87 protein-coding genes, 4 tRNA genes and 2 pseudogenes (2 of these 93 only partly in view) are annotated in these 115,343 nt (G+C 59.7%); 48 read left to right on the top strand and 45 right to left on the bottom strand.

Annotation, left to right across the window (positions count from 1 at the left end):
• The 4 genes from hisA to hisC form a co-directional block, all read right to left on the bottom strand.
• Positions 1-736, bottom strand: the 5' portion of a protein-coding gene (gene hisA / locus CENROD_RS03270; RefSeq protein WP_022771665.1) for a 1-(5-phosphoribosyl)-5-[(5-phosphoribosylamino)methylideneamino]imidazole-4-carboxamide isomerase. The gene continues 5 nt to the left of window position 1, outside the view; only the first 736 of its 741 coding nucleotides appear in the window; its start codon is at positions 734-736; its stop codon lies beyond the left edge, outside the window.
• A gap of 108 nt (positions 737-844) precedes the next feature.
• Positions 845-1,549 carry an imidazole glycerol phosphate synthase subunit HisH gene (hisH, locus tag CENROD_RS03265; protein ID WP_022771664.1) on the bottom strand — a complete coding sequence of 235 codons (705 nt, stop codon included), beginning with the start codon at positions 1,547-1,549 and terminating at the stop codon, positions 845-847.
• 53 nt (positions 1,550-1,602) lie between these two features.
• Entirely contained in the window at positions 1,603-2,241 is a 639-nt protein-coding gene (gene hisB, locus CENROD_RS03260) for an imidazoleglycerol-phosphate dehydratase HisB (protein ID WP_022771663.1), read from the bottom strand.
• The gene (gene hisC / locus CENROD_RS03255; RefSeq protein ID WP_022771662.1) at positions 2,238-3,332 is read right to left on the bottom strand and encodes a histidinol-phosphate transaminase; all 1,095 of its coding nucleotides are present in this window, start codon (positions 3,330-3,332) and stop codon (positions 2,238-2,240) included. Before hisC ends, hisB begins: the two co-directional genes overlap by 4 nt.
• A gap of 137 nt (positions 3,333-3,469) precedes the next feature.
• Here hisC and CENROD_RS03250 point away from each other — a divergent pair, with 137 nt between their 5' ends.
• On the top strand, positions 3,470-4,642 hold the full coding sequence (locus tag CENROD_RS03250) for a GGDEF domain-containing protein (RefSeq protein ID WP_022771660.1): 1,173 nt from the start codon (positions 3,470-3,472) through the stop codon (positions 4,640-4,642).
• Positions 4,639-5,745, top strand: a complete 1,107-nt coding sequence (locus tag CENROD_RS03245) for an OmpP1/FadL family transporter (protein WP_022771659.1) — start codon at positions 4,639-4,641, stop codon at positions 5,743-5,745. The genes CENROD_RS03250 and CENROD_RS03245 overlap by 4 nt, the downstream gene beginning before the upstream one ends.
• Before the next feature lie 19 nt (positions 5,746-5,764).
• Here CENROD_RS03245 and CENROD_RS03240 read toward each other — a convergent pair whose 3' ends face one another.
• Positions 5,765-7,288 (bottom strand): helicase HerA-like domain-containing protein, encoded by a 1,524-nt coding sequence (locus CENROD_RS03240; RefSeq protein ID WP_022771658.1) that lies wholly within the window; start codon positions 7,286-7,288, stop codon positions 5,765-5,767.
• A gap of 54 nt (positions 7,289-7,342) precedes the next feature.
• Here CENROD_RS03240 and CENROD_RS03235 point away from each other — a divergent pair, with 54 nt between their 5' ends.
• From CENROD_RS03235 to CENROD_RS03195, 9 genes and pseudogenes are all read left to right on the top strand, one after another.
• Entirely contained in the window at positions 7,343-8,071 is a 729-nt protein-coding gene (locus CENROD_RS03235) for a YebC/PmpR family DNA-binding transcriptional regulator (protein WP_022771657.1), read from the top strand.
• Positions 8,068-9,366 carry a phosphoribosylamine--glycine ligase gene (gene purD, locus CENROD_RS03230; RefSeq protein WP_022771656.1) on the top strand — a complete coding sequence of 433 codons (1,299 nt, stop codon included), beginning with the start codon at positions 8,068-8,070 and terminating at the stop codon, positions 9,364-9,366. Before CENROD_RS03235 ends, purD begins: the two co-directional genes overlap by 4 nt.
• A gap of 71 nt (positions 9,367-9,437) precedes the next feature.
• Positions 9,438-10,034 carry a nicotinate (nicotinamide) nucleotide adenylyltransferase gene (gene nadD / locus CENROD_RS03225; protein ID WP_022771655.1) on the top strand — a complete coding sequence of 199 codons (597 nt, stop codon included), beginning with the start codon at positions 9,438-9,440 and terminating at the stop codon, positions 10,032-10,034.
• A gap of 55 nt (positions 10,035-10,089) precedes the next feature.
• A pseudogene (rsfS, locus tag CENROD_RS03220) lies at positions 10,090-10,483 on the top strand (ribosome silencing factor); the annotation flags it as partial.
• A 46-nt stretch (positions 10,484-10,529) separates the two neighbouring features.
• Positions 10,530-11,006: a 23S rRNA (pseudouridine(1915)-N(3))-methyltransferase RlmH gene (gene rlmH / locus CENROD_RS03215; RefSeq protein ID WP_022771653.1), complete on the top strand. Its 477-nt coding sequence runs from the start codon at positions 10,530-10,532 to the stop codon at positions 11,004-11,006.
• Between the two features lie 147 nt (positions 11,007-11,153).
• On the top strand, positions 11,154-12,335 hold the full coding sequence (gene carA / locus CENROD_RS03210) for a glutamine-hydrolyzing carbamoyl-phosphate synthase small subunit (RefSeq protein ID WP_022771652.1): 1,182 nt from the start codon (positions 11,154-11,156) through the stop codon (positions 12,333-12,335).
• Positions 12,332-13,147 carry a pyrroline-5-carboxylate reductase gene (gene proC, locus CENROD_RS03205; protein ID WP_022771651.1) on the top strand — a complete coding sequence of 272 codons (816 nt, stop codon included), beginning with the start codon at positions 12,332-12,334 and terminating at the stop codon, positions 13,145-13,147. The genes carA and proC overlap by 4 nt, the downstream gene beginning before the upstream one ends.
• A 118-nt stretch (positions 13,148-13,265) precedes the next feature.
• Positions 13,266-13,745 carry a hypothetical protein gene (locus tag CENROD_RS03200; protein ID WP_022771650.1) on the top strand — a complete coding sequence of 160 codons (480 nt, stop codon included), beginning with the start codon at positions 13,266-13,268 and terminating at the stop codon, positions 13,743-13,745.
• A 255-nt stretch (positions 13,746-14,000) separates the two neighbouring features.
• On the top strand, positions 14,001-15,167 hold the full coding sequence (locus tag CENROD_RS03195) for an acyltransferase family protein (RefSeq protein WP_022771648.1): 1,167 nt from the start codon (positions 14,001-14,003) through the stop codon (positions 15,165-15,167).
• Between the two features lie 77 nt (positions 15,168-15,244).
• Here CENROD_RS03195 and CENROD_RS03190 read toward each other — a convergent pair whose 3' ends face one another.
• Entirely contained in the window at positions 15,245-16,837 is a 1,593-nt protein-coding gene (locus CENROD_RS03190; protein WP_022771647.1) for a DNA recombination protein RmuC, read from the bottom strand.
• A 346-nt stretch (positions 16,838-17,183) separates the two neighbouring features.
• Complete coding sequence (locus tag CENROD_RS03185; RefSeq protein WP_022771646.1) at positions 17,184-17,411, bottom strand: hypothetical protein; 228 nt, start codon at positions 17,409-17,411, stop codon at positions 17,184-17,186.
• Positions 17,412-17,564: 153 nt separating this feature from the next.
• Between CENROD_RS03185 and CENROD_RS12980 the strand changes: the two genes are divergently transcribed.
• Positions 17,565-18,398, top strand: coding sequence for an IS5 family transposase (locus CENROD_RS12980; RefSeq protein WP_081699913.1), 834 nt, complete (start codon positions 17,565-17,567; stop codon positions 18,396-18,398).
• A gap of 53 nt (positions 18,399-18,451) precedes the next feature.
• On the opposite strand, the pseudogene CENROD_RS14555 reads toward CENROD_RS12980, so the two are convergent.
• Positions 18,452-18,550, bottom strand: a pseudogene (locus tag CENROD_RS14555) (BrnT family toxin); the annotation flags it as partial.
• Positions 18,551-18,914: 364 nt separating this feature from the next.
• On the opposite strand from CENROD_RS14555, the gene CENROD_RS03175 reads away from it, so the two are divergent.
• Positions 18,915-20,420 (top strand): ISNCY-like element ISSymo1 family transposase, encoded by a 1,506-nt coding sequence (locus CENROD_RS03175; RefSeq protein ID WP_022771644.1) that lies wholly within the window; start codon positions 18,915-18,917, stop codon positions 20,418-20,420.
• A gap of 395 nt (positions 20,421-20,815) precedes the next feature.
• Here CENROD_RS03175 and CENROD_RS03170 read toward each other — a convergent pair whose 3' ends face one another.
• From CENROD_RS03170 to CENROD_RS03135, 8 genes are all read right to left on the bottom strand, one after another.
• The gene (locus tag CENROD_RS03170) at positions 20,816-22,429 is read right to left on the bottom strand and encodes a type I restriction-modification system subunit M (RefSeq protein WP_022771643.1); all 1,614 of its coding nucleotides are present in this window, start codon (positions 22,427-22,429) and stop codon (positions 20,816-20,818) included.
• Positions 22,426-23,601: an RNA-binding domain-containing protein gene (locus tag CENROD_RS03165; RefSeq protein WP_022771642.1), complete on the bottom strand. Its 1,176-nt coding sequence runs from the start codon at positions 23,599-23,601 to the stop codon at positions 22,426-22,428. The genes CENROD_RS03170 and CENROD_RS03165 overlap by 4 nt, the downstream gene beginning before the upstream one ends.
• Positions 23,583-26,231 (bottom strand): TrlF family AAA-like ATPase, encoded by a 2,649-nt coding sequence (locus tag CENROD_RS03160; RefSeq protein ID WP_022771641.1) that lies wholly within the window; start codon positions 26,229-26,231, stop codon positions 23,583-23,585. Before CENROD_RS03160 ends, CENROD_RS03165 begins: the two co-directional genes overlap by 19 nt.
• Before the next feature lie 31 nt (positions 26,232-26,262).
• Complete coding sequence (locus CENROD_RS03155) at positions 26,263-27,555, bottom strand: restriction endonuclease subunit S (RefSeq protein WP_022771640.1); 1,293 nt, start codon at positions 27,553-27,555, stop codon at positions 26,263-26,265.
• Complete coding sequence (locus tag CENROD_RS03150) at positions 27,555-28,277, bottom strand: KilA-N domain-containing protein (protein WP_022771639.1); 723 nt, start codon at positions 28,275-28,277, stop codon at positions 27,555-27,557. Before CENROD_RS03150 ends, CENROD_RS03155 begins: the two co-directional genes overlap by 1 nt.
• A gap of 135 nt (positions 28,278-28,412) precedes the next feature.
• Positions 28,413-31,418 (bottom strand): type I restriction endonuclease subunit R, encoded by a 3,006-nt coding sequence (locus CENROD_RS03145; protein WP_022771637.1) that lies wholly within the window; start codon positions 31,416-31,418, stop codon positions 28,413-28,415.
• 588 nt (positions 31,419-32,006) lie between these two features.
• The gene (locus CENROD_RS03140; RefSeq protein ID WP_022771636.1) at positions 32,007-32,297 is read right to left on the bottom strand and encodes a type II toxin-antitoxin system RelE/ParE family toxin; all 291 of its coding nucleotides are present in this window, start codon (positions 32,295-32,297) and stop codon (positions 32,007-32,009) included.
• Positions 32,298-32,564 (bottom strand): type II toxin-antitoxin system ParD family antitoxin, encoded by a 267-nt coding sequence (locus CENROD_RS03135; protein ID WP_022771635.1) that lies wholly within the window; start codon positions 32,562-32,564, stop codon positions 32,298-32,300.
• A 281-nt stretch (positions 32,565-32,845) separates the two neighbouring features.
• On the opposite strand from CENROD_RS03135, the gene CENROD_RS12360 reads away from it, so the two are divergent.
• The 5 genes from CENROD_RS12360 (at position 32,846) to CENROD_RS03110 (ending at position 40,176) form a co-directional block, all read left to right on the top strand.
• Complete coding sequence (locus CENROD_RS12360; RefSeq protein ID WP_081699804.1) at positions 32,846-33,559, top strand: TetR/AcrR family transcriptional regulator; 714 nt, start codon at positions 32,846-32,848, stop codon at positions 33,557-33,559.
• Positions 33,560-33,587: 28 nt separating this feature from the next.
• The gene (locus CENROD_RS03125) at positions 33,588-34,727 is read left to right on the top strand and encodes an efflux RND transporter periplasmic adaptor subunit (protein WP_022771633.1); all 1,140 of its coding nucleotides are present in this window, start codon (positions 33,588-33,590) and stop codon (positions 34,725-34,727) included.
• On the top strand, positions 34,724-37,792 hold the full coding sequence (locus tag CENROD_RS03120) for an efflux RND transporter permease subunit (protein WP_022771632.1): 3,069 nt from the start codon (positions 34,724-34,726) through the stop codon (positions 37,790-37,792). The genes CENROD_RS03125 and CENROD_RS03120 overlap by 4 nt, the downstream gene beginning before the upstream one ends.
• Positions 37,793-37,811: 19 nt before the next feature.
• Entirely contained in the window at positions 37,812-39,188 is a 1,377-nt protein-coding gene (locus tag CENROD_RS03115) for a DUF389 domain-containing protein (protein WP_022771631.1), read from the top strand.
• Positions 39,189-39,417: 229 nt separating this feature from the next.
• Complete coding sequence (locus CENROD_RS03110) at positions 39,418-40,176, top strand: class I SAM-dependent methyltransferase (protein WP_022771630.1); 759 nt, start codon at positions 39,418-39,420, stop codon at positions 40,174-40,176.
• Positions 40,177-40,220: 44 nt separating this feature from the next.
• Here CENROD_RS03110 and CENROD_RS03105 read toward each other — a convergent pair whose 3' ends face one another.
• From CENROD_RS03105 to CENROD_RS03090, 4 genes are all read right to left on the bottom strand, one after another.
• Positions 40,221-42,044 carry a methyl-accepting chemotaxis protein gene (locus tag CENROD_RS03105; protein WP_022771629.1) on the bottom strand — a complete coding sequence of 608 codons (1,824 nt, stop codon included), beginning with the start codon at positions 42,042-42,044 and terminating at the stop codon, positions 40,221-40,223.
• 35 nt (positions 42,045-42,079) lie between these two features.
• Entirely contained in the window at positions 42,080-43,813 is a 1,734-nt protein-coding gene (locus tag CENROD_RS14470) for a methyl-accepting chemotaxis protein (protein WP_022771628.1), read from the bottom strand.
• A 132-nt stretch (positions 43,814-43,945) separates the two neighbouring features.
• Positions 43,946-44,398: a cache domain-containing protein gene (locus tag CENROD_RS03095; protein ID WP_022771627.1), complete on the bottom strand. Its 453-nt coding sequence runs from the start codon at positions 44,396-44,398 to the stop codon at positions 43,946-43,948.
• A gap of 117 nt (positions 44,399-44,515) precedes the next feature.
• Positions 44,516-46,177, bottom strand: a complete 1,662-nt coding sequence (locus CENROD_RS03090; RefSeq protein WP_022771626.1) for a methyl-accepting chemotaxis protein — start codon at positions 46,175-46,177, stop codon at positions 44,516-44,518.
• Positions 46,178-46,524: 347 nt separating this feature from the next.
• Here CENROD_RS03090 and CENROD_RS03085 point away from each other — a divergent pair.
• Positions 46,525-46,609, top strand: a tRNA-Leu gene (locus tag CENROD_RS03085).
• A gap of 205 nt (positions 46,610-46,814) precedes the next feature.
• On the opposite strand, the gene CENROD_RS03080 is transcribed toward CENROD_RS03085, so the two are convergent.
• The 3 genes from CENROD_RS03080 to CENROD_RS03070 all read right to left on the bottom strand — a co-directional run bounded on the left by CENROD_RS03080 (position 46,815) and on the right by CENROD_RS03070 (position 51,735).
• Positions 46,815-47,246 carry a hypothetical protein gene (locus CENROD_RS03080; protein ID WP_022771625.1) on the bottom strand — a complete coding sequence of 144 codons (432 nt, stop codon included), beginning with the start codon at positions 47,244-47,246 and terminating at the stop codon, positions 46,815-46,817.
• Positions 47,247-47,309: 63 nt separating this feature from the next.
• Entirely contained in the window at positions 47,310-48,446 is a 1,137-nt protein-coding gene (locus CENROD_RS03075; RefSeq protein WP_081699803.1) for a response regulator, read from the bottom strand.
• A 13-nt stretch (positions 48,447-48,459) separates the two neighbouring features.
• Complete coding sequence (locus CENROD_RS03070; protein ID WP_051360291.1) at positions 48,460-51,735, bottom strand: hybrid sensor histidine kinase/response regulator; 3,276 nt, start codon at positions 51,733-51,735, stop codon at positions 48,460-48,462.
• 276 nt (positions 51,736-52,011) lie between these two features.
• Between CENROD_RS03070 and CENROD_RS03065 the strand changes: the two genes are divergently transcribed.
• The 4 genes from CENROD_RS03065 to CENROD_RS12350 all read left to right on the top strand — a co-directional run bounded on the left by CENROD_RS03065 (position 52,012) and on the right by CENROD_RS12350 (position 59,696).
• The gene (locus CENROD_RS03065) at positions 52,012-54,951 is read left to right on the top strand and encodes a GH36-type glycosyl hydrolase domain-containing protein (protein ID WP_187292327.1); all 2,940 of its coding nucleotides are present in this window, start codon (positions 52,012-52,014) and stop codon (positions 54,949-54,951) included.
• A 48-nt stretch (positions 54,952-54,999) separates the two neighbouring features.
• Positions 55,000-55,581, top strand: a complete 582-nt coding sequence (locus CENROD_RS03060) for a Maf family nucleotide pyrophosphatase (RefSeq protein WP_022771620.1) — start codon at positions 55,000-55,002, stop codon at positions 55,579-55,581.
• A 4-nt stretch (positions 55,582-55,585) separates the two neighbouring features.
• Positions 55,586-56,362, top strand: coding sequence for an SAM-dependent methyltransferase (locus tag CENROD_RS03055; protein ID WP_022771619.1), 777 nt, complete (start codon positions 55,586-55,588; stop codon positions 56,360-56,362).
• A 76-nt stretch (positions 56,363-56,438) separates the two neighbouring features.
• Entirely contained in the window at positions 56,439-59,696 is a 3,258-nt protein-coding gene (locus CENROD_RS12350) for a diguanylate cyclase (RefSeq protein ID WP_022771618.1), read from the top strand.
• 41 nt (positions 59,697-59,737) lie between these two features.
• Here the strand turns inward: CENROD_RS12350 and CENROD_RS03045 are convergent, their stop codons facing one another.
• The gene (locus CENROD_RS03045) at positions 59,738-60,130 is read right to left on the bottom strand and encodes an Mth938-like domain-containing protein (RefSeq protein WP_022771617.1); all 393 of its coding nucleotides are present in this window, start codon (positions 60,128-60,130) and stop codon (positions 59,738-59,740) included.
• A gap of 138 nt (positions 60,131-60,268) precedes the next feature.
• Between CENROD_RS03045 and CENROD_RS03040 the strand changes: the two genes are divergently transcribed.
• The 9 genes from CENROD_RS03040 to CENROD_RS03000 all read left to right on the top strand — a co-directional run bounded on the left by CENROD_RS03040 (position 60,269) and on the right by CENROD_RS03000 (position 78,839).
• The gene (locus CENROD_RS03040) at positions 60,269-61,495 is read left to right on the top strand and encodes a pyridoxal phosphate-dependent aminotransferase (RefSeq protein ID WP_041193922.1); all 1,227 of its coding nucleotides are present in this window, start codon (positions 60,269-60,271) and stop codon (positions 61,493-61,495) included.
• Between the two features lie 12 nt (positions 61,496-61,507).
• Positions 61,508-62,869, top strand: a complete 1,362-nt coding sequence (locus CENROD_RS03035; protein ID WP_022771615.1) for a homoserine dehydrogenase — start codon at positions 61,508-61,510, stop codon at positions 62,867-62,869.
• 87 nt (positions 62,870-62,956) lie between these two features.
• A complete protein-coding gene (gene thrC / locus CENROD_RS03030) occupies positions 62,957-64,429 on the top strand; it encodes a threonine synthase (RefSeq protein WP_041193921.1) in 1,473 nt (490 codons plus the stop codon).
• Positions 64,430-64,638: 209 nt separating this feature from the next.
• Positions 64,639-64,971, top strand: coding sequence for a hydrogenase maturation nickel metallochaperone HypA (gene hypA, locus CENROD_RS03025; RefSeq protein ID WP_238551816.1), 333 nt, complete (start codon positions 64,639-64,641; stop codon positions 64,969-64,971).
• Positions 64,972-65,173: 202 nt separating this feature from the next.
• Positions 65,174-72,937, top strand: coding sequence for a cadherin domain-containing protein (locus CENROD_RS03020; RefSeq protein ID WP_041193216.1), 7,764 nt, complete (start codon positions 65,174-65,176; stop codon positions 72,935-72,937).
• 81 nt (positions 72,938-73,018) lie between these two features.
• Positions 73,019-74,476: a TolC family protein gene (locus CENROD_RS03015; protein ID WP_187292326.1), complete on the top strand. Its 1,458-nt coding sequence runs from the start codon at positions 73,019-73,021 to the stop codon at positions 74,474-74,476.
• 102 nt (positions 74,477-74,578) lie between these two features.
• On the top strand, positions 74,579-76,270 hold the full coding sequence (locus tag CENROD_RS03010; RefSeq protein WP_022771609.1) for a type I secretion system permease/ATPase: 1,692 nt from the start codon (positions 74,579-74,581) through the stop codon (positions 76,268-76,270).
• Complete coding sequence (locus CENROD_RS03005) at positions 76,270-77,682, top strand: HlyD family type I secretion periplasmic adaptor subunit (RefSeq protein ID WP_022771608.1); 1,413 nt, start codon at positions 76,270-76,272, stop codon at positions 77,680-77,682. Before CENROD_RS03010 ends, CENROD_RS03005 begins: the two co-directional genes overlap by 1 nt.
• Entirely contained in the window at positions 77,682-78,839 is a 1,158-nt protein-coding gene (locus tag CENROD_RS03000; protein ID WP_022771607.1) for a BMP family ABC transporter substrate-binding protein, read from the top strand. The genes CENROD_RS03005 and CENROD_RS03000 overlap by 1 nt, the downstream gene beginning before the upstream one ends.
• 39 nt (positions 78,840-78,878) lie before the next feature.
• Here CENROD_RS03000 and CENROD_RS02995 read toward each other — a convergent pair whose 3' ends face one another.
• Positions 78,879-79,454: a VUT family protein gene (locus tag CENROD_RS02995; protein ID WP_022771606.1), complete on the bottom strand. Its 576-nt coding sequence runs from the start codon at positions 79,452-79,454 to the stop codon at positions 78,879-78,881.
• On the opposite strand from CENROD_RS02995, the gene CENROD_RS02990 reads away from it, so the two are divergent.
• The 10 genes from CENROD_RS02990 (at position 79,396) to phoR (ending at position 89,024) form a co-directional block, all read left to right on the top strand.
• Entirely contained in the window at positions 79,396-80,037 is a 642-nt protein-coding gene (locus CENROD_RS02990; RefSeq protein WP_022771605.1) for a C40 family peptidase, read from the top strand. The genes CENROD_RS02995 and CENROD_RS02990 overlap by 59 nt on opposite strands.
• Positions 80,038-80,053: 16 nt before the next feature.
• Positions 80,054-81,079 carry an LD-carboxypeptidase gene (locus CENROD_RS02985; protein WP_022771604.1) on the top strand — a complete coding sequence of 342 codons (1,026 nt, stop codon included), beginning with the start codon at positions 80,054-80,056 and terminating at the stop codon, positions 81,077-81,079.
• Positions 81,080-81,258: 179 nt separating this feature from the next.
• Positions 81,259-82,173: an FHA domain-containing protein gene (locus CENROD_RS02980; protein WP_022771603.1), complete on the top strand. Its 915-nt coding sequence runs from the start codon at positions 81,259-81,261 to the stop codon at positions 82,171-82,173.
• Positions 82,174-82,346: 173 nt separating this feature from the next.
• Positions 82,347-83,378: a phosphate ABC transporter substrate-binding protein PstS gene (gene pstS, locus CENROD_RS02975; protein WP_022771602.1), complete on the top strand. Its 1,032-nt coding sequence runs from the start codon at positions 82,347-82,349 to the stop codon at positions 83,376-83,378.
• 44 nt (positions 83,379-83,422) lie between these two features.
• Entirely contained in the window at positions 83,423-84,457 is a 1,035-nt protein-coding gene (pstC, locus tag CENROD_RS02970; protein ID WP_022771601.1) for a phosphate ABC transporter permease subunit PstC, read from the top strand.
• The gene (pstA, locus tag CENROD_RS02965; RefSeq protein ID WP_041193214.1) at positions 84,454-85,317 is read left to right on the top strand and encodes a phosphate ABC transporter permease PstA; all 864 of its coding nucleotides are present in this window, start codon (positions 84,454-84,456) and stop codon (positions 85,315-85,317) included. The genes pstC and pstA overlap by 4 nt, the downstream gene beginning before the upstream one ends.
• 102 nt (positions 85,318-85,419) lie before the next feature.
• The gene (gene pstB, locus CENROD_RS02960) at positions 85,420-86,205 is read left to right on the top strand and encodes a phosphate ABC transporter ATP-binding protein PstB (RefSeq protein WP_041193213.1); all 786 of its coding nucleotides are present in this window, start codon (positions 85,420-85,422) and stop codon (positions 86,203-86,205) included.
• Positions 86,206-86,226: 21 nt separating this feature from the next.
• The gene (gene phoU / locus CENROD_RS02955; protein ID WP_022771598.1) at positions 86,227-86,931 is read left to right on the top strand and encodes a phosphate signaling complex protein PhoU; all 705 of its coding nucleotides are present in this window, start codon (positions 86,227-86,229) and stop codon (positions 86,929-86,931) included.
• Positions 86,928-87,632 (top strand): response regulator, encoded by a 705-nt coding sequence (locus CENROD_RS02950; protein WP_022771597.1) that lies wholly within the window; start codon positions 86,928-86,930, stop codon positions 87,630-87,632. The genes phoU and CENROD_RS02950 overlap by 4 nt, the downstream gene beginning before the upstream one ends.
• A gap of 15 nt (positions 87,633-87,647) precedes the next feature.
• Positions 87,648-89,024 (top strand): phosphate regulon sensor histidine kinase PhoR, encoded by a 1,377-nt coding sequence (phoR, locus tag CENROD_RS02945; RefSeq protein WP_022771596.1) that lies wholly within the window; start codon positions 87,648-87,650, stop codon positions 89,022-89,024.
• Positions 89,025-89,125: 101 nt separating this feature from the next.
• Here phoR and CENROD_RS02940 read toward each other — a convergent pair whose 3' ends face one another.
• The 10 genes from CENROD_RS02940 to CENROD_RS02895 form a co-directional block, all read right to left on the bottom strand.
• Positions 89,126-89,824, bottom strand: coding sequence for an ankyrin repeat domain-containing protein (locus CENROD_RS02940; protein WP_238551814.1), 699 nt, complete (start codon positions 89,822-89,824; stop codon positions 89,126-89,128).
• Positions 89,825-89,831: 7 nt separating this feature from the next.
• Complete coding sequence (locus CENROD_RS02935) at positions 89,832-90,686, bottom strand: TatD family hydrolase (RefSeq protein WP_022771594.1); 855 nt, start codon at positions 90,684-90,686, stop codon at positions 89,832-89,834.
• Between the two features lie 45 nt (positions 90,687-90,731).
• Positions 90,732-91,106, bottom strand: coding sequence for a PilZ domain-containing protein (locus CENROD_RS02930; protein WP_022771593.1), 375 nt, complete (start codon positions 91,104-91,106; stop codon positions 90,732-90,734).
• A gap of 58 nt (positions 91,107-91,164) precedes the next feature.
• Positions 91,165-93,615, bottom strand: coding sequence for an endopeptidase La (lon, locus tag CENROD_RS02925; RefSeq protein WP_022771592.1), 2,451 nt, complete (start codon positions 93,613-93,615; stop codon positions 91,165-91,167).
• 121 nt (positions 93,616-93,736) lie between these two features.
• Entirely contained in the window at positions 93,737-94,993 is a 1,257-nt protein-coding gene (gene clpX, locus CENROD_RS02920; RefSeq protein ID WP_022771591.1) for an ATP-dependent Clp protease ATP-binding subunit ClpX, read from the bottom strand.
• Between the two features lie 5 nt (positions 94,994-94,998).
• Entirely contained in the window at positions 94,999-95,619 is a 621-nt protein-coding gene (clpP, locus tag CENROD_RS02915) for an ATP-dependent Clp endopeptidase proteolytic subunit ClpP (RefSeq protein ID WP_022771590.1), read from the bottom strand.
• 64 nt (positions 95,620-95,683) lie between these two features.
• Positions 95,684-97,006 carry a trigger factor gene (gene tig / locus CENROD_RS12970; protein ID WP_022771589.1) on the bottom strand — a complete coding sequence of 441 codons (1,323 nt, stop codon included), beginning with the start codon at positions 97,004-97,006 and terminating at the stop codon, positions 95,684-95,686.
• Positions 97,007-97,135: 129 nt separating this feature from the next.
• A tRNA-Leu gene (locus CENROD_RS02905) sits at positions 97,136-97,222 on the bottom strand.
• A 120-nt stretch (positions 97,223-97,342) separates the two neighbouring features.
• Entirely contained in the window at positions 97,343-98,323 is a 981-nt protein-coding gene (locus tag CENROD_RS02900) for an SLAC1 anion channel family protein (RefSeq protein ID WP_022771588.1), read from the bottom strand.
• A 173-nt stretch (positions 98,324-98,496) separates the two neighbouring features.
• Positions 98,497-98,573, bottom strand: a tRNA-Pro gene (locus CENROD_RS02895).
• Between the two features lie 199 nt (positions 98,574-98,772).
• Here CENROD_RS02895 and hypB point away from each other — a divergent pair.
• From hypB to rng, 6 genes are read left to right on the top strand one after another with little or no spacing between them, the layout of a single operon-like run.
• On the top strand, positions 98,773-99,603 hold the full coding sequence (gene hypB, locus CENROD_RS02890; protein ID WP_022771587.1) for a hydrogenase nickel incorporation protein HypB: 831 nt from the start codon (positions 98,773-98,775) through the stop codon (positions 99,601-99,603).
• Between the two features lie 46 nt (positions 99,604-99,649).
• The gene (gene hypF / locus CENROD_RS02885; RefSeq protein ID WP_022771586.1) at positions 99,650-102,103 is read left to right on the top strand and encodes a carbamoyltransferase HypF; all 2,454 of its coding nucleotides are present in this window, start codon (positions 99,650-99,652) and stop codon (positions 102,101-102,103) included.
• Between the two features lie 11 nt (positions 102,104-102,114).
• On the top strand, positions 102,115-102,345 hold the full coding sequence (locus tag CENROD_RS02880) for a HypC/HybG/HupF family hydrogenase formation chaperone (protein WP_022771585.1): 231 nt from the start codon (positions 102,115-102,117) through the stop codon (positions 102,343-102,345).
• Positions 102,342-103,448, top strand: a complete 1,107-nt coding sequence (gene hypD, locus CENROD_RS02875) for a hydrogenase formation protein HypD (RefSeq protein WP_022771584.1) — start codon at positions 102,342-102,344, stop codon at positions 103,446-103,448. The genes CENROD_RS02880 and hypD overlap by 4 nt, the downstream gene beginning before the upstream one ends.
• A gap of 33 nt (positions 103,449-103,481) precedes the next feature.
• Positions 103,482-104,534: a hydrogenase expression/formation protein HypE gene (hypE, locus tag CENROD_RS02870; RefSeq protein WP_022771583.1), complete on the top strand. Its 1,053-nt coding sequence runs from the start codon at positions 103,482-103,484 to the stop codon at positions 104,532-104,534.
• A gap of 44 nt (positions 104,535-104,578) precedes the next feature.
• On the top strand, positions 104,579-106,054 hold the full coding sequence (gene rng, locus CENROD_RS02865; RefSeq protein ID WP_022771582.1) for a ribonuclease G: 1,476 nt from the start codon (positions 104,579-104,581) through the stop codon (positions 106,052-106,054).
• Between the two features lie 58 nt (positions 106,055-106,112).
• Here rng and CENROD_RS02860 read toward each other — a convergent pair.
• The 10 genes from CENROD_RS02860 to glmU form a co-directional block, all read right to left on the bottom strand.
• Positions 106,113-106,189, bottom strand: a tRNA-Arg gene (locus CENROD_RS02860).
• Positions 106,190-106,253: 64 nt separating this feature from the next.
• Entirely contained in the window at positions 106,254-107,402 is a 1,149-nt protein-coding gene (locus CENROD_RS02855; RefSeq protein WP_022771581.1) for an iron-containing alcohol dehydrogenase, read from the bottom strand.
• 162 nt (positions 107,403-107,564) lie between these two features.
• Positions 107,565-109,436, bottom strand: coding sequence for a glutamine--fructose-6-phosphate transaminase (isomerizing) (gene glmS, locus CENROD_RS02850; protein ID WP_022771580.1), 1,872 nt, complete (start codon positions 109,434-109,436; stop codon positions 107,565-107,567).
• 335 nt (positions 109,437-109,771) lie between these two features.
• Complete coding sequence (locus tag CENROD_RS02845) at positions 109,772-110,473, bottom strand: hypothetical protein (protein WP_022771579.1); 702 nt, start codon at positions 110,471-110,473, stop codon at positions 109,772-109,774.
• Positions 110,466-111,641: an AAA family ATPase gene (locus CENROD_RS02840; protein ID WP_041193910.1), complete on the bottom strand. Its 1,176-nt coding sequence runs from the start codon at positions 111,639-111,641 to the stop codon at positions 110,466-110,468. The genes CENROD_RS02845 and CENROD_RS02840 overlap by 8 nt, the downstream gene beginning before the upstream one ends.
• Before the next feature lie 173 nt (positions 111,642-111,814).
• On the bottom strand, positions 111,815-112,363 hold the full coding sequence (locus tag CENROD_RS12345) for an HNH endonuclease (RefSeq protein WP_022771577.1): 549 nt from the start codon (positions 112,361-112,363) through the stop codon (positions 111,815-111,817).
• Positions 112,364-112,404: 41 nt separating this feature from the next.
• Positions 112,405-112,866 carry an HNH endonuclease gene (locus CENROD_RS13455; protein ID WP_022771576.1) on the bottom strand — a complete coding sequence of 154 codons (462 nt, stop codon included), beginning with the start codon at positions 112,864-112,866 and terminating at the stop codon, positions 112,405-112,407.
• A 94-nt stretch (positions 112,867-112,960) separates the two neighbouring features.
• Positions 112,961-114,064 (bottom strand): GGDEF domain-containing protein, encoded by a 1,104-nt coding sequence (locus tag CENROD_RS12340; protein WP_022771575.1) that lies wholly within the window; start codon positions 114,062-114,064, stop codon positions 112,961-112,963.
• 381 nt (positions 114,065-114,445) lie between these two features.
• Complete coding sequence (locus CENROD_RS02825; protein ID WP_022771574.1) at positions 114,446-115,201, bottom strand: sensor histidine kinase; 756 nt, start codon at positions 115,199-115,201, stop codon at positions 114,446-114,448.
• Positions 115,198-115,343 carry the 3' end of a bifunctional UDP-N-acetylglucosamine diphosphorylase/glucosamine-1-phosphate N-acetyltransferase GlmU gene (gene glmU / locus CENROD_RS02820; protein WP_041193902.1) on the bottom strand. Its footprint extends 1,267 nt past the window's final position, so the window shows 146 of its 1,413 coding nt (coding positions 1,268-1,413); its start codon lies beyond the right edge, outside the window; its stop codon occupies positions 115,198-115,200. The genes CENROD_RS02825 and glmU overlap by 4 nt, the downstream gene beginning before the upstream one ends.

Genomic DNA, 115,343 nt, shown 5'->3' with positions numbered 1-115,343 from the left:
CGTTCAGCTCTTTGGCGCGGGCCAAGGCTGTTGCGAAGTCGAGCGTGCCGTCGTAGATGGCACGCCCGCAAATCACCCCTTCGATGCCTTCGTCTTCGACTGCGCACAAGGCTTCGATGTCCGCCATCGAAGACAGTCCGCCCGAAGCGATGACGGGGATCGTCAATGCCTGTGCCAAGCGCACCGTTGCATCGACGTGAATGCCGCTAAGCATGCCGTCGCGGCTGATATCGGTATAGATGATGGCTTCGACGCCGAAGTCTTCGAACTTTTTGCCGAGGTCAACGACATCGTGTTTGGTGAGCTTGCTCCACCCGTCTGTCGCGATCTTGCCGTCGCGCGCATCAAGCCCCACGATGATGTGGCCGCCAAAAGCCGTGCAGGCATCCTGCAAAAAGCCTGGATTGCGCACGGCTGCCGTGCCGATGATCACGTAGCGCAGACCGGCATCCAGGTACTGCTCGATCGTGTCGAGGTCGCGAATCCCACCGCCAAGCTGCACATCGACTTCGCTGCCGATGGCTTTGAGGATCTTGCGGATCGCAGCTTCATTCTTGGGATGCCCGGCGAGGGCGCCGTCCAGGTCGACCAGATGGACCCTGCGTGCCCCCTTGGCTACCCAGGTTCGGGCCATCTGGGCGGGATCCTCGCTGAACGTGGTGGAAAGGGTCATGTCACCTTGCTGAAGCCGGACACAACGGCCAGCCTGGAGATCGATGGCAGGAATGAGGAGCATGATGCTGCGAACGAGAAGGCGGGGAAAGGGAAGAACGAAGAAACAACCAACCCAAAGGGCACTACCACGGTGGGTTACGCAAATACGCCAAATATGCCGCAGACCGCGTCAGGGGTTCCAGTGCAAAAAGTTTCGGTACAGGCTTAAACCTTGATCGGCGCTTTTTTCCGGGTGGAACTGGGTCGCAAAAATGTTATCACGCGCTATTGCAGCGCAGAACGGGCCGCCATGGTCGGCTTTGCCCATGCAATGGGCAGGATCGGTGGGGCGAACGTGGTAGCTGTGGACGAAGTAGAACCAGCTCCCATCTGGCACGGTTCCCCATACCGGATGCCCTCGGGTGTACCAGACCTGGTTCCATCCCATCTGGGGAATTTTGCAGCGTGGGGCCTGTGCGTTGTGTGGGGTGTCGTGCAGGGTGTTTTGCGCAGGGTTTTGCCCGGCGGTGGTGAAATCGAAGCGAACGACATCGCCTTGGATCAGCCCCAGGCAAGGGATATCCCCTTCCGCGCTGCGATCCAGCAGCATCTGCATCCCCACGCATATCCCGAGTAGCGGGCGGCTGGCGGCCACGTCCAGCACAGCTTCGAGCAGACCACAGTGGCGTAGCCCTTCCATGCAGTCGGGCATGGCGCCCTGGCCGGGCAAGATCACACGGTCGGCATTGCGAACCTGCGTGGGATCCTGGGTGACGGTGACGATGCAGGCGCTGTCAGCACTGGCGCGTTGCACTGCATGAGAGACCGAGCGCAAATTGCCCATCCCGTAATCGACGACCGCAACGACAGGGCTGCGGCACGAAACGCGGGTCATGGTAAGCGGGGAAGAAAGATCCAGCAGATAGCCCGGCCCATGCCCGGCTGGGATCAGAGCGTTCCCTTGGTCGAGGGAACGTGTTCCGGGCTGCGTGCGTCGATGGCGACGGCATCACGGAACGCTCGGCCAAAAGCCTTGAAGATTGTTTCGATCTGATGGTGGGCGTTGCGACCCTTGAGGTTATCGACGTGCAGCGTAACCAAGGCATGGTTGACGAAGCCCTGGAAGAATTCGTATACGAGCTGGGTATCGAAACCGCCGACGCTGGGGCAAGTGAATTCGGCATCCATCGCCAGCCCGGGCCGCCCGGAAAGGTCGATGACGACGCGGCTGAGCGCTTCGTCGAGCGGAACGTAGGCGTGGGCAAAGCGCCGCACCCCTTTTTTGTTCCCTAGCGCCTGATGCACGGCTTGGCCGAGGGTGATGCCCACGTCCTCGACCGTGTGGTGGGCATCGACGTGCAAATCCCCCTCTGCGTCGATATCGAGATCGACGAGAGCGTGGCGTGCAAACTGTTCGAGCATGTGGTCGAAAAAGCCAACGCCTGTATGCACGCGGGCTTGGCCGCTGCCTTGGAGCTGGATGCGCACCGATACCTCGGTTTCTTCGGTATTGCGGCGGATTTCGGCCGTGCGCCCCGTACCAGGGGCGTGGGCCTCGGGCAATTCGGTCAGGGGATAGTTCGTCATAAGGAGTGTTCGAGTGCCGACAGCATCAAGGCATTTTCTGCTGCGGTTCCTACCGTCAATCGCAGGCAATCGTGCAGCAGTGAATGCATTGTAGAAACGTTCTTGACGAGCACTTTGCGCTCCAACATGCCAGCAAAAACGCGCTGTGCATCGGGTACGCGCACCAGAATCATGTTGGCTTGCGAGGGAAAAACCTGCACCTTTTTCCAGCCGGCCAGCGTGGCGATCAATGCATCGCGTTGTGCCCGGATGTCGGCGGCCTGCGCTTCGAACACCTCGTGCCGTTCAAGCGCGAACAAGGCAGTTTCGGTATCGAGCACGCTGACGTTGTAGGGCGGGCGCACTTTGTCAAATTCGGCGATCAGCTCCTGCGGCCCGGCCAGGTAGCCGATGCGTACCCCCGCCAAGCCGAATTTGCTCAGTGTTCGCAGCAGCAGCACGTTGGGGTATCGGCCCAGGTACGCGACGCAATTGCGGTCTGCAAAGGGGAAATAGGCTTCGTCGATCACGACGAGGCTGTGTTGCGCGCAGTCGATGAGCGCTTCGATATCCGCAGTCGCCCACAGGTTGGCCGTCGGGTTGTTGGGGTACGCGAGGAAAAGAAGCGCGGGTCGATGTTCCACGATCGCTGCCTGCGTGGCGGGAATGTCCAAAGAAAAGTCCTCGCGCAAGGGAACGCCCACGTACCGCATCCCGTGCCATGCCGCGCAAACGCCATACATCACGAAACAAGGCTCCGGCGCAAGCATGCACGCGGTGTGCCCTTGTGGCGAACGGCGTGCGCAAGCCAGCGCGAGCAAGCTGATCAGCTCGTCGGATCCGTTGCCCAGCAGCAGTCCGCAGTTTTCGGGAACCGGGGTGTACGCACGCAGCGCCGCATGCAATGCTGCATTGCGCGCCCCAGGGTAGCGGTGCAACTCCACTTCGGCAAGTCTGCGCCCCAGCTCGGCCCTCCATTCCGAAGGAGGGCGGTGGGGGTTTTCCATCGCATCGAGTTTGACCAATCCTGTTGCGTCATGCACGGTATAGGCACGCAGGGCGCGGATATCGGGGCGGATGCAGGAATCGAGCAAAGTGGAAACGGTGGTCATGGCGTGCAATACGTGGCAAAGCTGGCTAGTCATGGTAGCCGGTGGGATCGGGTGCTGCGGCAGCCTATGATTCGCACCACCTTGGCTTTTTTTCCTTGGTCTTCCCCCTTCACACCCGGTAGCCCCATCCGCCCGTGATGTTGCTCGACGTCAATACTCTGCTGGTCGTCACGGTAGCCAACATCGTTACGTTGGCGTTGGTGTCTCCGGCGGTGATGGGGCTACGGCTGGGGGCTGCCGCACGGGCCGCACGCTGGAGCATCGTGGTGCATGCAGTCGGTTGGGCGTGCATGATCGCTTCCAACTTCTGGCCAGAGACCTGGATGGATCGGTGGCTTTCCACCATGGCAGTCGCTGGTTTTGCCGTGACGCACTGGCTGCTATACGTTGCGCTAGCACATTGGCTAGGTCCCCGGCGCTTCCGTCCTGCGGTGATCGCCTTGTCGATCCTGACACCCGTGGGCTATTTCGCTGTGTTTGGCAGCTATGCGCTGCGGGTCGGGTGGGCCAACTTGCTGCTTGCCGTGCAACTGCTGCTGGTGACGTGGGCGTGTTTTCGACCGACCACGACGCTGCACGGGCCTTGGCGGATGGTATTGGCGGGCGGGATGACTGGCATAGCCGTGCTGACTGCTGGGCGTGGCGTGCTGGGCGCGTTCACCGACGTCTATCCCACCTTCCTCACCCCTCATCCGTGGAATATCGCGGCGATGTTTTTGACCAGCCTGTTGCCCGTGTTGATGAACTTTGCCGTGCTCGGCGGTTGGCATGAGGAAGCAGAAACGGCGCTGCACAAGCTCGCGATCACCGATACCTTGACCGGTCTGCTTAACCGCAGGGGCTGGCATGAGGTCGCTTTGCCCTTGATCGCGCACGCCAGCCGTCTGGGACAGCCCGTCTCCCTGCTGATGATCGACATCGACTTCTTCAAAAGCATCAATGATCGATACGGCCACGATGCCGGGGATCGTGCTCTACAAGCGATGGGGGCGCTGCTGCGCGAAAACCGCCGCGCCCATGATGTGGCTGCGCGCATTGGTGGGGAAGAGTTCTGCCTGCTGCTGCCCAGTTGCACCGCAGAGGCGGCCAGCGACATCGATCAGCGATTGCGCCAGCGCTTGCCTGCTATCGGCGCCGACCTGGGGTTTCCTCTCGATTTCAGCGCTGGTCTGGCAGTGCGCCAGCCCCAAGAAACCCTGGAAAGGCTCATGACCCGCGCCGATACTGCGCTGTATGCAGCGAAGGACGGTGGACGTGGCTGCCTGGTGTCCGCCGAATCCCCATCCCCCCAACCGGAAAAACCACTATGACCCTACGCACTCTCCTGCTCTGCTCTGCTGCTTTGGTGACGGCCCCCCACGCCTTTGGCGGCGGAATCGATCGATCCGGCCAAGGGTTGGGCGCCTTGTTTCAACCGGGGCGCTATATGGAATTGTCTACAAGCAAGGTCAAACCCAATGTGCAGGGCCTGGACATTGTGGGTGGGGCGACGGGAGATGTAGTCGGCGACTACCCCCTGACGAGTTTCAGCGTCAAGATGGACTGGGACGAACAGCTCTCGTTCGCCATGGTGGCCGATCAACCCTATGGCGCCCATATCTGGTACGGCGATCAGTCGACCCTGTTGGGGGGCACGAGCGTCGATGTCTCGTCCCACGCCATCCTCGGACTGGCCCGGTACCGCTGGAACGATGCGCTGAGCGTACATGGCGGATTGCGCGTGCAACGGTCGCATTCCGTGGTGCGGTTGGAAGGGTTGGCGTATGGCCCGGTCAATGGATACGCCGCACGCTTTGACGAGGACACCCACACATCGCCAGTGCTGGGGGTTGCCTACGAGCGTTCCGACATTGCCTTGCGCATCGCAGCTACGTACCACGATGCCACCAAGCACCGCTTTTCGACCGAAGAATCCGCTCCGCTTGCTCCACTCAACGGCACGTCGACGACAACGGTTCGCACCCCCAGGGCAGTCAACCTCGACGTGCAGACGGGTATTGCCCCTGGCACCTTGCTCTTTGGGCAACTGCGCTGGGTGAACTGGTCCGAATTTCGCGTCGATCCCGAACGATTCTTCGGGGTAGTCGGTGAAGGGCTAATCGAATTGCAGGATACCCGTACCTACATGTTGGGCATTGCCAGGCAGTTCAGTGACAGATGGACGGGGGTCGTCTCGTTGCAGTACGAGGGCAAGGGCACGGTGCTGAGTTCCCCACTGTCTCCGATCAATGGCCGCAAGGGCCTCACGCTGGCTGCCGTGCATACCTGGGATGGGGTGCGGATCACCACAGGGCTGAGCTACCTGCGTCTTGGGGATGCCCTGCTTGAAACCGGCACCCCGGATGTCCAGCGCGCCACCATGCAAGACAACGAAGCCGTGGGGCTGGGGTTGAGCGTGGGGTGGGCGTGGTGAAAGGCGAGGGAGGGCAGGGCTACCTTCTCCCTCCGCCGAGCAGGCTACCCAGAACTCCGCGAATGAGCTGACGGCCCAGCTCGCGACCGACCGCACTGGCGGCGCTGCGAAAGAGCTGCTCCCCAGCGGAGGTTCTGCGCCCGCCGCCCCCGGTGACCAGCCCGCCCAGGGTGGCTCCGATGCCGTCGAGCAGCCCGCCGGTTTGCTGCGCGGTTGGCTCGCCCCGCGTAGAGGACGACGCCGGTGCGGTTGGCCTTGATGCGCGGGCAACCCGTCCCCGCAACGCTTCAAAGGCGGATTCGCGATCCAGCGTCTGTTCGTAGACCCCCGCGACGAGCGATTGGGCCAATAGTTCCTGTCGCTGCGCCGGGGTGATGGGGCCAATCTGGCTGGCTGGCGGAAGGATGGCCATACGCTGCGTAGGGCAGGGGCGGCCTTGGTCGTCGAGCAGACTCACCAATGCTTCCCCCACAGCCAGTTCGGTGATGGCTGCGGCCACGTCCAGCCCTGGGCTGGGGCGCATCGTCGATGCCGCAGCCGCGACGGCCTTTTGATCGCGCGGGGTGTAGGCGCGCAGCGCGTGCTGGATACGGTTGCCAAGCTGCCCGAGTACGCTGTCGGGGATATCCGCAGGGTTTTGGGTGACGAAATACACCCCCACGCCCTTGGAGCGGATCAACCGCACCACAAGCTCAATACGTTCGACGAGCACCTTGGGCGCATCGGCAAACAGCAGGTGCGCCTCGTCGAAGAAAAACACCAGCTTGGGACGGTCCAGGTCGCCGACTTCAGGCAGGGTCTCGAACAGCTCGCTGAGTAGCCAAAGCAAAAAAGCTGCGTAGAGGCGCGGGGACTGCATCAGCTTGTCTGCGGTGAGGATGTTGATCACCCCACGGCCCTGCGTGTCGGTTTGCACCAGATCCATGATGTTGAGCATAGGCTCGCCGAAAAAGCGATCCCCCCCTTGCTGCTCCAGTTGCGCCAGCCCGCGAACAATCGCGCCGATGCTCGCTGCGCTGATGTTGCCGTACTCGGTGGTGAATTGCGAGGCGTTGTCCCCGACGTGCTGGCACATCGCACGCAAATCCTTGAGGTCGAGCAAAAGCAGCCCGGCATCGTCGGCGATCTGGAACACTAGATGTAGCACCCCTGTCTGCGTCTCGTTGAGCTGGAGCATGCGGGAAAGGAGCAACGCGCCAAAGTCGCTGACCGTTGCCCGCACCGGGTGCCCCTGATCCCCGAAAACGTCCCAGAGCGTCGTGGCAAAGCCTTCAGGCTCCCGGGGCTGCATCCCGCGCTGCGCCAACAGGTCCAGCATCTTGGTAGAAGGGGAACCTGGTTGGCAGATCCCGGTCAAATCCCCTTTGATATCAGCTAGGAATACCGGGGTTCCCAGCTTGGCGAAGCCTTCGGCAAGGGCTTGGAGGGTGACAGTTTTGCCTGTCCCCGTCGCACCGGTAATCAGGCCGTGGCGGTTGGCTTTGTCGGCAAGCAAATGGGCTTGGGCAAGCGTATTTTGGGCAATGAATAGGGAAATGGCCATGACAAACTCGAAAAGTACAATGGTTCGCAATAAGATATTTGGGAAGGATTGTCCATGGCAGGGCACAGCAAATGGGCCAATATTCAGCACCGCAAAGGTCGTCAAGACGAAAAGCGCGGAAAGATTTGGACACGCATCATCCGGGAAATTACGGTGGCCGCCCGCTCGGGCGGTGGTGAGCTTTCCACCAATCCCCGCTTGCGTTTGGCGGTAGACAAAGCCAAAGCTGCCAACCTTCCCATAGACCGGGTTCGCTACAACATCGATAAAGCGACCGGCAATGCCGAAGGCGTTCACTATGACGAAATTCGCTATGAAGGCTACGGAGTGGGTGGTGCTGCTGTCATCGTCGATACGATGACCGACAACAAGGTGCGCACCGTCGCGGAAGTGCGGCACGCCTTTTCCAAGCACGGGGGCAACCTCGGCGGGGAAGGCTGCGTGGCCTTCCAGTTCACGTACTGCGGGCAGATCATCCTGGCCCCGGGCGCTGAGGAGGGCCGGGTGATGGATCTGGCCATCGAAGCGGGCGCGGACGATGTGATCGTCCACGACGATGGGTCGATCGAAGTGCTGACCCACGCCACGGGCATGGAGGCAGTCAAGGCCGCGCTGGTCGGCGCGGGAATCGAACCGGACGTTGCCGAAGTCACGATGCGGGCGCAAAACACGGTCGAATTGGCAGGGGAAGACGCGCTGCGGATGCAAAAACTCCTCGACGTACTGGAAGACCTCGACGACGTGCAAAACGTCTACCACAACGCGGATATGGACGGCGTATGAAAATTCTCGTCATCGGAGGCGGCGGTCGCGAACACGCGCTGGCATGGAAGCTGGCCCAGTCCGACAAGACCCACAAAATTTATCTTGCCCCTGGCAACGGGGGTACCGCGCAGGATCTCCGATTCGAAAACGTCCCCATCAAAGATATCCATGAGCTGTGCGCCTGGGCGGTGTCGCAGAAGATCGGCCTGACGGTCGTCGGCCCGGAGGCGCCGCTGGCAGCGGGCGTCGTCGACGAATTTCGCAAGAACAAGCTACGCATCTTTGGCCCCACACAGGCTGCTGCCCGGCTCGAAAGCTCCAAGGCTTTCGCCAAGACATTCATGCAGCGGCACGGCATTCCCACTGCGGCTTTCGAGGTCTTTCCCAATGCTGCATCGGCCCATGCGTACATCGACCAGAAGGGAGCGCCCATCGTCGTCAAGGCTGATGGTCTGGCTGCGGGAAAAGGAGTGGTCGTTGCCACCACGCTGGAACAGGCGCATGAGGCCGTCGACGCCATGTTTGCCCTCCAGTCCGGTGCGATGCAAGCAGGGGATGTGCCACATGTCGTTATCGAAGAGTTCCTTGCTGGGGAGGAAGCCAGCTTCATCGTGCTGGTCGATGGCAAAAACGTCCTCCCGCTTGCCACGAGCCAGGATCACAAGCGATTGCTGACCGGGGACGGCGGCCCCAACACCGGGGGCATGGGCGCGTATTCCCCCGCGCCGGTCGTCAGCCCTAACGTCCACGCTCGGGTCATGCATGACATCATCCTGCCCACGGTGCGTGGCATGGCCAAGGAAGGCGCCATCTACACGGGGTTTTTGTATGCAGGGCTGATGATTGATGCCGAAGGCAATCCCAAAACCCTCGAATTCAATTGCCGCATGGGCGACCCGGAAACCCAGCCCATCATGATGCGGCTCAAGACGGATCTTGTCGATGTCTTCCTGGCTGCGACCGAGCCTGGCCCGCACGGCAAGCTTGATGCCGTCGAGCTGCAATGGGATCGGCGCACTGCGCTGGGGGTCATCCTCGCAGCACAGGGCTACCCGCAGTCCCCCAGGACGGGCGACCCCATCGACGCTCTGCCACAGGAGGCCGACGACCTGTGTGTGTTCCATGCAGGCACCGCGCTCCGTGATGGCCAGCTTGTCACCAGCGGAGGACGGGTGCTTTGCGTCACGGCCTTGGCGGACAACGTTCGCCTGGCCCAGCAGCGTGCCTACGAGGCTGTGGCCACCATCCAGTTTGAAGGCATGCAATACCGCACCGATATTGGCCATCGGGCAGTCAAGGTCGTCACGGCGTAACGGTGGCTCGCGTCGTACCGGAAGATTTGGGTTCGGCCGGGTCTTGGCCAGCATACCCAGTGAACCATGCCATGGCTGCACCCCGCACAGGCGTCATGGGCGGAGCTTTCGACCCGCCGCATCGGGCACATGTGGCCTTGGCTGAAGCTGCGTTGGAGCAATTGGCGCTGCGCGAGTTACGGATCATTCCCACGGGTAGGGCTTGGCACAAGTCCCGCCCTCTCACCGCCGCCACGCACCGCCTTGCTATGGTGCGCATGGCATTTGCGCATTTGCCCCGTACTGTCGTCGACGACCGGGAAACCTTGCGCAGCGGCCCCAGCTATACGGTCGATACCCTCGACGAATTGCGCGCCGAATTGCCGGGCGAGGTGTTTTGCCTGATCCTGGGGCAAGACCAGGCGCAGTCGCTCCCAAGCTGGAAAGCGTGGGAAAGGCTTCCCACGCTGGCCACGATTTGCGTTGCGCGCCGCCCTTACTCGATGAGTGGATCTAGCGACTTGCAGCTCCACCACTTGCTGCAATGGACGCATCTGCGTATGCCCGCGATGGAGCTGAGCGCGACGGAAGTGCGGGCCAAGCTCGCTGCCCGTGGCGATATTTCCGCGCTGGTGCCCCCGGATGTCGCCCGCTACATTGCCGACCACCACCTGTACCGTGCGTTTTGATATTGCGTTGCAGCCGGTGGCTGCCTGCCTTGTTGATGCCGATTGGAGATACCCCATGCCTTCCCGTCCTGTCTCCGCCACTACCGACACTGCCTTGCAACGCCAGTTGCGCAAGCTCCAGCGTGCCATCGTCGATGGCCTGGAATCCGTCAAAGCCCAGCACATCGCCGTCTACGACACGACCAGACTGAGTCCGCTATTCGAGCGGGTGGTGCTGGCATCGGGAACGTCCCAACGCCAGACCCGCGCCTTGGCTGAAGCTGTACACGATGCCGTGCGCGATGCGGGCTTTCCTAAGCCGCAGTTCGAGGGGCAGGACAACGGCGAATGGATCATCGTGGACTGCGGCGCTGCCGTGGTCCACATCATGCAACCCAAGTTTCGCGAGTACTACCGCCTCGAAGAGCTATGGGGGGGCAGGCCCGTGCGCCTGCGGCTTGCGCAGCCGAACCCGCCCATGATTTCCTCTGCGTCCCAGCCAGCCCAGACAGTCGAATGAGCACGCGCTGGACGGTCGTTGCCGTCGGCCAGCGCTTACCCGCTTGGGCGCAGACGGCGTGGGACGACTACGCCAAGCGCTTTCCCCCTGCGGAAGTTCGCGTGGCGCTGCATGCAGTCAAGGCTGCCCCCCGCACTGGCGAATCCCGCGATGCCATCTTGGCGTGGGAACGCACCCGCATCGAAGCGGCCATACCCAAGGGCGACCATGTTGTTGCGCTCGACGAGCGCGGGGTGGCGGTGGACACCCAGGCCTTGGCCCAGCAACTGCAACGTTGGCGTGACCATGCGCCGGGAATCACCTTTTTGATTGGCGGGCCGGATGGGCTTGATCCTGCGCTGCGCCAGTCTGCCAACGGTTGCCTGCGTCTTTCTGACCTGACCTTGGCCCATGCCTTCGTGCGGGTGTTGTTGATTGAGCAGCTCTACCGCGCTTGGACGATCCAGACGGGGCACCCCTACCACCGGGAATAACCCCTCTCCACTACCCCCCACCACTACAATTTTTGGCTTGTTGGCCCTTTGCCATCCTGGATTTTTTGGGGGTGGTGGAGGGTTTTTTTATATTTTTACTTTGTAGATCAGCGCATTCTTTGCGCCGCTACGTTACGGAGAGAGATCGTGCTTGCTTCTCTGGGATTGGGAGCCACGGCAGCCTTGTTGGCGCTGGCGGATGGCACCGTGTTTGTGGGTGTGTCGATCGGCGCGGAGGGCGCCACTGTTGGGGAGGTCGTGTTCAACACGGCCATGACCGGCTACCAGGAAATCCTTAGCGATCCAAGCTACTGCCAGCAGATCGTGACGCTGACGTATCCGCACATCGGCAACGTAGGGGTCAATCCGCTCGACATGGAATCGGACCGCTACCACGCTGCTGGGCTTGTGATCCGTGACTTGCCGCTGTTGGCATCGAACTTTCGCGCTACCCAGTCGTTGGGGGATGCCTTGCGGGAACGCGGCATGGTTGCTATCGCCGGGGTCGATACGCGGGCGTTGACCCGCCGATTGCGCAGCGAAGGCGCGCAAAACGGCTGCATCGTCGCGCTACCTGCGGGGCACGCCATCACGCCCGCAGTACGGGAAGACGCCATCGCACGTGCGCGCTCCGCACCGGCCATGGCTGGGTGCGACTTGGCCCGGGTGGTCACCACGCCAGCGACGTACACCTGGAACCAGACCGAATGGCGTCTGGACCAGCCTCATGCTTATGGGGAACTGGAGCACCCCCGCTTTCATGTCGTTGCTTACGACTTTGGCGTCAAACGGAACATCCTGCGCATGTTGGCCCAGCGCGGGTGTCGTGTCACCGTCGTCCCGGCAACGACCCCGCTGGGGCAAGCGCTGGTCCTGCGGCCCGACGGGATTTTTTTCAGCAACGGGCCGGGCGATCCGCAGCCCTGCACCTACGCCATCGACGCTGCCGCAGGGGCCATGGAACGCGGCATTCCCACCTTTGGCATCTGCCTGGGGCACCAGATCATGGCGCTGGCTTGCGGAGCAAAAACCTTCAAGATGAAGTTCGGCCACCACGGCGCCAACCACCCTGTACGCGAGCTGGCGACGGGCCGTGTCAGCATCACCAGCCAGAACCACGGTTTTGCCGTCGATGAATCCACTTTGCCCTCCACGCTGCGTCCCACGCACGTCAGCCTGTTCGACGGCACGCTCCAAGGGCTGGAGCGCACGGATGTGCCCGCGCTGTGCTTTCAAGGGCACCCGGAAGCCTCGCCCGGCCCGCACGACGTCTCGCATCTTTTCGACCGTTTCATCGCAAACATGGCATCTGCCGGGGTCATCCAATGAACCATCGCATCGCATTTGTGGGTGGGGGCAACATGGCCCGCGCCATTCTGGGCGGGCTGTTGCAACGGGGCATCCCGGCGGAGGTGTTCGACGTGGTCGATCCTTCCGACGCAGCGCGGGATTGCATCAAACGGGAATTTGGCATCCATGCCGTTGCGAGTGCGGACAAGTCGCTCGAATTTGCGGATACCGTGGTGTGGGCGGTCAAGCCGCAGACGTTTCGTCAGGCCGCCCTCGCAGCAGTGCCTTACGTGGGCGGGGCGTTGCACCTCAGCATTGCAGCGGGTATTCGCAGCGATGCCATCTCCGCGTGGTTGGGGTCACAGCGCATCGTGCGCGCCATGCCCAATACCGTTGCATTGATTGGCGCCGGGGTCTCCGGCCTGTATGCCCGGGCGGAAGTTTCTGCGGCAGACCGCCATCAGATCGAGTCGATCCTCTCGACCACCGGGGACCTCTTTTGGTGCGCGCAAGAGGAGCAGCTTGACGCCGTGACGGCGATCTCTGGTTGCGGGCCGGGGTATGTGTTTTATTTCATGGAAGCCATGGCCACAGCGGCGGCCGAGATGGGCTTGCCCGCCGACATGGCGCATCGGTTGACGTTGGCGACCTTTGCCGGGGCGGGAACATTGGCCCGATCCTCCGGCGAGTCCCCGGAAACCCTGCGCCGCCAGGTCACTTCCGAAGGCGGCGCCACGCACGCTGCCATCACCCTGATGGAAGAGCGTGGGGTCTGCGCCCACTTCATCGAAGCCATGCACGCCGCCAAAGCCCGTACCGTCGCACTGGGCGAGACATACGGCACTGCATAACGATCCCCCCGGCGCGGGCATGGGGTGGCTTCAAGTGGAAGAAAGCCATCCAGGAGCAAGCCCAGACACTGTTAACAATATCGAGGAAGACGCAATTTCATCAAGTCATGAATAACTCATGCGCTATGCATTGATATCGGTATTGGCTATGGCTTGGTGCTGTGGCTGGTGCGACGGTGCCCAGGCGGACCCGCCGCACTCTCCTTCGTTGTCAGAAGTTATTTTCATTGGTTTGCGGCCGGCAGGGGAGATCAATCAGAAAAATTACCCAAAGGCTGGACAGCCATGCGTCCGGAAATATATGGATTCCATTGGCCCGCGCTCCATTCTTTGGGCATTGGATATCCCTCCCTCTCCGGAAAAAGTGGTGCTGGTAAGGCGACGTAATCTGATCGAGCAGATCGTATCCATTCATGGACAGATTGTTCGTAATGAGGCCGAAGCCTTCGGATATGCAGTGCCTCTTATGATGGAATGGGAGGGTATGAGTGAGGGGCCAGTGGATGAAGCGAATTTTGTGGATAATTGGTTGGAAAAGCGACCCGGAACACCCATCGCCCCATTCGTCGGCATCTCACGCTTGCTGCGGCGTCTGTAGTACGAGCACCAGATGAAAAAAACTTTCGCCACGATCCTTGTCCTGCCGGTCACTGTCGCACTTGGCAGTTGCACATCCCAACAACTCTATGGGGTTGGTCAATCATGGCAGCGGAACGAGTGCCTCAAGATCGCTGACCAACAGGAACGAAGCCGGTGCCTGTCCAGCGCATCCACCTCCTACGAGCAGTACAAGCGGGAATCACAGGCTGTGCCAGAGCCGAAGTAGTTCCAAGCACCCCCTTTGTCACAGTAGATGTCCGGTGGTGTCGGAGGGAGGAGCCGTGAGGCTTTTTCCTATCCCGATGAGGAGCTTGATTTGTCCCCACAAAGCAATCCCAGATTGAAAGAGAACAACTTTGACTTACTGCGACTTCTCTTTGCAGTCACCGTTTTGCTTGTCCACGCTTATGAGCTTTCTGGGTTCCAGCAGCTAGAGATTGTTGCCAGTATTTTGTCTTCGACAGTGGCGGTGAAGGCTTTCTTTGTCGTCAGTGGGTTTCTGATCTTCATGAGCTTTGAGCGGTCAAAAACTATTGCCTCTTACGCTAAAAAACGCATTCTTCGCATCTACCCAGCTTATTTTACGGTAGTGATGCTCTGCGCAGTCAGCTTATTCGCTGTTAGCTCAAAGAATGCCAGTGACTACTTTTCTTTTACTTGGATCAAGTACCTTGTTGCAAACTTAACATTCCTAAATTTCTTGCAGCCAGCACTTCCAGGCGTTTTCGATTCCCATACATTGGCTGTTGTGAATGGAGCACTCTGGACGCTCAAGATTGAGGTGATGTTCTACCTATCCGTTCCCCTATTTGTTTATTTGTTTCGAAAATTTACTCATTTTCCAATACTGCTACTCGCCTATGTCTCCTCTGTGGCCTATGCTGGATTGTTGGCAGTAGTTGCCGAACGCACAGGTTCGGGGATGTACGTAGAACTTGGTCGCCAATTACCAGGGCAGCTTTCTTACTTTATGTCTGGGGCTTTTCTTTACTATTTTTTGCCTTTATTTGAACGCAAAATCGGGTATTTTCTGGTTGCGGCAGTTTTGACGCTGGCAGTAAATAGGTATTTGCCGTTACCTATTTTGGAACCATTTGCGCTTGCCACGATGGTTGTTTATTTTGGTCTGTTCTTGTACGTAGGAAACTTTGGAAAGTACGGTGACTTTTCTTACGGCATGTACATCTTGCACTTTCCGATCATTCAGTTGTTGCTGTATTCAGGCTGGTTCCGTGACAGCCCATGGTACTTTTTGATTTCGGTTATCCTCATTACTACGAGTGGCGCAATTGCTTTGTGGCACTTGGTTGAAAAACGGTTTTTGTTTCGCAAGAGCCATTACGTCATAGCCGCATCGGCGCATGAAGAGGCTACTCCTCACTCGTCATTCCATCAGAAGCTACGCGATACATCCGCATAGCGCCGTACTTCCGCCCACGAAGGCCGGTTCTGGATCGTTGCTCTCCATAGCAATGAATTCCTTGCTCTGTACCGCCATCAAACCGAGTCATCGTTGTCCGAAGAGACTTCCGGCACAGCAGGCACTGCCAGCGTGTCTGCCACCGTCAGGGGCAATTCCGCCACGCCGCTGAGCTTGCGCTGGATGGCGCGGGTGCGTTGGCCCACTTCGTCGAATTTCTTGGCGGCTTGGTCGATCGAGCGCTTGGTTGCATCGATCACATCGCCAAATTTGGCGAATTCGGTTTTGACCACGGCCAGCAGGTTCCAGACTTCCGAAGACCGCTTTTCAATGGCCAGCGTGCGAAAACCCAGTTGCAGGCTATTGAGCATCGCTGCCAAATTGGCCGGGCCTGCGACGATGATGCGGTGCTCGTGCTGGATGGCGCCGACCAAGCCTGGGCGGCGCAGGGCTTCGGCATAGAGGCTTTCGCTCGGCAGGTAGAGGATCGCGAAGTCCGTGGTCTGCGGGGGGCAGAGGTACTTGGTGGCGATGCGCTTGGCCTCTTGCCGGATCGATGCCTCGAAACCCGCTGCGGCCTGCACGATGGCCGTTTTGTCCGCAGCGTCGTGCGCGTCCATCAGGCGCTGGTAGTGTTCGACGGGGTACTTGGAATCGACGGGCAGCCACACCGGCTGGTCTTCGCGCTTACCGGGCAGGCGGATCGCGAATTCGACGATCTCGTTGCTGCGCGGGCAGGGCTTGACGTTGCGGGCGTATTGCTCCGGGGTCAGCACATCTTCGAGGATCGCGCCGAGTTGCATTTCGCCCCAGACGCCACGGGTTTTGACGTTGGTCATCACGCGCTTGAGGTCGCCCACGCTACCAGCGAGGGTTTTCATTTCCCCCAGCCCTTGCTGCACTTGCTCCAGCCGCTCGCTCACAAGCTGGAACGATGCGCCGAGGCGTTGTTCCAGCGTGGCGTGGAGCTTCTCGTCGACCATCTGGCGCATGGCTTCGAGCTTAGATGCGTTGTCGGTCTGCATGGCTCCCAGGCGTTCGTTGACGGTGGCGCGCAATTGCTCTGCGCTGTGCTGTGCCCCTTGCGCCAGTGCAGTCCATTGCTGGGAAAACGACTGCTGCATCGCCAAAAACTGCTGTTGCAGCGCGCTGCTACTGGCTTCTTGCACCGTGCGCAGCGTGGCTTGGAGCGCTTCCTGCATCTGCAATTGCGACTGTGCTTGGGCGGATAGCCGATCCTGCAATTGGGTTTGCAGCGCCTGGGCCTGTTCCAGCACCGTGTCCAGCCGTTGCGCAACAAGCTGCTCCAGCCCGCGACGGCCTGCGTCTTGCCGGCCCTCGAAGTGCTGGAAGGATGTATGCAGCTCCGTTCTGCCTTGGCGCGATTCCTGGGCCGCGTGCTCCAGCCGGTCATCGACGGCCTTGCGCAACGCTTCCTGCTGTGCAGCCGCAGATTGGGCAGCGGCGTGCAGTTGCTGGGTCAGCGCGGCCAGTTGCGCCTCCGTTCGCGCAGCGCCTTGCAGTAGCGAGGCTTCGATGCGCTGCAAGGCCTCCATCGTGGCCGCGTGGCTGCGTGACCACCATGCCCAGCCCAGTGCAACGAGCACTGCGCACAGCCCGGTGCTTACTCCAGCGCCTATTCCTAGCGCCCACAGTATGTCGATCGTCATCGTTGTTCTCCATCCTTTTCCTGTGTGTGCCCAGCATGGGCGCGAACGTATAGGGTGAAAGTCCCTTGTGGGAGAACCGGATTGGACTCAACGTGAGCAATAGTAACCACTAGCCGACAGTAGCAAGAGCTACTGGCAGATGTCCAGAACCCCGGTTATCAATCAGGCCATATCCAACGTCTGGTTACTGGAACAATGCTTGCTGCGTGGGAAAGACCTGTGGTGCAAGGCACAGGGATACATGGTTATGAAGTGAAAGACTTTGTCGAGCGAGCCGACTTGTAGCACCGCCCACTGCGGACCCGCACGGTGGGTGGTGTGGGGGGCGACGGTGAGAAGCCGTTGCCTACCCGATTAGGCTGGATGATGTTTTCGCCACTTCCAGCAAATACCGAAGCGCTTTGTTTACCGCTTCATCATTAGGAAAAGCCTCAGCAATATCAGGATCAAGAAGCACTACATTAGTTTCGGCTTTAATCTGGTTTGCGTACTTGCCACGCACGATTTCACCGAAATCTGATCGCTTGTATTCTGGTCTAAGCTCGTCTGTCATGCCTGATTTAACCTTCTTCATAAATTTTCCTCTCAATATTTGTGGCTAGCCGCGCCGATATGATACGAATGGCATTGCCTCTGTCGGTATGTGATACAGTAAGAGCCTATTTCGGTAGGCTAATGATATATAATGTTCATCATCACAGTCGCAATAACATAGATGAGGAAAATTATGGGTTTGGTATTTCATAATGATGGGTGGAGATTGCATGATGCACTCTGGGGAATAATAAAATTATCGCTCCCTGAACCCAAAAAACATCCCCTGGGTTGCCATAATCCGCGTGTATCTGATCGCAGCGCAATGAACGCAATTCTTTTCGTATTGCGAACTGGCTGCCAGTGGAACGCCTTAAACATGACAGGAATTTGCTCGTGTAGTTCTGCCTATCGACGCTTTCGCGAATGGACGAAAGCAGGTGTATTTTCAGCCCTTTGGATACAACAATTGGTCGAATACGACAAATCCCAAGGCATCGATTGGGCATGGACATCCATGGATGGAGCGTTAACCAAAGCACCCCTAGCAGGTCAGCAAACAACTGGGGCCAACCCAACAGATCGAGGCAAGCAAGGTGTCAAGCGCAGTGTGCTTACTGATGGTGCAGGCATACCGCTTGCCGTCGCCATCGACGGTGCGAATCGGCACGACATGAAGTTGGTCAGGAGTACGCTGGAAGACATCAAAGCAAAACGACCAGACCCGACGGATACAAAACCACAAGGCATCTGCTTGGACAAAGGATACGATTTTGATGAAGTAAGAGAGATCGTCAAAGAATTTGGCTTTACGGCTCACATTCGTTCCAGAGGCGAAGAAGCTAAATCTATAAAGCAAGAAGCTGGTTTCAAGGCACGGCGCTGGGTAGTAGAACGTACACATAGCTGGATGAATCGCTTTCGCCGAATTCTGGTTCGTTGGGAAAAACTTCCCGAAACGTATATCGCCATGTTGCACCTCACTTGCGCCCTAATCACTTTAAGGGCATATTGCCTACCGAAATAGGCTCTAAGTAATCGCCCTTGGGAGGAAACACCAAAGGTTACAAATCGTTCCTCATCATCCGAATGGTCAGGGTCGTGAGCAGTGGCCGAAAACACATCGCGCAACGCGCTCGTCGCTTCTTCAAAGGTAACGCCATGTTTACGCCGATTCATTGTAGCTTTTTTCGGATCCCATTCAAAATGCATATTCCGTGACTCTTTTAGATTTCATTCTGCGGAACAGCTATCGCCTTACGAGTTGCTGCCGTGAATTGCCTGTGACCGGATTTGTGCTCCTGTGGTGGCTTCGATAATTTTTTCACGAAGAACCTCTACTTTACTACCTGGTATCTGACAGAAAAATAGAAAACCATGCAAAATCAACAGGGTACGCTACGTTTGGGTGGGTGAAGATTGAGCCGCTTTCCTGCGATTTTCATGAGATTATGCATAAGATGTCGCATTACACACAAAATTTTTAATTTTGATATAATATTTTCATCCTACTTCAATCTTCATTAAAATAATTGGGAACTACATGCGCTCTGTCATAAATCCTCAGATGAAATTAGGCGAAGATCCTATCGCCAACATTCAACTTGATCTGCGTTCTCGCGATGATATCCCAAAATTGCTGCTAGGACTTCAGTACATCTACACAATACCAGACGTACGCAAAGAAGTTTTCTCTATCCTCTCAGAAATTCTCCCGGTACTCCCTTCTGGTGAAAAAGTAAAAGCACATATGGGTCGCCCAGGTATGTCGCAGTGGCAAATTCTTGTCATCGGTGTGGTTCGATTGGGTCTGAATATCGATTACGACCGATTGGAAGAGCTGGTGAATCAACATCGGACATTGCGACAAATGCTCGGGCATACTGACTGGTATGATGAGACAAAATACAACGTGCAAACCCTGAAAGATAATTTGAGGTTATTTACCCCAGAGATTCTTGATCGAATCAATCAAGTTGTGGTCAAAACCGGCCATACGCTAGTAAAAAAAAGCCCGGACGACGTTCTACACGGTCGTTGTGATTCCTTTGTCGTTGAAACAGATGTACATTTTCCAACCGATTTGAATCTTCTTTTTGATGCTATAAAAAAGATCATTGCATGGAGTGCAAAGTTAGCGGAGAAACATAAATTGTCTGGCTGGCGTCAGCATGAACACTCTTATCGCCAATTCAAAAAGCAGTATCGCCATATCCAGCGGCTTCGGCGCTCTCATTCAAAAAATGAAGCCAAACGTGCAGCAAAGGAAGCTGCCATCCACGAAGCATGCGAGGAATATCTCAAGCAAGCCAAAGAGCTGTTCGAGCGCGCCACCCAAACAAGGCAGGAAGTCGTCTTGGCTGCATCGCAGATCAGCGCACAGGAGCAAGGGTTGCTATCGAAGCTGCAGGTCTTCATAGGGCATGCAGAAAAGTTATCAGATCAGATTCGCCGTAGGGTGATCAACGGGGAACGCATTCCGCATTCGGAAAAGATATTCTCGCTGTTTGAACCGCATACGGAGTGGATAAGCAAAGGCAAGGCTGGTGTGCCTGTGGAATTGGGGGTAAAGGTTTGTATTCTGGAAGATCAACATCGTTTCATTCTGCATCATCACGTTATGGAGAAGCAAGAAGATAACGAAGTTGCTGTACCAATGGTTGAAGCTGCCAAAGAACGATTCTCGACTTTGAATGCCGTGAGTTTTGACAAAGGATTCCACAGTCAAGAGAATCAGAAAAAATTGGCAAAATTATTAGACTGTGCTGCTTTACCAAAGAAAGGGCGCTGTTCTCAAGCGGAACAAGAACGAGAATCGAGCGAGACATTTGTGAAACTACGGAAAGCACATTCTGCTGTAGAGTCGGCGATCAATGGATTGGAACACTTTGGTTTGGATATGTGCCCCGATGAGGGAATAAAAGGATTCAAACGCTATGTTTCATTGTCAGTCTTGGCACGAAATTTTTACCGTATTGGCATGGTGGTTCGTCAGCAATCGATTGATGCCGAGCGAACGACACCACCATCCATTCGTCGAGCGGCTTGATGCCGCTCGACGGTCTTTTTCAAGGGATGCATGAGTGGTTGCAGAGGATAGCTTTTCCTTCATTCACCAATAATTCAATTTTTGGAGCAGGATACATGGTTTTTGTCAAAATTCGACCGCAAAAAAATTTGTAATCCGGTCTAGGTTCCGGATCACTTCCTGAAAGTACCGGGTACACGCATCAAAAATCCGACTTTTCTGTCAGCCACTACCTGCAGATGATTTGGCTGCCAACGATGTGCGCCCAGCATGGGCGTGAACGTATAGGGTGAAAGTCCCTTGTGGGAGAATCGGATTGGACTCAACGTGAGCAATAGTAACCATTAGCCGACGGCAAGGGCTACTTCGTGAGAAGTAGTCTGGAGGAAGCCCGAGAGCAAAAAGCGCTTTGAGGTTTACGGCAAGGCTGGCAGGCCCAGCTCTTTGAGGAAGACATTGTGTTTGTCCCGTGCATCCTTGATATTCTGTGCCAGGGTGACCAGCTCGGTATTGATTGCCTGCAAATCGACTTCTGCCTCGCCCACCGCCGTACTGATGTAACGTGAGATATTCAGGTTGAAGTCGTTCTTCTCGATCTCAGCCATCTCCACTCGTCGGGAATAGCGTGGCTCTTCCTTTCGGAATTGGTAGGTGCTGATGATCGTGGCAATGTGCTCCTCGCTCAGTTGGTTTTGGCGTTTGCCTTTCACGAAGTGCTCAGCGGCGTTGATGAAGAGCACGTCGTCGGGCTTTTTGCACTTCTTCAGCACGAGGATGCAGACGGGAATGCCGGTGGAGTAGAAAAGGTTCGCGGGCAGGCCGATGACAGTGTCGATGTGGCCGTCCTTGAGTAGCTTGGTGCGGATGCGTTCCTCGGCACCGCCACGGAAGAGCACGCCGTGGGGCAGGATGATTGCCATCACGCCTTCGTCCTTGAGGAAGTGGAAGCCGTGCAGCAGGAAGGCGAAGTCGGCGGCGGACTTGGGAGCGAGGCCGTGGCTTTTGAAGCGCACGTCGTCGGCAAGCGCGTCGGTAGGTTCCCAGCGGTAGCTGAAGGGCGGATTGGCGACGATGGCGTCGAAGCTCGGCTTTCTGGCGGGGTTCTGCTCCCGCATCATGTCCCACTCGTTGAGCAGGGTGTCGCCGTGGAAGATGTCGAACTCCGTGTCCTTCACCCCGTGCAGCAGCATGTTCATGCGCGCGAGGTTGTAGGTGGTGATGTTCTTTTCCTGGCCGAAGATTTTTCCGATGGTGCCGCCCGCCTTGTTCACCTTCTTGCGGACGTTGAGCAGCAGGGAGCCGGAGCCGCAGGCGAAGTCCAGCACGCTTTCCAGCCGCTTCTTGGTGCCGGTTTTCGGTTCCTGGCTGTCCAACGTGACGATGGCGGAGAGGATGTCGGAAATCTGCTGCGGGGTGTAGAACTCGCCCGCCTTCTTGCCGGACCCGGCGGCAAACTGGCCGATCAAGTATTCATAGGCATCGCCCAGCGCGTCAATGTCCGTGGAAAACTCCGCCAGCCCTTCGGCGATCTTCTGGATGATGGTGCAGAGCTTGGCATTCCGATCGGGATAGGTCTTGCCCAGCTTGGGGGAACTCAGATCAATCTCGGAGAACAAGCCCTGGAAGGTGCTCTCAAAAGACTCCGTCTCGATGTATTTGAAGCCCGCCTGCAGTGTGTTCAGCAGCTCGCCGTTCTGGGTGCGGGCTAGGTTGGCGATGCTGTTCCAGAGGTGCGCGGGCTGGATGACGTAATGCACCTTGCGGCGCATCTGCTTCTCGAACGCCGGGATGTCGTCCACGTTGTTCGCATACCAGAGCGCCAGCGGCACCTTGCGGGTGTCGCCCCCCACATCTGGGTAATCCCGCCCCAGCTCCTTCTTCGCCGCCGTCTCGTAGTTGTCGGAGAGATAGCGCAGGAAGAGGAAGGACAGCATGTAGTCGCGGAAGTCGTCCGCATCCATGGCCCCGCGCAGTTGGTCGGCAATGCTCCAGAGGGTGTTGCCCAGTTGCTTTTGGTTGGTATCGGTCATGCTGTTGGTGCGGTTGGAGTCAACTCGATAGTCACCATCACCTCTTCGCTTTCTGCGTCGTTGACCCAAGAAAGCGAAGGCCAAGCTTTGAGTGCCCGCACAATCCCGCTACCAATGCCCCGAAAATGGAGAAGATCGGGCGCGAACGATGCCAGGAGAACGTTGCGGCTGCGCCGAACTCCCCTGCGAATCTGATTGACAGTGAGGCTGTTCGGCAGTTTTCCCGGACTGCGGATTTCAATGCGATCATCGAAGATGAACACCTTGATCGAGTCCTTGATAAAGTAGTCACGGTGAATCAACGCGTTGACTAGCAGCTCTTCGAAGACCGTTTCTGGCACCTTGAGTCGGCCGGTTTGATTGAACGATCCCTCACCTTGGACGCGGGCATTCCACCGTTTCAAGAAACCCATGCCTTCGTCGTATTGCTCGGCCAGCGTCCCGGTGATCGTTCGTTGATCGTGCCATTCGGATGAGGCCCGCTCACTGCCTTGGAACCAAATAGCATCCATCTTCATTTCCGGCAGCAGAACCGGAAGACGTTTTCCAAACAGCAGCAACCCGGCCACGGTCACCCGCCCGGAATCCACCAGTTCCAGATTCTCAAGTGTTCGCTGGTAGGCTTCACGCTCCTCGCTTCGGCTGGGCGGCGTTTCGGAATACTTCGTCTCGTAGAAGCGCTTGAAACGCTCGTGGTCAAAGTCCTCCAGTGTTGAGGCTGCCACCACCTGGCTTTCTGCATAGAGCTTCTCTCCAGATTGGAAAAGGCGAGCCAGCTCTTCGGGACTCTGCACCCGGCGTTTGTCCGGCCCATTCTTTACCCAATAGACACCCTTGTTATCACAATAGGGTTTGGATGCTCCATCGGGAATCTCAATGACTACGACGATGCCGTCCCCCGTTGGAATGGATTTCGAGAGAATGGAAAAGGGCGGGCGAACGCTGTCCCATGCGACCTTCGCCATGTCCTCGCCGACCTTCTCCGCCTCTTCGCCGGTAAGACCGGCAATGGTGCCATCCTTTTCAACCCCGATGAAAATGCGCCCTCCGCCGCTGTTGGCGAAGGCGACGATTTCGCCCGCCATCTTGGCATCAGCCGACGGCTCGCGCTTGAATTGCCGCGTGCTGTCCTCGCCAAGGAGGATCTGGTTTCTCAGTTCGAACTCTTCCACAATTGATAAATTTCCTTTCTGCGCCGGAACGCGTCCTCGCCGCCTTCCATCACGGTAACGATGCGTTGCTGGATGTCTTTGTCGTCGATGCTGCCGTGGTCGAACGAAAACGTCTCTCCTTCTTTCCGGCAGACGATGGCCTGTTCCGCATCGCCCAGCACTGGGATGTTGGGATTGTGGGTGGCGAAAACAAACTGGGTTAGCTCTTTCCGCTCCAGTAGTTGGCGGATGAAGTGGCTGTAGAGCGTTTCGTTGTCCAGATCGTCTTCCGGCTGGTCGATGAGGATGACCGAGTGCCGCTGTAGGTGCATGAGAATATGCAGGATCACTGTGGCCCGCTGCCCGAGTGAGTATTCCCCCAACGGCTTCTGGTGGAAAAGGATGACTGTCTCATCCGGTGTGCGGAAACTCAGGAAATCCGCCAGACTTTCTAGCAGCGTGGAACGCACCTTCATCGCAGCGTTTTCACTCAGATGCTTCTCCAGGTCAGTGCGAGCTTGATACAGCTCGCGGCCATCAATGAACGCTTCTTCCATTGTTTCGTAGGATGCTGCCTGCAAACCGCTCCCACGGAATTTGGAGCGAAGGAACTCACCGAAAGCCCGACGCTTGCCTTTGAAGGCCGTCTGAAGACGAATCTCCGACGGAAGTGCCGCTTCCAGACGACGCACTTCGGCTTCCCGCTCGGTGAACTTTTCTCGCCAGAAATCGTGCAGCTTGTTCACCGCCGCGCCCAACAGGTCACGCGCAGCTTGCTCGGTTTTGGCGCGTTGGGCACCTGCCGCCAGCAGTTTCACCAACTGATCGAGCCGGGCCTTCTTCTTGCGGAACAGCTCCAAATCAAGCTGAGGTTCGTTCAGCGTCTTTTGAAGTTCGGCTACCTCTTGCTTCATCTCGTCCTGCACTGGTGCCAGCTTTTGAAGAGCCTCGCCCACAGTGACGAATGCTTCCCGGAGGGTCTGAAGTGCTGCCTGAGCTGTTGTCTTGGCCTCGTCGGACTTCGCTTTGGCTGCGGCAAGGCCGACAGCGATGGGTTCGCTCCGCTTGGATTTCAGCACGGGGAACGCCGCATCCGCATCGTCCCAATCCGCTGACTCCTTGAGGTTCGTGCCCAGCTCCTTCAATGCCTGTTGCCATGCGCCAATCGCCTGGCGGTCCCCATCAAAGAGAGTCATGTCGGCAAGTTTCTTGTCCACGCCCTTGTCCGTGAAGACCTGGAGCTGTGCATCCAGTTCGTTCTTCTCCTTTTGCAGCGCAGCGATCTTCTCGGTGGCTTCCAACGTCTCTTTCAGTTGCCGGGCCGCTTGGCGCACGCCTTCGATGAGCGCCGCCTCTTCCTGCGGCTTGGGGTCAAGCCTATCCGCCAGCAGCTTGTCGAGAAAGCTCTCATCGAACGACTCCGAACGGGCCGAGAGGTCCTTCTGGCCGAAGTAGAGTATGTCCTTGAGGACCGATCCCGGAGAAATGTCGCGATATTGACCATCCAGATAAACGGATGGCTGGCCGCTTCGCTCCCGTTCCACCCGGACTTCACGCCCGAACTCATCCTTGGCCTCTACAACCACCTTGCCAGCGGGCGACAGCATGCGCTCGACCAAACCAGACTTGTAGCGGTCATCGGCACCCTCACGGAAACCCAAAGCATGGCGCAGGCACTCGATCACTGCTGACTTGCCATTTCCACGCGGACCAATGAGGCAGTTCAGCGATGGAGAAAAAGGCACGGCCAAACCATCCAAGGCTCCGCCATGGAAGCGCACCTGCTGCAACAGCACGACTTGCCGGGGGGAAGGCAGTTCTGCGCGAACCCGATGCTTGTGGTCGAACAGGGCGAACTTGACTGCATCGAAGGACAGCTCCCCAAGCTTCAGATAGCAGTGCTGGTCACTCTTCCCTACTGCCTCAATGCATTGGGGATCAGAGCCCTGTACCAGGGCAGGAATCGGCTGCGTGTCTGGCCATCGGGCTTTCACGACATCAAGCCTCTTGACCTTCTGCAAGCCCAGCACGCGCTCGCTCCACCGCTTGCCGCAGCCGTTGATCATGTGGGCGAGGTTGTCTCCTTGCAGCTCCTGGAAAAGGCCGTTGTCGCTCTGCACATGGGCGAACACCACAAAGTAATCTTCCTTCACACCGTCTAGGAGTTCCAGGCAGTGGCAGAAATCGTCCTTCGTTCGAGTGCCTTCGTCCGGCGTGCTCTGAAATTGGGTGGAGAGAAAACGATGGATCCGATCATCGTGCTCCGGGTTGTCCACCCAGCCATCGGGGTTGAAGACAATGAGCGTGTGGATTCCCCCACCACCGTCTTTCATACCCAGCTCCACGCCTGGGAGGACGAGGATTCCTTCGTTCGCCCCCTGTTTGCGCAAGGTCTTGTATTCGTCCCGGTCAAAATGGTTGTGGTTCGTGACCACCGCCACCCTAATCTGCTCTTCTTTCAGCCGACCGATCCAGTCTTTCGGAAAGCCGTTGGCCTTATCGTGACCATTCTCGTTCACACCGCGATACTCATCCCGAAATGGTTTCCGGGACGCTCCAGGGTCCTTGAGTGTGTGCAGGTGAAAGTCTGCCCGCACCCATTCCGCGCCGCGGGGGAACTGTTTGTCATTGGTGGATGTCATCTTGCTCATGATGGGGTCAGGTTGCGAAAACTTCCACCCTTCATTCCTCCTCGGGGGAAGGGAAAAGCTGCTGCATCAGTCCTTTCTTGTGGGTCTTGAGGGCTTCGAGTTTTTGGGTTTCGGCGGTGATCAGGGCGTCGAGGCTGCTCAGGCACGAGGCGATGCGTTCTTGTTCGGGGAGGGATGGGGCAGGAACCGGAAGTCCTCTTATCTTTCCCAAAGCGATGAACTTTTGGCTATTGCCAGTGTTCAGCACCGCAAAGATTGCGGCCACATACCTGCTTTGTAAAAGCTGGACGAGGAACGCATTAAGAAGCGGCCCCAATTCCTTGATGAGAGCCACGTTCTTTATCGCGAATCCTTCCGACTTGATCAAAACTGGGTTGCCAATAGTTCCGATCATTCCGAAGAGAATGTCGCCGACTGTGACTTTGGAGCGTTTGTTGATTTGCTCATAGTCTTCTTCGGAGATCAGACTCACATTTTCGAGATCGAGCGTTCCATTGGGCCGCAGGTTTTTGGAAGTCACAAGTGGGCGTCCCGTTGGGAAAAATGCAGGTGAATCATGAGTTCCATCTCGCACGTCGCTCAAAGTTCCCAACTCGCTCACCACCCACTCCCCGGCGTTTTGGAATTCGGGGAAGCGGAGGCGGGGTTGGGTTTCGCGTTCGCGGGGGAAAAGCTGCTGCATCAGCCCTTTTTTATGGGTCTTGAGCGCGTCCACTTTCCGCGCTTGCGCGGCCATCAGCTCGTCCACCGCACTCAGGCACTCGGCGATTTTTTGTTGTTCGGCGGGGCGTGGAGTGGGGATTTCGACACCAAAGAATTCCTCTTTACTGATGTTCAGTAAGCCATTGCTACGTGCGCCGCTCGTGATGTGCTTTTTGAGCTGCTTGCCGTGCATGTTCTGCTCGAAGCAGTTCTGAAAAAAGACATTCGAGTAGCCATCCTTGAGCCGAAAGCAGATGAAGACATGCGGCGCGGCGACCTGCCCCCAGCTTTGCAACTGGTAAACACAGCCTTGCGGGAATTTGAGCGAATTGCCTTTGTTGTAAACGAAGTCGCCGTCACTGACCAAGGTGTAGAGCTGATACTGGTTGCCTGAGATGTCACGCCCGAACTTCTCGGCTTGTGGCACAAAACCAATGCCAGCAGAGATGCTTACCGGCATCAATTTTCTTTCGCCAACACGCTCTGTTATTGGCGTAGATGCTTTTTTTAGCGTTACGGGTGTCCACCCCTCCGCTCCCCGAAACTCCGGAAACCGCAGCTTCGGCACCAGCGCGGGCCTTGCCTCTTCCTTCGTGGCGGTGGTTTTGGTCTTACTGCTCATCACTGCAGCCGTTTTAGGTTGGTGTCCGCCAGCAGGGTGCGCATCTGGGTGATGGCGATTTCATTGAGCTTGAGCAGGCGTTCGGGGGCCAGGAGTCCTTGGCGAATGAGCACGGAGTTGAGGCTTTCGAGGTTGGTGAGGACGACGAGCTGTTCCAGCGGGGCGTGGTCGCGGAGGTTGCCTTCGGCTTCGGGGTGGGCATCGCGCCATTGTTTCGCGGTCTGGCCGAAGAGGGCGACGTTGAGCAGATCGGCCTCGCTGGCATAGGCGAGGCTGGCCTGGGCCGTGGTGATGCTGGGCGGGATGAGCGTTTCCTTGATGAGGTAGAGCTTGAACTCGACCGATACCCAGGATGCGAACTCGAAGGCGATGTCCTTGTGGGCGTAGGTGCCGCCGTAGCGGCCCGCACTGGAGCGGAGGCCGATTGCGCCCGTTTGTTCGATCCATTGCTTCGGGGTGAGGACGAAGCTGTTCAGGCCGGTCTGGCTTTTAATCCCGTCGAATTCGACGGGATTAAAAGCGGGGTTGTTAAGGCGCTCCCAGACGCCGAGGAACTCGACGGTGCTACGGCTGCGCAGCCAGTTGCGAATCACATCGTCCGAATGGTCGGGGTTTTTCAGCTTGGCGATATCGGTGAGGCAAAGGAAGTCCTGGCGGTCATGGGAGAGCATCGCAATGGATGTGCCCTGAACTTCGATGCTGGTGCGTTTGGCTTTGCTCATCGCGCTTTTCGAGAGGTTGGATTGAGCCCAATTCCTTCGAATTCGAGGGAATAAGAAGCAGAGAGACCGACCATATTCCTGACGTCAGGAACATGGTCGCGGCATTCGTTGTGTCTTAGTGGTATGGAACAAGGTTCACGGTTCATACGCAGAAAGTCCTGAAATATCACGGCCACCGGCGCGTTTGGTGAGCAGAGGGAGGAGGTCTTCCATCAGGGCGAGTTCGGCCTGGGTGCGGGCTTTCCAGCCGAGGTCGAGCGGGGCCATGAGGTCGCCGAGCTGCTCGCCATCGAAGATCATGCGGTCGAGGATGCCGTCCACAAAGGCTTGCAGTGCGGCGGTGGCGAGGCCATGTTTTTGGGCGATGGCGGCGAGTTCCTTAGCGTTCTTCTCCACCTTGAAGCGGGTGTAGCCCTCGCGGATGGCGGATTCGCTGAGACCCTCGCCGGCCTTGAGAGTGCCGATGTATTCGGCGATGTCGTCGCGCTCGTTCATGAACTTGGCATCGGCGCTGATGAGGCCGATGAGTTCCTCGCGGGTCATCTTCGACTTGCCCGGGCCTTTTTCCGAGAACTTGGCGATGAGGCCCATGATGTAGTCGTAATCAATGACGGCGGAGGCGAAGAGGACGAACTCGAAGTCGAGCTGGTCCACGGGGCTGTCGGTGCCGGGTTTGTTGCCACTCTTGCCCTGCTGATCCCGAAGCTTTTTGGCGGTTTCCAGATACTGGCCTTTGAAGCCGCGCAGGTTTTCCTCGGGCAGCACCTGCTCGATGCTGGCTTTGTTTTCCTGGGTGAGGTCGGTGTATTGGTCGAGCTGGGTTTTGAGGCGCTGGACTTCCTTGAAGTGGGTGATGAAGGCGGTGCGGGCCTCGTCGCCCTTCAAATTGGCGACGGCGGAGGGGGTGCAATCCAGCCCCTGAGACTTCATGAAGCTGTCCAGCTTTTGCATGGCGGTCTCCAGCTTCTGGATGACCACCGGTGCCTTGTCCACGAGCCAGATTTCCCGCGCCTGCTCGCCGGTTTTCTCGCCGGAGAAGAGGGCGATGGCGGCATCCACTGAATCCTGCTGTTGGCGGAAATCGAGGATGTTGCCGTAGGGCTTGCTGCCGTTGAGCACGCGGTTGGTACGGGAGAAGGCCTGGATCAAGCCGTGGTGCTTGAGGTTCTTGTCCACATAGAGCGTGTTTAGGAACTTGGAATCGAAGCCGGTGAGCAGCATGTCGACGACGATGGTGATGTCGATCTTCTGCGCCGAGGGGTAGTCGGCATTCGGCCACTGCTGGTCTTTGATGCGCTTCTGTACGTCCTGGTAGTAGAGATCGAACTCGCCGAGGCGGTGATTGGTGCCGTAGCGGGCGTTGTAGTCGGCGAGGATGGCCTTGAGCGCGGCCTTCTTGCCCTCGGGGTCTTCCTCGTTGTCGGCCTGCTCCTGCGGAAGGTCTTCCTGAATCTGCTTCACATCGGGATCGCCCTCGGCGGGCGGGGAGAAGACACAGGCGATGTTCAGCGGCTTGAAGTCGGGATCGGCGGCCTGTTTCTCGGCCTGCATGGCCTTGAACTGCGCGTGATATTCGATGGCATCATTGATGGACGCGGTGGCAAGGATGGCGTTGAAACGTCGGCCGCCGGTGGCGGCATCGTGCTTGGACAGGATGGCTTCGATGACGGCCTTCTTCGCGAGCGGCTCGCCGGGCTTCGGCAGCTTCTTGCCTTTCGGCTTGAAGTAGTCGACGTGGAAGCGCAGGACGTTGCCGTCCTCAATCGCGTGAGTGATGGTGTAGGCATGAAGCTGCTTCTGAAAGAGGTCCGCCGTGGTGCGCATGGAGGCCTGCGTGTCCTCGATCTTCTGCTGCGAAGCGTTGGCGTCAAAAATGGGCGTGCCGGTGAAGCCGAAGAGCTGGGCCTTGGGGAAGAACGCTTTGATGGCCTTGTGGTTCTCGCCGAACTGCGAGCGGTGGCACTCGTCGAAGATGAAGACGATGCGGTGGTCCTTCAGGGCTTCGAGTTGCTCCTTGTAGGTGGCCTGGCCGTTTTTGCTGCGCTGCTTGTTGCGCTTGCTGTTTTCGTCCAGCGCGAGGCCCAGCTTCTGGATGGTGGTGACGATCACCTTGTCGGCGTAGTCCTCTGAAAGCAGGCGGCGCACGAGGGCGGCGGTGTTGGTGTTTTCTTCGACGCAGCCTTCTTGGAACTTGTTGAATTCCTCGCGGGTCTGGCGGTCGAGGTCTTTGCGGTCCACGACGAAGACGCATTTGTGGATGTGGTCGTTCTCCTTTAGCAGCGTGGAAGCCTTGAAGGAGGTGAGCGTCTTGCCGCTGCCGGTGGTGTGCCAGATGTAGCCGTTGCCGTTGTCCTCATCAATGCACTTCACCATGTGCTGCACGGCATAGACCTGGTAGGGCCGCATGATCATGAGCTTTTGCTCCCCGGCGAGGAGCACCATGTAGCGACTGATGGTCCGGCCGAGGTCGCACTTTTTCATGAAGCGCTCGGCGAAGGCGTCGAGTTGGATGATCTTGCGGTTGTCCTCGTCTGCGAACTCATAGATGGGCAGGAAGCGCTCGTCGGCGTTGAAAGCGAAGTGACGGGCGTTGTTGTTGGCGAAGTAGTAGGTGCGGTCGCGGTTGCTGACGATGAAAAGCTGCATGAAGCAGAGCAGCGTCTTGGTGTAGCCGTTGCCGGGGTCGTGCTTGTATTCGACGATCTGCTCCATGGCCCGGCGCGGATTCACGCCGAGGGTCTTCAGCTCGATCTGCACACAGGGCACGCCGTTGATGAGGAGGATGACGTCGTAGCGGTGGTGGCTGTTGTCCGTGTTGATGCGCAGTTGGTTGATGACCTCAAAGTGGTTTTTGCACCAGTCCTTGAGGTTGACGAGGCTGTAATTCAGCGGCGTGCCGTCGTCACGGGTGAAGGCATTGATGCTGCGTAGGGTTTTGGCGGCGGTGAAGACATCCGGTGTAACGATCTCATCGAGCAGGCGAGCGAACTCGGCTTCGGTGAGGCGCACGCGGTTCAGGGCCTCGAACTTTTCGCGGAAGTTCTGCTCCAGAGCGGCGCGGTCAGTGATGTCCGAGCGGTATTCGTATTTAAGCCCCGTCAGTTTGTCGATGAAGCCTTGTTCGATTTGTTGTTCAATCATTGTTTTTGTTCTCTGCGATCTTGGTTCCACCGTTAGAAACCCATGGCGTTGGTAACTATCCGAAAATATTCACTTCTTTCAAATATTGAATATTCTGAAGCATTTCACTTCAGGATGTTCACTTCTGACGTCGTGTGGCCGCATAACGCAGAGCTAATCGGCACCGATAGGCGGCCGGGTTGAGCGCCGGGTGTGCGCCCAGCATGGGCGCGAACGTATGGGGTGGAAGTCCCCTGTGGGAAAACCGGATTGGACTCATCGTGAGCTTGTGAGCAATAGTAACTACTAGCCGACGGCAAGGGCTGCTTCGCGAGAAGTAGTCAGCAGCAAGAACTATTGGCAGATGTCCAGAACCCCGGTTATCAATCAGGCCATATCTAACAGGCCATATCCAACGTGTGGTTACAGGAGCAGGGTTTGCTGAGTGTGAAAGACCTGTGGTGCAAAGCACAGGGATACATGGGTAGGAAGCGAAAGACTTTGTCGAGCGAGTCGACTTGTTGAACCGCCCACTGCGGACCCGCACGGTGGGTGGTGTGGGGGGCGACGGTTAGAAGCCGTTGCCTACCCGATTAGGGCGCATTCGCGTCATTGGAACTGTTCGTCAATGTCTTGCGAGCCATGCAGAACTCGAACAACGTCGATTCCGTCGGGTAGCGGCTCGAAAAAGACGACGTACCGGCCGAAGGGAAGGCTGCGGATTCCAGGCGACAGTTCGTCTCGAGCACGTCCCATTTTGGGTTGGGTTGCCCACAGTGCCAGGCGCTCATCCAATCTGTCGATCCAGCGATCAGCCTCGACAACGCTGTCATCGGCGATGTACAGCCAGATTTCGAGAATGTCGGCTTCGGCCTCCGGACGCCGCGTTACACGTGCCATCTACGCCGCGCTCGCCTTGGCCGCTTGGCGGGTGCGGGCCTTCTTCTTCAGCGCTGCCGCATCCCAGGGTTCACTTGGACCACTCTTCAGACCTTTGCGGACCTCGCTGCGCAGTTCCTCCAGCTTCACCTGACGTAGGCGGTCCTGCTCTTCCATGAGGCGAAGTGCCTCACGTACGACCTCGCTGGCCGACGTGTAAAGGCCAGAACTGACCTTTGCTCGAACCATCTCCTCAAGCTGAGGAGTAAGGTTGACGTTCATGCCCATGATTCATGTCTCCTGTCGAGAAGAGCGAGGTTATCAGGGAATGTCAATGTTTGACATACTAAAGTGAACCTCGAATTCAAGACAAAAATTTAAGATGTTCACTGCGGACCCGCACGGTGGGTGGTGTGTGGGGCGACGGCTAGAAACCGTTGCCTACCCGATTTTGTCGACGGGATGCACTATGCCCAAGACCCAAGACCCTAGGCCCTAGGCCCCAAGACCCATGGCGCCCTCGCTAGAATTTGGTTGAGTAACCAAATCGGCGCCATTCCGTCGTCCTCATGACCGTTTCCTCGCCGCTGCAGCCGCCTATCCAGCCGCCACCGATTCAGCAGCCAGCCCCGCCATCGATGCCACCATCGATCCAGCCGCCGCCGTACACAGATTCCGATTCCAGCGTTCCGGGCCGGATTGTGGAAGCGGCGGTGCAACTGGTGCATCGGGATGGGATGCGCGGGCTGAGCCAGGCACGTGTCGCGGCAGCGGCGGGGCTGCGGCAAAGCCATCTCACGTACTACTTTCCCACACGGCAGGCATTGATTCAGGGCGTGGTGCAGGCCCTGTACGCGGAGATGGTTCGCACTATCGGCGCAGTCATGGAATCGACCGCTGCGCAGGAGGACACCCTCGGCGCCGTGCGGGCTTTTTTCTCGGACATCGTGCGCAAGCCTGTGATGGGGCGGCTGATGGTCGCGCTGATGTACGCCGCAGACGAATCACCGCCGATGCGGCAGTGGCTTGGAGAGTTTGACCAAGAGGCCCTGCGCGTGCTGGGCCAGGTTTTTGCCCGATTGGGGAAAGAAGCTACCGAAGACGAGCTGGCCTGGTTCCATGCCACCCTGTCTGGATGCGTGCTACGCAGCGCGCACACCGATTCCCTTGCCGTGCGAGACGAGACGTTGCGCGTGGTGCAACTGGCCTTGGACCGGATCGTTGCAGGGTGCCCGTGCGTTCCACGGTCCCCACCCCCTTGCGTTGTGGATAGTGCGTTGTGAACACTTTGGAGTTTTTTTGGAGTTTTGTATGCCCCATTTTTTTGTGCCCCCTGGTTCTGCGGTGGCGTTCCTGAGATCAACCCAACGGGCTGCGGCATGGGCTGTAGTGGCCTGCACCCTGGCCGCCTGTGGCCCCGGTTCTGGCAAACCCCAAAGCCAGCCAGCTTCTGCAGCGCAAACGGTGACGGTAGCCCAGGCCGTGACGCAAGAGTGGCCCCGCATGGTGACAGCCCAAGGGCAGGTCGCCGCGTGGCAGGAGGCCGTGCTGGGCGCGCGGGTCACGAACCTGCCGCTCGTCGCAGTGCTGGCCGATGTGGGAGACCGCGTTCGCAAGGGGCAACTGCTCGCACGCTTTGACGACCAGACCGTGCGCGCCGAGCTTGCCCAAGCCCGCGCAGCCCTGGCGGTGGCCGTAGCCAATGCGCGGCTGGCGGATGCCAATCTGGCGCGAATGCAGTCCCTACGGCAACAAGGCGCCGTTAGCGCCCATGCGCTGGAGCAAGCGCAGGCGCAAGCCCAGGCCGCGCAGGCCCAGCAAGCCTTGGCGCAGGCGCAAGTCACCAGCCAAGACTTGCGCTTGCAGCATTGCGAGGTACGCGCAGTGGACGATGGCGTGGTGTCTTCCCGCGCTGCGTCGTTGGGCCTGGTGGCCGGCCCGCAGGGGGGAACCGAGCTATTCCGGCTGATTCGCCAAGGCAGGCTGGAATGGCGTGGGGAATTGAACGCCACCCAGCTTGCCATGGTTCGGCCGGGGCAGCGCGTAGCGCTGACCCTGGCAGACGGCAGCCTCGCGCAGGGAACAGTGCGGCAGCTCGCTCCCTCGCTCGACCCCGCAACGAGGTTGGCCTTGGCCTACGTCGATCTGGAACCCGGCAGCCCAGCACGTGCGGCCATGTACGCCAATGCGACGATCGAAATCGGTCGCAGCCCCGCACTGGCTCTGCCAGCAGAAGCCGTGGTGTTGCGTGACGGACGGTCGTCGGTGTTCGTCGTGGCCGAGGCGGGTCGCGTCAGGCAAGTACCGGTCGAGACAGGCCGCCGCGAGAACGAGCACATCGAAGTCATCCGGGGCTTGCAGGCTGGGCAGAAGGTCGTGGTGCGCGGGGCGGGGTTCCTGTCTGACGGGGATCTCGTCCGCGAGGCACAGCCCGCTGGGGGAACGCGATGAATCTGGCTACGTGGTCGGTTCGCAAGCCTACCCCCAGCGTCCTGCTTTTCGTGCTGTTGACCCTGGCGGGGATTTGGGGTTTTCGGAACCTGGGCGTCCAGCACTTTCCCGATCTTGATTTGCCGACGATCAATGTCATGCTGGTGCAGCCCGGCGCTGCGCCTGCGCAATTGGAAACCGAGGTCGCCCGCAAGGTCGAGGATGCGATGGCCACGCTCCAAGGTCTTAAGCACCTGCGCACCAGCGTCACCGACGGGCGCGTCGCCATGTACGCGGAATTCGACATTCGCCGTCCGTTGTCGGACTGCCTGCTCGACGTTAAGGACGCGGTGGATCGGGTGCGCAAAGACTTGCCCGCAGACGTAGAGGAACCCCAAGTCAACAAGGTGACGATCGCCCCGGGCGGGCCGATGCTCACCTATGCCATTTCCCACAGCGCCATGGACGAGGAAGCCTTGTCCTGGTTCGTTGACGACACGGTGTCCCGCGCTGTGTTGCGTGTTCCCGGTGTCGGGCAGTTCACCCGCGTCGGCGGCGTGCAGCGCGAAGTGCAGGTCGAAGTCGACCCCGCGCGGCTGGCTGCGGTGCGTGCCACAGCGGCGGACGTTTCCCGCGCGCTGCGGCGTGTGCAGCTTGAAGCTTCTGGCGGGCGCGGGCAGCTTGGGGGGGCGGAGCAGGGCGTGCGCACGCTGGCGACGGTGCGGCGCGCCGAAGAATTGGCTGCCTTGCCGATCGCGCTGGCGGATGGGCGTTCTCTGCGGCTCGACCAGGTCGCCACGGTGCGGGACACCACCGCGCAACGCACGCAAGCCGCCTTGCTCGATGGCAAGCCCGTGGTGGGCGTGCAGATCGCCCGCACCCGGGGCTACGACGAAACGCGCATCGCCGAAGGAATAGCGCAAGCGCTGGAGGCCCTGCAACGCAAGCATCCCGGCATGGGGGTAACGGTGGTTCGGTCTACGGTGGACTTCACGCTGGAGCAATACCGGGGGTCGATGGAGATGCTCTATGAAGGGGCAATCCTGGCTGTGCTTGTGATCTGGTGGTTTCTGCGCGACTGGCGTGCCACCCTCATTGGGGCTGCTGCGCTGCCACTGTCGATCCTTCCTGCCTTTGCCGTGATGGCGTGGTTCGGCTTCACCCTCAACACCCTGACTTTGCTGGCGTTGGCGGTGGTCGTCGGCATCCTGGTCGATGATGCGATCGTCGAGGTCGAAAACATCGCACGCCATCTGCGCGGCGGCAAATCCGTGCTCGACGCCACGATCGACGCCGTCGAGGAAATCGCGCTGGCGGTCGTCACGACGACGGCCACGCTGGTCGTCGTGTTCGTTCCCACGGCATTGATGAGCGGTATTCCAGGGCTGGTGTTCCGGCAATTCGGCTGGACGGTTGTCGCTGCGGTGCTGGCTTCGCTACTCGTCGCGCGGCTGATGACGCCTGTGATGGCCATGTGGTTGCTGCGAGGCGGACATTCGCACGATGCAGACGGGCGCTGGATGCAAGGCTACTTGCGGATGGCAGGGTGGTGCATCCGTCACCGCAAGACGACGCTGCTGGCAGGGTTGGCGTTTTTCCTCGGTTCGCTCGCGCTGGTGCCTCTGCTGCCCACGGGTTTCGTCCCCCCGCGCGACGAAGGCAGTACGAGCATTGCGATGGAACTGCCGCCGGGGGCGAGCCTGGAGCGTTCGCTATCGACGATCGAAGAAGTACGCCAAGCCATTGCGGACGTCGAAGGCATCCGCGCCGTGTTCGCCACGGTGGGGGCGCCGCCGCTGGCTTCCGGCCCCGGCAGCGGGCCGCTGATCGGGGAACTGCGCAAAGGCAGCCTGACGCTCGTGCTGGCCCCGCGTGGCGAGCGCCCGACGCAACAGCAGGTCGAAGACGCGGTGCGGGAGCGCCTGGCGGGGATTGCCGGGGTGCGGTTGTCGATAGGGCAGGGCACCGGCAAGAAGCTGCAAGTCATCCTTGCCAGCCAGGATGCCCCCACGCTGCGTGCCACGGCCCTGCAGGTGGAACGCGATTTGCGGGGGCTGCCTTTTCTGAGCGGGATTGCCTCGACGGCAAGCCTGGAGCGCCCGGAAATCACCGTGCGGCCCCACGCGGCGCTGGCGGCGGAACGGGGAGTGAGCACGCAGGCTATCGGCGAAACATTGCGTATTGCCTTGTCGGGAGACGTGGACACAGCGCTGTCGCAATGGAATCTGGATACCCGGCAAGTCGATATTCGGGTGCAGGTGGGCGATGCCATTCGCCATGATCTCGACGCGATTGGCGCGCTGCGGGTGCCGGGGCGCGGCGGGGTGCTTGTTCCCCTGTCCAGCATCGCGGAGCTGCGCGTGGAAAGCGGGCCTGCGCAGATTGACCGCTACAACCGCGAGCGCCAGGTCACGATCAACGCAGACTTGGGGGGCTATTCGCTCAGCCAAGCCATCGAGGAACGCAACGCCTTGCCGTCGATCCGGTCGATGCCTGCCAGCGTGCGGTTGATCGAAAGCGGAGATGCCGAACTGATGGTCGAAATGCTTGGTGGTTTTGCCATGGCCCTGCTGACCGGGATCTTGCTGGTATACGCCGTGCTGGTGCTGTTGTTTCACGACTGGTTTTTGCCGATCACCATTCTTTCTGCGGTGCCGCTGTCGCTGGGCGGGGTATTCGTCGCCGTGTTGGCTGCGGGCTATGAATTGGGAATGCCCGTGCTCATCGGCATGGTGATGCTGCTGGGCATCGTCACCAAAAATTCGATTCTGCTTGCGGACTTTGCCGTGATGGCGCATGAAACGCGCGGCATGGCGCTGGTGGACGCGCTGATGGACGCTTGCCACAAACGCGCCCGCCCCATTCTGATGACCACGGTCGCGATGGTCGCAGGCATGTTGCCGTTGGCGTTGGGGCTGGGCGGCGATGCGAGCTTTCGCCAGCCGATGGCGGTGGCCGTGATCGGCGGGCTGGTCACTTCCACGGGGTTGAGCCTGCTCGTCGTCCCCGTCGTCTTTCTCTACGTCAGCGATCTGGAAGCCTGGCTGCGCAGTTTTTTGCCGGGTAGGGAGAAGGCTGGAAAGTAGCCTGGAAGGAGAAACACCCATGCATTTCTATTGGCTATCCGAATCGTTTCGCGCGCGATTCAGCTTGATGACGGACAAGGCGAGCAATGCGGAGATCGAGCGCCGTATTCGCGATGGCGTCGAGCTGCGTGGAGCGACGCCGTGGATTTTGATGTTCGCGATCCTCGTTGCGTCGATTGGTCTCAATGTCAATTCCACGGCTGTGATCATTGGCGCGATGCTCATTTCTCCGCTGATGGGGCCCATCATGGGGGTCGGGCATGGCGTGGCGGTGTACGACTTCGCGCTGGTTCGACGGTCTTTTTGGAATCTGGCCATTGCCACGCTGATCAGTCTGACAGTTTCCTCGCTGTATTTCCTGGTCACCCCGTTGTCAGATGCGCAGTCCGAACTGCTCGCACGCACGTCGCCGACGTTGTGGGATGTACTCATCGCACTATTCGGGGGGCTGGCAGGAATCGTCGGGGCCACGCGGGAGGAACGCTCGCACGTTGTTCCCGGGGTGGCCATTGCCACGGCGCTGATGCCGCCGCTGTGTACGGCGGGGTATGGGCTGGCCACGGGACAGTGGGCGTATTTCGGCGGGGCGTTCTACCTGTACGCAATCAACTGTGTCTTTATCGGGGTGGCGACCATTCTGGGAATTCGCGCCCTGCGGTTCCCTTACCACAACTTCGTCGAGAAGGGGATGGAGCGCAGGGTGCGCTTGGTTTTGCTAGTGGTGGCAGCGGCTACGTCGTTGCCTGCTGCGTATCTGGGTGCCAACCTTGTTCGCGACCAGTTGTACAAGGGCCGTGCGCTGGAATTCGTTCGTCGGGAATTCGTCTTTCCCAACGTGTACGTTGCATCAGCCAAAGTTGATGTGCATGCACGGAGGGTGGAGGTGTCGTTGATCGGAGATCCCGTTGATCGCGCCCGGCTCGACGAGGTCGAGGCCCGGATGCAACGTGACGGGATGGAGGGAACGCAATTGGCCGTTCACCAGGCCAGCGAGAACGACAAGCTCGACGTGACCGCATTGCGCACCTCGCTGTTGGGCGATTTGTATCGCGACAGCCGCGAGGCTTTGCGTCAAAAAGACGCAGAACTCGAACAATTGCGCAAGGAGCTGGCGCAGCGGGACGGTATGCGCAACATGGCCGACGATCTGGCGCAGGAAATACGCGCTCAAGTTCCCAGTGCAGGCGTGGTCGTCGTAGCCGAAGGCCTCAGGAAAGATAGGGACTCCACAAAACCCGCACTGGTGGTGCATATTGCCAGCAGCGCGCCGGTCGATGACGAATCCCGTACTCGTCTGCGTGCCTGGTTGCAAGTGCGTACCAAAGCAGATCCAGTGCTGCTGCAAGTGGAAGAACCTCCGCCGCCACCGCCTCAACGAGGCCAGAAGAAGCGCTGAGTTTGCACAGGGGAGGTATGGGAAGTATGGGCGAACGAAGGGACGATGTAGTCAGCCGTTGGCCGGGCTGGCACATGCTCTACAAATATGTTCGACAAATCCAAGCCAAGAAGATCGCGTGAATAGGAAAGTCGTGCAGTGGTTTCTCGAATCCCTGCGCAGCGGGAGAGGGGCTGGGGGGTGAGGGACACTGCATGACTTTCCTGATTCGGGGTGTATACACAACGTCATGGCAGTTATGGAAGATGTGCTTCTTTTGATCGACCTCCACCAACATGCCTTAAGACAAGGCCCCGGTGGGGAAGAAGAGACCCGCCGCGCCATCGAATTGGCTGGCCTGGCCAAAGGGCGCAGGTGGAAGATCGCCGACATTGGCTGCGGCACCGGTGCATCGACGCTCGTTCTTGCGCGGGAACTTGACGCCGACATCACTGCGGTCGACTTGCTGCCGGAGTTCCTCGCCGTATTGCAAGAGCGTGCGGCGCGGCTAGGCTTGGCCCACAGCATCACAACCCTGGCAGCATCGATGGATGCGCTGCCATTCGCTCCGGCCTCGCTGGACGCGATCTGGTCAGAGGGGGCGATATACCAACTGGGTTTCGAGAGGGGGGCCCGGGAATGGCGCAGATTCCTCCGGCCCGGGGGCATCCTCGCAGTCTCGGAACTCACGTGGCTCACGACGAACCGCCCGCAGGAACTGGAAGCCCACTGGGTGGAGCAGTACTCGGAAGTGGGCTCAGCCGCATCCAAAATGGCCGTGCTCGAACGCAACGGCTACTCTCCGCTAGGCTATTTCGTGTTGCCGGAACGTTGCTGGTTCGAAGCCTACTACCGGCCGATGCAGCGAAGATTCCCAGCCTTTTTGGCGGAACACGGCACCAGCGAGGCAGCACGAGCCATCGTTGCGTCGGAGGAGCAGGAAATAGCGTTGTACGAACGCTATAAGGCGCATGTGGGCTACGGCTACTACATTGCGCGAAAGTTGTAGCCAACCCAATCTGATCAACCCAATCTGACCCTCGCCCCACGCAATCAAAAAGTCTCGAAATCATCGGCGGGCGCTGCTTTGGCTGGCGGCGCCAAGGGTTTGGGGGCTGCGCTGCGTGGTGTGGCTTTGGCAGCCGGGGCGGGGGCAATGCGCCGAGGGGAGGAGGTGCGCGGCGTTTGCATGGCGGGGCGCGCTGCACGAACAGGGGCATGGGACACCATCGATTGCATCGCCGGGGCATGCCTATCGCCGGCGCTTTCCACAAGGCGGAACACGGACACGGTCTGAACGAGGTTCTGTGCCTGGGAATGCAGACTCGTTGCCGCCGCAGCCATTTCCTCGACGAGCGCGGCGTTTTGCTGGGTGGCTTGATCCATTTGCGCAACTGCGTCGCTGACTTGGGTGACGCCCAGGCTCTGTTCCTTGCTGGCGGAGCTGATTTCCCCCATGATGTCCGTCACGCGCTGGATGGCTGTCACCACTTCCTGCATGGTGTTCCCCGCTTGATCGACCAGGGTGCCGCCTTGTTCCACGCGCTCGACGCTCGTCTGGATCAGCGACTTGATTTCTTTGGCGGCTTCGGCGCTGCGGCCGGCGAGGCTGCGAACCTCGCTGGCGACGACCGCAAACCCGCGTCCCTGTTCACCGGCCCGGGCTGCTTCCACGGCGGCGTTGAGTGCGAGGATATTGGTCTGGAAGGCGATACCGTCGATCACGCCAATGATGTCGGCAATTTTGCGCGATGCCTCATGGATTCCCCGCATCGTCTCGACGACCTGGGCAACGACTTCCCCGCCTTGCAATGCCACCGTGCTGGCGTTGCGCGCAAGATTGTTTGCTTGGGCGGCGTGGTCTGCGTTCTGCTTGACCTGGGCGTTGAGCTCTTCCATGCTCGCTGCGGTTTCTTCGAGCGCGCTGGCCTGGCTTTCGGTGCGGGCAGAAAGGTCGCTGTTGCCTTGGGCAATGTCTTGGCTGGCGGTGGAAACACCGTGCGAGTTCTGCCGCACTTGGTGAACGATCCGGGTCAGGCTGTCCTGCATCGCATGCATGTTATGGAGCAAGATGCTGGGTTCGTCGCTTCCCCTGGCTTCGAAGGTGGACGTCAAATCCCCATCGGCAATACGCCGCGCCACATCGACGGCTTGGTTCAGAGGCTGGAGAATCGACTGGGCAATCTTCCAGCTCAACAGCGCAACGACGAAAGCGCTGGCGATACATAGCAACCAGGCGATGTTGTGCAGCCAGTCGGTTTGCGCAATCAGCATCTCTCCTTGCTGTTGCAACCGCTGCGTTTCCGCATCGACGATCGCCTGCACGCTGTCTTGCAGAGCCAGGCTGGCTTTGTCGAAGCGCTCCATCAATGGGTTGCCTTCGGCAGGACCACCACGCACATAGGCTTGCGCCATCTCTACGCCTAAGGTGTAGTAGGCATCGAAATCTGTCTTGGCCTGGGTGAGCTTGCCTAACAAATTCCGGTGCATGTCGTCGGCACTGTTGGCGCGGGATGCGTCCTCCAATGTTTTGAGCCCGGCGAGGAACCCATCCCGATGCTTGCGGGCCAGATCGAAACCATCGTTCAGCCCATCCTGTCCGCGTGTGGCCGAGACGTCTGAAAGGAATTGCTGTACCTGCACCACGTGGCGCTGTAGTTCTTTCGCCAAGATGGCATGCTGCGCATCGACACCGAGCGCCTGCGTGACGCCGGCTTCGATGCGTGCGAGGCCTACCCAGAACCAGAGGGAAAACGCAACGAAGAACAGTACGGGAATGCCAGCGCCAAACCATAAGCGTGACGCGATGCCAAAGCGGGTCAAAAAAGATACGGAGGGGGGCGATAAGTTGCTTGTAGTGGTGCTGGTGGTGCTCATGGAAACTCCTTGGGGGCTGCTTCGGAAAATCAGAATCAGAAAGTTTCCCAGTTGTCCTGGGCAGTAGACGGAGCTGCACGCGGTGGCGACGACGGCGTGGGAGGAGGGGAGGTAGCGGAACGCGCAGCAGCACCTTTGGGCACCCCAGCGCCACGCCGATCCTGCCCTTGGAAGCTGGCAGCCTTGGCTGGATGCGCACGAACCTGCACGCGGGCCAGCTCGGTAACGGAGGTATCGCTGGTGCCCAGGCGGAACGCGGAGACGACATGCACCAACTCCTGCGCCTGGCTTTGCAGGCTGCCGGCTGCTGCGGCCATTTCTTCGACGAGGGCGGCGTTTTGCTGGGTCGTCTGATCCATTTGCATGACCGATTCCCCGACCTGGCTGACCCCTTGGCTTTGTTCGGCGCTGGCCGTGCTGATTTCGCCGACGATGTCTGCAACGCGCTTGATCGCGGTGACGACCTCGTTCATTGTCGATCCTGCCTGGTCCACGAGCGTGGAACCCTGCTCTACCCGTTCCACGCTGGCTTGGATCAGCGTCTTGATCTCACGGGCGGCTTCGGCGCTGCGGCCAGCGAGGCTGCGCACTTCGCTGGCGACGACGGCGAAGCCTCGGCCTTGTTCGCCAGCGCGCGCGGCCTCGACGGCGGCATTCAGCGCGAGGATGTTGGTCTGGAAAGCAATGGCATCAATCACTTGGATGATGTCGGCAATCTTGCGCGAGGCATCGTTGATACCCTTCATCGTGTGGACGACTTCGGATACGACTTGCCCCCCATCGACGGCGACGAGACTCGCATTCATCGCGAGCTGGTTGGCTTGGTGCGCGTTGTCGGCGTTTTGGCGGACGGTGGAGCGAAGCTGATCCATGCTTGCTGCCGTTTGTTGTAGCGCACTGGCCTGGTTTTCCGTGCGACTGGAGAGATCCTGGTTCCCCTGAGCGATTTCCGTGCTCGCGGCGGCGACGCTTTCAGCATGCAGGCGTACTTGGCTGACGACGCGGACAAGGCTGGCCTGCATCGTTGCCATGGCATGCATCAGGTCACCGAATTCGTCGTGCAGGTCGGTGCTCGTATCAACTGTCAGGTTCCCGGCGGCTACGTCCCGCGCCACCTGCGTTGCACGCTGCAGCGCGTGGACGATTTTTGTTTGCAGCCACCAAGATACCCATACGGCGGCAGCGGCAACGAGCACCCCCAACATGGTCAATGTCCAATGCGCCTGGGAAGACTCGGTATCCCCTTCCTTGCGGGCGGCATGCGCCCGGGCCTCCAGTTCTGCTTCCCATTTTTGAATGTCTTGGTGCAAGGCAGTGAAGGTGGTATCGGCCCCTTGCATCGCGGCGATGGCGGTGTTGGGGTCGATGGTCGCCAAATCCATGGCGGAATCGACCTGTTTGGCGTAGTTTCCGAACAGGGTACGCAGCGCTTCGACAGTCCCGCGAGTCTCGGCGTTTGCAGTAGGCGCCAGTTCATCCATGTTGCGCTGTAGTGCGGAAAGCTTTCCGGACAGACTGGCGCGGAAGGCGTCGATGGCTGCTCCATCCATCGACCCAACGATGCCCAGTGTCCGGTATACGCTGGTGTGCGCTGCAGCCAACCCAGACTCAATGCTGGCAAGGTTGGTGAACTGGGCCAAGTTCTGATCAAGGCGGGTGTAGGTCTGCTCTGCCGCTTGCCTGACTAGGAACGTGCCCACCTGGGCGGACAGAAGCAAAGCCAAAGCCGTGCATAACGGGGCCAAAATCAGTTTGGTGCTCAGTTTCATGGGTAATCCTTGCCTGATGGGGGAACCGCACTACAGCGTATTCCAGCGCACGATGAATACATGGTGGGGCCTGAGGCGAACAGGCCACTGTGCGGGAAATGGCGGCCCGAACTGCGAATGGACTACCAATGGCTACTTGTAGATGCCACCGCAGACAGCAGTGTCGTCAAGCTTTTCGCAATACATCCGCTTGGGTTCGATTTTGCGAGATACCGGGTTGGTAAATTTGTAGTCCTGCCAAAACGTACCCTTGGATGCAGCAAGTTGTACACGCTCGCGAACAAAAGCCTTGCCGTCGATGTCGCGCAGGTCGATGAGGTTTTTTCCGACCATCTTCTCGTTGGCGCCGTGGGCACGCACTACGCCATCTAGCCCATACACGACGAGGTATAGATCCCGATCGACAAATTGGCCCGACTTATTGCTGATTTCCGCGTACCCTTTTTCCTTGCCGTTGGCTTGGATAAAGGCGACTCCCTTGCGAACCAAAGCCACGGCTTCGTCGGCAGTGGCTTTGGTGGGGGTTTGGGCAACAGCGCAGCACGCAGCCGCGATGCCTGTGAGCAGGCAAACGATGCTTTTCATGGAAATACCTCCCGGAAAAAAACGACGAATCTTGGCCAAGCATCCAGTCTGCAATATGCCGACTGGCGCGGCGTAGTATCGGACGATTTCCTGGAGGCAATGTGCGCCCCCGCGCGCTTAAGAAGTGCGTGTCGGCAGTCGCGCCGTGCCAGCCCATTGGTGGGTCTGGCGGGGAGCGTATCCGCCGTTGCCCCGCGTCGGGGCCGGGGTCAGGGGGTGCAATGCCGCGCTGGAAGACGCACCCATCTTGTCTTGGCAGTTTGTGAGTTGAAACTGCGCAACGGTATCGACCAGTCCCCGCGACTGGCTTTTGAGGCTGTCCGTTGCTGCGGCCATTTCCTCGACGAGGGCGGCGTTTTGTTGCGTGGTTTGGTCGAGCTGGCCCAGGGCTTCTCCCACCTGCCGCACCCCCTGGCTTTGTTCGGAACTGGCCTGGCTGATGGCTCCCATGATCTCCGCCACGCGCTGGATTGACTGCACGACTTCCTGCATGGTCGACCCCGCCTTGTCGACAAGCTGCGTTCCCGATTCGACCTTTTCGACGCTGTCGTGAATGAGGGTTTTGATCTGCTTGGCAGCTTCGGCACTGCGCACGGCCAGGCTGCGCACCTCGCTGGCAACGACGGCGAAGCCTCGGCCTTGTTCGCCAGCGCGCGCGGCCTCGACAGCGGCATTCAGCGCGAGGATGTTTGTTTGGAACGCGATGCCGTCGATCACTTGGATGATGTCGCTGATGCGGCGGGAAGACTCGTGAATGCCCCGCATCGTGTCGACCACTTCTCCCACGACTTGTCCACCTTGTACGGCTACGACGTTGGCGCTGCTGGCAAGGTGGCTGGCTTGGACCGCGCTGGTGGCGTTTTGGTTGACCGTATCGCTCAGGGTGCCCATGCTCGCGGAAATTTCATCGAGCGCGGTGGCCTGTCCTTCGGTGCGTGCCGAAAGGTCGTTGTTGCCGGAAGCGATTTCCGCGCTGGCGCTGGCGATGCCTGCTGCGGAATTGCGTACGTCCATCACCAACTGATGGAGTGCCTCGCGCATCTTGACCACAGTACCCATCAGACTTTGCGCGCTACCATGGTTGTCGATTGGCGTACACAGGTTCCCCTCGGCCACGGATTGCAGGGCTTCACGGGCTGCGGTCAATTCGCCGCCCAGTTCCAGGCGCAAGGTTCTACGCAGCCCAATGTTGAGCACCAGCGAGACGAGGATCGCTATTGCAGCCAAGATGATTGACCAAATCGTGGCGATACGGGCGCGGTCACGGAAATGCTGGTACGTCTCCTCGGAAATCTGTTTGGCGTACTTGCCTTGCTCCAGCAGTTCGGCGCGCAACTGGTGCCATGCGGGGGTTTCTTCCTGGGTGATCATGTCCTGCACGTCAGCGCCCCCACGTAGGGCGGACAGCACGTTGTCCTGCACGCGGGCATGTTGTTGCCGCAAAGGAACCAGGCGGGCCAGCGGACCTTCGAGCTTGCAGCCTTTGGCGGCGATTTGCGCTTGGTCAAAGGCATCAGCGTATGCCTTCTGCGCCGTTTCCATGTTTTTGTACGCGGTGGGGTTTTGGGGGTCCAGCGCTATATTGCGCAGCGCTTGCCCCATTTGGAGGCCATTGGCGTACATGTCGGTCAGCGCAGTGCGAACGGCTTGCTCGCTGCCAACATAGTGCTCGAAATCGCCTTGTGCGCTGATCAATGCAGCAATGCCGTTGACGATACCCACGACGAACAGGACTGCCGGAATGACAGCAAACGTGACGATCTTGGAACTAAATTGCATAACGGTGCTTGTCCCCTCTGAATGGACCACGAATGATGCACTGGGCTGGACGATGTGCGAAAAAGCCGCACACCGGCGCGGGGGCGCAGGCTCCGTGCTAGGGTGCAGATCGTACCCCCCTGTGTATCGACGTCCCTGGCTTCACAGGCGCACGCTATACAACGCTATGCAATAATCAAACGCTAAGAACTTGTTTCAGTAGGCAGGCGAGCCGAAGCAGTGTGCGTGGCGCCGGAGCGCAGGAACTGGAATGTACGTACAGTACATGAGGATGCCGAGCACCGCCGCCGCGTGCAATGCGATGGCGCAGCTCCAAATGAAATAGCTCCAACTGGAATAGGTTCTCAGCCCGGGTGGTGAAATAGGTAGACGCAGGGGACTCAAAATCCCCCGCCGCAAGGCGTGCCGGTTCGATTCCGGCCCCGGGCACCAGAAAATCATTGCGCTGCGAAGAAAAAATTACAAAACCACTGCGGAAAAGTGATTGTTCAGCGCGAAAAAAGTCACAGGAAAAGTTACAGGATGCGGGCTGTATGCGGCTTGTAGTATGCGGGTTGTATATGGCCCGCTTTTTTTTGCCCGCTTTTTGTATGCGCATCAGGCTCCATGGGGTTGCTGGTCGGTCTATGGGGCGGGGCTATAGCCCTGCTTGCCGTGCAACGATGCGTATGCCTGCAGGGGCATCGTGCTCGAACACATACCCTATCGCTCCTGGGGTGGATTGGACAAAGCGCAGCACTTCTGCAGTGCTGCCGAGCGTCGTAGGGGGAATGCCCTTGCCGATATAGCGGCGCACCGTCCAGTAGGCTGTGTATTTGTCTTCGTCCTGCTGCAGGAATTGCTGGAGGAACTGCATCCGTTCCGGTGTCCCGGGACGGGTGGCTACCGGGATGATCGGAATGCCTGCCACTGCAACGAACCGTCCCGTATAGAGTTTGGTGATGGTATGCGCGTCCATCTTGGGGACATCGCTGTGGCCAATCACAACGATGCCTGCTGCCATTGCCGAAGGGCTGAACCCCAGGGCCAGGCACCACAGCAGCAAGCAGACATGGCGCAGAGTGGGCATCTTTGCTTGCTTACGACAGGGCGGGGAGTAGGGAACGGTGTACGGGGGCTGCGCCTACCGTGCTCACAATGTTCTCCATTGGCTGGCGACGCGCAAAAAGTCTTCCCGGGAAGCCAGAAAAGCGTCGACCATATCGGGGTCGAAGTGGGTACCGCGACCGTCGATGATGATCTGAAACACCTCCTCGGCTTTCATCGGGCCTTTGTAGGGGCGGCGGGACATCAATGCGTCGAAAACGTCCGCCACCGCCATCAACCGAGCCGACAAGGGAATGGCGTTGCCAGCCAACCCTTGGGGGTAGCCAGTGCCATCCCATTTTTCGTGGTGGCATCCGGCGATTTCCGTGGCGATGCGGAGAAATTCGCCCTGATCTCCCATGTGCTCGCCAGCCTGGGCAAGCATCTCGCACCCCCGTTGCGCGTGGGTTTTCATGATCTCGAATTCTTCGGGGGTAAGCTTGCTTGGCTTGAGCAAGATATGGTCGGGAATGGCGATTTTGCCGATGTCGTGCAGCGGGGCAGACTTGCTGACCTGTTCCACGTAGTGTGAGGTGATGAAGGCGCGGTAGTGGGGGTGTTCGCTCAATTTGTGGGCAAGCAGGCGCACATATTCCCGGGTACAGCGAATGTGGTTGCCTGTGGAATCGTCCCGAAATTCGGCCAGCGACACCATCACGCAAATCAGGGCATCCTGCAAGCGGTTGACTGCGGTGAGCCGTTCGTTGACCTGCTTGCGCAGCCATTCGTTTTGGTCGAGCAGGAAAGACCGCCAAGACTGCACTTCAAGCTGGGTTTTGATCCGGGCCAACACGGTCGGCGCGCTGATGGGCTTGCGGATGAAATCTGCCGCGCCGATCGCCAGCCCCAGTGCTTCATGTTCGGGGTCGGTATCCGCCGTCAGAAAAATGACGGGAACCCGCGCGGTGATTTCCGCAGTCTTCAACCGTCGGCATACCTCGAAACCGTCCATGCCAGGCATCATCACATCAAGCAGAACCAAATCAGGCACGGCGGCCATGGCCAGTTCCAGGGCCTTGGGCCCATTGTTGGCAATGCGCACCCGGTACCGATCCTTGAGCAGATGGGACAGCAGGCTCAGGTTGGCCGGGGTATCGTCGACAACAAGCACCATGGCACGCTGTGCCGCAGGGCTTCCACCTTGCACGCAACAATGGGTAGCAGAGGGCAGTGCGGGTTCCATACTCGGTCTTGTCTCAATCTTGCAAGGGGGCCAGGGGAGGATCACTGGGGCAGCACCGATCAAGAAGGTGTATGGCCAGATCGAAATCGAAGTGCTCCATGGCAGAGTCCAGTTGCTGGACTGTGGCAGGCGCAAGACCGCCGACAAAGCCCTGCCGTTGCCGCTCCCACAGTTCGATGGCGTCGGTATCCCCGTCGCGCAGCAGAGTACGCAATTGCAGCAGGTCTTCTGGCCTGCATGCAGAAGCACCTTGCGATCCATCGGGAGAAGGGAGTGTTTCCGAGTATCGCTGCAAGGCGTGGAGCAAGGGGGGGAGCGCCTTGCCCAACTCGCGCAACGCCTCACGCGCATCTGCGACGATCATCCGCTTGCAAGCGCCTTCCAGCTCTACCGTGGCGGCATGTACGGCCATCGCCCCCAGGGTGCCGGAAAGTCCTTTGATGGTGTGCGCCAACATGCAGGCTTCTTCCCACTGTCCGGCATCCAGCCACTGGGACAAACGCTGCATGCTGTGGGCGTGTTCCGAGGCGAACATGCGTAGCAGATGCACATAGAGTTTGGCGTTGCCATGGGTACGACGCAGCCCCAAGGCTGTGTCCAAGCCTGCTGCGGTGGGGATCGCATCGTCGCCGTCTGTGGCAGCGGCGTGCTGTAGCGATGGGAGCGTAGCGTCCGCATTTCCGATGGGCTGCTCCCAGGTAACGGGACAGTACGCAGCCAGTGTGGCAAAAAGCTCTTCGGGGTCGAAGGGTTTGCCGATGTGCCCCTGCATGCCGAGATCCATACAGCGTTCGCGTTCGTCCACCATCGCATGGGCCGTCATCGCAAGCACGGGCAATGCTGCGTAACGGGGATCCAATCGCAAGCGGCGGGTGGTCTCGTACCCGTCGAGCACGGGCATCTGCATGTCCATGAGCACGAGGTGGAAACGATGCGGTTCCTGGTCAGCCAAGATGGCCAGCGCTTGCGCGCCATCGTGGGCCACGGTGACTACGGCTCCCCAGTGTTCGAGCAATTCCAAGGCCAACTTCTGGTTGATAGGGTTGTCTTCGACGAGCAAGATTCGCATTCCCGTCAGCCCACTGTGCATCTCTTGGTACGGGTTGCGCAACGGGGAAGAGGGTTGCGCGCCCCCTAGCCAAGAGCGCAACAGCGCACGCAACTCGGCAGGGAAGATCGGTTTGCCCAGGATATGGTGCGCGCCCAGTACCCGCGCTGGCTCATGCAATAGCTCGGCATCGACCAGCGAGACAAGGACGATTCGCGCAATGGGTGGGTGGCTTTGCAAGCCTTGCTCGATGCCGCGAAGCACATTTCCCTGTGTGTTTCCGTCGGGATCGAGAAACAACGCATCGAAAGGTATCCGGGATTGCTCTGCATTGCGCAAGGCTTCTCGTGCATCGTCTTCGCCATTTGCGCAGACGATGCTGCCGGTGGTGCCCACGCCCAGCGCAGTCAGCAAACTTTGCAACGTTTCCCGGGATCTCTGGTGCGCGTCGACGAGGAGCACCCGCAGGCGGGCAGCACCTGGCCGGTAGGCTTCTTTGGCAGGAGCCGAGGCCGCTTGCCTGAGCAGCACCGTGAACTGAAAACGGGAACCTCGTCCTGGTTCGCTATCGACCCAAATCTGCCCCTGCATCAGCGCAATCAGCCGTTGGGAAATGGTCAGCCCCAGCCCGGTTCCACCGTGCTGGCGGGTCATCGATCCATCGGCCTGGGTGAATTCGTGGAACAGACGGCCCAGTTGTTGTGGCGTGATGCCGAGGCCGGTATCGGATACGCAGCAACGCAGCACCAGTGCATCGCCCTCGCGCTTTTCGACAGCCAGGGAGATCTCGACAGTGCCGAAATCGGTGAACTTCAAGGCGTTGGAAAGCAGGTTGATGAAGATTTGCCCCAGTCGCAACGGGTCACCAATCAACGTACCGGCAGGGCCGAGCAACGAAGGATCTTCAAACGCCAGAATCAGCTCGATGTCCTTCTCCTGCGCACGGTGGCGGAGCAGGGACAAGGCATGCGTTGCCACGTCTTCGAGTACGAACCGGGTTTCCTCCAGTTCCAGCCTCCCCACTTCGATCTTGGAAAAATCCAGAATATCGTTGAGGATGCCCAGCAAAGACTGGGCCGCACTGTGGGCGCTGTCGATGTAGTCTTTTTGCCGGGGGTTCAGGGTGGTTTGTAAGGCCAGATACGTCATGCCGATGATGGCGTTCATCGGAGTACGAATCTCGTGGCTCATATTGGCCAGAAACATCGACTTGGCGCGCGTGGCTTCTTCGGCAGCGAGCCGGGCCGCTTCCGTTTGGCGGTTGGCTTCTTCCAGTTCCTGCTGCGTGCGCTGCCGTAGTGCAATGTCTTGCTCAATCGAAGCAGCCATACCGTCGAGCGTGGTACCTAGCGCTTCGAGTTCATCGACTGCCAAGTCGCTGCGGGGGCGGCTTTGACCGGGACACACAGGGTGGATTCGGGTCGAATAATCCCCTTGGGCCAGTAGTTCCGCCGCGCGGGACAACCCTTCGATAGGACGTAGCACCCTGCGGCGAATCACCCGCAGCGCAAGGAACAGCATGAGGATCGTCAGGGCCATGCTGCAACAAGCAAAGGTGATCCATCGTTGCAATTCCGCAGCCGCGACGTCCACTGCGCGATTGGTCCGTGCGTCGACCAAGGAACGCAACGAAGCAACGGCCTGTGCCAATTGGGCCTGGTATCGGTGATATTGTGGGCTGCGTACGAGATTGCTGGCAAAGTCGAGGTGGGGCTCGCCGTCGGACACGAAATTGCGGGTCACAGGGTCATACAAGCCTTGGGTTGCAGCAAAAGCCACTTGTTCCACGTCCTTCATATCTTGCGTGGCACGCAGCACCCGCCCAAACGCGGCAAATTCTTCCTGGCTGAAGCCCAGCGCGTGCATCCGTTCGCTGAGTGAAGGGCGAGGGTCGCGTGGCTCGAATTCGTGAGCGATCTCCCCGGCAATGACCCGATTCCAATATGCGTCCTCGCGGTAGCGTTTGGGTTGGGGCTGCTCTCCCTGACGAATCGCCAAAATGTCGTAGTAATACATCAGGAACTTGGGTTGCCCCGTACTGGTGTATTCCCGGACGAGATACGCGAGCCATTGCGTTTCCTGCTGTAGCTCCACTGCCAATGCCATCGCATGCTGCCGATGTTCGTGGGCGCGCACGACGTCCCGATGGCTATCCTGGATCAGGATCAGGAACACGGCGTTGGCGCTCAAGGCAAAGAGCACGACCAACAAGAACCACAGGGAATAGTGTCGAAGCTTCACAGGGCTAGGGAGAGACGATGCTCCATCGCAGAGAACCCTTCAAAAATTAAGCGCTCCGATTGTGCCAAGGTAGCACTGCACAACGTAGCGTACTCTGCTCCTCGAAAACCCGACAATGCATAACCCCCGTGCCAGCGTTCCCCCCCGTTTGCTCTCCACCGGGAAGCGTGCATACAGCAGCCGTGGCGCATGGGGCTGTGTTTTCGGCCCGGCATCGTGTCCCGGCGTATTCCTGTAGCCATCTTTCTCTTCGTTCCATTTTGCGAGGCTATTTTTGTGACGATTCAATACTTTACTTCGCGTTCTGGTCATCCCTCTCCTTGTGAAGCCTTGCTACGGAGCTTCGGTAATCTGTGCCAAGGCCCTTGTGATGCCCAGTACCTCGACGCAACCCAGACGCGGGTATTCGGCATCGCCGGGTTGGCACACGTGGCGCCGGTCAGCGCCAAGGTGTTGCGTGACCTTGCGATGCAAGAGTTGCTTGATGCCTGCCCCACCGAAGACATCCTGCTGCAATGCGACGCTGGCAATGCCAAAGTCCGTGCATGGGGGGTTCGGTTCGGTACTGCGCCGCGAGCCCTGCCCCTGCCGCAGGCTCTTGCAGACGCCGTCGCAGCGCTGTGCCTGGAGTGTGCAGGTTGGGCCGGGACGCTTGATGGCGAAGGGCGGCACATCCTTGACCCCCGCAACCCCATGCCCGGGCCGCACTTTGGGGTCAATCTGCTGATGGGCGATCGCATCGGTTTCGAGCATCCCTTGCAAACCACCCCCAAAAGCGTGGTCGACATGCTGGGGCGTGGGAGTTTCCGTAGCCACGCTGCCACCCAGGTGCTGGCTACCCGGTGGGATGTGCGGCAGGAAGAAAACGGCTTTCCCGCCAATCGACAGTTTTATTTGACGGAGAAAGGCCGGCGCATCTTCTATTCCGGTTGGGTTGGCGACGATCCGGTACAGGCGCAGTGCGTACACAGCCCCAATGCCACGACTATCACCATGACTACGCAATGCGGGCTGCGCATTGCCCGCGAGATATTTTTGGCTGCGCAGGAACCTGGGCTGCCCTTGGCCTGCGAGATCCAGCAGATCACCCTAACCAATCAGGGCACGATGCGCCGGGATTTGCGGCTTGTCGCCACGGGCATGTTCGGGCCTTCCAAGCCTATTGCGCTGATGGAAGATGTGCTCTACAGCACCATCATCATGCAGGCTGGATTGCTGCGCAATAACGATGGCTCGGTACTGGCGCTGGTGCCAGACTACCACCCGATCCAGGATCGCGACGATGTGCGATTCCACGCGATGGTCGTGCATCGCAACGGGGAACGTGCCTTCCCCACCGAGTTCGGCACGGACTACCGCGAGTTTCTTGGGCAGGGCACTTTGGAGTTTCCCGAAGGGGTGGGCCGCCTGTCCAACCGCCTGTCCCGCAAAGGGCCGGGGTTTTTTGCGATGGCTGCGCCGGTGCCCCTCGAACCCGGCCAGAGCGTGACCGTTCTCAACTTCACCGGCTTGGTGTGCGCACGGGAAACTCCCGAATCGCAGCCCAGGCGCGACGTCCTCGTAGAACAGCTCCAGGCACTGCTACAGCGCTACGACGGTGCCGACGCCGTTGCAGCGGCACGCAAGGCTCGCGAGGAAGCGTTCCGCCGCCATGCGGGCTTTCTGCGCTTGGAAACACGCCAAGGTGCGTTCGACGCCTGGGCCAACCAGAACCTGCCGTTCCAGGTTTTCTATCAGACCTTTGTCAGCCGTTCCTTCGACCAGACCCAGAAGGGCTACCGTGAAATTGGCTTCCGCGAGGTGCAGGATCTGTTTGCAAGCATGGCGCCCCTGTGCGCCGAAGGGCGGGCCGACTTCGTCGAAGACCTGCTTGGCGAATGGGCTGCGCAGGTGTACGCCTTTGGCTATGCCAACCACAACTTTTATTGGGAAGGCAAGGAGCCCGGGCTGTGGTCGGACGATGCGCTGTGGTTCGTCTCCGCCGTCGCACGGTTCGTCCGGCTTACGGGGCGCGCGGCGTTTCTGCAACGGCCTTTCCCCACTGCCGACCGTGATGGGACGACGCGACCGATCCTCCAAACACTGCGGGCCATCGTCCACTACTCCGGAAAGGTATCGATAGGCCGCCACGGCTTGCCCTTGCTGGATCGCGCAGACTGGAACGACTGCCTCAAAGTTGACAAGACCCACCCTGACGGCGCGGCCAAACAGCGCGCCTGGGAAGCAGGAACGCCCTTGCAAACGGACGGCACCGAAAGCGTGATGAATGCCTTCCTGCTGAAGCTGGCTGCCGATGACTTGGCTTGGCTGTCTGGCTACATCGCCGACAAGGAAACGCGAACCTTTGCCATCTATCTTGCGCGGGACATTGCCCATGCGTGCCGGGTCCATGCCTGGAAGGACACCTGGTTTGCCCGGCTGCTGGTCAATCGGCCCACTGCACACCCCGTCGTCGGCGCGCCTGGGGACGGGTTGGCTACCGATGGGTTCGACGGCTGCCTGTTCCTCAACAGCTTCAGTTGGGCCATCCTCTCCGGCGTTGCCGACGAGGAGCAGATTCGTGCGATGTTCCCCTTGCTCGAATCGCGGCTCAAGACTCCCCATGGGTACCGGCTGGTGACTGCCCACGATTTGCGCCGGGTCGAACCGACTGTGGCCAGTGCCGAATACTTTCCCGGAGACCGGGAAAACGGCGCCGTCTTCAAGCACGCGAGCCTGATGGCGGTGCTGGCGTTGTTCCAAGGCGCGTCGCAAGTGGAAGATCGCGAGTTGGCCGCAGCAATGGCCCACGCAGCCTGGGCGATGGTCGACCTCGCAGCCCCTTTCCGCACGATGCAAGACCCGTATGCGCTGGCCGGAAACCCCCGCTTCTGCACGCAGTACAACAACAGCGAGACGGGAGAAAACATCGGCCCGCTGCTGTCGGGAACAGCGTCCTGGTCCACGCTGGCGTTGCGCCGAGCCTTTGGCATCGAGTGGACTGCGAATGGGATGTGGCTGGACCCCCTGCTGCGCGAACGCGATACCGAAGTGCGCGTGACCCTGCAATGGGAATCGGAGCGCTACGAGATCGTCTACCGCAAGCCCATAGGCTTCGTCCGCAGCAAGGACACCCCTCCGACGATCGTCGTCGATGGTCAAGAGCTGGCCAAAGACCGCATTCCCCGCGTAGCCCCCGGGCAGACTTGCGCCATCGAAGTGCGCTGGAATTCCTGATTAAGGGGGTGCTCCTGGTTTCCTTGCTGCACCCTGTACCCTACCTTGATGCGCACGCTCATCCTGGCATCGACATCCATCTACCGCCGCCAGTTGCTCGAACGGCTGCGGCTGCCATTCCAGGTCGTGGCTGCGGAGGTCGATGAATCACCCCACCACGCGGAATCTCCCTCGGTTATCGCCCGCAGGCTGGCCAAGGCGAAGGCCGACGCTGTGGCCCGGCTTCATCCGGATGCACTCGTGATCGGCTCCGACCAAGTCTGCGACCTTGACGGTGCCCCCTTAGGCAAGCCGGGAACCCATGCGCGGGCAATGGCCCAGTTGCGTGCCATGCAGGGCAGGGTGGTGGTGTTCCACACCGCCGTCGCCGTGGTGTGTGTGGACACCGGCTTTGCGGGGGAAGCAATGGCTACGGTGCGTGTGCGGGTACGTCCGCTCGACGACGCGACGATCGATGCCTACCTGCATGTGGAACAACCCTATGACTGTGCAGGCAGCGCCAAAAGCGAAGGGTTGGGCATTGCGCTGCTGGAAAGTATCGAGAGCGACGACCCCACCGCGCTCATCGGCCTGCCGCTGATCCGCACCTGTAGCCTGCTCAGGGCTGCTGGCGTACCCGTGCTCGGATGAATGGATGAATGCCGAGCCTTCCGGCTCCCCAGGAACGCTGTACCTGGTCCCGGTTCCCCTTGATCTGGGGGAAACACAACCCGTTGCCCTGGACACGGTACTGCCGCTGGGCACCCTGCACACCGCCGCACGCCTGCGCCACTGGGTGTGTGAAAACGCCCGCTCGTTGCGGGCATTCCTGCATCGGGTGGATGCAGTGGTTCCCTTGCAGCAGCCTCTGCAATCGCTCCACGTGGTGGAATTGCCCAGGGAGTGGCACAAGAAGGGAGACCATGCTGGAAATATCGATGCACAGCCCTTGCTGCAACCCGCGCGGGAAGGACACGACATGGGCTTGGTCAGCGAAGCGGGGATGCCTGCGATAGCCGACCCTGGCTCTTCCGTCGTCCGGGCTGCGCATGCGCTGGGGGTTCCCGTCGTTCCCCTCGTTGGCCCCGTGTCGATGATGCTCGCCCTGGCTGCCAGCGGCCTGCACGGCCAAAACTTCGCTTTCGTCGGCTACCTTCCCCGGGACGCAGGCCAGCGTGTGGCCCGCATCCGGGAACTGGAAGCAGTGGCGCAGCGAACCGGACAAACCCAGTTGTGCATCGAAACGCCCTATCGCAACCTGTCAACCTGGGAAGCCCTGGTCCGCACGCTCCACAGCGACACCCGGCTGCTCGTCGCCAGCGGGTTGACCTTGCCACGCGCCTGCGTCCAGTGCCACCCCGTGCAGCATTGGCGCACCTACCCGCATTCCCTTGATGCAGACACCCCGGCAGTGTTTGGATGGGGGGCGTGATGAATCAGCGTGATTGGCCCAGCATGAAGGGGAAATAGCTTGTACCAGGCAGGGTTCCTCCGTACAGTGGAACGCTATGGATAGGGAAACCAAACTGTGGGGTGCGTCGCCAACCCAGCTTTTTGCGAGTGCAAAGGGCCGATGGGCAGTCTTCGGCATCGTGGTGGTGCTGGTGTGTACGCTCCATGCGCTGTATCTGTATGGCGAACGCCAAGCGGTGTTGGCTACCGAATCCGCCCGGTTGCAAAAGCATGTCCAGATCATCGAATTTGCCCTGAGTCGGCGGCTGCAACAGACTGCGGATGTGCTTCGCGACATCGGCCCCGATCTTGTGGCCTTGCGCAACCAATCCGTCGATCGTGCGTACATGAACAGACGGCTGCACACCACCGTTGCGGCCATGTACGCCGTGCGGACATTGATGCTGGCCGACTCTAACGGGCATGTGATGGCCAGCAGTGATGAACAGATGTTGGGCCTGAACTTTGCGGAAGAGCCCAAATACGGGGTAGTCCATGCCAATGGCAAATACGAGCGGTTACGGTTATCCCAGCCCTATGAGATCAGCCATGGCGTCTATGCCATCATGGCAAGCCAGTCTGTATGGGACGAGAAGGGCGTATTCGTCGGCTATGTCGTCGCCGTGATCGAACCGGGGCTGATCAGCTCCCTGCTGGAGACTGCGAACTACGACCGCGACATGCGGGCTACGCTGATTCACGCCAATGGCACGGTGCTGTTCTGGACGCCCGACCCAGAGGGGATGACCGGAAGAATCCTCGGTAGAGATCCTCGGTCGCTGTTTCGTCAACATTTGGACTCCGGCAAGGTGGAGAACGTGCTCAGCGGAATGTCGGTGAGCCTGGGAGTCGAGCGCGTGGCGGCATACCGCACCGCCTTTGGGGAATTGGTTCCCCCTGGGGAATGCGTGATCGTTTCGCTGGGGCGCATGACCCATGCCTTGTTGGCCCCCTGGCGGGCCAGGGCGGTTCGTTCTTACGCGATCATTGCCATCGTGGCATGCATGGCCTTGGGCTTCATGCTGAACCTGGAACGCCGATGCAAGGTGGCACAGCGGCTCATCGAAGAGCAAGAACGCCTTCGGGAGGAAGCTGCGAGAAAAATCGATGCGGAACGCAAGCGCTTGGATCAGGTCATCCATGCAGCCGACATCGGGGTGCATGAATTCGAGGTGCCGACCGGTGCCATGCGGGTCAACGAGCGTTGGGCCAGCATGTTGGGCTATAGCCTGCAAGAGTTGATGCCCATTACCTTGCAGACATGGGAACTGCTGATGCATGAGGACGATGTGGGCGCATTTCTGGCGCTACAGCAGAACCTGCGCGACGGCCAGCAGTTATTTGTGGAATGCTCGGTACGTTTGCGCCACAAGCAAGGCAACTGGAAATGGTTCCAGGTCAGAACCGGCGTGGCCCAGCAAGATGAATATGGCAAACCGGTACACCTGTCTGGAGTGACCATCGACACCACGACCGCCCACGAAGCAGAAGCCGCATTGCAAAAGGCCTACCAATATGCCCGCAGCTTGCTGGAAGCCAGTCTGGACCCCCTCGTCACCATCAACAACGACGGCAAGATCACCGACCTCAACGAGGCCACAGTCGAAGCAACGGGAGTACCGCGCGAGCAGATGATCGGTACCGATTTCGCACACTATTTCACCGATGCCCAACAGGCCAGCGCGGTCTATCGCCAGGTATTTGCCAGCGGGCGGGTTGTCGATTACCCGCTCGTCATGCGCCATACCTCGTGCAAGCTGACCGATGTGCTCTACAACGCCACCCTCTACCGCGATGCAGAGGAAGAGATCGTCGGTGTCGTGGCCACAGCGCGCAACGTTACGGAAATCAAGCGCGTGGAGCGGCAGTTGCGCACCAGCTATGCCTATGCGCGCAGCCTGCTGGAAGCGAGTTTGGATCCCTTGGTCACGATCAATGTCGAAGGCAAGATCACAGACGTCAACCAAGCTACTGTCTCTATCACGGGTGTCGAGCGTAGTGCATTGATTGGCACGGATTTCTGCAACTATTTCGTGGACCCGGACCAAGCGCGGCAAACCTACAGGCTCGTTTTTTCGCGGGGGAACGTCAGCGACTACTTGCTGGTGATGAAGCACGCTTCGGGCAACACCCTGGATGTGCTCTACAACGCCAGCGTTTACCTGGACGAAGAGGGCCACGCGGCGGGGGTTTTTGTCGCAGCGCGCGATGTCAGCCTCCTGCGGCAATCGCAACTTGTGCTGGAACGCATCAACCACGACGTCATGCTGCTCTCCGAGATGAGCAACCTGCTCCAGAGCTGCACCTCCGTGGACGAATCGTTCCCAATCATCGTTGCCACCCTGCAAAAGCTGTTTCCCCAGTCGTCCGGCCGGTGTTTCATGATGAAAGCCTCGGGCGATCAGATGGTCGAGATGGAAGGATGGGGGCAACCCTTGCCCGTTGTCCCCACCACATCGCCTTGCGATTGCTGGGCACTGCGGATGGGCCATGCGCACGAGTACGGTCTGGATCAGTCAATCAATCCGCCGTGCAAACTCCTCGGCATGGAACTCAAGCCCTACATGTGCGTGCCCCTCGTAGCCCAGGGGCAGTCTTTGGGTGTCATCCATCTGCTGTTGCCTGCCAACGATGTGGGGGACGAATCCCTCCGACGAACGCGCCGTCTGGTGAGGGCGGCTGCGGACTCCATTGGCTTGGCTTTGGCCAATTTGCGCCTGCGCGAGAGCCTGCATGCCATGTCAGTGCGCGACCCGCTCACGGGTTTGTACAACCGCAGGTTTATGGAAGACTCGCTGTCGCGGGAAATCAGCCGGATGGCGCGCGCCAACAAACCCATGGCCGTTGCCATGCTCGATCTGGATCATTTCAAGCAGTTCAACGACCAATACGGTCACGATGCGGGCGACCTGGTGCTCAAGGAATTTGCCCGCCTGATGCAGGGTTTTCGGGAAGGTTCAGACGTGGCGTGCCGATTCGGTGGCGAGGAATTCCTGCTTGTGCTCCCCGAAGTGACCCATGATCAAGCCGCAATGCGATTGAATGCCCTGCGTGAGTCGGTCAGCAAGCAGGTCGTCAAATACGCCGGGCGGGCCTTGCCTGCGATCACGGTATCGATCGGGTTCGCGATGTACCCCGACCATGGCAGGAACCTGGAAGATTTGATGAAGCAGGCAGACCGCGCTCTCTACCGTGCCAAAGGCTCGGGCCGCAACCGCGTGGTGCCTGCCGAAGAAGTGCCGAGCGCAGAACCAGGCCAGGAATGCAGCGCATCGACAAACCCTGCTCCGGGCGAGGACATTCCGCATTTGTAGGAGCGACGGAAGTCGCGATCCGACGGCGCCAGACCGTCCACCTATCCTGCTTGCTCCGCCGAGTCTGCTTCCATGATCAGCGCTGCAGCAACGTCCCGGCCATCCTGCACCAGAATGTTGAACGTCCTGCAGGCTGCGGCAGTGGTCATGCATTCCAAAGCGATATGGCGCTCGAAGAGTGCCCGGCATAGCGATGGGTGCGGAAAGTGCTGGCGCGACCCCGTTCCCAGCAAGACCAGCCCCACACCCAGCGCAGCCAGTTCCTCGATGTGCGCAGGCTGTATCTCCGCAAAGCTGGGGCATGACCATGGAGACCACCCTTTGCCGGCAACGACGACCACACTGTGCGTGATGGCGTCGGCGCCGATACGCAGAAGCCCCCCTCCATAGGCAGCAATCGTTTCCGAAGTGGGGGTGGCGCTGTGCAATTTCATGGGGGCTGCCCGAGGGGGGAGTAAGGCAAAAGTCGCGTAGTGGCGCGGTTTTGGCGGGGTTATCGGGTGCGATTCGGGCCGACCGACTGTGGTCAAATTGTAGGCATCCCCCCTTTATTTGCTTGCCTGGGAGCGATGTTGAAGACCGTACGCAAATCCGCCAAGCTGGCCCATGTCTGCTATGACATCCGTGGCCCCATCATGGACGCCGCGCGCCAGATGGAGGAAGAAGGCCACAAAATCATCAAGCTCAACCTGGGCAACCTGGCGCTCTTCGGCTTCGATTCGCCCGAAGAGATTCAGCAGGACATGATCCGCAACCTGCCCAATTCGGCGGGGTATTCCGACAGCAAAGGCATCTTCGCAGCACGCAAGGCCGTGATGCATGAAACCCAGCGCCAGGGTATCGTGGGCGTCACCCTCGATGACATCTATCTGGGCAATGGCGCCAGCGAGCTGATCGTCGCGGCGACCAACGGACTGCTGGACGACGGCGACGAAATCCTGGTTCCCTCGCCCGACTATCCCTTGTGGACTGCTGCGGCCAGCTTGTCCGGCGGAACCCCTGTCCACTACCTCTGCAACGAAGCCCAAGGGTGGATGCCCGACCTTGCCGACATCCGAGCCAAGATCACCCCGCGCACCAAGGCGCTCGTCGTCATCAACCCCAACAACCCTACCGGCGCGCTGTATGGGGAGGACATGCTCCGTTCCCTCGTGCAAATCGCCCGGGAAAACGGTCTCGTCCTCTTTGCCGACGAGGTGTACGACAAGGTGCTGTACGACGGTGCCCGGCACACTGCGCTGGCTTCGTTGAGCACGGATGTGCTGACCCTGACGTTCAACTCGCTGTCCAAAAGCTACCGTTCCTGCGGCTACCGCGCCGGATGGATGATCGTCAGCGGTGACAAGAAAGCCGCGCGCGACTACATCGAAGGGCTGAACATGCTCTCGAACATGCGCCTGTGCTCGAACGTTCCGGGGCAGTGGGCCATTCAGACTGCGCTGGGCGGGTACCAGAGCATCGTCGACCTCGTCGGCGAAGGGGGCAGGCTGCGCCGCCAGAGAGATCTGGCCTACGAGTTACTGACTGCCATTCCCGGCATCAGTTGCGTGCGCCCCAGTGCCGCGCTCTACATGTTTCCGCGCCTCGATCCCACGGTCTACCCCATTGAGGACGACCAGCAGTTTTTTCTGGAACTGTTGCAGGAAACCAAGGTCATGCTCGTGCAAGGAACTGGGTTCAACTGGCCTGCTCCCGACCACTTCCGGATGGTCTTCCTTCCCCATGAAGACGAGCTGCGGGTCGCCATTGGCCGCATCGCACGCTTTCTGGAGTCCTATCGCAAACGCTACAGCAATTGAGGAGGGTGTTCCATGCAGCCCATTCGTGTCGGTTTGATCGGTATCGGTGTCGTCGGTTCAGGAACTTTTCGCGTCCTGCGTCGCAATCAGCAGGAAATTCAGCGCCGTGCGGGCAGGGGGATCGACATCACCATGGTCGCCGATCTTGACCTCGATCGTGCCCGCGCCCTGGTGGGGGAGGGGGTCGAAGTCGTCCGCGACGCACGCAAGCTCATCGCCGACCCGAACATTGATGTCGTTGTCGAGCTGATTGGCGGAACGGGAATCGCCAAGATTCTCGTCCTCGAAGCGATCAGGGCGGGCAAGCACGTGGTCACTGCCAACAAGGCGCTGCTGGCGGTTCATGGCACGGAAATTTTTGCTGCGGCCTCGCACCACGGGGTTATGGTGGCCTTCGAGGCTGCTGTGGCGGGGGGCATTCCCATCATCAAGGCGCTGCGGGAAGGGCTGACCGCCAACCGGATCGAATGGGTGGCCGGGATCATCAATGGAACGACCAACTACATCCTGAGCGCCATGCGTGACAAGCGCGTGGAGTTTGCCGTCGCCCTCGAAGAAGCGCGCAAACTGGGCTACGCCGAGGCCGACCCCACCTTCGACGTCGAGGGCATCGACGCCGCGCACAAGGCTTCCCTGCTGGCCTCGATCGCCTTCGGCATCCCCGTCCAGTTCGACAGAGCCTATGTCGAAGGCATTACCCGCATCGGTGCCGTGGATGTGGCCTATGCGGAGCAACTGGGCTACCGCATCAAGCTGCTGGGAATGACCCGTCGTCGCGAGGCCGACCCCGAGCGTGGGATCGCGCATGGCGTGGAATTGCGCGTACACCCCTGTCTGATCCCCGCACGCCGACTCATCGCCAACGTCGAAGGCGCGATGAATGCCGTGATGGTGCATGGCGATGCAGTCGGTACCACGCTGTACTACGGCAAGGGAGCGGGGTCAGAGCCGACGGCCAGCGCCGTCATTGCTGACCTCGTCGATATCGCCCGCCTGCACGATGCCGATGCAAACCATCGCGTTCCCCATCTGGCTTTTCGGCCCGACGCGCTCAGTAACCTGCCCATGCTGCCGATGGGGCAGGTCATCACCGGTTTCTACCTGCGACTTCGTGTCGCCGATGAAGCGGGGGTACTGGCGCAAGTCACGGGCATCCTGGCGCACGCCGGGATCAGCATTGATGCGATGCTCCAGCGCGAGGCCGACGAAGTCGACCAGGGTGCTGTGCAGGCAGGCCAGCCCGCGCAAACCGACTTGGTGCTGCTCACGCACGAATGTCTGGAAGCCAGCATGAACACCGCCCTCGCACAAATGCAGGCGTTGCCTACTGTGCTCCAGCCCATCGTTCGCATCCGCAAAGAGGAGCTGGCCTAACGGTCCTGACACTCCGAAACGCATTGGCCCGGCAGGCTTTCTGGATACGGGACAATGCCTTATCCCTTGGCAATCCCCCCGTGTACCATGGAATACCTTTCTACCCGCGGCTTATCCGGTTCCAAACGTTTTCTCGACGTCCTGCTCGAAGGGCTGGCCTCAGACGGTGGGTTGTACGTCCCCGCGTCGTATCCCCAAGTGGATACCGCCACCCTGGAGCGTTGGCGGTCCATCTACCACCAGCAGGGCTATGCGGAACTGGCATTCCAAATCCTGCGCCTGTACATCGACGACATCCCTGAAGCAGAGTTGCGCGCACTGTGTACCAAGACGTATACGGAAGACGTCTTTGAAACCGGCGAAATCGTTCCCCTGCGACATATCGAGAACGGTCTGTGGCTCGAAGCCCTTTCCAACGGCCCTACCTTTGCTTTCAAGGACATGGGGATGCAGTTGCTGGGCTATCTCTTCGAATACGCTCTGGCCCGGCAAGGGTACACGCTCAACATCCTGGGGGCGACGAGCGGGGATACCGGCAGCGCGGCGGAATACGCGATGCGCGGCAAGAAAGGCGTCCGCGTTTTTATGACCAGCCCGGTGGGCAGGATGAGCGCGTTTCAACGTGCGCAAATGTTTAGCCTGACGGACGACAACATCGTCAATATTGCGATCGAAGGGGACTTCGACACCTGTCAGGATTTGGTCAAAGCCGTTTCCCACGACGCAAACTTCAAGCACCGCTACCGCATCGGCGCCGTCAATTCGATCAACTGGGCCCGGTTGCTTGCACAGGTGGTGTACTACTTTGCCGGGTATTTCCAGGCCACCGAGTCTCACGCCCACCCGGACAGCAGCCGGGGTGAGTCCATCGTTGCGCCGACCAAGGTAAGCTTTGCCATCCCCAGCGGGAATTTTGGCAATGCATGCGCCGGGCACATTGCCCGGTCGATGGGGCTGCCTATCGACAAACTCGTCGTCGCCACCAACGAAAACGACGTGCTCGACGAATTTTTCCGCTCGGGGATGTACAGGGTTCGGCCTGGCGCACAGACTTATGCGACATCCAGCCCTTCGATGGACATCTCCAAGGCCAGCAATTTCGAGCGTTTCGTCTTCGATATGCTGGGACGCGATAGTGGGCGGGTGCGTGCGCTTTTTATCCAAACCCTCGTCAATACGGGGTATTTCGACCTCAGTCGGAGCGCAGCCTTCCAGGATTTGGGTTCCCGGTTCGGCTTTGTCAGCGGGAAAAGCACCCATGCAGACCGCATTGCAACGATCCGCGACACGCAGGAGCGCCATGCGATGTTGATCGACCCGCACACGGCTGACGGTGTGACAGTGGCGCGCAGGTACCAGCAACCAGACGTTCCGATGATCGTGCTGGAAACGGCACTGCCGGTGAAATTCGCCGAGACCATCATCGAAGCCGTTGGCACACCGCCCCCCCGGCCCACACGCTGCGAGGGGCTGGAAGACTTGCCCCAGAGTGTCATCACGTTGCCTGCCAGCGTGGATGCCTTGCGTGACTGCATTGCCCGGCACTGCCCGGAACTGTAAGAGCCAAGCGCTTTCCCCAGCGTTGCATCGCTACTTCCATTGCTCCTACATCAGTAGCAGTACAACGCTTGCGTCCCCGTTGTAGGAGCGACGGGAGTCGCGATTCGGCCGTGCCAGGGCCTAGCCCAGGCATAGGCGCGTCAACGCCTATGCTTGACGATCGGGGGCGGGGGTCGTCTGGGGCACCAACAGGTGTAAGCATGCATGAGATGTCACTAGTGCAAAGCGTGGTCGAGACCATCGAACAAGCCGCACATACCCACCACTTTCGCCGGGTCAAAACCGTCTGGCTCGAAATCGGCGAGCTGTCCAGCGTCGAACCCGAAGCCATGGTTTTTTGCTTCGATGCTGTGGCCCGCAACACCATCGTTGACGGAGCCAAGCTGGAGATCGTCTCTGTTCCCGGCGAAGCCTGGTGCCCCCATTGCGCCCGCACCGTGCCTATCGAAGATCTCATCGCCCAGTGCCCCGACTGCGGCGCTTGTCCCCTCGACATCACGGACGGCAGGCAGATGCGAATCCAAGAGCTGGAAGTGGAATAGAAGCCAGCGTCATGCCCAGTGGCAGCACTGTATCGATGACGTCCATCGCTGCTACAAAAACCTCCATGCCCCCTGTATCACCATACCAAGCGTTTTTGCACAGCTTGCTAACATCGCCGGGTTTTTTCCCTCGACGCGACGCGTGCTCATCCGGGCCGCTTCGTTCTGTGCCTTGTATGCCAACCTGAGTGGGAGTGTTGTTATGTTTGCTTCGAAATCCGGCTTTCTTCGGTCTTCGGCAACTGCTTTGCACCGTGCTGCGCATGGATGGGGGCGGCACCACCATAAGCACATCTTGCTTCTTGCGTTGGCAGGGGTACTGGAACGTGCCGCTGCCTACGCAGACGACGACACGCCGGTTGACATCGCTACCCTGGAGCCAGTGCCTTGGGAAGCCCAGGCTGCTCTCGATGCCACCCCCGTGCAAGTGCTAGTGGCAGACGATGCAGCACTGCTGGCACTGGAAGAAGCCATAGCCCAGGCAGCCAATGAAGACCCCACCCTGGCTGCCTTGCATGACGACATGCTGCAACTGGCCGTGGCCCCGGACGATGCCGCAGACATCCCGACCGATGCATTCGTGCTGGGGGAAGATGCGCAAGGGGATGCCCAAGACGTTGCCGTCGGTCTGCATGAGGACACGGCAGTATTCGACATCACCCAGGGTGTGCAGATTGCCCAGGCCGAAGCCGCTGTCGCTGCCGAAGCTGGCGCTGCGGAAGCAGCCGTAGCCGTAGCGGCAGAGGCCACCGCGACTTCCGCGCTGGCAGCCAGTGCCTTTGGCGCTTTTCTGCCCGTGGTAGCGGCGGTGGGAGTGATGGGGGCTGCCGCTGCGGTAGCCGCCTCGGATGATTCGTCCGATACGCCCGATGAGCCCGATGATCCCCATGAGTTGGAAAACCATGCGCCGACGGGGGTTACCTTGTCTGCGATGAGCGTGGCGGAAAACGCCGCTGGGGCAGTGGTGGGCACGCTGACCACGACCGATCCCGATCAGGGGGATACGCATACCTACACCGTCAACGACACCCGCTTCGAGGTCGTCGCGGGCAAGCTGAAGCTCAAAGCCGGTCAAAGTCTGAATTTCGAGGCTGCTAGTACCGTACCACTGACCGTCACGGCTACCGATGCGGGCGGATTGCCCAAACAGCAAGCCTTCACGATCACCGTTACGAACGTCAATGAAGCACCGTCGGCGGTGGCTTTGTCTGCTACGGCAGTGGCGGAAAACGCTGCCGGGGCTGTGATTGGTGACCTGACTACCACCGACCCCGACGCGGGTAGTGGCCATACCTATGCTGTAAGCGACGAGCGCTTTGAAGTCGTCGCTGGCGCGCTGAAGCTGAAAGCCGGTAAGAGCCTCGACCACGAAACCGAAGGCACTGTGGCTCTCACTGTTACGGCTACTGATGCGGGTGGCTTGGCCAAACAGCAAGCCTTCACGATCACGGTCACGGACGTGGCAGAAGAGCCTGCCGAGCACATCGCGATCACTACCCGCACCGTTGCGGAAAACGAGAGCAATGTGGAGATCGGTACCCTGTCTATGGTTGATTCCACGTTTGCAGTGGATACATGGACGTTGAATGATGACCGCTTCGAGGTGAAGAAGATAGCAGAGCGGTACGTACTGCAAATCAAGGAGGGTGTACAGCTCAACTACGAAGATAGTGAAGATGGCGTGGTGCATGTGCTGGTTTCAGCGACCAGTGTTGCCGGAGACACCGTTCAGGAGTCGATCACCATTGCTATTAGCGATGTCAACGATGCGCCCGCAGGGGTTTCCTTGTCTGCCACGGAAGTTGCAGAAAACGCCGCCGGGGCGCTTGTTGGCACCTTGACCACGTCTGATCCCGATGAAGGCGATACCCACACGTACACCGTCAGCGATAACCGTTTCGAGGTTGTCGATGGCAACAAGCTGAAGCTCAAGGCCGATCACAGCCTTGATCACGAAACCGAAGGCACCGTGGCGCTGACTGTTACGGCCACCGATGAGGGCGGATTGACCAAGCAGCAAGCCGTCACGATCACGGTCACGGACGTGGTCGAAGAGCCAGCCGGGGACATCACACTCTCTACCAGCACCGTCGCGGAAAACCAGCCTGGAGCTGCCATAGGTGATTTGGCTGTTACCGGTGCTGCTTCTGGCGTTGCGTATACCTTTACCGTGGAAGACGACCGCTTTGAAGTCGTCGATGGCACATTGAAGCTCAAGGCGGGTATTAGCCTGGATTACGAAACTGTGTCTGCTGTTACTGTGAAGGTGACTGCCAATGCCGAAGGGCAGCAGCCCAAAGATGCAGATATCACGCTCACCGTCACGAACGTCAATGAAGCACCGTCGGCTGTGACTTTGTCTGCTATGGCAGTGGCGGAAAACGCTGCCGGGGCTGTGATTGGTGACCTGACTACCACCGACCCCGACGCTGGCGATACCCATACCTATACCGTCAGCGACAACCGCTTTGAAGTCATCGCTGGCAAGCTGAAGCTCAAGGCTGATCAAAGCCTGAATTTCGAGGCTGCTAGTACCGTACCACTGACCGTCACGGCTACCGATGCGGGCGGATTGACCAAACAGCAAACCTTCACGCTCACCGTCACGAACGTCAATGAAGCACCGTCGGCTGTGACTTTGTCTGCTATGGCAGTGGCGGAAAACGCTGCCGGGGCTGTGATTGGTGACCTGACTACCACCGACCCCGACGCTGGCGATACCCATACCTATACCGTCAGCGACAACCGCTTTGAAGTCATCGCTGGCAAGCTGAAGCTCAAGGCTGATCAAAGCCTGAATTTCGAGGCTGCTAGTACCGTACCACTGACCGTCACGGCTACCGATGCGGGCGGATTGACCAAACAGCAAGCCTTCACGACCACTGTCACGAACGTCAATGAAGCGCCGACGGCAGTGGCTTTGTCTGCTACGGCAGTGGCGGAAAACGCTGCCGGGGCTGTGATTGGTGACCTGACTACCACCGACCCCGACGCGGGTAATACCCATACCTACACCGTCAGCGACAACCGCTTCGAAGTCGTCGCGGGCAAGCTGAAGCTCAAGGCTGATCAAAGCCTGAATTTCGAGGCTGCTAGTACCGTACCACTGACCGTCACGGCTACCGATGCGGGCGGATTGACCAAACAGCAAGCCTTCACGATCACCGTCACCGACGTCAACGAAGAGCCTCTCGGCGATATTGCCCTGAGTGCTGGTGAAGTCGAGGAAAACGCCGCTGGTGCAGAAATTGGCACGCTCAGTGTGCCTGGGGCTACTGGTATCTTCACCTTCGCAGTCGTTGGCGAGAGTGTTTTCGAAATCGTTGGAGACAAGCTGAAGCTCAAAGCCGGTCAGAGCTTCGATGCAGAGACCACGTCCATAGTCATAGTCAATATCCAGGCGACCAATGCCACGACGAACGAGGTATTGACCCAGGAATTCCCGGTCACCGTCAGAGATATCAACGAAGCACCGACGGCGATCGCACTGTCCAATTCGCGTGTTGCAGAAAACGTTGCTGGGGTCACCATTGGCATCCTGAACGTCAATGACCCCGACTATGGCGATAGCCACACTTTTACCGTCGATGATGATGATCGGTTCGAGGTCGTCAATGGCTCGACATTGCAACTCAAGGCCGACAAAAGCCTTGATTACGAATCCACCGACGATGGAATAGTGATGGTGCGGATCACTGCCAAAGATGCACTGGGTGCCACCAGACAGCAAACCTTGTCACTCTCTGTCACCGACAGCAATGAAGCCCCGGACCTCCAGTTGTTGGATCAACAGCCCGTCGCGGAAAACACCTTGGGTGCAATCGTTGGTCGCATCGACGCCGAGGATCCCGAAGGAGGGCAGGTCTCCCTGTCGGTGCCCGATCCCCGCTTTGTGGTCGATGAAGAAGGCAATTTGCGACTTCGGCCCAGTGAACAGCTCGACTATGAAGCTACCGAGTTAGGCGTCCTCACCGTCACCGTCATTGCCACCGATCCGCTGGGCAATGCCACAGAGCTGCCGGTAGAAGTCGAAGTGACGAATGTCGACGAAGCGCCAACCATGCTCTCGCTTTCTGCCCAAACTATCCAGGTCGGCGCAGCCGGAGCCGTGATCGGCATCCTCACTACCATCGATCCTGACGGGGAAGGGCAACTGATCTATGAAGTGCTGGGTGATGGTCCTTTTGTCGTCAATGGGAATGTATTGCGTCTGCCCGAGGGGCAAAGCATTAGCGAAGCAAGAACCTACCCCGTCACCATCCGCGTGACAGACGAGGGGGGCAATACCCTGGAAACGACCTTCGACGTGCAGGCCATCCGCGAGGGCGTTGCGCCGACGGATATTCAGCTTGCGGCAACCGCTGTAGACGAAAACGCCGTGGGTGCGGACATCGGGAATGTCATCGTGACGGATGCGGATCAGGCCGATGGCCACGTGATCACCGTCCAGGGCGACGACCGCTTCGAAGTCGTCAATGGCGTGTTGCGACTCGAGCCAGGCCAAAGCCTGAATTACGAAGCGGAGCCTGCCGTCACGCTCCAGCTCGAAGCCAAGGATAGCGATGGGTTGCTCGTCATCAAGACGTTCACGATTACCGTCAATGACCTGGAAGAAGAGCTGACCGACATCGCTTTGAGCGCCAGCTACGTGGCGGAAAACGCTCTAGGCTCCGAAGTGGGCAGGCTTACCGTGCAGCACCCTGATTTTGGGATCGTGCAGAAGTGGGAGGTAGACAACGACAGCTTCGAGGTAGGGGAAGGCAGTCTGCTCAAGCTAAAAGAGGGTGTTGCCCTGAATTTCGAGGAAAGCGGCGTGGCGACATTGACGGTGACAGCCGTCGATGCGTCCACCATGCAGCTTTCGCAGACCTTCAACATCTACGTTGGCAACGTCAATGAATCACCGACGAAGGTAGAGTTGGGACTGTGGGCCGAGGGACTGCAGGAAAACACTACAGATGTCATATTGGGCGAATTGACTGCCGCCGACCCCGATGGCACCAAGCCGACCATTTCTGTCGTGAATGACCCGCGTTTCGCAGTCGATGGAAACGTCCTGCGTCTGGTGCAGCCGCTGAACTTTGAAGCCATGGGCACAACGCCTTCCGTGACCGTGCGCCTTGCGGCGACGGATGGCGAATTCACCATCCAGTCGCAAGACTATGTTTTGCTGGTATCCGACGTCAACGAAGCGCCAACTTCCGTCACGCTTACCAACCAGAAGACCGTTCCTGAAAACACCTACGATGCCGAAGTCGGGGTAGTCGGGCAATTGGTCGTGGCCGACCCCGACCGCAACGATACGCATTGGTTCCAGCTTAGCGACGAGCGCTTTATCGTCGACGAGTCCGGAATGCTGCGGCTTACCGAAGGCGCTCGGCTGGACTATGAAGCGAACCAAGGCACGTTGCCGTTGACGGTTTGGGCCTACGATTCCGGAATGCTGTCCGTAGCGGGCACGTTCTCCATCACCATCACGGACCAAGCCGACCCCCCCACATTCCTCGAACTCGATGGTTCTTCGGTACGCGAAAACAACCCCGGCGCGATCATCGGCGCGTTGGCCGTACACGATGAAGACACTGTCACCACGTACGAATGGACGGTGAGCGATGGGCGTTTCGAAGTGGTTCCCCTCAGCGACGATGGCGCTGTCTGGCAATTGCAACTGCGAGAGGGGGCTACGCTAGACAGTGAAACCGATGGCACGCTGTCGCTCACGGTAACAGCCACGCAGGACGATGCGGCTTATGCAAGCAACACCTTCCCCATCACTGTGATCAACGAGAACGAAGCCCCGGCTGCCATCATCCCAGCTTGGATCAGCTCCTTCCCGGAAAACCCGGGGGAACCGCCCACACTGTGGCCTGTGGCAGCCTTTACCGGGTATGACGCCGATGTGGGAGATGAAACGTTGAAGTGGTCCGTCAATGATGCGCGCTTCGACATTGATGCCACGGGGCAGCTTTTTATCAAAGCGGGTAGCGCAGTGAACTTCGAGGCGGAACCAGTCATTACCGTGAGAGTTACTGCCACGGACAAGGACGGCAAATTCCTGACGGTTTCTTTCGAGATCACCGTGCAGAATGTCAACGAGGCACCGACAGCGGTGACTTTCGGTACCCTCCAAGTGTCTGAAAACTCCCCAGGTGCGGTAGTGGGCCAGTTGCACGTCGCAGACCCCGACGCGGGTGACACGGTCGCATGGTGGGAAGTCCGCGATCCGGGTTTTGGCGAGTCGCGTTTTTCTGTCAACGAGGCAGGCCAGTTGCAGTTGCTTGAGGGGGTCGCCTTGGATTACGAATCGTCCCGAACGATCAATCTGACAGTCATCCCGCACGACGCAGGCGATTTGTCTGGGCCGCAGACGCCTTTGACTGTTACCGTTCTTGATGCTCCCGATGCACCCACTGGCTTGACGCTGAGCAACCCGTTCGTTGCGGAAAACGCTGCTGGCGCCGTCGTCGGGACGCTAAGCGTCACGGACCTGGATGCCATCGCAGACACCTACACATGGCAGGTTTTCGAGGGAACACAGCCCAGCACGCTCTTCGAGGTACAGAACGGGCAGTTGCGGCTCCAAAGCGGTGTTGCGCTGGATTTCGAGGACGAAGCCGGTGCCTCCTACCCCTTGACGATCACGGTAACCGATGCGGGTGGAGACTACTCCCAGGACTTCACCGTCGAAGTCACCAACGTCAATGAAGCGCCGACATGGAATATGTCTGCCGCGTTGTCGATTGCTGAAAACCAGCCCGGTGCATGGCTGAGCGAACTGATCGTGTCGGATATTGATCTTGATGACACCCATACGTTTGCCATCGTTGAAGGCACCGACCCCGATGCATTGTTTGCCATCGAAAGTGGCGGATTGCGCTTGCGTGGCGCGGTCTCCCTGGACTATGAGACGGGGCAGACGCACACGGTCTCTATCGTGGCCACCGATGCAGGGGGGTTATCGAGCGCGCCGCAAACATTCACGATCACTGTCACCAATGCGAACGATGCGCCCACGGATCTGATCCTGGAACCCGTGGCTTTCGACGAGAACGACGAGTCCGGCCCCGTCATCGGCAAGATTCGTGTGGTGGATCAAGATATGGGGGATACCCACACCATGGAAGTGTGGAGCGAGGGCATCATCCTGGATGCCAAAACGCTCGAGCTCAAACTCCAGCCTGGGTTCAGCCTGGATCACGAAGTGGAGCCTTACAAGATCTCTATATCGGTGAAGGATCGGCCCGAGGGCAGCGAGGAGATGGGTTATTTCGAGAAGGAAATCCCCATTTTGCATACGGGCGATGTGAAGGAAGAAATCGGCCTGTCCGGCGCTGACGGGGCAGATACCTTCCAATACACCAGCATCGACGACTACACCATCCTGGGTCGGGGTGGCAACGACACCATCCAAACCGGCTCTGGCAGTGACACCATCCGCGCAGGGGAGGGTGCCGATGTGGTGCAGACGGGCAATGGGGACGATCTCATCGTTGTATTGGGTACGACGGCGCTAGACCAATATCCGGCGATCAACTTCAGCAATGTGCAAGGCGTCGATGTATCCGACGTTGTCTCGCAAGAAGATCTCAACGGCCGCACAAACAGCGAGGTGGTGCCTGGCGACAGCATCGACGGCGGGGGCGGAAACAACACCTTGGTTGCGTTTGGCGAGGTCAATTTCACTGACGTAGCCTTGGAAGCCATCTCCGCATTGATCGCCCCCTCTGCCAAACTGACCTTCACCGCAGAACAGCTCGACGCCCTCGGCGACGTGGCGTTGCAGGGCGATGGCATGTCTGCGTTGTACGTGGATCTCGGCGCTGCCGAATCCGTCCTGCTTGACGAATTCACCATCGTCGGCTTCAACGCAGTGGTCGCCGAAGAAGGCGTGGAGTTTTCTGATGCGCTGCTGGCCACCATGCCGACAGTCGAATGGGTGTCGAATACGCCGCCCGATCATCCATAGGTCTAGATTTGATAGGAAAGCGTGGGTGGAATGATTGGCGCTTGGTACCGATGTTTGCCATGCATACGCATCGGCACCTCTTTGGCCCTTCGGTGTACAGCCCTTCGCTGCCTCACGCAGCTTGGGCGCTTCAAGACGGGCGGCAAGAAGGTGTATGGGTTGGGCTGTAGGGTGGGTTGGTATGTTGCCGGGGCCTTGCTGCTCGTTGCCCACGGCGCTACCGCGCAGACGCTGCACGACCGCATTCGCGCAGCAGTCGAGGCAGACCCCCGCGTCCAGGCCGCCCGCAGCACCCATGAGTCCCGGTTGGTCGATGCACGCGGGGCCAAATCCTTGTATTTGCCTGTGTTGCGCGCCACCGGCGCGACGGGAAGCAGCCGCAGTCAGGATCCGCTGGTTCGTGCAGGGGACAAGAAAACCTACGGGCTGGAGCTGACGCAGCCCATTCCGCTTTTTGGGCACGAGTCCGCAAGGTTGGCATTGGCGAACACGGCTGCCACCGTCGATGCAGCGGAAGTGGGGCTGGTGGAGCAGCAAGTCGTTGCCGACGTGCTCGAAGCCCTGCTTGGCGTGGAGTACGCGCAAGGCACGCTAGAGTTGCGCGAACGCCTGCAATCCAACATCCGCCAGCAAGTCGATGCCGTGCATGCCGCCGTGGCTGGTGGTGGCATCGCAGCCAGCGAAAGCCGCCTGGTGCAGTCCCGCGCTGCGCAATCTGCGGCGCTGCTGGCGCAGGCGCAGGCACAGCTTTCCGCAGCCCAGTCCCGCTTGATGCGGCTGGTTCCGGGGGGGCTGTCCCTGGTTCCCTTGCGGGATGACGATTTGCGTTCCTGGTGGACCAGTCCGGTCACTTTCCAAGCCTTGCGGGACAACGCTGCCAGCGCTGCGCCACTGCGCAAGGCCCGTGCGCAGACGGATCTTGCGCAAGCAGAGTACGCCGTGGCTCGCACTGACCTCTGGCCTCGGCTGCACGTCACGATGCAGGGGCAGAAAGGCGAATTCGGCGGGGTGTCGGCAGATTCACAGTCCGTCTTCGTCGGGGTCGATATCCCGCTCTTCGAGGGGGGCAACGCCATCAGCCGATCCCAAAGCGCGGCTTTGCGCCATCAGGCAGCCCGCAGCGCGCTCGACCAGGAAACGCGCATGCTGGATCAGCGTCTAGCCGAGGCCTGGGAGCAATGGAGAGCGTCCGAGTCTGCGGCTGCATCCTGGCGAGAAGCCGAGCAACAGGATGCAGCGGCGTTGACCTTGATGGAAGAGCAGGTGCAAGGCGGCGCTACCACGCACCTGGTGTGGCTCCGCGCCCAGCAAAATGCGCTGGAAAACCGGGTGCAGGGGGTTGAAGCCACTTGGCAAAGCCGCTTGGCATGGGTGCGGCTGTTGCAAGAGGCCGGCGCATTGACGGTGTCCCAGGCTACTCCTGCTCAGGAGCCTGTCGAACCTGCTGCGCCCTGGAGCCTCTCTGTCTTTTCCGGTTTTTCAGAGCACTTTGTTGGCCCGGATCTGGGCTTGCCCCATCCTTTTGCGCGCAGCCGCTGACGGCTATAGCGACGTGGTTTTGCAACGATTCCGGTCTTCCCCGTGTTGTGATGTGGCTCCCATTGCAGGGTGCTGGGTCGGGCCGGGAGATTGCATGGGCGCATGACGGCCTGGCTCCCCCCTCTGGTACGCGAGCGGTTATGGACTGCAGAACTGCGGCGTGCGTTCTGGCACGCCCTGGGGCTGAGCCTGCTCATCAATGTGCTGCTGCTCACTTCTCCGCTGTACATGCTCCAGATGTACGACAGGGTCTTGACCAGCCGTAGCGAGGAAACGCTTTTCGCCATCTCCGCCATCGCGCTGTTTTTGCTCGCCAGCTACGGGGTGCTCGAAGGGATGCGTGCGAGAACTTTGGTCGGCGTGGGGTTGGCTGTCGATGATCTCGTCAACGACTCCGTATTCACCAGTCTGTTTCGCGATGCGGTACTGCGCCAGGGTGGGGCGACAGCGCAGCCCATTCGCGACCTCGAACTCGTTCGTGCGCAGCTTTCCGGCCCGGCGTTGATGGCGATCTTCGACTTGCCCTGGGTTCCTCTATTCCTGGTGTTGCTCTACGTTTTGCATCCCGTGCTTGGCACCGTAGCACTGCTGGGAACGGTGGTCAGCGTGCTGTTGGCTTTCGTTGCCGAGAGAGTGTCTCGCCCCTTGATCGAAGAAACCGGCAAACAGCAAATCGCGGCATCGCGTTTTCTGGAAGGCTGCTTGCGCAATGTGGATGCCATTTGGGCGCACGGCATGATGGATCGGGTACGTCAGCGGTGGTTGGACACCTACCGGCAATCCGTCGATCTGTCCGCCAGCGGCGCGGACAGGGTGAGCGCCTTTTCCGCGACCACCAAGGCTTTTCGTATTGCGATGCAAAGCGCCATGCTGGGTGTTGGCGCTTGGTTGGTCTTGCGCGATGCGGGGGTATCCCCTGGCGTGATGATTGCGGGGTCGATCATTTTTGGCCGGGCCATCGCCCCCCTTGATCAAACGCTTGCAGCCAGCAGGGGGTTTCTTGCCGGGTGGCTGGCACTGCGGCGCATCGATGCCCTGCTGGGGCGTTTGGATGTCGTGTCGGACCCAATGCCTTTGCCCAAACCCTCCGGGGTGGTGTCCGTGGAAGAACTGAGCCTGGTTCCTTTCGGCGCACGCAAGCCCGTGGTGCATGGGGTGCGGTTTGCGCTCGAAGCCGGGGAAGTGCTGGCCATCGTTGGCCCTAGCGCGTCGGGCAAAACCAGCCTGGCGCGTGCGCTCGTCGGGCTGTGGCCCCCCGCTGCGGGCAAGGTGCGCCTTGATGGAGCGGAACTCTCGCAATGGAGCCCACAGGCCCTCGGTTCCTATATTGGCTATTTGCCGCAGGACGTGGAATTGTTGGCGGGAACGGTGCAGGAAAACATCGCCCGCTTCACGCAGGCTGATGCCGAATCCGTGCTGCAAGCGGCCCAGGTGGCTGGCTGTCACGACTTGGTGCTTCAGCTTGCTCAAGGCTACGACACCCGCCTTGGCGAAGGCGGAACCAAGCTTTCCGCAGGGCAGTCGCAGCGCGTGGCGTTGGCGCGGTGTTTTTTTGGTGACCCTGCGCTCGTTGTGCTGGACGAACCCGATTCGAACCTCGATACCGATGGCGTCGCCGCGCTCGATGCTGCCATCGTCGCGCTGAAATCCCGCAAAACGACAGCCGTCCTCATCACCCACAACCTGCGCCTGCTGCGCCATGCAGACAAAGCCTTGCTGATGTCCCAGGGAAAAATGGCCTACTTCGGGCCACCGCAGCCGCTGCTGCAAAAACTCGCGCCGCAGGGGGTGTGATGCACGACAACCAGTTCCTCGACAAGGAGCGCCAGCCAGGCGACGACAAAGGGAACGACCCTCCCTCCGACTCCACCCCCAAAGCATTGGCCTTGCTCGTGCAACGCACCGAAGCTTTGTTCCCGGCGCCGGGGGTGCGTAGCCAACGTCGACCCCGCATTGGCCTTGTGCTGCTGCTTGTGCTGGGGGTGTTTTTTCTGTGGGCGGCTTTCGTTCCGCTGTCCAAGGGCGTCGTCGCGCCGGGCACTGTCGTCGTCGATTCGCAGCGCAAGACGATCCAGCATCTCGAAGGCGGCGTTGTGCATGCCATCCATGTGAAGGAAGGCGCCCGGGTGCAGGCCGGCGCCGTCCTCGTCGAGCTTGACGACACGCAGGCACGCGCCAACCGGGATACGCTGCGCTGGCGGTATTTCAGCAAGCTCGCCGCGCTGGATGCACTGCAATCGCTGCTGGAAGGGCGCCCGGATTTGGTTTTTCGCGCAGAGCTACTCCAAGTCGCGAAAGAAACCGAGGTGGCCGAGGCGCTGCGCCTACAGCAAGGGATGTTCAAAGTGCTGCGGTTGGAGCACGAAGGCAAAACCCGCATTGCTCAGCAACGCATCGAACAGCTCGAACAAAAGCTGCAAGGCTTGCAGGCGTACCGTGACACGCTGCGCAAACAAGTGGCCATGCTGACCGAAGAAACGCGCAGGCTCACGGGATTGCAGCAAAAACGTCTCGTCGAAGCTACCCTGGTTGCGGAGCGCATGCAACAACTGTCGCAGCAGCAGGGGGAACTGGGTAACGTTACGTCCAGCATTGCGGAAACCCGGATCGCCATCGGCGAATCGCGTCTGAACCTGCTGCAAGTCGCACGCGAGTGGCACCAGGAACTGGCCAAGCAATTGTCAGAAGCGCAAGAGACTTTGCTCGAACTCAAAAGCCAATTGCAGGCAGCGCAAAACGTGCTGGATCGAACCATCATCCGTGCCCCCATCGCCGGGGTCGTACTGGGGATGAAGGTCACGACCATCGGCGGAGTCGTGACCACTGGTAGCCCATTGATGGATGTCGTACCGGAAGGTGACACGCTCGTCATTGATGCGCATGTTCGACCCGTCGACGTGGACAGCGTACACCGGGGAATGAAAACGCACGTCAAATTCACCTCGTTCAAGGCGCGATCAAGCCCAGACGTCTTCGCCGTGGTGGACAACGTCTCTGCCGATGTCTTGACCGACCCCGACCGGCGCGAACCCTACTACCTGATGCGCGTGGCGATTTCGGGCGAGGAGTTGCGCAAACTGGGGAGTGTGGACGTTGTCCCCGGAATGCCGGTGGAGGTCTATGCGGACGGGGGCAGCAGAACCCTGCTGCAATACCTGTTCGACCCGGTATCTACTGTGGTCCGCAAAAGCTTGCGGGAGGATTGATGGAATCAGAAAACAAGGTGAACCGTTCCCGCAGGGAGTTGCTGGCTGCTGGGTTGTCGCTGGCCTTCGCGGGGTGCGGCCCGGTGCAGGAATCGGCAATTCCCACCCCGCAACGCGGCGCTGCGTCTTTTGTCGGTAAGCGTTCTGCCCCACTCAAGATCGGTTTTCTGTATGTGGGGCCAGTGGGGGATGGCGGCTGGTCTTTTGCGCACGACAACGCACGCCGCATCATCGACCAGGAATTTGGTTCCCAGGTGCTGACATCTTTCGTCGAAAACGTTCCCCAGGATCAGCGTGCGGAGCGCGTACTGCAAGACCTGATTGGGCAAGGAAATCGCCTGATTTTTGGCACGTCCTTCGGGTACATGGACGCGATGGCGCGGGTAGCAGGGCGTGCGCGCGATGTGCGCTTTGAGCACGCTACAGGCTACTACCGTTCGCGCAACATGCGTACCTATGACAGCCGTACCTACCAGGGCGCGTACCTCGCAGGCATCATTGCCGGGGCAATGACCCGCAACGGCCATCTGGGTGTCGTCGCGTCGATCCCGATCCCGGAAGTCATTCGCAATATCAATAGCTTTACCTTGGGGGCACTCACCAGCAACCCCAATGTCATCACTCTGGTGCAATGGGTCAACGCCTGGTTTGACCCGCGCCGGGAAACGGAAGCCGCCAACAAACTGATGGACAGTGGCGCAGACGTGCTGTTCCAAAACACGGACTCTGCCTCCGTGTTGCGCGCCGCGCAGGCCCGGGGAAAACGTGCCTTTGGCTGGGATTCCGATATGCGGCACTACGGCCCGGATGCACACCTTGCATCAAGCGTCGTCCAGTGGGCGCCGTACTACCGGCAGACTGTGCGGGACGTGCTGGAAGGCAAATGGGTGGGGGGCGGCCACACTTGGTGGGGCGTGCGGGAAGGAGCGATCGATATCGTCTCCATGGCACAGGATATTCCCCCTGCCACCAAGGAACGAGTGCAGACGGTCAAAAAGGGACTGACCGAAGGTGGTTTCTCCATCTGGCATGGCCCCATCCTTGACAACGAAGGCAAGCTGCGTTTGCTGCCGGGCGTCGCCGCCAGTGACAAATTCCTTGGCGCGATGCGTTTTTATGTCCAGGGCGTGCAGGGCATCGTTCCCAGCGTGGAGTAGTCCAACGGAAGCGTTGTGCGTCTGCTTACCACCGAGCCTTTACGCCGGGGTACTCGGCGCATCCTTGCGCACGGTAGGCACCCAGACGTAGATCCACGGTAGCAAAGCCTTGTACGGGGCCAGCAGCGTCAACGCCATCAGCCACTTCACCGAAAGATCACCCAGGGCGAGCAGCTTCCAGTCCATATCCGACCCTGCAAACGCCAGGAAGAAAAACACCCCCGTATCCAGCACCGAAGCGAGCAGTGACCCGATCAGCGGCGCCTTCCACCACGACAGAGCGCGCAAGCGGTTGAATGCGACGATGTCCATCCATTGGCCCAACAGGAATGCAGTGCCCGACGCAATCGCGATTCGCACGGGCGCCACGGCTATCGAAGCCAACACAGCCATGGCGAAACCCATCCATGCGACGCTGCGCGCAGCGTCCGCACCCAGTGCGCGATTGGTCAGATCAGTAACCAAAAACGCCACCGGAAACGTGAAAGCTCCCCATGTCAGCCAGTCGTTGAGGGTGAACTGGACGAGGTAGTTCGATGAGGTGACGACCACCAGCATGGCCACCACTGGCAACCACAAGGTTCGCAACGGGAAGGAAGTGCAGGACGACAACATGGCAGAACAGGAAAGAGCACAACAGGAGACATCAAACCGCGCACAAGACTGTGCGGTGGAACGGCCCTTATCCCAGCATGGCATCCAGCATGGCGACGGGGAACGCTGGGTCATGGGGAACTTGTTATTGTGCTTCTTGCTGTTGGTTTTGTTGGGCGGCTGTGCCAGCACCCCGCCTGCATCGCAGGGTGGAGGCGATGGCCGTCTGACGACCAAACAGGCCAATGACGTGACTGTCTATGCCCTCAGCCTGATCGGCACGCCCTATCGCTATGGCGGGAACACTCCGCAATCGGGCTTTGATTGCAGCGGCTTGGTGCAGCACGTCTACCGGACTCGCGCAGGAATCGTCACCCCGCGTACCGTCGCTGCCATGCAACGCTGGGGGCGTGCGATTCCCCAAAGCGCCTTGCGTTCGGGCGATTTGGTGCTGTTCGGCACCCGCTCCCCCCCGGATCACGCCGGCATCTACGTGGGCAAGGGCCGTTTCGTCCACGCACCGTCGACGGGAGGGGTGGTTCGGCTCGATCACCTGGATTCCCGGCACTGGTCCCGGCGCTTGTTGGGTTCTCGCAGGCCGTGAGTGCAGGGGGATGCCTATGAACATACCGGAACCATTGCAACCACAGCAGCCTCGTCCCAGGCTGTATGTGTATTCCCCCAGCTCGGCGGTGGTAGATCGGAATGCATTCCGCCGTGCGCTGTCCCGGCTGGAAAGGCTGGGGTATGCCGTCGAGGTCGATCCCACAGCGCTTGCACGCAAGCAACGGTTTGCAGGCACGGATGCAGACCGCCTGGCAGGCATCCACCGCGCAGCGCAAAGTGGAGCAGACGTGGCGCTCCTTTCCCGGGGCGGGTACGGGCTGACCCGGCTGTTGTCGCAGCTCGACTACGGCTTGCTGGCGGAATCCGTGGCGCGGGGGATGCGCTGGGTGGGGATGAGCGACTTCACGGCACTGCAATGCGCATTGCTGTCCCAAACCGGGGTGCCAAGCTGGTTCGGCCCGGCGTTGTGCGAAGGTTTTGGCGCACCCCGTCTTGCCCGGTCCGGCAGCAGGGCGGGACTGGAAGCCATCGACCCGGGCATGTTGCGCAGCTTTCAGGACGTGGTGGCAGGCCGAAGCCATGGGGTGCAATGGCGTATGCAAGCACCTTTGCGCTTGCCCGATGGCATCCATTCCATGCCACGACATGTGCGTATCGACAAGGCTACGTTATGGGGCGGCAATCTGACGTTGCTCAGTGCCCTGGTCGGTACGCCGTATCTCCCACCAGTCGATGCAGGCATCCTGTTCCTCGAAGACATTGGTGAACATCCCTACCGCATCGAACGGATGTGTACGCAATTGCTCCACGCCGGTGTGCTGGAACGGCAGCAGGCCATCGTTTTGGGAAAGTTCACGGGATATGTGCTTCACCCGCAAGACCGTGGTTTTGATTTGTCCAGCGTCGTGGATTGGTTGCGATCCCGGCTGTCGATCCCCATCCTGACCGACCTGCCTTGCGGGCATATCCCCGCCAAAGTGCTACTCCCTGTGGGAAGGGCAGTGTGTCTGCAAGCCCGACGCAGAGAGGCAGCGATTTTTTGGGATGGCCCCAAAACCGCCCCCCATACATTGCCCTAAACTCGTTGCATCCGTGACCTTTCCAACAACGGCTGTAGTCCATCTGTGGGTGCCCTTTCCGCTTCCAGCAAAAACCTTCTTTGCACTGTGAATGCCACGGTGGGTTGTCGTGTGCGTGCCGCATGCCGTGCGTGGTTCGCCGGTACCGTTGTTTTCTTTCCGATGGGTTGATCTGCTCGATGGGTGTACAGACCACCGTCGTTTTCGCCGACCTGTTCGGGAGCACTGGCGTGTTCGAGTCGGTAGGCAACGCTCGCGCAACCGAGGCTGTGACACAGGCCACGGCGTGGATTGCCGCCAAGATCACCAAGAACGGTGGCAGGGTGGTGAAGTACCTCGGCGATGGAGTGCTGTCGATTTTTGGCAGCAGCGCCGATGCCCTCGTTACCGTCGTCGATATCCAGCGTTCCTACCAATTGCGTCTGGAACGCCAGGAGCCTGCGCTATACATGCCGCTGCGCATTGGGGTAGGGCGGGGGGATGTGGAATTCGTCGATGGGGACTGCTATGGCGACGCCGTCAACATTGCCGCTCGCCTGAGTGAATTGACCGGCCCACACCAAATCTGGATCAATGACCAGGCGCTGGATCAAAACGTCCACATCGACCATGTGCATTTCCGCAGCCTAGGCCCCATTGCTCTGCGCGGGCGCGCCGAGCCTTGCACCATTTACCAGATCGAGTGGCAGGAGGAAGTCAATTCCGACTACTTCACGGTGCAAGCGTCCTTGAGTCCGGAGCAGGACATGCCTGGGGCGGACGTTCTGGGCGGGCAGGTCGAGTTGAGTTGGGGAGGGGCCACCAAATCTTTCCATGCTTTTGACATGCCTATCTTGTTGGGGCGCGCACGCCATCTCAACTTCGTCATCAACGACCCACGGGTGTCCCGCACCCATGCCCGTGTCGAGTGGCACAACGGCAGCATGGTGCTCGTGGACATCAGTTCTTACGGGTGTTCCGTCCGCTTTGCCGGAGGGGGGGCCGATGTCGTGCTGCGGCGTGACGAGTGCGTACTGCATGGCCACGGGGACATTGCCCTGGGCACCTCGTTCAACGACCCCGCTGCGATCATCGTGGGCTTCAGCATAAGCTGAAGATATTCCCTTCGCTGTATCCCCTTCGCTACTACCTCGGCCCATGCAGGCTGGAGGGCGAGTGTTCTTCGCCGAGACTCCGTGTCACACACTCGTCACATTCCCCGCCTACATTCTTCGTGTTCGGCCCCGTCGGGGTTGACATGCATCACACACCGAAGGAGAGTATGAAGATGTACGCAGGATGGAAAAGTGGATTGGTTGCCGCCGCTATGGCGTTGTCTTGGGCTGCCAATGCAGCGGAAATCACTGGCGCCGGGGCCTCGTTTCCGGCGCCCCTGTATGCCAAGTGGGCGTCGGACTACTACAAGCAGACTGGTAACAAGGTCAACTACCAGTCGATCGGTTCGGGGGCCGGCATCAAGCAGATCGATGCGGGTATCGTGGATTTCGGCGCATCCGACATGCCGCAGACCGATGAAGTGTTGCGATCCAAAGGGCAGGTGCAGTTCCCTGTCGTGATCGGTGGAACGGTTCCCGTCGTCAACATCCCTGGCATTGGCCCTGGGCAGATGAAGCTCGATGGGCAAGTGCTCGGCGACATCTACCTGGGCAAGATCACCCGCTGGAACGACCCCGCGCTTCGTGCGCTCAACCCTGGCCTTGCGCTGCCTGACGCTGCCATTGCCCCGGTTCGTCGTGCCGATGGTTCAGGGACGACCTTCAATTTTACCAACTATCTCTCCCGGGTGCATCCACAGTGGAAAGCCAATGTCGGGGAAGGCACGGCAGTGAATTGGCCCGTGGGCGCCGGTGGCAAGGGGAATGAAGGGGTGGCTGCTTTCGTCGGGCGCTTGCCGCATTCGATTGGCTACGTCGAGTATTCCTACGCCAAGCAAAACAAGATGGCGTACACCTTGCTCAAGAACCGGGATGGGCACTTCGTCGCCCCTAACGAGGAATCCTTCCGCGCAGCCGCTGCCGGGGTGGATTGGAACCGGTCCTTCTACCAACTCATTACCGATGCCCCCGGCAAAGATACCTGGCCCATTTCTACGGCCACGTTCATCCTGATGCACCAGCAGCCTAAGGATCCGGCGAAGGCGGCAGAGGTGTTGCGGTTCTTCGCATGGGCCTTCGACCGTGGCGATGATGCGGCCGCTGCGTTGGACTATGTCGCGTTGCCCGATAGCGTCGTAGAAGAAATCCGCAAGTCCTGGAACCGCATCGTCGATGCACAAAGCAAGGCGATTTCCTGGAAGTGAAACCTGTTACAGCGATGTACCGTGTAATAGGGCAGGGCGCAGCAATGGGGCAGGACGCAATAGGGCAAGCGGCAACGCAATCCACATCCAAGACTGCATCCTTGAGCGCATCCAGAAATTCCTCGCTGGGCGCCTCTTTCGGTACTTCGCTAGGCCAGTGGGCGGATCGGGCTTTTGCCTGGCTCGCCCACGGGGCTGCCTTGTTTACGCTGGGTAGCCTGCTGGCCATTCTTGCTTCGTTGACTGTAGGAGCATGGCCCGCGATCGTCGAGTACGGCGCGGACTTTTTGGTGACTGCGAAGTGGGACCCCGTTGCAGAAGAGTTTGGCGGGTTGGTCATGATCGTCGGCACGGTGGCGACCTCGTTGATTGCCGTGCTCATCGCCGTCCCGGTCAGTTTTGGCATTGCGCTGTTTCTGACGGAGTTATCCCCTACCTGGCTGCGCCAGCCTTTGGGCACCGCCATTGAGCTGCTTGCCGCCATTCCCTCGATCGTCTATGGCATGTGGGGGTTGCTCGTCATGGGCCCCGTGCTGGCCGAATTCGTGCAGATTCCCTTGCAGAACGCCCTGGCTGGCACGGTCTTGGCAGGACTGGTTTCCGGCCCTCCCGTCGGGATCGGTATCTTCGCCGCCGGGTTCATCCTTGCGATCATGATCATTCCGTATATCGCTGCTGTAATGCGTGACGTTTTTGAAGTGACCCCGCCGATGCTCAAGGAATCCGCCTACGGGCTGGGCGCTACGACGTGGGAAGTCGTCTGGACGGTGGTATTGCCGTACACCAAGGCGGGCGTTGTCGGCGGGATCATGCTGGGGTTGGGTCGTGCCATCGGCGAAACGATGGCCGTGACGTTCGTCATCGGCAATTTCAATCAGATGAATTCGCTCAGTTTGTTCGAAGCGGCCAACAGCATTACTTCCGCCTTGGCCAACGAATTTGCCGAAGCAGCGCCGGGGATGCACCAGGCCAGCCTGATGTACCTGGGGCTTGTATTGTTTTTCATCACATTTCTGGTGCTCACGGCCTCCAAGCTGTTGCTTGGGCAGTTGCGCAAAAGAGAAGGGGCCACTACGTGAAGTTGGCCCGTAAAGACACCACCCAACAGAGGGAGCAACGCCATGCGCGGCGCAAGCGCACCAATGCCCTCGCCTTGGGAGCGTCGATGTTTGCCATGGCCTTTGGGCTGGTGTGGCTGGGCTGGATCCTCTTCGAGACCTTGCATTGGGGGCTGGCCGGTCTGCATGCAGACACTTTCCTCTTGGACACCCCAGCGCCCAATGAGGAAGGAGGCTTGCGCAATGCCATCACCGGCTCGCTGGTCATGGTCGGGTTGGCCACGTTCGTCGGTTCGCCGATAGGCATCCTGACCGGGATTTTTCTGGCGGAGTTCGACGGTCGTCTCGCAGCCGTCACGCGCTTCGTCAACGACATCCTGCTTTCCGCGCCGTCGATCGTCGTCGGGTTGTTCGTTTACGCCGTGGTTGTCGCCCCCACCCACACCTTTTCCGCCTATGCAGGAGGAGTTGCTCTGGCTTTGCTGGTGATTCCCGTTGTCACCCGCACGACGGAAAACATGCTGCGCCTCGTTCCCAATGGCCTGCGGGAAGCAGCCTATGCCCTGGGTTGCCCCAAGTGGAAGATGGTCTGGGGGGTGGCGATGCGTGCGGCGCGGGCGGGGGTGGTCACCGGCGTGCTGCTTGCCGTGGCGCGCATTTCCGGGGAAACGGCTCCTTTGCTCTTCACGGCCTTGAGCCACCAGTTTTCAAGCTGGAACCTGGGCGCGCCAATGGCTAGCCTACCGGTCACGATCTTCAAATTTGCCATGAGCCCCTACGAAAATTGGCGGGAGCTGGCCTGGGCCGGGGTGTTCCTCATTACGATGGTCGTGCTGGGGCTGAACATCATCGCCAGAATATGGGTTCGATCCCGTGCATGACGCAGTTTCCCTCACCCCCATCCCCTCTCCCGCTGGGCGAGGGGAGTTTCGAGAAGCCGCTTCGCGACTTGACATGTAGGTGACGCCGTCGCCTGGTAATCCATGACTTCGACATCTCCATCCGATTCCACGCCGATGGTCAAAATTTCCGTGCGGAACCTCGATTTCCATTACGGCCGCTTTCACGCGCTGAAAAATATCAGCCTGGACATTCCTGCCAACCAGGTTACCGCCTTCATCGGGCCTTCGGGCTGCGGCAAGTCCACCCTGCTTCGGGTCTTCAACCGCATGTACGAGCTGTACCCCAAACAGCGCGTGTCGGGCGAAGTGCTGCTGGATGGGGAAGACCTGCTGACATCCCGCCAAGATGTGGCGCTGCTGCGCGCTCGGGTGGGGATGGTGTTCCAGAAGCCCACCCCATTCCCGATGTCGATCTTCGAGAACATCGCTTTCGGAGTGCGGTTATTCGAATCGCTGCGCACGGCAGAGATGGAAGATCGGGTCGAATGGGCACTGCGCAAGGCAGCCCTCTGGCCGGAAGTCAAGGACAAGCTGCACCAAAGCGGGGCCAGCCTTTCCGGTGGGCAGCAACAGCGCTTGTGCATTGCACGCGCCATCGCCGTACAGCCCGAGGTATTGCTGCTCGACGAACCTTGTTCGGCGCTCGACCCCATTTCGACAGCCAAGATCGAAGAGCTCATCACCGAGCTGAAAAAAGACTACACCGTCGTCATCGTCACGCACAACATGCAACAAGCCGCCCGCTGTAGCGACAACACCGCTTACATGTACCTGGGCGACCTGATCGAGTACGGCACCACCGAGCAGATATTTTTCAAGCCTGCCCGGCAGGAGACAGAGTTCTACATCACAGGGCGGGTAGGGTAGGGGGCTAGGCAAGGACACACCATGGGCGACAAACACCTTTCCACGCAGTTCGATAGTGAACTCCGCATCTTGTCGGGAAAAATGATGGAACTCGGCGGCCTTGTCGAGGCCCAGGTTCGGCAAGCCGTGGGTGGGCTGACCCGGGCAGAGGCCCCTGCGGGGGAAGACGTGCTTGCCATTGAGATCCGGGTCAATGCGATGGAAGTCGACATCGACCGCGATATTGCCAATGTCATCGCCCGCAGGCAGCCCATTGCCCGGGATCTGCGCTTGCTGATGGGCATTTCCAAAGCCACCGCCAACCTGGAACGTGTGGGTGACGAAGCCGTCAAGATCGCACGCATCCTGCGTTCCATGCCCTTGCCGGAACCGGGGTGCTGTGTCTTGCCTTCTCCGGAAGTGCAGCAGGAAGCCCATTTAGCCCTGGGGTTGTTGCGCAAGGCCCTGGACGCCTTTGCCCGGCTCGACATCGCGAGTGCGGTAGCCATCCTCGAAGAAGACGCGGCCATAGACCGCGAGTTCGACGCACTGATGCGCTCGCTCGTGACCTGCATGACGCAGAACCCTACGGTCGTTCCGTCCGGGCTTGATCTACTCTTCGTCGCCAAGGCTATCGAGCGCGTAGGCGACCATGCCAAGAACGTCGCAGAACTGGTGATCTACATCGTCAAGGGTGCGGATGTGCGCCATACGCCATTCGACCGTGTTCGTTCCGCGATGCGATGAAAGCTGCTCCCAGCATTCTGCTCGTCGAAGACGAAGAAGCCATCGCGGAACTGCTGGGCGTGCATTTGCGCCACGCAGGCTACCGCGCCGTCTGGGCGCGCGATGGGGCTTGCGCGCAGGCACGCATCGAAGAAGCCGTGCCCGACGCCATCCTGCTGGATTGGATGCTCCCCGGTGATTCCGGCCTGACTTGGGCGCGACGCTGGAGGGCGCAGCCCCGCACGCGCTCGGTTCCCATTCTGATGTTGACCGCACGCGGCGAGGAAGCCGACAAGGTGATGGGGCTGGACGCTGGGGCGGATGACTACATCGCCAAACCTTTTTCGATGCGGGAATTGCTGGCCCGGGTGCGCGCCGTCTTGCGCAGGGCTGCGCCGGACGACGAGGAAGTCCGTGTCGTCCAGGGTGCGCTGCTCGTCGATATGGCAGCGCACCAAGCGACCTTCGAGGGACGCCCCATGCAGCTTGGCCCCACCGAGTTCCGCCTGTTGGCGCACCTTGCCGCCCACCCCGGGCGTGCGCATTCCCGCGCAAGCCTGCTGGAACACGTGTGGGAAGGGCGTCGCCATTTGGAGGAACGCACGGTTGATGTCCACATCATGCGGCTACGGGAGGCGCTGGGCACCCACGGCGCGGCGATGATCGAAACCGTGCGCGGGGTGGGGTACCGGTTCATCGGCGCGCAATCGTCTGCTTCCTGACTGCGCACGACGATCATGCTGGCACGCCCTCTGTCGCTGCTGGCCTTGCAGATGCTCGGCGCCTTCGCTGGCTGGTGGGCAGGGCACTGGCTGGGACGGGAACACTGCGCATGGTGGGGGGGATGGTTCGCGACGATGGTCTGGGTCGTCGTCGATACCGTACGGGCACGCAACGTCATCGACAGGCTACGTGCGGGCCGTGGGCTGATCCATGCCAACCCTGCGCAAGGGTCTGGCCCCGGTGGCATGTGGGGGGATGTGCTCGACCGTATCGTTCGCTGCCTGCGCGTGCAGGAGCAAGAGATCGCGGAATGCCAAAGCAGGCTCGAACACTTCTTGGCGGCATTTCAGGCATCGCCGAACGGCGTGGTGTTGCTGGACGTACAACAGCGTATCGATTGGTGCAACCAAAGGGCCTGCGTGCATTTCGGGCTAGACGCCCAACGCGACATCGGGCAGGCCATTTCGCATCTGGTGCGCGACCCCGAATTCCTCACTTTTCTGACGGATGCGCACAGTGGCCGGGAGCTGGTCATGCCTGCACGTGCACAGGCATCGCAACACCCCATTTCGTTGTCGGTGCAGGCGTACCCGTATGCGCAAGGCAAGTGGCTGCTGCTTTCCAGGGACGTGACCACCGACCGGCGTTCCCAAGCCATGCGGCGGGAGTTTCTGGCCAACGTCGCCCACGAGATTCGTACCCCGTTGACCGTGCTATCCGGTTTTGTCGAAACCCTGCAAACGCTGGAGCCTAACAAGGCAGAGCGCCAGCGTTGCCTGGTCTGGATGGAAAAACAGACGCTACGCATGCGCCATCTCGTCGAAGATTTGCTGGTGCTATCCAGTCTGGAAGAGCAGTCCGTTCCCACCACCCGCACCCGCAACGACGTACGCAGCTTGCTCGACCAAGTCGTGGCGGATGCCCATGCCTTGTCCGCAGGGATGGGGGAAGAAGGCAAGGAGGCGCACCAGATCGACTGCATTGCCTCGGCCCCGGTGTACCTGGAGGGAAATACGCAAGAGCTGCTGAGCGCGATGGGGAACCTTGTTGGCAACGCCGTGCGCTACACCCCGGCGGGGGGCAGCATCACCGTTAGTGCAGTATTGCAAGACGACGGAACCCTGGAGTTTGCGGTGCGCGATACCGGCTATGGCATCGCTGCAGAGCATATTCCCCGGCTGACTGAGCGCTTCTACCGGGTTGATCGCGGACGTTCCCGTTCCCAGGGCGGAACCGGCTTGGGCCTAGCCATCGTCGCCCAAATCGCCCACCGACACGGCGCTACCTTGGGCATCGACAGCACCGTGGGGAAAGGCTCGACCTTCAAGTTGGTGTTTCCGGCCAACCTGGTTTACCGTGGTCAAGACTTCCATCGCTCCTACAACGTATAGCAAAAAGGGTGCGAGTGGCTGCGAGTGGTACGCAGGATGCCAAGGATGTTCGTGGTTGTCACTTTACATAATAGGCATTGTCTTCGGATGAGCCATGGCGGTTAGTTGCCGCCAACGCTGGCGCGACCGGGGCGCAGCAATGCCATCGATGCGCGGTTTCCGGCGCGTTCGGCAAAGTCATGGGCGTCCAACCCTTGTTCGTTGCGCATCGCAACCTTGGCGCCGGCTGCGAGCAAGGCGCGCACAGCGTCGGTCGTTCCGTAGTACGCGGCCATCATCAGCGGGGTCGTGCCATTGGGGGACACTGCATTGATGCGTGCTCCTTCGGACAACAGCAGGCGTATCACGTCGACGTGCCCACGGGTTGCGGCGTAGTGCAAGGGAGTCCAGCCCGGCTTGTGAACCGCTGCCCCGCGTGCAAGCAAGGTGGCGCACCAGGCGACGTTGCCCTGCATGGCGGCATACATCAGCGCGGTTTCGTCCTTGGCGTTGCGTTGGTCTACGCGAACGGTGGGCCAAGTCAGCAATACCTCGGCCACCTTGGCGGCGCTCCCCCGGAACGCCAGGATCAGGCCGTTATGGCCCATGGCATCGACGGTGTTGGGGTCGAACCCGCGTTCCAACAGTTCCCTGACCGTGGACTCGTCATCAATGCCAATGGCGCGGAAATAGTCTTCGTACGAACCCGCCCACGCCACACTGCCCAGCGCCAGCGCCACGTACACCCAGCCCAGCAACGCTTGTCGGAGCAGGCACCCCATGCGACGCAAGAAACGTTGCTTCGTGAACCCAGATCGCATCTGCGGATCACGCATGGCCAGGGGCCACAGAGGATGCAGAGATAGATGCTGCGGAAGATGCTGTCGATGTAGCAGCACCGCGAAGAAAGAGCCGCTCAAAATTGCGCGTGGTGTGCTCGGCGACGATGCTTTCATCGATCCCCTTGATGCGCGCCAGCTCTGCCCCTACCCAGCAGACCAGTGAAGGATCGTTGACCTTGCCCCGATGCGGAACCGGGGCCAGATATGGGCTGTCGGTCTCGATCAACACGCGGTCGAGCGGAACCATCGCCGCCACCTCACGCAGGATGACGGCATTTTTGAACGTCAGGATGCCCGACAACGAAATGTGGAACCCCATATCCAGCACCTTGCGGGCAATATCTGCGGTCTCTGTAAAGCAGTGGAACACCCCGCCCGCGCATCCAGCCGAGCCGTCTTCCCCCTCCCCTTGCAGCAGGCGCAGCGTGTCGTCGGTAGCCGACCGCATGTGTACGACCAATGGCTTGCCCAGGCTGCGTGCGGCGCGGATGTGGACACAGAACCGATCCCGCTGCCATTGCATCTGCTCCACGCTGCGGTTGCCGAGCCGGGAATAGTCCAATCCCGTCTCCCCCACGCCGACAACCCGCTCTCGCGACCCCAAACGGACCAACGTGTCGAGGAAAGGTTCTTCCACGTCCTCGTAGTCGGGGTGAACGCCGACAGTACACCACAGCTCTTCGCATTCCGAGGCCAGCCGGTAGACGGTCTCGAAGCCTTCGAGCTTGGTGGCGACGCACAACGCACGGCCCACGTTCGCTGTGCGCATGGCGTCGCGAATCCACGCCAGCCGTGGCAACAATTCCGGAAAGTCCAGGTGACAGTGGGAGTCGCAGTACATCGCTGGGGAGTGGGCTTCGGATCGCCTGCCTACCGAAATGGGTTCTTATACCGTCTGGGTTGGTTTGCCAATGGGCAGATGGGTATGTAGCAGCTCTTCGATTTTCTTGCGGACCGCTTCGCCCTTTTCGTCGTCGGGCAACACCATCCCTACCCCTTGTGTCCGATGCGCAGGGGCATTGGCTGGCGTCACCCACGCTATCCGCCCGGCAATGGGATGACGATACATTTCCTCGGGCAGAGTGACCAGCACGTAGATGACGTCCCCAAGCCGGTAGTCGCGATCAGTGGGGATGAACAACCCGCCATGGGCAAACAACGGGATGTATGCCTCGTAGAGCGAAGCCTTGTCTCGCAAGAGAAGCTGCACCACGCTGGGGCGCATCGCGTGGGACTGTGCGGTGTCATCGATTTGAGACATGAACTCCCTCCATTTCTACGCACGAAGGCCGACATTGCAACCGTCTACGTGCATTGGGCTAGTGCTTGAGCGCTTCGCAGGTCGCTACCGAGGTAGATACCCCCCCGGTGGGAACGACAACGAGCAGTGGGTCTTCTGGCTCCAAAGCCACCGGGACGCTTTCCAGGGCGACTTCCAGCACTTTGTCGATCCAACGCACGGGAACGATGTCCAGCCCGTTTTTGACGTTGTCCGGGATGTCTTGCAGATCCTTCGAGTTTTCCTCGGGGATCAGCACCGTTTTGACCCCACCGCGCAAAGCGGCCAGTAGTTTTTCCTTCAGCCCGCCAATCGACGTGACTTCGCCGCGCAGGGTGATTTCCCCCGTCATGGCGACATCGCAGCGCGCCGGGATGCCGGTCATCGCGGAGACGATGGCTACCGTCATGGCCACGCCAGCGCTAGGGCCATCCTTGGGCGTCGCTCCATCGGGAACGTGGATGTGGATGTCTTTCTTTTCAAAGACTTCCTCCGCGATCCCGAGGCGCATCGCCCGGCTGCGCACGACAGTTCGCGCGGCCTCGACGGATTCCTTCATCACATCTCCCAGCGAACCGGTGCGGATGATCGTGCCCTTGCCCGGCATCGTCGCAACCTCGATATTGAGCAGGTCGCCACCCGCTTCCGTCCATGCCAGCCCGACGACCTGGCCGATCTGATTTTTCATTTCAGCACGGCCAAAGGAGTATTTGCGCACGCCGAGGAACTCGTGCAGATTGGCGGACTGGACGACGACCTGCGGCTTCATCTTCTTGAGCTGCAAGCCCTTGACCACCTTCCGGCAGACCTTGGACAACTCGCGCTCCAGCGAACGAACCCCGGCTTCCCGCGTGTAGTAGCGGACGATGTCACGGATGGCATCTTCGGTGATGTTCAGCTCTTCGACGGCCACGCCGTTGTTCTTGCGCTGCTTGGGGAGCAGGTACCGCACGGCGATGTTGACCTTCTCATCTTCGGTGTAGCCCGACAGGCGGATCACCTCCATCCGGTCGAGCAGCGCAGCGGGGATGTTCATCGAGTTGGACGTGGCGACGAACATCACGTCGCTGAGGTCGAAATCGACCTCGACGTAGTGGTCGGCGAACTTGCTGTTTTGCTCGGGGTCGAGCACTTCCAGCAAAGCACTGGAAGGATCACCACGAAAGTCCGCGCCCAGCTTGTCGATTTCGTCGAGCAGAAACAGCGGGTTGCGCGTGCCCACCTTGCTCAGGTTCTGGAGCACCTTGCCCGGCATGGCGCCAATGTACGTCCGACGATGCCCGCGAATTTCGGCCTCGTCGCGCACCCCGCCCAGCGCCATGCGCACGTACTTGCGGCCAGTGGCTTTGGCGATGGACTGCCCCAAGGAAGTCTTGCCGACCCCCGGAGGGCCGACGAGGCACAGGATGGGCGCCTTGACCTTATCCACCCGCTGCTGCACGGCTAGGTATTCGAGGATGCGGTCTTTGACCTTGTCGAGACCGTAGTGATCCTCGTTCAGAACGTTTTCGGCATTGGTCAGGTTGTGCTTGATCTTGGTCACGCTCGACCAGGGCAGCCCAGCGAGGACGTCGATGTAGTTACGCACCACCGTGGCTTCTGCGGCCATCGGCGACATCAGCTTGAGCTTGCGCAGCTCGGACTGCACCTTTTCGAGGGCGTCCTTGGGCATCTTTGCTGCCTGGATCTTCTTTTCCAGCTCGTTGATGTCCGCGCCGTCTTCGCCCTCGCCCAGTTCTTTCTGGATGGCCTTGACCTGTTCGTTGAGGTAGAAATCGCGCTGGTTCTTTTCGAGCTGGCGTTTGACCCGGCCCCGAATCTTCTTGTCGACGTTAAGGATTTCGACTTCACGCTCGATCTGCCCAAAGAGCTTTTCCAGCCGGTCACGCACCGCAGACAGCGACAGGATCGCCTGCTTGTCGTCGAGTTTGAGGGGCAAGTGCGCAGTGATCGTATCCGCCATCCGGCCGGGGTCTTCGATGCCCGAAATCGACAGCAGGATCTCCGGCGGAATCTTCTTGTTGAGCTTGACGTACTGTTCGAACTGCTGCATCACGGCGCGCCGCAGGGCTTCGACTTCGCTGGTCAACGCCTTCGGGGCGTCGTCGTCTTCCGCTGTCTGGTCCCCAATCATGGGAACGACCATGGCGCGAAAGTGGGATTCGGCTTCCTCAATGTATTCGACTCGCGCACGCTGCTGACCTTCGACAAGCACCTTGACGGTACCGTCCGGCAGTTTCAGCGTCTGGAGGATGACGGAAATGCACCCGACATCGAACATATCCGACACCATCGGGTCGTCTTTGGCGGCAGCCTTCTGTGCAACCAGCATGATGCGCCGATCCGCAGACGCAGCAGCTTCCAGCGCAGTGATGCTTTTGGTACGCCCCACGAACAGGGGGATGACCATGTGGGGAAAGACAACCACATCGCGCAGCGGCAACAGCGGCAAGTCCTGTGGATTCAAAGAGGAAGTGGTAGATCCAGACATATGCGCATCCTTTTTGCCGGTTCGTTGAAAGTTTCCCACCACAGCATGGGGGAATACCACAGCATTGTGCCGACGAATCCCCGGGGTAATCGGCGCATCAAAAAGGCAAAAGGGAGATAGATCAAGCTTTTTCGAGCTGGGGTCGCATCACCCGGGTAGGCGCTTTCCCCTCATCAATGGTGGCTGCTTCGACGATGACCTTCGCCACCTCCGGCGTGCTCGGCAGTTCGAACATCGTGTCGAGCATTGCCTGTTCGAGGATCGATCGCAACCCACGCGCCCCAGTCTTGCGCTGCATAGTCTTGCGGGCAACGGAACGCAAGGCTTCCGGTTCCACTTCCAGCTCCACGTCTTCCATCGAGAGCAAGGTCTGGTACTGCTTGATGAGCGCGTTTTTGGGTTCCGTGAGGATGCGCACCAGGGCCTCTTCATCCAGCTCGTCGAGGACTGCGACCACGGGCAGCCGCCCTACAAGCTCGGGAATCAGCCCGAAGTGGATCAAATCTTCAGGCTCTATTTCCCGCAGTACGTCGGTGAGCGTCCGTTCCTGCTTGCTGCGGATGGTGGCGCCAAAACCGATCCCGGAAGTCTGCGTGCGCCGGTCGATCACCTTCTCCAATCCGGCGAAAGCGCCGCCACAGATGAAGAGGATGTTGGTCGTATCGACGCTGACGAATTCCTGGTTGGGGTGTTTGCGGCCCCCATGCGGCGGCACATTGGCGACCGTGCCTTCAATCAGCTTCAACAGCGCCTGCTGCACCCCTTCGCCGGAGACATCGCGGGTGATCGAGGGGTTCTCGGACTTGCGGGAAATTTTGTCGATTTCGTCGATGTAGACGATGCCGCGCTGTGTGCGCTCCACGTCGTATTCACAGCTCTGCAAGAGTTTTTGCAGGATGTTCTCGACGTCTTCGCCCACGTAGCCCGCTTCGGTCAGGGTCGTGGCATCGGCGATGACGAAAGGCACGTCGAGCTTGCGCGCCAGTGTTTGCGCCAGAAGGGTCTTCCCTGAGCCCGTCGGCCCCACGAGCAGGATGTTGCTTTTTGCCAGTTCGACATCCCCCTGCTTGGGGTTCACCTGGTATTGCAAGCGCTTGTAGTGGTTGTAGACCGCCACGCAGAGCGTGCGTTTGGCCAGCTCTTGGCCAATGACGTAATCATCGAGATCTTTTTTGATTTCTGCCGGTGTGGGAAGTTCTTCCTTCACCACACTGGACAACTGGGGATCTTCCTTGAGCAGTTGCGCACACAAACCCACGCATTCGTCGCAGACATAGGCGTTGTGGCCCGCGATGAGCTTGAGCACCTCGTTGTGAGACTTGCCACAAAACGAGCAATGGGCAGTCTCTTTGGGATCGGATTGTTTTTTCTCCCGCATGGCTCCTACGCCCTCTTGCTGATGACGGCGTCGATCAGGCCGTACTCGCGGCTTTCTTCGGCGGACATGAAGTAGTCGCGCTCGGTATCCCGCGCAATGCGTTCGATGGGCTGGCCGGTCTTGTCCGCAAGAATCTGGTTGAGCAATTCGCGGGTTTTGAGGATTTCGCGAGCGTGAATCTCGATTTCCGTCGCTTGCCCCTGGCTGCCACCGGAGGGTTGGTGGATCATGATCCGCGAGTTGGGCAAGGAAAACCGCTTGCCCTTGGCCCCGGAGGCCAGCAGGAAAGCCCCCATGCTGGCAGCAGTACCCGTGCATAGGGTAGACACGGAAGGTTTGATGAAGTTCATCGTGTCATAAATCGCCAGCCCTGCGCTGACGGAACCCCCGGGGGAATTGATGTAGAAGGAAATGTCCTTGTCCGGGTTTTCGCTTTCCAAAAACAAAAGCTGTGCGACGACGAGGCTGGCAACATGGTCATTGACCGGGCCTACCAAAAAAACCACCCGCTCCTTGAGCAGGCGCGAATAGATGTCGTACGACCGCTCTCCCCGCCCGGATTGTTCGATCACCATCGGCACGAGGCCGAGGTCGTTGGTGGGCAGTGCTTGGTTGGTGTGGATCATGTCGGCTCCATGGGAGAAAAAAAGGGGGCCCGAACGGTAGCGATCAATGCACCCACTGAAGGGGTCAGGCAACGATCAGCTCGCTGAAAGGAACGGTTTTGTCGACCACTTTGGCGTGTTGGTAGAGGTAGTCGACGACGTTTCTTTCGCTGTAATGCAAGCGCAGGGACCCCATGCGATGGTCGTCCTGGACATATTCCTTTTCAAAGGCATCGGGTTCCTGGTAACTCGACGCAAGGCGCCGTATGTGTTCCACCACCTGTGCGTCTTGCGGGATCAAACCATGTTGCGCGGCCAGGTCATTGACGACCAGCATCCAATGCACCTCGCAGCGTACTTGGTCGAGGAACTGCGAGGGAATGTTCAGGGAGTCGGTTTGCAGGTCATAACCCTGCTCTTTCATGGCCTGAATTCTTCGGTACAGCAAATCTTTGGTGCGTTTGCGCACCAGCACCTCGGGTACGGCAAAGTGGTAGTGATCAAACAAGGCTTGCATCAAACCGTCCCGATTGCGTGCGAACAACCGGCTTTCGCGCTGCAAGTCGAGGTTCTTGCGAATTTCCTTGCGCAGACTTTCTATCGTGCCATCGGTCACCCCGACTGACTGGATCCACTGCGGACTCATTTCCGGGAGCACAACCTTTTCAATGCTGTGCAAGGTCACCATGAAATCGGCGGTTTTGCCCGCGATGTCGGCAACGCGGTACGTTGCGGGGAACGTGAGCTGAAAGGTTTTGCTTTCCCCCGCAGTCATGCCTTCGATGGCTTTCTCGAATTCGGCAGGCATGAAGTTTTCTCCGAGGAGGAACCGCATGTCTTTGGCTTGTCCACCCTCGAAGGATTCGCCATCAATCTTGCCGTCGAAATCGACCGTGGCGCGATCTCCCATTTCCGCCGCACTCCCCGGCTCCCCTGCCACGAAAGTACCGGTTTGCTTGCGCAGGTGCTGGATCGTTTTGTTGATGGTTTCCTCGTCCACTTCGGAATTCCAGCGCTCGATTTCCACATTCTCCAGATCAGCCAGTTCAACGTCTGGCAGCACCTCGAACCGGAGCTGGATGGCAGCCCCTTCGGTGCAGGCTACCGCCAATTTCTCCTCGGGCAATTCCGCAAATTCGGGAAGGAACGCAGGCCGCAGTTTTGCCAAACCGATTTCTTGGTCGTAGGTACTTTTGGCAATGGCGTTGACGACTTCTTCCACCACCGAAGTTTTGAAACGATGCTCAATGACGGACATCGGAATTTTTCCAGGACGAAAGCCATCTATCCGCACTTCGCGGGCCAGCTTCCGTAGACGTTGCTGCACCGCAGAGGCAATGCGTTCAGCGGGAATGTGGAACGACATGATGCGGCGGAGATCCGCGACGGTCTCAATAGTGGCTGACATGGGCAGTTTCCGGGACGGGTGCAGGGATGAAAAAGAAACCAAAGTCGGAATGCCCCCCTTGCCAATCCTTTTGCCAACCCCATGGGGCACGCCGGTGCCATGGCGCTTGGCAAACAGGAAAGGAAGAGGTGGTGCGCGGGGGGGGACTCGAACCCCCACGCTGTTGCCAGCGTCAGGACCTAAACCTGGTGCGTCTACCAGTTTCGCCACCCGCGCGCAATCGGGACAACTCGGCGAGAAAAAAGAGGGGCACTACGCGCCCCTCTATCGTCGGAAATTCTAGCCTGCACGGGTTGGAGCAGCCTCCGCATCCCCGCGCGGCATCTTGCTGGCATGTCAGCGCTGCGGCGCGTGCGATTCTTCGTCGACGCAGAATTCCCTGCGGGCGATTCCCAGCAGGGTCCGCGCCGTTAGCCCGGCAACGACAACGCTGACCACGACAAACATCAGCCAAGCTACCCCTTGGAAGAAGGACTGTCCAGTGCGGTGGTACATCAGAATGCTGGCGATGGTGAAGGCGGCGAGTGGGAAGGAATACGCCCACCATGACAGGTAGAACCGAACAAACCCGAGAAATTTCTTCAACGAGATCAGCAGCAGTACTGTGAAACACGCCGTGTAATAGAGGATTCGAGCGAACGCATCGATATCCCCCGTCAGCTTGACGTAGGCGATGAAACCCACTGCAGGCGGTGCAATCAGAATGAAAAAGGTAGGCAGCAGTTTTTCCGGCAGGGGGTGGTGGAAGATCACCCGGTTGAGGATGATCGTCAGCAGTACCAGCCAGAACACCAGCCCGATGCTGAAAAAGAACCACGAGACTTCGATGCATCCATGGCTCACTGCTGCAACAGGAACGAGGATGTTCCCCACGACGGGGATGAACCAGGAAGGGTTCGAATGCACGACTTCAAAGTGCGTCAGCCCGATCCAACGGGACATCACGAACAAGGTGAACCCCAATTGCAATGGGGCACCGAGGGCCAGAAGCCACAAAGAAAGATCGTGCGATAGGGCTTCCAGCGCGATGCTTAGCAGCAGCAAACTGATCGACAGCGTGGGGAAAAAACTCAGCTTGATCGGGTGTGCCAACTCTTTGGTTACCTCTTGAGGGTAGCGGAGGCATTGGAGGACGAAAACACAAGCCAGTACCGTGAACACGAGGGCTGCAAACAAGGCCAGCCACGTTCCAGCATTGCCTGGAAGGCCCAAATAGGATTGGGCGCGCTGAACGGCGATGGCCATGCCGGCCAGCCCCATCACGATCGAGAAAAACGACACCGGGAAATACGCGAGGCGAGCGGAAGAATCGGACATACGAACAATCACAGGAACGCGACACCCTCTGGCCGGACAACGGCCCGCGACGACTTGGCCACCATTCCATAACCCCTGAGGGCGCAATGGGCACCGGCATCGTCTGACGGTCTCATTTCCAAGAGGGAAGAAAAAAAGCCCGGGAACCGGGCCTTGCGGCCATGCCGCAGAGATGGTCGGGGCGAAAGGATTCGAACCTTCGACCCTCTGGTCCCAAACCAGATGCGCTACCAAGCTGCGCCACACCCCGACTTGCAGGAATTGTACGTACCGCCCTTTGGGCATTGCCGATGCCGAAAAACCCATGCTTTTTCTCGTAGCAGCGGCACATTTCCAGTTACGCAAGATGCGGTGTCATACTCCTTCTCCCCTTTCCCCGGCCCTCTGCACCGCGACTGCGGTGCGCAGATTCCCCCCACTTGGAATTCCCCTACCTTGGAGCTTGTGCCATGTGTATTGCTTGCGGATGCGGCCAACCCAACGCCGCGCATACCCACCCCGGTCACCACCACCACGATCATTCCGGAGATCACGGCGCGCACCACCATCACGACCATGATCATTCTGAGGACCATGACCACTCTCACGACCATGATCACGGCGCAGGGGATGGTGCCTCGCGAACCATCCGGATCGAGCAAGACATCCTCGCCAAAAACGATGCCTATGCCCGAGCCAACCGCGATTGGCTGCGGTCGAAAGGGGTGTTTGCGCTCAATCTCGTCTCCAGTCCCGGGGCAGGCAAAACCACCTTGCTGTGCGCCACCATCGCAGCGCTCAACGCACGCAGCGTCGCAGTGATCGAAGGGGACCAGCAAACCAGCCTTGATGCCGACCGCATTCGCGCCACCGGTGCCGCAGCCGTGCAGATCAATACCGGCAAGGGCTGTCACCTCGACGCGCACGGCGTGGGCCACGCGATGGTTCACTTCCAGTTTGTTGAAGGCGGTCTGCTGCTGATCGAAAACGTTGGCAACCTGGTCTGCCCCGCTGCCTTCGACTTGGGCGAGGCGCACAAGGTCGTCGTGCTCTCCGTCACCGAAGGGGAAGACAAACCCTTGAAATACCCGGACATGTTCCGTGCATCGAGCGTCATGGTGCTCAACAAAATCGACTTGCTGCCGCACGTGCAATTTGACGTGGACAAGGCCATCGAATACGCACGGCGCGTGCGCCCGGATATCCGAGTGCTGTCGCTATCAGCGACGACAGGGGAAGGCATGGGCGCGTGGCTCGACTTTTTGCGTTCGGGGATGGAATCGGCCAAGCCATCGGCGTAATTGGGCGCCAGTCCACGTGCATCGGCGCACTTCGGCATACCTAGGCATGACTGCGCCTGATGCCGTCGCAGCGTGCTCTTCCACGACGACGGATGCCCCCGTGGCTTGCCTGCGTATCGGCGTGCGGGGGCTGGTGCAGGGGGTGGGTTTTCGTCCCTTTGTCGTTCGCCTCGCCCGGCAATGCGGGGTGCAGGGGTGGGTGCGTAACGGGCCTGGCGGGGTCGATATCCTCGCTTGCGCACGGCAAACGGCGCTTGATGCCCTGATCGAAGGCGTGCGCGCCCAGGCTCCGCCGCTGGCGCGGGTCGAGGCCGTCACGATCGAGAATGCGCCCCTATGGCACGGGCAGGGATTCGCGGTGCTGGAAAGCGCCAACGCACAGCGCACCAACGACTCCCTGGCAACGGCCCCCGGCCCCGACGTGGCGACCTGCCCGCAATGCATGGCAGAACTGTTCGACCCCTTGAACCGGCGTTGGCGCCATCCTTTTATCGCCTGTACGCATTGCGGGCCTCGGTACACCGTCACCCGCGCCCTGCCCTACGACCGCATTCGCACCAGCCTGGCTCCGTTTGCCCTCTGCGCTGACTGCGAGCGCGAATACCGCGATGCCACCGACCGGCGCTTCCACGCCGAAACCCAGTGCTGCCCGCACTGCGGCCCCCGCCTGACCCTGCTTGACGCACAGGGCCACGCCCAGCCCGGCGACCCCATCACGATGACCTGGGACTGGCTGCGTAACGGCGCTGTCGTGGCGATCAAGGGGCTGGGGGGCTTTCACTTGGCTTGCGACGCACGCAATGCCCAGGCGGTGCAGCGTTTGCGCAGCGCCAAGCAGCGCGATGCCAAGCCTTTTGCCGTGATGGCTGCCAACGCGCCCAGCCTGCGTGCGATTGCGACCGTCGATGCCGCGCAGCAGGAATGGCTGGAATCGCGCCAGCGCCCCATCGTGCTCTTGCGTGCCTGCGCCGTTCCCCTGGAAGGCGTATCGCCGGGGCTGGATAGCGTCGGGGCCATGCTCCCCGCCACCCCGGTGCAATATCTGCTGTTTCACGAGGCTGCGGGGCGGCCCGAAGGCTGCCAATGGCTGCAAGTAGCGTGGCCGACGATCCTGGTGATGACCAGCGCAAACCTCGGCAGCGAGCCGATCTTGCGGACTGCCAAGGAAGTCTTGCAGGGCTTGGCTGGAAGGATCGACGGCATCCTCGATGCCGACCGGGACATCGTCGCCCGCTGCGACGACAGCGTGCTGCGCGTCATCGACGGTAGCGCCCGCTTTGTGCGCAGCAGCCGGGGCCTTGCTCCTGTTCCGGTTCGTTTGCCTGGAGACCGGCCAAGCACCCTGCCCTCCGTCGTCGCATGGGGGGCGTATCTCAAGAATACGGTTTGCGTCACACGTCGTGACGAGGCTTTCGTATCCCCCCATATCGGCGACCTCGACAGCGCTGCCACCCGCCTCTTCCAGCGCGATACCGTGGACCATCTGGTGGAATTGCTCGGCGCTCGGCCCACCATCGTTGCGATGGATTTGCACCCCGACGACCCCGCCGCGCTGGCTGCGCAAGACTATGCCCAGCACCACGCGCTCCGCACCGTGCGTGTACAGCACCACCATGCGCACATCGCCGCAGTCTGCGCAGAACATGCTTGGACACGCCCCATCCTCGGATTGGCGCTCGACGGTATGGGATGGGGCAGCGACGGAATGGCATGGGGCGGGGAATTGCTGCACCTCGGCAGCACGAAAGAAGGGGTGCCGTGTACCCGGCTGGGCCACCTGCGCCCGTTGCCGTTGCCTGGCGGGGATCGGGCAGCACGCGAACCCTGGCGCATGGCGTGCGCGGTCTCGCACTTGCTGGGGCGGCCTTTTCCATCGCAATGGGTTTCTGCACCCGCAACACCAGCAGTACCCACCGCACCCGCCGCGCACCCCGTGGTTACAGCGCATGCCGCGCAAGTCGTTGCGGACATGCTGCGCCGTGGAGTGCATTGCCCGCCCTCCACGGGGATGGGGCGGTATGTCGATGCCGCTGCCGCGCTGCTGGGCCTGTGTACGCACCAGCGCTACGAAGCGCACGCGGCGGTCCTGCTCGAAGACGCTGCGGCGCGCCACATCGACGCCCACGGCTGGCCCGCTGCGGCAAGCGGTGGCTGGACGATCGACGAACGGCTGTGCCTGGACTTTCTGCCCCTGCTTGGGCAGCTCGACTGCAATGGCGACGTGGCCTGGCAGGCGGCAGTCTTCCACGCGACGATTGCCGAAGGCTTGGCCGAATGGCTGCGTAGAGCACGCGACAAAACGGGGATCGATACCGTCGCCCTGGCCGGGGGCGTCTTTCTCAACGCTCTGCTATCGTCCCAGATTCCCCGGTTGGCGCAAGGGTACACGCTGTTGTTCCCCCGCCAAGGCTGCGTGGGCGATGCAGGCATTGCCCTGGGGCAGGCATGGGTAGCCGTGCATGCGGTGAACGCTGTGGATTCCATGGATTCTGTGAGGTAAAGGGGACAACGATGTGTCTGGCATTTCCGGTACGGGTGGTGGAGATGGGTCTAGGCCCCTTGGGGGACATGGCTCGCGTGGAATGCGCGGGGGTGGAGAAAGAGGTGTCCGTTGCGCTCCTCGACGAGGTGTCTATCGGTGACTACGTCATCCTGCACGCGGGCTACGCTTTATCTCGGCTCGACCCCGAAGAGGCACGCACCACGCTGGAGATGTTCGCGCAGATGTCGGATTCGCAGTGAAGTACATCGACGAGTTTCGCGACCCCGCGCTGGCTGGGGTGCTCGCGCAAAAGATCGCTGCGCGGGTCTTGCCGGGTCGTTCGTACCGGTTCATGGAGTTTTGCGGAGGCCACACACATGCCATTGCCCGCTACGGCTTGGTCGACGTGCTCCCCGCCCCTGTGCGGATGATCCACGGCCCTGGCTGCCCAGTGTGCGTGCTGCCGATCGGGCGCATCGACATGGCCATCGAGCTGGCTACCCACTTCGATGCGATTCTGTGTACCTACGGTGACATGCTGCGCGTTCCGGCTTCCGGCGGGATGTCCCTGCGCATCGCCCGCGCCCGGGGGGCGGATGTGCGGATGGTCTATTCGACCCTCGATGCCTTGCACATTGCACGAGACAACCCGGGCCGCGACGTGGTGTTCTTCGCCATCGGCTTTGAAACGACCACCCCCGCCACCGCGCTGGCCTTGCAAACCGCACGGCGCGAGGGCTTGCGCAACTTCGGCGTGCTGTGTTGCCATGTGCGCACGCCCCCAGCCATCGAGCACTTGCTTGCAGCGAAGGACGATGTCGCCATTGATGGTTTCATCGGCCCGGCGCACGTGTCCACCGTGATCGGAAGCCGGGCCTATGCGGATTGCGCAGACCGGTACCGCAAGCCCGTCGTCATTGCGGGGTTCGAGCCGCTGGACATCCTGCAGGCGGTCTGGATGCTTGTCGGGCAGGTCAACGAAGGCCGCTGCGACGTCGAAAACGAATTCACCCGTGCAGTGCGTCCCCAGGGCAACCCCCGGGCACTGGCGTGCATCGAGGAAGTGTTCACGCTGCGTCCGTCTTTCGAGTGGCGGGGGCTGGGTGAGGTGCCATATTCGGCATGGCAGATGCGCGAGTCCTATGCCGACTTCGACGCGGAGCGGCGCTTCCCCGTGCAGTACCACCCGGTTCCCGACCACAAAGGCTGCGACTGCGCCGCCGTGCTACGTGGGCAAAAAACCCCGAGCGAATGTCGGCTCTTCGGCAAAGCCTGCACCCCGGAAAACCCCGTAGGCGCATGCATGGTCAGCAGCGAAGGCGCCTGCGCTGCGCACTACAGCTATGGTCGGCACCGTGGGTAGGTTTTCATGCATAGGCAATGGGGAAATAGGGAAATGACGTTGTCCCTCCACAAGCTTGATCTGCGCGATGGCGTGGTCGATCTGAGCCATGGCGCGGGGTCTCGGGCTACGGCGCAGCTCATTGCGGAGCTGTTCTTCCGTCACCTGGGTAACCCCTACCTGGGGCGTGGCGACGATGGCGCCGTCTTGCCCCTGCCGGGGTTCGACCCTACTCGCGGCAGGATCGTCGTCGCTACTGACGCGCACGTCGTCACCCCGCTGTTTTTTGCTGGTGGGGATATTGGTTCCTTGAGCGTCCACGGAACGATCAACGACGTTGCCGTGATGGGGGCACAGCCGCTGTATTTGACGGCATCGTTCATCCTCGAAGAGGGATTTCCCCTTGCAGACCTCGACCGCATCGTCGCGTCGATGGGGAAGGCTGCGCGAGAGGCTGGCGTACCCGTCGTCGCGGGCGATACCAAGGTTGTCGAACGGGGCAAAGGCGATGGGGTGTACATCGCCACGACCGGCGTGGGGATATTGCCTACAGGGGTCGAACTCGGTGGCGCGCGCGCACGTCCGGGGGATGCGCTGCTGGTCTCCGGCACCCTGGGCGACCACGGCGTGGCGATTCTGAGCCAGCGCGAGAACCTGTCTTTTTCTGCGCCGATCGTGTCGGACTCCGCTGCGCTCCATACCCTCGTCGCGCAGGTACTCGCGACCGGCGCAGACATCCGCTGCCTGCGCGACCCCACTCGCGGCGGCCTGGCCGGCACCTTGCACGAAATCGCCCAACAGTCGAACGTGGGCATAACACTACGCGAAAGCGCCCTGCCGATCCACCCCGTTGTCGCGGGTGCGTGCGAACTGCTGGGCATCGACCCCCTGTACATCGCCAACGAAGGCAAGCTCGTCGTTGTCTGCGCCGCGCAGGACGCAGCCCGCGTACTGGCCGCCTTGCGTGCGCACCCCCTGGGCAGCAATGCTGCGCTGATCGGCATAGTGGTCGACGATCCGCATCGCTTCGTCCAAGTCGATACCGCCATGGGGGGGCGGCGCATCGTTGATTGGCTCAGCGCGGACCAGTTGCCCCGCATTTGTTGAACGAACCCATTGCACGCATCTCTGCAACACACCAGGTACTCCCCATGCAGGAAGACATCCTGATCAACTGGTCCCCGCAGGAAACCCGGGTGGCCATCGTCGAAAGCGGTTCGCTACAGGAATTGCATATCGAACGCGCGATGGAGCGCGGGATCGTCGGCAATGTGTACCTCGGCAAGGTGGTGCGGGTGTTGCCGGGAATCCAGTCGGCCTTCATCGACATCGGCCTCGACCGTTCTGCTTTCCTGCACGTGGCAGATGTTTGGCACCCCGGCGCCGCGATGGAACCGGGCGGAACCCCACGTGCTGGCGCGGCACACCTCCCCATCGAAAAACAGCTCTTCGAAGGCCAAAGCCTGATGGTGCAGGTCGCCAAAGAACCTCTGGGTTCGAAGGGAGCGAGGCTCACCACGCAGATTGGCATTGCAGGTAGGACGCTCGTTTCCCTGCCCCGGGACGAACACATCGGCGTCTCCCAGAAGATCTCGCCGACGGTGCGCGAAGGCTTGCGACAACGTCTGCAAGCGATAGCCGGCGATGGCGCAGGAGGGTTCATCCTGCGCACCAATGCCGAAGACGCCACCGATAAGGAGCTGGACGACGATGTGGCCTACCTGCGTAAGGCTTGGCAGCGTATTTGCGACGCTGCGACCCGTTCCCCCACCCCTTCGCTGCTGCACCAGGACTTGCACTTGGCCCAGCGCGTGCTGCGGGACATGGTCACCGAGCACACGCACACGATCCGCATCGACTCGCAAGAGCAATTTGGCACTTTGCGCGCTTTCGGGCAGGAATTCATGCCCGCCGCCGCGCAAAAGCTGGAGCTGTACCGGGGCGAGCGGCCGATCTTCGACCTCTACGCCATCGACGAGGAAATCGCCAAAGCGTTGGGTCGCAGGGTCGAGCTGAAGTCCGGCGGCTATCTGATCATCGACCAGACCGAGGCCCTGACCACGGTCGATGTCAACACCGGTGGCTTCGTCGGGAACCGCAACTACGAAGACACCATCTTCAAAACCAACCTCGAAGCCGCGCAGGCCGTAGCGCGTCAGCTTCGTCTGCGCAACCTCGGCGGCATCATCGTCGTCGACTTCATCGACATGGAACGCGAAGACCATCGCCATGCCGTGCTGGCCGAGTTCCGCAAACAGCTTGCGCGGGATCGGGTCAAAACGATGTGCGGGGGATTTTCCCAACTCGGGCTTGTCGAAATGACGCGCAAACGCACCCGGGAGTCGCTGGCGCACATCCTGTGCGAGCCTTGCCCCATGTGCAAGGGGATTGGAATGATCCCCACCGCGCGCAGCGTGGTCTACGACCTGTTGCGGGAGATCCTCAAGGAATCCAAACAGTTTTCCCCACGGGAATTCCTCGTCGTCGCCGCCCCGCGCGTGATCGACTTGCTGCTGGAGGAAGAAAGCCCGAACCTGGTCAGTCTGAGCGAATTCGTCGGCAAGCCCATTGCCCTGCGCAGCGAACCAGCGATGGACCCCCAGCACTACGAGATTGTGTTGCTGTAGCGTTCCCCAACGAGGGCGCACTGCCACTGCACTGGCATCGTGTCGATACCAGCCCGAATGGCCAGCCAGGAGGGACTCGAACCCCCTACCCCGAACTTAGAAGGTTCGTGCTCTATCCCGGTGAGCTACTGGCTGAAAGGCGAAATTCTATTATGGGTACGATGACAGACGCAAACACATTAGCATGCGGGGACATTTCTCATAGCGCGTTTCGCAGAATGGTGGTCACCACATCCCGCGTGTACATATCGGCTATGCCGAATGCACGGGCATTGGTCAGTGCGTTGTCGACGATGGCCGGTAAATCCGTTTCTTGGATTCCCAACTGCAATAGGCGTGTCGGCGTACCAATTTTGTCGAACCAGTTTTTCAGATCGGCAATACCTTGTTCGGCGGAATGCACGTGGAACACGTTTTGGGCAAATCGCTCGAATTGCACCGGGTTGCGGCTGTGGTACCACTTCATCCAAGCTGGCACTACTACGGAAAGACCGGCCCCGTGCGGTACGTTGAACAGTGCGGAAAGAGCGTGCTCGATCGCATGGTTGGGATAACTGAATCCAGAGGCACCGGAAAAGGTCAGCCCGTTCAAGGCCAACGTAGCCGACCAAGCAAATTCGCCACGGGCTTGTAGATCAGCCGGGTTGGCTAGCAGCGTTTCGGTCGTTTCGATGACTGTATTGATGAGAGACTCAATCAGTCGTGAGAGCAATGTCGGTTGCATGCTGGCCGTGAAATAGACATCGATCAGATGGGCGAAGACATCCGCAGCGGAGTACACGAGGTAGTCCCGCGAGACGCTCTGCATGCGTGCAGGGTTGATGATCGAGACCTTGGGGTAAAGATGTGTGTTTCCAATGAAGAGCTTTTCCTTGGTGTCTTCGTTTGTGACTACCGCATAGGCATTCATTTCGCTGCCCGTGGCGGCAAGGGTCAGGATTGCAAACACCGGCAGCGCGGACTGGATACTTGCTTTACCGATAAAAAGATCCCAGACGTCACCCTCGTAGCAAACACCTGCAGCAATGGCCTTGGCACTGTCCAGTACCGAGCCGCCGCCCACGCTCAGGATGGCGTCGACCCCATGGGTTCTCGATAACGCAATGGCTTCCCGCACTTTTGAGACGACAGGGTTACTAACAATGCCTCCGCACTCCACCAGATTTATGCCTTGCTCAGAAAGGCTTGTCCTGACAACGTGGAACAGGCCGTCGCGCTTGATGCGGTCGCTGCCATAGCACAGCAGAACTTGCTTGATTCCATGCTCGGCTAGATGTCGGCCGATTGATTGCTCCTTGTCGAGACCGAATTCAATTTTGGTCGGATTGAAGTACGTGAAGTTTTCCAAATCATTCTCCTAGTCGCAAAACCACGTGGGCACTCCCCGACTGGCGTACGGCAAATTTGCAGATTGACGTAGGCTGTCAGGTGCACAGTAACGCGATGCATATTCTCCATGTGCCCGCAATGTACACACTGCTGCGGTCGCATGTCTATCCGAAACAAGCTCTTATTCCACCGTCACGCTTTTGGCCAGATTGCGCGGTTTGTCCACATCCGTGCCGCGCAGGCAGGCGGTGTGGTACGCCAAGAGCTGCAAGGGCAGGACGTGCAGCAATGGTGATAGCGCGCCATAGTGTTCGGGCATGCGGATCAGGTGCAGCCCTTCTTCGCTATCGATGTGCGTGTCGGCATCGGCCAGAACGTACAGCACCCCGCCGCGTGCGCGCACTTCGTGCATATTGCTTTTGAGCTTTTCGAGCAAGGCATCGTTGGGGGCGACGGTGACGACGGGCATGGCAGAAGTCACCAGCGCGAGTGGGCCGTGCTTTAGCTCGCCTGCTGGGTAGGCCTCCGCATGGATGTAGCTGATTTCCTTGAGCTTGAGCGCGCCTTCGAGCGCAATGGGGTAGTGCAGCCCCCTGCCTAGGAACAGGGCGTGTTCCTTGGATGCAAAGTCCTGTGCCCAGGCCATGATCTGCGGTTCCAGCGCGAGGACGGCTTGCATTGCTGCGCTCAAGTGCCGTGCTGCGCGCAGATGTTCGGCGCACTGGGCATCGTCCAATCGGTTGCGCTGGCGGGCAAGCACCAGCGTCAGCAAAAACAGCGCGGCAAGTTGGGTGGTGAACGCCTTGGTGGATGCTACGCCGATCTCGACCCCCGCCCGCGTGATGTACGCCAAACGGCTTTCGCGCACCATCGCGCTGGTGGCGACGTTGCAGATCGTCAGACTACGGCGCATTCCCAGATCGCGCGTGCGGCGCAATGCAGCAAGGGTGTCTGCGGTCTCACCGCTTTGCGAGATGACGACGACGAGCGTTCGCTCGTTGGGGACGCATTCGCGGTAGCGGAATTCGCTCGCCACCTCGACCTGCGTGGGGATTTTTGCGATTGCTTCCAGCCAGTAGCGGGCAACGCAGCCGCTGTAGTAGCTCGTTCCACAGGCGAGGATCAGCACGGAATCGACGCTCCGCAGCATGGCATCGGCGGCCTCTTCCTTGCCGTCGAATAGGTTGGCGTCGATGCGCTCCACGCCTTGCAAGGTGTCTGCAATGGCGCGGGGCTGCTCGAAAATTTCCTTTTGCATGTAGTGCCGGTAGGGGCCGAGGTCGGTACTGCTGCCGGGGGGATGTACGGTCAGCACGGGGCGAGAACGGCTGGCTACGGGACGCATCGTCTTGTCGTAGACCGCGTACTGCCCGGTTTGCAGGTCGCAGCTATCGCCTTCTTCCAGGTAGACGATCTGGTCAGTCACCCCGGTGAGTGCAAGCGCATCGCTGGCTAGATAGAGCGAGGAGCATTCGGGGCCGACGCCCAGCACCAAGGGGGAACCCGCACGCGCGCCGACGAGACGCTGCGGTTCGTCTTTGCAAAACACCGCGAGGGCATAGGCACCTTTCAAACTGGGCAAAGCTGCCTGGACGGCGCGCAGCAAATCGCCGTCATACAGGCTATCGATCAGGTGCGCGACGACTTCGGTATCGGTCTGGCTGCGGAACACATAACCGCGTTCTTGCAGTTCCGTGCGCAGGATGTCGTAGTTTTCGATGATGCCGTTGTGTACCAACGCAATACGCCCAGGCCCTTCCCCAGCGTGTTCGCCGGGGCCGTGGCTGAAGTGGGGGTGTGCGTTGTCGACCGAAGGCACGCCATGCGTGGCCCACCGCGTGTGGGCGATGCCCGTCGCGCCCGCAAATCCGCTCGCCTCGATTTGCGCTTGCAGCTCCGCCACGCGGGAGGTGCCCCGTGCCCGCTGCAAGCCGCCTTGCACATGCACCGCCACCCCGCAGGAGTCATACCCCCGATATTCCAGACGCAAAAGGCCCTGGATCAGGACAGGGACGACGTTTTGGCTGGAAATGGCTCCGACGATTCCACACATGCAATGCTCCAAAAATGGGGGGCCACCATGGCAGCATGGGCGCTGCAAGGGGGTGACAAAGGGGGATTGGGGGAGGATAGCAGAGCGGTTTTTCTATAACTTTGTGGAGATACGCATGGTTTCCATGACAGCCGGGGTGAGAGTCCCTACCCCAATCCTCGCGAGAAAACCTCGGCAGTTCGCTCCCGCAGAATCCAGGCTGATCCAGCTCTCCGCGTCAATCTATTGCAGAAGGCGTGAGAGTTTTGCCGGGTCCTTGCATCTTGTTCTGGGCTTTGAACCCAGATAGTCCATTAGGCGCACCTTCGGTGCTATTTGGATGAGGGTGGAGGGGTTCATGCGGGAAATGCCTGTGCGATGGGTTGTATTTGCTGTTCCATCACGCGAGCTTGTAGGCAATGGTTTTGCACCTGTTTCCAATGCTGAGAGATGGAGCCTGCATGCGAGCGATAGTCTCGAGGGGTTTTCCTGAGCTTTTGCCCCTTAGGCAACTGAGACAGCGCCGCCTCAAGGTGGGGATGGCATTCCAAGCCTGTCAGCAAAGCATGACCGGCCGGCAGAACTGCGGCGGCCAGCCAGGCATCGCTGGCTTTGGAGGGAATGCAAAACACGCTTTTTGGCCCGAGTGCCGCAATATCCAGCCAGCTCAGCAGCACGGCTTCCAATGCGGCCACGGTATCTGTTGGCGGTGGGCAAGGACGTTCGCATGGCAAAGCTTGTAGCGTCGCAGCGGCATTCTCCATGGTTGGGCCATAGTCGGCATACCGCTTGCCAGCGACATCTGCATCCAGATGCACAACCACCAGGTCAAACTGTGACAGCGTAGGGTCGGCCTCAATGCTGACGGCTCCGCGCAGGCGGAATTCTTGACACCACTTGAAGACACCACCCCAACCATTGCCTATGTCCGGGCGAGTGGGTTCAGGCTGCAATGGGGTGAGTACAAACGGGCGCTGCAATACGGCCTTGAGGGCGGCTTCCATGATGATGAAATCCGTAGGCCCTTCGGCAATCAAGGCAATCCGGGGATCAGACATTCGGCACGGCTCCGAGGTTGCCCATCAGCCACAGGCGTGACAGCGGATACGTGGCATGCAGTTGCCTCAGTTCGGCGCTGAGCTCGATTCGCCTTACCACCGTGTGTCCTTCGCTGTTGCGCTCGACGGCGAACAGCCTGACTTCAGGGTCGTTCAAATCCATGCCATCCAGAACAGCCGGGTTGTGTGCAGTGAACAGCAGTTGTCGGGAAGCATCTCCCCTGGCCAGCCACTTGACGAGTTTGGCGGTCAAGCGTCCGACCAGCCGCGGATTCAGTGCCTGATCCAGGTTATCGATCGCAAACATCGGCGGAGCGTGCGGAGATAGGCACAAGATGGCGCAAAACAACACGTACAGCGCCCCTTCACTGGCATCGTAAGCCGTCAGGGTGTTGCGGCTCCTGCGCATGAAGCGATCGGTGAATTTCAAAACGTTTTTGGTGCGCGCCACCGAAGGGGAGAGCAAAGCGCCTGCGGACGACGTGGTCTGAATATCGGCCACCCAGTCCACCAGTTCCAAAACGCTGTCCAGCAAATCTTCGTCACGATCGAGAATGGTTTTTCTGAACTCGGCGAAGGCTTCGGCCAGACGTCCACCTGACAAGCCCAAGGGATTACGGGATTGGGGGTCGCCTACCATGGCGCGCAAGGTCGGCGTATTGGGTGCATAGATGGCGAAGTTCTGTAAGCGCTGCATCAACATGGCGGCAGGGTTGGCGTTATCCACTTCCACCAGCTTCAGGGCGGCCAAGCCTGCGGTGGGTGTCAGATTGCGTCTGTTGCGCACACCATCGGAGACAATTTCTTCCCCGTCTGCGCTCAGCCTTTCGGTCTTGAAGGACCAAGCGGGCTCCGGGTTTTCCAGCGGGTTGAGCAATGAGACGCGGTAGCTCGCTTTCGCACTTTTTGCACTCAGACCGATATGCACTGGAACGCTGGCCGATTCAAACGATGACTTGTAGAGACGCGGCAAGCCCGGCCGCACGCCACGTCGCAGCAGCGATTCATCATCCACCTTGCCACTGGCAGCGGCACCCAAAACGCCAATGGCCTCCAACACGTTGCTCTTGCCAACGCCATTGGCGCCAATGAAGCAGTTCACCCGCCCCAGTTCCAGTGTTTGCGAGACGATGGACTTGAAGCCATCGATCTGAATGCTGCGGATCATGATGTGCTCCGGATACAGGTGGGGACGAGGTCGGGCAACGATTGGCAGGGGTGTCGTTTCATACAGATTACTGGGCCTTGCGCCCGTGCGGTTTTTTTGTTGCGGCTTACGCTGATTGCGCCGTTGGTGCAAGCGGGTGTGTAGCGCTCGCACCGAGTGGGTGAACGCCATATTTAGAAAATTTCAACCACCCACAAGCGTAATTGGCTCGGCGGTGGATATGTCCTCGGAATTGCCGACAACGAAAATGGAAGTTCTGGCGCTTCGACAATCGGGACATTCATCAGGCCTCTCTGAATGCTTATTTCCGTAGCGAGTTTCAGATAACGGCGAAGAAGCAAGATGGGCGGGAATTGTTTGTTTTCCTCCAGCCATTCAAGTACGTCGCGGGCACACTTGGAACTGTTGCATGAGCGGCAGGCCCAGACAATATTGTCTCCGGTGTTTGCGCCACCTCGCTTTGTGGGAATGAGATGATCAGCCGATAAATGTTCGCGACTGCCGCAATAGCAGCAAGCTTGCGGTAGTACCATTTTTAATCGTTCGTCGTCCGCTAGAGGACCAATGCTCATGGTCTGCTTGTTCAACCCTGCATAAAGGCGAGAACGAATCATGAATTGTGAGCGTTCGTACTTTTCAATCTTCTTTTTGATGGCAGAATGAGCCATCGCGAGATTCGCGTAAGACCAATGTAGTAACTCGCCAACAGTAGTGATTTCCATGCTTGAAGGCCGAATATTGAGCGTCCCATTCGAAGCGATTTTTAGGCAGTTTCCATTGTTGCTGGTACCTTACGACGTGACTCTCTACGCTTTTCGTGTTCCAAAAAACACTTCGCCAAAGATATCGCATCAGGATTTCCGATTTCCTCTAGTTGTGTTCGAAAATATACACCAAATTTGAGTATCCATTGAAGCTCTTCAGTACCGTAAAACCATTTTGCCGCATTGCAAATTCTGTGTGCGGGAAGATAATTGTCTAAGGTATGTTCTCCACCATAAGTGTGTGCGAAAACATGGCCAGCAACCCATATTCCATCTATTGGTCCGCCGCAAATATGACAGCGGCCTCCGGTTTTCTCTAGGATAATATTTCGCTGTTTTTTTGTTAGTTTCTTTCTTTTGTTTTCATTCGTCACTTTGTTGGCAAGACGAACCTCACGCAATATGCGTAAATGAGCAGAGAACTCTGGAACATCAGGAAAAATAGTATCTGCTTCGCGCATAGTATTTGTCTAACACCATTTCCGTGAATTTGCAAAAAAAATTGTTGTGCTGTCCCTATATTGCAAAAAAAGCAATGAAATTCCAACAGCCATGTCACATGGAAGCCGATGGCTGTTCGCGCTCTACGCGGTTTCTGCCGCTATTCTTGGCGTGGTAGAGCGCCCCGTCGGCTCGTAAAAGGAGCGATTCGGTGCTGTCCCCCACGCGGAAGGCGGCGACACCGATGCTTACCGTGCGGTGGCCAGCCGGCCCGTATTCTTCCGCGCCGACCTCGATCCGAATGCGCTCGGCGAATTCAGCGCAGCCGTCCAGATCCGTGTTGGGGCACAGGATGAGGAATTCTTCACCACCCCAGCGACCGACCGTGTCGGTTGCCCGCGCTACCTGCTGCATCACACGCGCAACGCCCCGGAGTACTGCATCGCCAACAGGATGACCGTGCGTGTCGTTGATTTCCTTGAAATGGTCGATGTCGAGGATCATCAACGAAAACGGCCCGCTCGTTCGCACGGCACGCTGCAGTTCCGCAGCGAGCACCGCGTCGAGGTGCGTGCGGTTGTACAGGCTGGTCAGCCGATCCGTAACCGACAGACGCTCCAGCTCGGTGTTCTTGCGCACGAGCGCTTCGTGCGCCGATTTGCGGCTGTGCTCGTAGTAGGCGATGATCATGATGAGGAAAGTCACCAGCAACCCAAAATTGGCGACGAGCATCCGGGCACTGCGTTCCGGATCGATCGCAGGCGCGGGTGACCAGTAGAGAGCAGCCAGTGCTGCCACGATGACAGCGACGGTGACCAGCGTGCCGCGCCGCCCGCCAAGCAGGAAGTAGGCGATCGGCGGTATCAGGATGGCACCAAAGACGGACCCGTTGTTGTTGCCAAACGTCCAGATGTAGGCAATGAGCACAACGGCGAAGATGCCGATAGTTGCCAGCGAGACGATGACAGTGTTCCGAGTGCGATGGTGGTACGCAAACAGGAGAACGTAAAGACCCGGCACTGCCAACTGCAGCGCAATAATAACCGCGTCGAAATAGCCGAACAACAGTACGTTGAGTGTTCCGACAAGAAGAAACATCGCACCCAAGATCGCCTGAATGATGATGAGGAGGAACATCGACCGATAGCAGTAGTCCTCGGCGGTCAGTCCAAAATGCTCCTTCAGGTAGGCATCGATCCAACTAGTTCGACATTTCATCTCGTTACTTTTCTTATTTTGTGCTGAAGAAATCAATGTAACGACAAAGTTTACCGGCGGCAATGGATCGCAGCGGAATTGCCGTTCGATGCAGTGTCTTGTTCTGTGCAGATGGATATTTCACTATTTGCAATGTCGGCCAACTTCATCGAATGCCTTGGTAAACAGATAGCGAGATAGCAAGATAGCGAGATTCGTGGATGACTCGTTGCGCTGTTTTGCTGCGCTTTGTGGAACCAGGTCTTTGGGAGATTGCGCCACCGCCATGACTTTGTGGGGGATCGTCAACCAGCAGTTGTTGCTTTCACGCAGTGGACTGCTTGTTCACTGCGTGAAATCGTTATAGGCAAACTGGAAGAACTTTTTCCTATCCGGCATCGTTTACACCACCGTCGGCAAGCGAACCGTGGCGCAGCAGCCTTGGTTTACGGTGCCTTCGATGGCCAAGGTCCCGCCCATGCGGTCGAGGATTCTGCGCACGCTTACCAGCCCCAACCCCAGCCCCTCGAAATCGCGCTTGGAATGCAGTCGGCCAAAGACTTTGCCCAGCGCTGCCGCCTGATTGCTGGCAAAGCCCACGCCGTTGTCGCGGATGCCCAATTCCACCAGCGGGCATTCGCCATCGATACGACGGCAGTCGATGCGGATCGTCGCTAGTGCCTTGCCGCGCGTGAATTTCCAGGCATTGCCCAGCAGATGGGCCCAGAGCTGCCGTAGCAATTCAGGGTCTGCCACCACAGCGGGCGCATCCGGGGGAAAAGCCCATTCGACCGCGCCCTCCCGCCTCGTGGCATCAAGCTGTGCCGCTACCTCCCGCGCCAGGGCGATGGCATCGACCGCTTGCAGACGCAAGGGATGCGTTCCCAGCCGGGACAGCCGGGTCAACCCTTCGATCTGCTCGCCCAAGGTGTGCGCGGACTGCGAGACCACTTGCAGATGCGAGAGCACTTCGGCGGGCAGATCGGGGAAGTCCTCTGCAATGACCTGGATGTACGCCAGGATATGCCGGACGGGGGCACGCAGATCGTGCGAGACGGTGTAGGTGAACTCTTGCAGCTCCGCACGCGCAAGCTCGAGTTCGCGCTGCAAGGCCACCTCCCGGGCAAGTACACCGGGAGGGTGTGTCGAAGTGTTCATGGCCCAGGCTTCGCAGGGCGCTTCCACCCTGGGATGCTGACCTGCCGCGAGCGTGCGACGGTCAAGGTTCCGTTCGGGGTATCGCGGGTCACGGTGGAACCCGCGCCAATCGTTCCCCCTGCGCCAATCGTCACCGGGGCGA

The sequence above is a fragment of the Candidatus Symbiobacter mobilis CR genome, from assembly GCF_000477435.1.
Taxonomy (GTDB): Bacteria; Pseudomonadota; Gammaproteobacteria; order Burkholderiales; family Burkholderiaceae_C; genus Rhodoferax; species Rhodoferax mobilis.
The sequence above is the reverse complement of the archived record's forward strand: the minus strand, read 5'-3'. Positions and strand labels throughout refer to the sequence as shown.

Bases quoted from the DNA above. Each gene is read 5' to 3' on its own strand.
- pstB (WP_041193213.1), top strand. From the start codon at position 85,420: ATGACTTCGACATCTCCATCCGATTCCACGCCGATGGTCAAAATTTCC.
- CENROD_RS03010 (WP_022771609.1), top strand. From the start codon at position 74,579: ATGACGGCCTGGCTCCCCCCTCTGGTACGCGAGCGGTTATGGACTGCA.
- rng (WP_022771582.1), top strand. From the start codon at position 104,579: ATGCAGGAAGACATCCTGATCAACTGGTCCCCGCAGGAAACCCGGGTG.
- CENROD_RS03105 (WP_022771629.1), bottom strand. From the start codon at position 42,044: ATGAGCACCACCAGCACCACTACAAGCAACTTATCGCCCCCCTCCGTA.
- purD (WP_022771656.1), top strand. From the start codon at position 8,068: ATGAAAATTCTCGTCATCGGAGGCGGCGGTCGCGAACACGCGCTGGCA.
- pstS (WP_022771602.1), top strand. From the start codon at position 82,347: ATGTACGCAGGATGGAAAAGTGGATTGGTTGCCGCCGCTATGGCGTTG.
- hypA (WP_238551816.1), top strand. From the start codon at position 64,639: ATGTCACTAGTGCAAAGCGTGGTCGAGACCATCGAACAAGCCGCACAT.
- CENROD_RS03245 (WP_022771659.1), top strand. From the start codon at position 4,639: ATGACCCTACGCACTCTCCTGCTCTGCTCTGCTGCTTTGGTGACGGCC.
- CENROD_RS03120 (WP_022771632.1), top strand. From the start codon at position 34,724: ATGAATCTGGCTACGTGGTCGGTTCGCAAGCCTACCCCCAGCGTCCTG.
- CENROD_RS12350 (WP_022771618.1), top strand. From the start codon at position 56,439: ATGGATAGGGAAACCAAACTGTGGGGTGCGTCGCCAACCCAGCTTTTT.
- CENROD_RS03005 (WP_022771608.1), top strand. From the start codon at position 76,270: ATGCACGACAACCAGTTCCTCGACAAGGAGCGCCAGCCAGGCGACGAC.
- CENROD_RS12360 (WP_081699804.1), top strand. From the start codon at position 32,846: ATGACCGTTTCCTCGCCGCTGCAGCCGCCTATCCAGCCGCCACCGATT.
- CENROD_RS03240 (WP_022771658.1), bottom strand. From the start codon at position 7,288: ATGGCCATTTCCCTATTCATTGCCCAAAATACGCTTGCCCAAGCCCAT.
- CENROD_RS02940 (WP_238551814.1), bottom strand. From the start codon at position 89,824: ATGCGATCTGGGTTCACGAAGCAACGTTTCTTGCGTCGCATGGGGTGC.
- CENROD_RS02840 (WP_041193910.1), bottom strand. From the start codon at position 111,641: ATGATCCGCAGCATTCAGATCGATGGCTTCAAGTCCATCGTCTCGCAA.
- hisC (WP_022771662.1), bottom strand. From the start codon at position 3,332: ATGACCACCGTTTCCACTTTGCTCGATTCCTGCATCCGCCCCGATATC.
- CENROD_RS03125 (WP_022771633.1), top strand. From the start codon at position 33,588: ATGCCCCATTTTTTTGTGCCCCCTGGTTCTGCGGTGGCGTTCCTGAGA.
- CENROD_RS02985 (WP_022771604.1), top strand. From the start codon at position 80,054: ATGAACATACCGGAACCATTGCAACCACAGCAGCCTCGTCCCAGGCTG.
- CENROD_RS02845 (WP_022771579.1), bottom strand. From the start codon at position 110,473: ATGTCTGATCCCCGGATTGCCTTGATTGCCGAAGGGCCTACGGATTTC.
- CENROD_RS14470 (WP_022771628.1), bottom strand. From the start codon at position 43,813: ATGAAACTGAGCACCAAACTGATTTTGGCCCCGTTATGCACGGCTTTG.
- hypE (WP_022771583.1), top strand. From the start codon at position 103,482: ATGACGTTGTCCCTCCACAAGCTTGATCTGCGCGATGGCGTGGTCGAT.
- phoR (WP_022771596.1), top strand. From the start codon at position 87,648: ATGCTGGCACGCCCTCTGTCGCTGCTGGCCTTGCAGATGCTCGGCGCC.
- CENROD_RS03250 (WP_022771660.1), top strand. From the start codon at position 3,470: ATGTTGCTCGACGTCAATACTCTGCTGGTCGTCACGGTAGCCAACATC.
- thrC (WP_041193921.1), top strand. From the start codon at position 62,957: ATGGAATACCTTTCTACCCGCGGCTTATCCGGTTCCAAACGTTTTCTC.
- CENROD_RS02880 (WP_022771585.1), top strand. From the start codon at position 102,115: ATGTGTCTGGCATTTCCGGTACGGGTGGTGGAGATGGGTCTAGGCCCC.
- proC (WP_022771651.1), top strand. From the start codon at position 12,332: ATGAACCATCGCATCGCATTTGTGGGTGGGGGCAACATGGCCCGCGCC.
- CENROD_RS03175 (WP_022771644.1), top strand. From the start codon at position 18,915: ATGCGCTCTGTCATAAATCCTCAGATGAAATTAGGCGAAGATCCTATC.
- CENROD_RS03195 (WP_022771648.1), top strand. From the start codon at position 14,001: ATGTCCGGTGGTGTCGGAGGGAGGAGCCGTGAGGCTTTTTCCTATCCC.
- CENROD_RS03020 (WP_041193216.1), top strand. From the start codon at position 65,174: ATGTTTGCTTCGAAATCCGGCTTTCTTCGGTCTTCGGCAACTGCTTTG.
- CENROD_RS03000 (WP_022771607.1), top strand. From the start codon at position 77,682: ATGGAATCAGAAAACAAGGTGAACCGTTCCCGCAGGGAGTTGCTGGCT.
- clpX (WP_022771591.1), bottom strand. From the start codon at position 94,993: ATGCGGGAGAAAAAACAATCCGATCCCAAAGAGACTGCCCATTGCTCG.
- CENROD_RS12340 (WP_022771575.1), bottom strand. From the start codon at position 114,064: ATGAAATGTCGAACTAGTTGGATCGATGCCTACCTGAAGGAGCATTTT.
- CENROD_RS03235 (WP_022771657.1), top strand. From the start codon at position 7,343: ATGGCAGGGCACAGCAAATGGGCCAATATTCAGCACCGCAAAGGTCGT.
- glmS (WP_022771580.1), bottom strand. From the start codon at position 109,436: ATGTGTGGAATCGTCGGAGCCATTTCCAGCCAAAACGTCGTCCCTGTC.
- hypF (WP_022771586.1), top strand. From the start codon at position 99,650: ATGACTGCGCCTGATGCCGTCGCAGCGTGCTCTTCCACGACGACGGAT.
- nadD (WP_022771655.1), top strand. From the start codon at position 9,438: ATGGCTGCACCCCGCACAGGCGTCATGGGCGGAGCTTTCGACCCGCCG.
- CENROD_RS03155 (WP_022771640.1), bottom strand. From the start codon at position 27,555: ATGAGCAGTAAGACCAAAACCACCGCCACGAAGGAAGAGGCAAGGCCC.
- pstC (WP_022771601.1), top strand. From the start codon at position 83,423: ATGGGGCAGGACGCAATAGGGCAAGCGGCAACGCAATCCACATCCAAG.
- CENROD_RS03160 (WP_022771641.1), bottom strand. From the start codon at position 26,231: ATGAGCAAGATGACATCCACCAATGACAAACAGTTCCCCCGCGGCGCG.
- CENROD_RS03060 (WP_022771620.1), top strand. From the start codon at position 55,000: ATGCGCACGCTCATCCTGGCATCGACATCCATCTACCGCCGCCAGTTG.
- CENROD_RS03035 (WP_022771615.1), top strand. From the start codon at position 61,508: ATGCAGCCCATTCGTGTCGGTTTGATCGGTATCGGTGTCGTCGGTTCA.
- CENROD_RS02950 (WP_022771597.1), top strand. From the start codon at position 86,928: ATGAAAGCTGCTCCCAGCATTCTGCTCGTCGAAGACGAAGAAGCCATC.
- hypB (WP_022771587.1), top strand. From the start codon at position 98,773: ATGTGTATTGCTTGCGGATGCGGCCAACCCAACGCCGCGCATACCCAC.
- CENROD_RS03080 (WP_022771625.1), bottom strand. From the start codon at position 47,246: ATGCCCACTCTGCGCCATGTCTGCTTGCTGCTGTGGTGCCTGGCCCTG.
- CENROD_RS03045 (WP_022771617.1), bottom strand. From the start codon at position 60,130: ATGAAATTGCACAGCGCCACCCCCACTTCGGAAACGATTGCTGCCTAT.
- phoU (WP_022771598.1), top strand. From the start codon at position 86,227: ATGGGCGACAAACACCTTTCCACGCAGTTCGATAGTGAACTCCGCATC.
- CENROD_RS02935 (WP_022771594.1), bottom strand. From the start codon at position 90,686: ATGTACTGCGACTCCCACTGTCACCTGGACTTTCCGGAATTGTTGCCA.
- hisB (WP_022771663.1), bottom strand. From the start codon at position 2,241: ATGACGAACTATCCCCTGACCGAATTGCCCGAGGCCCACGCCCCTGGT.
- CENROD_RS02995 (WP_022771606.1), bottom strand. From the start codon at position 79,454: ATGTTGTCGTCCTGCACTTCCTTCCCGTTGCGAACCTTGTGGTTGCCA.
- CENROD_RS12980 (WP_081699913.1), top strand. From the start codon at position 17,565: ATGGGTTTGGTATTTCATAATGATGGGTGGAGATTGCATGATGCACTC.
- CENROD_RS02900 (WP_022771588.1), bottom strand. From the start codon at position 98,323: ATGTCCGATTCTTCCGCTCGCCTCGCGTATTTCCCGGTGTCGTTTTTC.
- CENROD_RS03145 (WP_022771637.1), bottom strand. From the start codon at position 31,418: ATGATTGAACAACAAATCGAACAAGGCTTCATCGACAAACTGACGGGG.
- rlmH (WP_022771653.1), top strand. From the start codon at position 10,530: ATGAGCACGCGCTGGACGGTCGTTGCCGTCGGCCAGCGCTTACCCGCT.
- CENROD_RS03200 (WP_022771650.1), top strand. From the start codon at position 13,266: ATGCGCTATGCATTGATATCGGTATTGGCTATGGCTTGGTGCTGTGGC.
- CENROD_RS03170 (WP_022771643.1), bottom strand. From the start codon at position 22,429: ATGACCGATACCAACCAAAAGCAACTGGGCAACACCCTCTGGAGCATT.
- CENROD_RS03075 (WP_081699803.1), bottom strand. From the start codon at position 48,446: ATGGAACCCGCACTGCCCTCTGCTACCCATTGTTGCGTGCAAGGTGGA.
- clpP (WP_022771590.1), bottom strand. From the start codon at position 95,619: ATGATCCACACCAACCAAGCACTGCCCACCAACGACCTCGGCCTCGTG.
- CENROD_RS03150 (WP_022771639.1), bottom strand. From the start codon at position 28,277: ATGAGCAAAGCCAAACGCACCAGCATCGAAGTTCAGGGCACATCCATT.
- CENROD_RS03185 (WP_022771646.1), bottom strand. From the start codon at position 17,411: ATGAAGAAGGTTAAATCAGGCATGACAGACGAGCTTAGACCAGAATAC.
- CENROD_RS02990 (WP_022771605.1), top strand. From the start codon at position 79,396: ATGGCCACCACTGGCAACCACAAGGTTCGCAACGGGAAGGAAGTGCAG.
- CENROD_RS12345 (WP_022771577.1), bottom strand. From the start codon at position 112,363: ATGGAAATCACTACTGTTGGCGAGTTACTACATTGGTCTTACGCGAAT.
- CENROD_RS03190 (WP_022771647.1), bottom strand. From the start codon at position 16,837: ATGACGATCGACATACTGTGGGCGCTAGGAATAGGCGCTGGAGTAAGC.
- tig (WP_022771589.1), bottom strand. From the start codon at position 97,006: ATGTCAGCCACTATTGAGACCGTCGCGGATCTCCGCCGCATCATGTCG.
- CENROD_RS03095 (WP_022771627.1), bottom strand. From the start codon at position 44,398: ATGAAAAGCATCGTTTGCCTGCTCACAGGCATCGCGGCTGCGTGCTGC.
- CENROD_RS03090 (WP_022771626.1), bottom strand. From the start codon at position 46,177: ATGCAATTTAGTTCCAAGATCGTCACGTTTGCTGTCATTCCGGCAGTC.
- hisH (WP_022771664.1), bottom strand. From the start codon at position 1,549: ATGACCCGCGTTTCGTGCCGCAGCCCTGTCGTTGCGGTCGTCGATTAC.
- CENROD_RS13455 (WP_022771576.1), bottom strand. From the start codon at position 112,866: ATGCGCGAAGCAGATACTATTTTTCCTGATGTTCCAGAGTTCTCTGCT.
- CENROD_RS02980 (WP_022771603.1), top strand. From the start codon at position 81,259: ATGGGTGTACAGACCACCGTCGTTTTCGCCGACCTGTTCGGGAGCACT.
- CENROD_RS02930 (WP_022771593.1), bottom strand. From the start codon at position 91,106: ATGTCTCAAATCGATGACACCGCACAGTCCCACGCGATGCGCCCCAGC.
- CENROD_RS03115 (WP_022771631.1), top strand. From the start codon at position 37,812: ATGCATTTCTATTGGCTATCCGAATCGTTTCGCGCGCGATTCAGCTTG.
- CENROD_RS03135 (WP_022771635.1), bottom strand. From the start codon at position 32,564: ATGGGCATGAACGTCAACCTTACTCCTCAGCTTGAGGAGATGGTTCGA.
- CENROD_RS03110 (WP_022771630.1), top strand. From the start codon at position 39,418: ATGGCAGTTATGGAAGATGTGCTTCTTTTGATCGACCTCCACCAACAT.
- CENROD_RS02825 (WP_022771574.1), bottom strand. From the start codon at position 115,201: ATGAACACTTCGACACACCCTCCCGGTGTACTTGCCCGGGAGGTGGCC.
- lon (WP_022771592.1), bottom strand. From the start codon at position 93,615: ATGTCTGGATCTACCACTTCCTCTTTGAATCCACAGGACTTGCCGCTG.
- CENROD_RS03140 (WP_022771636.1), bottom strand. From the start codon at position 32,297: ATGGCACGTGTAACGCGGCGTCCGGAGGCCGAAGCCGACATTCTCGAA.
- CENROD_RS03055 (WP_022771619.1), top strand. From the start codon at position 55,586: ATGAATGCCGAGCCTTCCGGCTCCCCAGGAACGCTGTACCTGGTCCCG.